Origin of the sequence: Acinetobacter sp. ANC 4654 (assembly GCF_002135425.1) — a bacterium.
Taxonomy (GTDB): Bacteria; Pseudomonadota; Gammaproteobacteria; order Pseudomonadales; family Moraxellaceae; genus Acinetobacter; species Acinetobacter kyonggiensis.
In genome coordinates this window covers 1-115,343 of the sequence record NZ_NEGL01000009.1, presented here as the reverse complement: position 1 = coordinate 115,343, position 115,343 = coordinate 1, and the positions used below count along the sequence as shown (strand labels likewise).

Annotated in this window: 117 protein-coding genes and 8 pseudogenes; 85 read left to right on the top strand and 40 right to left on the bottom strand. The window is 37.0% G+C overall.

What is annotated here, in order from left to right:
• Positions 1-147: 147 nt before the first annotated feature.
• Positions 148-930 (top strand): hypothetical protein, encoded by a 783-nt coding sequence (locus tag B9T24_RS14060; RefSeq protein ID WP_086166343.1) that lies wholly within the window; start codon positions 148-150, stop codon positions 928-930.
• 60 nt (positions 931-990) lie between these two features.
• Here the strand turns inward: B9T24_RS14060 and B9T24_RS14055 are convergent, their stop codons facing one another.
• Both B9T24_RS14055 and B9T24_RS14050 read right to left on the bottom strand, forming a co-directional pair.
• Positions 991-2,013: a hypothetical protein gene (locus B9T24_RS14055; RefSeq protein ID WP_086166342.1), complete on the bottom strand. Its 1,023-nt coding sequence runs from the start codon at positions 2,011-2,013 to the stop codon at positions 991-993.
• Between the two features lie 61 nt (positions 2,014-2,074).
• Positions 2,075-2,295, bottom strand: a pseudogene (locus B9T24_RS14050) (excalibur calcium-binding domain-containing protein).
• Positions 2,296-2,408: 113 nt separating this feature from the next.
• On the opposite strand from B9T24_RS14050, the gene B9T24_RS14045 reads away from it, so the two are divergent.
• The 4 genes and pseudogenes from B9T24_RS14045 (at position 2,409) to B9T24_RS14030 (ending at position 5,017) form a co-directional block, all read left to right on the top strand.
• The gene (locus B9T24_RS14045) at positions 2,409-3,770 is read left to right on the top strand and encodes a DUF4041 domain-containing protein (RefSeq protein ID WP_213032954.1); all 1,362 of its coding nucleotides are present in this window, start codon (positions 2,409-2,411) and stop codon (positions 3,768-3,770) included.
• 10 nt (positions 3,771-3,780) lie between these two features.
• Positions 3,781-3,955 (top strand): annotated as a pseudogene (locus B9T24_RS17210) (DUF4236 domain-containing protein); the annotation flags it as partial.
• A gap of 288 nt (positions 3,956-4,243) precedes the next feature.
• Positions 4,244-4,441, top strand: coding sequence for a hypothetical protein (locus B9T24_RS14035; RefSeq protein ID WP_228145728.1), 198 nt, complete (start codon positions 4,244-4,246; stop codon positions 4,439-4,441).
• Positions 4,442-4,453: 12 nt separating this feature from the next.
• Positions 4,454-5,017, top strand: coding sequence for a hypothetical protein (locus tag B9T24_RS14030; RefSeq protein WP_086166340.1), 564 nt, complete (start codon positions 4,454-4,456; stop codon positions 5,015-5,017).
• Between the two features lie 40 nt (positions 5,018-5,057).
• Here B9T24_RS14030 and B9T24_RS14025 read toward each other — a convergent pair whose 3' ends face one another.
• Both B9T24_RS14025 and B9T24_RS14020 read right to left on the bottom strand, forming a co-directional pair.
• On the bottom strand, positions 5,058-5,915 hold the full coding sequence (locus B9T24_RS14025; protein WP_086166339.1) for a hypothetical protein: 858 nt from the start codon (positions 5,913-5,915) through the stop codon (positions 5,058-5,060).
• Between the two features lie 69 nt (positions 5,916-5,984).
• Positions 5,985-6,242, bottom strand: coding sequence for an Arc family DNA-binding protein (locus B9T24_RS14020; protein ID WP_086166338.1), 258 nt, complete (start codon positions 6,240-6,242; stop codon positions 5,985-5,987).
• Positions 6,243-6,416: 174 nt separating this feature from the next.
• Between B9T24_RS14020 and B9T24_RS17205 the strand changes: the two genes are divergently transcribed.
• The gene (locus B9T24_RS17205) at positions 6,417-7,079 is read left to right on the top strand and encodes a Bro-N domain-containing protein (protein ID WP_086166337.1); all 663 of its coding nucleotides are present in this window, start codon (positions 6,417-6,419) and stop codon (positions 7,077-7,079) included.
• A 96-nt stretch (positions 7,080-7,175) separates the two neighbouring features.
• On the opposite strand, the gene B9T24_RS14010 is transcribed toward B9T24_RS17205, so the two are convergent.
• Both B9T24_RS14010 and B9T24_RS14005 read right to left on the bottom strand, forming a co-directional pair.
• Entirely contained in the window at positions 7,176-8,576 is a 1,401-nt protein-coding gene (locus B9T24_RS14010) for a DUF2971 domain-containing protein (RefSeq protein WP_086166336.1), read from the bottom strand.
• Between the two features lie 57 nt (positions 8,577-8,633).
• On the bottom strand, positions 8,634-9,110 hold the full coding sequence (locus B9T24_RS14005; protein ID WP_086166335.1) for an Arc family DNA-binding protein: 477 nt from the start codon (positions 9,108-9,110) through the stop codon (positions 8,634-8,636).
• A 115-nt stretch (positions 9,111-9,225) separates the two neighbouring features.
• On the opposite strand from B9T24_RS14005, the gene B9T24_RS16960 reads away from it, so the two are divergent.
• From B9T24_RS16960 to B9T24_RS13855, 31 genes are all read left to right on the top strand, one after another.
• The gene (locus tag B9T24_RS16960; RefSeq protein WP_171264916.1) at positions 9,226-9,381 is read left to right on the top strand and encodes a hypothetical protein; all 156 of its coding nucleotides are present in this window, start codon (positions 9,226-9,228) and stop codon (positions 9,379-9,381) included.
• A gap of 76 nt (positions 9,382-9,457) precedes the next feature.
• The gene (locus B9T24_RS14000) at positions 9,458-10,249 is read left to right on the top strand and encodes a Bro-N domain-containing protein (protein ID WP_086166334.1); all 792 of its coding nucleotides are present in this window, start codon (positions 9,458-9,460) and stop codon (positions 10,247-10,249) included.
• Positions 10,250-10,546: 297 nt separating this feature from the next.
• Complete coding sequence (locus tag B9T24_RS13990) at positions 10,547-11,443, top strand: bacteriophage abortive infection AbiH family protein (protein ID WP_086166332.1); 897 nt, start codon at positions 10,547-10,549, stop codon at positions 11,441-11,443.
• Between the two features lie 147 nt (positions 11,444-11,590).
• Positions 11,591-13,594 (top strand): Hint domain-containing homing endonuclease, encoded by a 2,004-nt coding sequence (locus B9T24_RS13985; RefSeq protein ID WP_086166331.1) that lies wholly within the window; start codon positions 11,591-11,593, stop codon positions 13,592-13,594.
• Between the two features lie 49 nt (positions 13,595-13,643).
• Positions 13,644-15,704 (top strand): phage tail protein, encoded by a 2,061-nt coding sequence (locus tag B9T24_RS13980; RefSeq protein WP_086166330.1) that lies wholly within the window; start codon positions 13,644-13,646, stop codon positions 15,702-15,704.
• A gap of 110 nt (positions 15,705-15,814) precedes the next feature.
• Positions 15,815-16,084 (top strand): hypothetical protein, encoded by a 270-nt coding sequence (locus tag B9T24_RS13975; RefSeq protein WP_086166329.1) that lies wholly within the window; start codon positions 15,815-15,817, stop codon positions 16,082-16,084.
• 12 nt (positions 16,085-16,096) lie between these two features.
• Positions 16,097-17,203, top strand: coding sequence for a hypothetical protein (locus B9T24_RS13970; RefSeq protein WP_086166328.1), 1,107 nt, complete (start codon positions 16,097-16,099; stop codon positions 17,201-17,203).
• Positions 17,203-17,760, top strand: coding sequence for a hypothetical protein (locus B9T24_RS13965; protein ID WP_086166327.1), 558 nt, complete (start codon positions 17,203-17,205; stop codon positions 17,758-17,760). Before B9T24_RS13970 ends, B9T24_RS13965 begins: the two co-directional genes overlap by 1 nt.
• A 21-nt stretch (positions 17,761-17,781) precedes the next feature.
• Positions 17,782-18,084, top strand: a complete 303-nt coding sequence (locus tag B9T24_RS17340; RefSeq protein ID WP_086166326.1) for a hypothetical protein — start codon at positions 17,782-17,784, stop codon at positions 18,082-18,084.
• Between the two features lie 144 nt (positions 18,085-18,228).
• Entirely contained in the window at positions 18,229-19,992 is a 1,764-nt protein-coding gene (locus B9T24_RS13955; protein WP_086166325.1) for a hypothetical protein, read from the top strand.
• A gap of 70 nt (positions 19,993-20,062) precedes the next feature.
• The gene (locus B9T24_RS13950) at positions 20,063-20,755 is read left to right on the top strand and encodes a hypothetical protein (protein WP_086166324.1); all 693 of its coding nucleotides are present in this window, start codon (positions 20,063-20,065) and stop codon (positions 20,753-20,755) included.
• Positions 20,748-21,893: a BspA family leucine-rich repeat surface protein gene (locus B9T24_RS13945; protein ID WP_086166323.1), complete on the top strand. Its 1,146-nt coding sequence runs from the start codon at positions 20,748-20,750 to the stop codon at positions 21,891-21,893. The genes B9T24_RS13950 and B9T24_RS13945 overlap by 8 nt, the downstream gene beginning before the upstream one ends.
• Before the next feature lie 135 nt (positions 21,894-22,028).
• Positions 22,029-23,330 carry a hypothetical protein gene (locus tag B9T24_RS13940; RefSeq protein WP_228145726.1) on the top strand — a complete coding sequence of 434 codons (1,302 nt, stop codon included), beginning with the start codon at positions 22,029-22,031 and terminating at the stop codon, positions 23,328-23,330.
• A gap of 20 nt (positions 23,331-23,350) precedes the next feature.
• Positions 23,351-24,127 carry a hypothetical protein gene (locus tag B9T24_RS13935; RefSeq protein ID WP_086166322.1) on the top strand — a complete coding sequence of 259 codons (777 nt, stop codon included), beginning with the start codon at positions 23,351-23,353 and terminating at the stop codon, positions 24,125-24,127.
• 113 nt (positions 24,128-24,240) lie between these two features.
• Positions 24,241-24,888, top strand: a complete 648-nt coding sequence (locus B9T24_RS13930; protein WP_074947238.1) for a hypothetical protein — start codon at positions 24,241-24,243, stop codon at positions 24,886-24,888.
• A 5-nt stretch (positions 24,889-24,893) separates the two neighbouring features.
• Positions 24,894-25,340: a hypothetical protein gene (locus B9T24_RS13925; protein ID WP_086166321.1), complete on the top strand. Its 447-nt coding sequence runs from the start codon at positions 24,894-24,896 to the stop codon at positions 25,338-25,340.
• Positions 25,340-26,236: a hypothetical protein gene (locus B9T24_RS13920; RefSeq protein WP_086166320.1), complete on the top strand. Its 897-nt coding sequence runs from the start codon at positions 25,340-25,342 to the stop codon at positions 26,234-26,236. The genes B9T24_RS13925 and B9T24_RS13920 overlap by 1 nt, the downstream gene beginning before the upstream one ends.
• Positions 26,233-27,051, top strand: a complete 819-nt coding sequence (locus B9T24_RS17195) for a hypothetical protein (RefSeq protein ID WP_228145725.1) — start codon at positions 26,233-26,235, stop codon at positions 27,049-27,051. The genes B9T24_RS13920 and B9T24_RS17195 overlap by 4 nt, the downstream gene beginning before the upstream one ends.
• Before the next feature lie 40 nt (positions 27,052-27,091).
• Entirely contained in the window at positions 27,092-27,682 is a 591-nt protein-coding gene (locus B9T24_RS13910; protein WP_228145724.1) for a hypothetical protein, read from the top strand.
• Positions 27,683-27,739: 57 nt separating this feature from the next.
• Positions 27,740-29,278, top strand: a complete 1,539-nt coding sequence (locus B9T24_RS13905) for a hypothetical protein (RefSeq protein WP_086166318.1) — start codon at positions 27,740-27,742, stop codon at positions 29,276-29,278.
• Between the two features lie 5 nt (positions 29,279-29,283).
• Positions 29,284-29,997, top strand: coding sequence for a hypothetical protein (locus B9T24_RS13900; protein ID WP_086166317.1), 714 nt, complete (start codon positions 29,284-29,286; stop codon positions 29,995-29,997).
• Positions 29,998-30,071: 74 nt separating this feature from the next.
• On the top strand, positions 30,072-31,730 hold the full coding sequence (locus B9T24_RS13895) for a hypothetical protein (protein ID WP_086166316.1): 1,659 nt from the start codon (positions 30,072-30,074) through the stop codon (positions 31,728-31,730).
• 12 nt (positions 31,731-31,742) lie between these two features.
• Complete coding sequence (locus B9T24_RS13890; protein ID WP_228145723.1) at positions 31,743-32,060, top strand: hypothetical protein; 318 nt, start codon at positions 31,743-31,745, stop codon at positions 32,058-32,060.
• Between the two features lie 58 nt (positions 32,061-32,118).
• Positions 32,119-34,662 (top strand): hypothetical protein, encoded by a 2,544-nt coding sequence (locus tag B9T24_RS13885; RefSeq protein WP_086166315.1) that lies wholly within the window; start codon positions 32,119-32,121, stop codon positions 34,660-34,662.
• Positions 34,663-34,736: 74 nt separating this feature from the next.
• Positions 34,737-35,564 carry a hypothetical protein gene (locus B9T24_RS13880; protein WP_086166314.1) on the top strand — a complete coding sequence of 276 codons (828 nt, stop codon included), beginning with the start codon at positions 34,737-34,739 and terminating at the stop codon, positions 35,562-35,564.
• Positions 35,565-35,569: 5 nt separating this feature from the next.
• The gene (locus tag B9T24_RS13875) at positions 35,570-36,271 is read left to right on the top strand and encodes a hypothetical protein (protein WP_086166408.1); all 702 of its coding nucleotides are present in this window, start codon (positions 35,570-35,572) and stop codon (positions 36,269-36,271) included.
• A gap of 31 nt (positions 36,272-36,302) precedes the next feature.
• Entirely contained in the window at positions 36,303-36,479 is a 177-nt protein-coding gene (locus tag B9T24_RS16955; protein ID WP_171264915.1) for a hypothetical protein, read from the top strand.
• Positions 36,480-37,136 (top strand): hypothetical protein, encoded by a 657-nt coding sequence (locus B9T24_RS17190; protein ID WP_228145722.1) that lies wholly within the window; start codon positions 36,480-36,482, stop codon positions 37,134-37,136.
• Between the two features lie 114 nt (positions 37,137-37,250).
• The gene (locus tag B9T24_RS13865; protein ID WP_086166313.1) at positions 37,251-37,631 is read left to right on the top strand and encodes a hypothetical protein; all 381 of its coding nucleotides are present in this window, start codon (positions 37,251-37,253) and stop codon (positions 37,629-37,631) included.
• Positions 37,631-38,176, top strand: a complete 546-nt coding sequence (locus B9T24_RS13860) for a glycoside hydrolase family 108 protein (protein ID WP_086166312.1) — start codon at positions 37,631-37,633, stop codon at positions 38,174-38,176. Before B9T24_RS13865 ends, B9T24_RS13860 begins: the two co-directional genes overlap by 1 nt.
• Positions 38,177-38,674: a hypothetical protein gene (locus B9T24_RS13855; RefSeq protein ID WP_228145721.1), complete on the top strand. Its 498-nt coding sequence runs from the start codon at positions 38,177-38,179 to the stop codon at positions 38,672-38,674.
• A 35-nt stretch (positions 38,675-38,709) separates the two neighbouring features.
• Here the strand turns inward: B9T24_RS13855 and B9T24_RS13850 are convergent, their stop codons facing one another.
• A complete protein-coding gene (locus B9T24_RS13850) occupies positions 38,710-38,967 on the bottom strand; it encodes a hypothetical protein (RefSeq protein ID WP_086166311.1) in 258 nt (85 codons plus the stop codon).
• A gap of 455 nt (positions 38,968-39,422) precedes the next feature.
• Here B9T24_RS13850 and B9T24_RS13845 point away from each other — a divergent pair, with 455 nt between their 5' ends.
• The gene (locus tag B9T24_RS13845; protein WP_086166310.1) at positions 39,423-40,841 is read left to right on the top strand and encodes a hypothetical protein; all 1,419 of its coding nucleotides are present in this window, start codon (positions 39,423-39,425) and stop codon (positions 40,839-40,841) included.
• A 957-nt stretch (positions 40,842-41,798) separates the two neighbouring features.
• On the opposite strand, the gene B9T24_RS13835 is transcribed toward B9T24_RS13845, so the two are convergent.
• A complete protein-coding gene (locus B9T24_RS13835) occupies positions 41,799-43,019 on the bottom strand; it encodes a tyrosine-type recombinase/integrase (RefSeq protein ID WP_074947077.1) in 1,221 nt (406 codons plus the stop codon).
• Positions 43,020-43,199: 180 nt separating this feature from the next.
• Between B9T24_RS13835 and B9T24_RS13830 the strand changes: the two are divergent.
• From B9T24_RS13830 to B9T24_RS13765, 14 genes and pseudogenes are all read left to right on the top strand, one after another.
• Positions 43,200-43,517: pseudogene (locus tag B9T24_RS13830) on the top strand (aminoacyl-tRNA deacylase); the annotation flags it as partial.
• Between the two features lie 345 nt (positions 43,518-43,862).
• Entirely contained in the window at positions 43,863-44,492 is a 630-nt protein-coding gene (locus B9T24_RS13825) for a 2'-5' RNA ligase family protein (protein ID WP_171264914.1), read from the top strand.
• The gene (cobU, locus tag B9T24_RS13820) at positions 44,489-45,007 is read left to right on the top strand and encodes a bifunctional adenosylcobinamide kinase/adenosylcobinamide-phosphate guanylyltransferase (protein ID WP_086166306.1); all 519 of its coding nucleotides are present in this window, start codon (positions 44,489-44,491) and stop codon (positions 45,005-45,007) included. The genes B9T24_RS13825 and cobU overlap by 4 nt, the downstream gene beginning before the upstream one ends.
• Entirely contained in the window at positions 45,007-46,059 is a 1,053-nt protein-coding gene (cobT, locus tag B9T24_RS13815; protein WP_086166305.1) for a nicotinate-nucleotide--dimethylbenzimidazole phosphoribosyltransferase, read from the top strand. The genes cobU and cobT overlap by 1 nt, the downstream gene beginning before the upstream one ends.
• Positions 46,060-46,088: 29 nt before the next feature.
• Positions 46,089-46,697 carry a histidine phosphatase family protein gene (locus B9T24_RS13810; RefSeq protein WP_086166304.1) on the top strand — a complete coding sequence of 203 codons (609 nt, stop codon included), beginning with the start codon at positions 46,089-46,091 and terminating at the stop codon, positions 46,695-46,697.
• 2 nt (positions 46,698-46,699) lie between these two features.
• The gene (locus tag B9T24_RS13805; RefSeq protein ID WP_086166303.1) at positions 46,700-47,440 is read left to right on the top strand and encodes an adenosylcobinamide-GDP ribazoletransferase; all 741 of its coding nucleotides are present in this window, start codon (positions 46,700-46,702) and stop codon (positions 47,438-47,440) included.
• 272 nt (positions 47,441-47,712) lie between these two features.
• Positions 47,713-48,090, top strand: a complete 378-nt coding sequence (locus B9T24_RS13800) for a hypothetical protein (RefSeq protein WP_143223755.1) — start codon at positions 47,713-47,715, stop codon at positions 48,088-48,090.
• 26 nt (positions 48,091-48,116) lie between these two features.
• Positions 48,117-48,593: a hypothetical protein gene (locus B9T24_RS13795; protein ID WP_086166301.1), complete on the top strand. Its 477-nt coding sequence runs from the start codon at positions 48,117-48,119 to the stop codon at positions 48,591-48,593.
• Positions 48,594-48,625: 32 nt separating this feature from the next.
• On the top strand, positions 48,626-49,120 hold the full coding sequence (locus B9T24_RS13790) for a hypothetical protein (protein ID WP_086166300.1): 495 nt from the start codon (positions 48,626-48,628) through the stop codon (positions 49,118-49,120).
• Positions 49,121-49,157: 37 nt separating this feature from the next.
• Positions 49,158-49,625, top strand: a complete 468-nt coding sequence (locus B9T24_RS13785; RefSeq protein ID WP_086166299.1) for a hypothetical protein — start codon at positions 49,158-49,160, stop codon at positions 49,623-49,625.
• Positions 49,626-49,651: 26 nt separating this feature from the next.
• Entirely contained in the window at positions 49,652-50,113 is a 462-nt protein-coding gene (locus B9T24_RS13780; protein ID WP_086166298.1) for a hypothetical protein, read from the top strand.
• Positions 50,114-50,214: 101 nt separating this feature from the next.
• Positions 50,215-50,946 (top strand): molecular chaperone, encoded by a 732-nt coding sequence (locus B9T24_RS13775; RefSeq protein WP_086166297.1) that lies wholly within the window; start codon positions 50,215-50,217, stop codon positions 50,944-50,946.
• Between the two features lie 5 nt (positions 50,947-50,951).
• Positions 50,952-53,291, top strand: coding sequence for a fimbria/pilus outer membrane usher protein (locus B9T24_RS13770; RefSeq protein ID WP_086166296.1), 2,340 nt, complete (start codon positions 50,952-50,954; stop codon positions 53,289-53,291).
• Between the two features lie 7 nt (positions 53,292-53,298).
• A complete protein-coding gene (locus B9T24_RS13765; RefSeq protein ID WP_086166295.1) occupies positions 53,299-53,742 on the top strand; it encodes a hypothetical protein in 444 nt (147 codons plus the stop codon).
• A gap of 52 nt (positions 53,743-53,794) precedes the next feature.
• Here the strand turns inward: B9T24_RS13765 and B9T24_RS13760 are convergent, their stop codons facing one another.
• Together B9T24_RS13760 and B9T24_RS13755 are read right to left on the bottom strand one after the other, a co-directional pair.
• Positions 53,795-54,487: an LrgB family protein gene (locus tag B9T24_RS13760; protein ID WP_086166294.1), complete on the bottom strand. Its 693-nt coding sequence runs from the start codon at positions 54,485-54,487 to the stop codon at positions 53,795-53,797.
• A 1-nt stretch (position 54,488) separates the two neighbouring features.
• A complete protein-coding gene (locus B9T24_RS13755; RefSeq protein WP_086166293.1) occupies positions 54,489-54,923 on the bottom strand; it encodes a CidA/LrgA family protein in 435 nt (144 codons plus the stop codon).
• A 96-nt stretch (positions 54,924-55,019) separates the two neighbouring features.
• Between B9T24_RS13755 and B9T24_RS13750 the strand changes: the two genes are divergently transcribed.
• Entirely contained in the window at positions 55,020-55,919 is a 900-nt protein-coding gene (locus B9T24_RS13750; RefSeq protein ID WP_086166406.1) for a LysR family transcriptional regulator, read from the top strand.
• A 106-nt stretch (positions 55,920-56,025) separates the two neighbouring features.
• Here B9T24_RS13750 and B9T24_RS13745 read toward each other — a convergent pair whose 3' ends face one another.
• From B9T24_RS13745 to tusD, 4 genes are read right to left on the bottom strand one after another with little or no spacing between them, the layout of a single operon-like run.
• Entirely contained in the window at positions 56,026-56,337 is a 312-nt protein-coding gene (locus B9T24_RS13745) for a TusE/DsrC/DsvC family sulfur relay protein (protein ID WP_086166292.1), read from the bottom strand.
• A gap of 13 nt (positions 56,338-56,350) precedes the next feature.
• Positions 56,351-56,635, bottom strand: coding sequence for a hypothetical protein (locus B9T24_RS13740; protein WP_086166291.1), 285 nt, complete (start codon positions 56,633-56,635; stop codon positions 56,351-56,353).
• A 15-nt stretch (positions 56,636-56,650) separates the two neighbouring features.
• Positions 56,651-57,001 carry a hypothetical protein gene (locus tag B9T24_RS13735; protein WP_086166290.1) on the bottom strand — a complete coding sequence of 117 codons (351 nt, stop codon included), beginning with the start codon at positions 56,999-57,001 and terminating at the stop codon, positions 56,651-56,653.
• A gap of 43 nt (positions 57,002-57,044) precedes the next feature.
• Positions 57,045-57,413: a sulfurtransferase complex subunit TusD gene (tusD, locus tag B9T24_RS13730; RefSeq protein WP_086166289.1), complete on the bottom strand. Its 369-nt coding sequence runs from the start codon at positions 57,411-57,413 to the stop codon at positions 57,045-57,047.
• A 282-nt stretch (positions 57,414-57,695) separates the two neighbouring features.
• Here tusD and B9T24_RS17185 point away from each other — a divergent pair.
• Positions 57,696-57,875 (top strand): annotated as a pseudogene (locus B9T24_RS17185) (site-specific integrase); the annotation flags it as partial.
• 253 nt (positions 57,876-58,128) lie between these two features.
• Here the strand turns inward: B9T24_RS17185 and B9T24_RS13720 are convergent.
• Positions 58,129-58,533: a helix-turn-helix domain-containing protein gene (locus B9T24_RS13720; RefSeq protein ID WP_086166288.1), complete on the bottom strand. Its 405-nt coding sequence runs from the start codon at positions 58,531-58,533 to the stop codon at positions 58,129-58,131.
• 81 nt (positions 58,534-58,614) lie between these two features.
• On the opposite strand from B9T24_RS13720, the gene B9T24_RS13715 reads away from it, so the two are divergent.
• The 5 genes from B9T24_RS13715 to B9T24_RS16950 all read left to right on the top strand — a co-directional run bounded on the left by B9T24_RS13715 (position 58,615) and on the right by B9T24_RS16950 (position 61,216).
• Positions 58,615-59,106, top strand: coding sequence for a DUF2938 domain-containing protein (locus tag B9T24_RS13715; RefSeq protein ID WP_086166287.1), 492 nt, complete (start codon positions 58,615-58,617; stop codon positions 59,104-59,106).
• 10 nt (positions 59,107-59,116) lie between these two features.
• Complete coding sequence (locus B9T24_RS13710) at positions 59,117-59,689, top strand: flavodoxin family protein (protein WP_086166286.1); 573 nt, start codon at positions 59,117-59,119, stop codon at positions 59,687-59,689.
• A 543-nt stretch (positions 59,690-60,232) separates the two neighbouring features.
• Positions 60,233-60,523 carry a type II toxin-antitoxin system HigB family toxin gene (locus B9T24_RS13700; RefSeq protein WP_086166284.1) on the top strand — a complete coding sequence of 97 codons (291 nt, stop codon included), beginning with the start codon at positions 60,233-60,235 and terminating at the stop codon, positions 60,521-60,523.
• A gap of 2 nt (positions 60,524-60,525) precedes the next feature.
• Positions 60,526-60,927 carry a helix-turn-helix domain-containing protein gene (locus B9T24_RS13695; protein WP_074947272.1) on the top strand — a complete coding sequence of 134 codons (402 nt, stop codon included), beginning with the start codon at positions 60,526-60,528 and terminating at the stop codon, positions 60,925-60,927.
• Positions 60,928-61,039: 112 nt separating this feature from the next.
• Positions 61,040-61,216 carry a hypothetical protein gene (locus B9T24_RS16950; RefSeq protein WP_171264912.1) on the top strand — a complete coding sequence of 59 codons (177 nt, stop codon included), beginning with the start codon at positions 61,040-61,042 and terminating at the stop codon, positions 61,214-61,216.
• Positions 61,217-61,305: 89 nt separating this feature from the next.
• Here B9T24_RS16950 and B9T24_RS13690 read toward each other — a convergent pair whose 3' ends face one another.
• Both B9T24_RS13690 and B9T24_RS13685 read right to left on the bottom strand, forming a co-directional pair.
• Positions 61,306-61,761, bottom strand: a complete 456-nt coding sequence (locus tag B9T24_RS13690) for a GNAT family N-acetyltransferase (protein WP_086166283.1) — start codon at positions 61,759-61,761, stop codon at positions 61,306-61,308.
• Between the two features lie 192 nt (positions 61,762-61,953).
• The gene (locus tag B9T24_RS13685) at positions 61,954-63,156 is read right to left on the bottom strand and encodes a benzoate/H(+) symporter BenE family transporter (RefSeq protein ID WP_086166282.1); all 1,203 of its coding nucleotides are present in this window, start codon (positions 63,154-63,156) and stop codon (positions 61,954-61,956) included.
• A 108-nt stretch (positions 63,157-63,264) separates the two neighbouring features.
• Here B9T24_RS13685 and B9T24_RS13680 point away from each other — a divergent pair, with 108 nt between their 5' ends.
• Both B9T24_RS13680 and B9T24_RS13675 read left to right on the top strand, forming a co-directional pair.
• Positions 63,265-64,746, top strand: coding sequence for a PLP-dependent aminotransferase family protein (locus tag B9T24_RS13680; protein ID WP_086166281.1), 1,482 nt, complete (start codon positions 63,265-63,267; stop codon positions 64,744-64,746).
• 45 nt (positions 64,747-64,791) lie between these two features.
• Positions 64,792-65,058: pseudogene (locus B9T24_RS13675) on the top strand (lysozyme); the annotation flags it as partial.
• A 234-nt stretch (positions 65,059-65,292) separates the two neighbouring features.
• Here B9T24_RS13675 and B9T24_RS13670 read toward each other — a convergent pair.
• The 3 genes from B9T24_RS13670 to B9T24_RS13660 form a co-directional block, all read right to left on the bottom strand.
• Complete coding sequence (locus B9T24_RS13670; protein ID WP_086166280.1) at positions 65,293-66,090, bottom strand: SDR family NAD(P)-dependent oxidoreductase; 798 nt, start codon at positions 66,088-66,090, stop codon at positions 65,293-65,295.
• A gap of 86 nt (positions 66,091-66,176) precedes the next feature.
• Positions 66,177-66,548: a MerR family transcriptional regulator gene (locus tag B9T24_RS13665; RefSeq protein WP_086166279.1), complete on the bottom strand. Its 372-nt coding sequence runs from the start codon at positions 66,546-66,548 to the stop codon at positions 66,177-66,179.
• 65 nt (positions 66,549-66,613) lie between these two features.
• Positions 66,614-67,027 (bottom strand): MerR family transcriptional regulator, encoded by a 414-nt coding sequence (locus tag B9T24_RS13660; protein WP_086166278.1) that lies wholly within the window; start codon positions 67,025-67,027, stop codon positions 66,614-66,616.
• A gap of 102 nt (positions 67,028-67,129) precedes the next feature.
• Between B9T24_RS13660 and B9T24_RS13655 the strand changes: the two genes are divergently transcribed.
• Entirely contained in the window at positions 67,130-68,209 is a 1,080-nt protein-coding gene (locus B9T24_RS13655; protein ID WP_086166277.1) for an SDR family oxidoreductase, read from the top strand.
• A gap of 252 nt (positions 68,210-68,461) precedes the next feature.
• Here the strand turns inward: B9T24_RS13655 and B9T24_RS13650 are convergent, their stop codons facing one another.
• Positions 68,462-68,821, bottom strand: coding sequence for a hypothetical protein (locus B9T24_RS13650; RefSeq protein ID WP_143223754.1), 360 nt, complete (start codon positions 68,819-68,821; stop codon positions 68,462-68,464).
• 499 nt (positions 68,822-69,320) lie between these two features.
• Positions 69,321-70,226 carry a lipocalin family protein gene (locus B9T24_RS13645; RefSeq protein WP_086166275.1) on the bottom strand — a complete coding sequence of 302 codons (906 nt, stop codon included), beginning with the start codon at positions 70,224-70,226 and terminating at the stop codon, positions 69,321-69,323.
• 604 nt (positions 70,227-70,830) lie between these two features.
• Here B9T24_RS13645 and B9T24_RS13640 point away from each other — a divergent pair.
• The 4 genes from B9T24_RS13640 to B9T24_RS13625 all read left to right on the top strand — a co-directional run bounded on the left by B9T24_RS13640 (position 70,831) and on the right by B9T24_RS13625 (position 74,845).
• Positions 70,831-71,838, top strand: coding sequence for an NAD-dependent epimerase/dehydratase family protein (locus tag B9T24_RS13640; protein ID WP_086166274.1), 1,008 nt, complete (start codon positions 70,831-70,833; stop codon positions 71,836-71,838).
• A 134-nt stretch (positions 71,839-71,972) separates the two neighbouring features.
• Entirely contained in the window at positions 71,973-73,367 is a 1,395-nt protein-coding gene (gene fumC / locus B9T24_RS13635; protein WP_086166273.1) for a class II fumarate hydratase, read from the top strand.
• 103 nt (positions 73,368-73,470) lie between these two features.
• Positions 73,471-73,962 (top strand): hypothetical protein, encoded by a 492-nt coding sequence (locus tag B9T24_RS13630; RefSeq protein WP_086166272.1) that lies wholly within the window; start codon positions 73,471-73,473, stop codon positions 73,960-73,962.
• Between the two features lie 280 nt (positions 73,963-74,242).
• Positions 74,243-74,845, top strand: a complete 603-nt coding sequence (locus B9T24_RS13625; protein WP_086166271.1) for a nitroreductase family protein — start codon at positions 74,243-74,245, stop codon at positions 74,843-74,845.
• A gap of 201 nt (positions 74,846-75,046) precedes the next feature.
• On the opposite strand, the gene B9T24_RS13620 is transcribed toward B9T24_RS13625, so the two are convergent.
• A complete protein-coding gene (locus B9T24_RS13620; protein ID WP_086166270.1) occupies positions 75,047-75,601 on the bottom strand; it encodes a thermonuclease family protein in 555 nt (184 codons plus the stop codon).
• A 269-nt stretch (positions 75,602-75,870) separates the two neighbouring features.
• Positions 75,871-76,788: a LysR family transcriptional regulator gene (locus B9T24_RS13615; RefSeq protein WP_086166269.1), complete on the bottom strand. Its 918-nt coding sequence runs from the start codon at positions 76,786-76,788 to the stop codon at positions 75,871-75,873.
• Between the two features lie 94 nt (positions 76,789-76,882).
• On the opposite strand from B9T24_RS13615, the gene B9T24_RS13610 reads away from it, so the two are divergent.
• The 6 genes from B9T24_RS13610 to B9T24_RS13585 all read left to right on the top strand — a co-directional run bounded on the left by B9T24_RS13610 (position 76,883) and on the right by B9T24_RS13585 (position 82,228).
• Positions 76,883-78,127 (top strand): acyl-CoA dehydrogenase family protein, encoded by a 1,245-nt coding sequence (locus B9T24_RS13610; protein ID WP_086166268.1) that lies wholly within the window; start codon positions 76,883-76,885, stop codon positions 78,125-78,127.
• Positions 78,128-78,255: 128 nt separating this feature from the next.
• Positions 78,256-79,377, top strand: coding sequence for a phosphotransferase family protein (locus tag B9T24_RS13605; protein ID WP_086166267.1), 1,122 nt, complete (start codon positions 78,256-78,258; stop codon positions 79,375-79,377).
• Positions 79,374-80,072, top strand: a complete 699-nt coding sequence (locus tag B9T24_RS13600; protein ID WP_086166266.1) for a histidine phosphatase family protein — start codon at positions 79,374-79,376, stop codon at positions 80,070-80,072. The genes B9T24_RS13605 and B9T24_RS13600 overlap by 4 nt, the downstream gene beginning before the upstream one ends.
• Before the next feature lie 27 nt (positions 80,073-80,099).
• On the top strand, positions 80,100-80,843 hold the full coding sequence (locus B9T24_RS13595; protein WP_086166265.1) for an SDR family oxidoreductase: 744 nt from the start codon (positions 80,100-80,102) through the stop codon (positions 80,841-80,843).
• Positions 80,844-80,893: 50 nt separating this feature from the next.
• Positions 80,894-81,604, top strand: coding sequence for an SGNH/GDSL hydrolase family protein (locus tag B9T24_RS13590; RefSeq protein WP_086166264.1), 711 nt, complete (start codon positions 80,894-80,896; stop codon positions 81,602-81,604).
• A 30-nt stretch (positions 81,605-81,634) separates the two neighbouring features.
• Positions 81,635-82,228: a uracil-DNA glycosylase family protein gene (locus tag B9T24_RS13585; RefSeq protein ID WP_086166263.1), complete on the top strand. Its 594-nt coding sequence runs from the start codon at positions 81,635-81,637 to the stop codon at positions 82,226-82,228.
• An 87-nt stretch (positions 82,229-82,315) separates the two neighbouring features.
• Here the strand turns inward: B9T24_RS13585 and B9T24_RS13580 are convergent, their stop codons facing one another.
• Positions 82,316-82,753 (bottom strand): hypothetical protein, encoded by a 438-nt coding sequence (locus tag B9T24_RS13580; protein WP_086166262.1) that lies wholly within the window; start codon positions 82,751-82,753, stop codon positions 82,316-82,318.
• 180 nt (positions 82,754-82,933) lie between these two features.
• On the opposite strand from B9T24_RS13580, the pseudogene B9T24_RS17175 reads away from it, so the two are divergent.
• Positions 82,934-83,059 (top strand): annotated as a pseudogene (locus B9T24_RS17175) (SAM-dependent methyltransferase); the annotation flags it as partial.
• Between the two features lie 7 nt (positions 83,060-83,066).
• Here B9T24_RS17175 and B9T24_RS13570 read toward each other — a convergent pair.
• Entirely contained in the window at positions 83,067-84,620 is a 1,554-nt protein-coding gene (locus tag B9T24_RS13570; RefSeq protein ID WP_086166261.1) for a phospholipase D family protein, read from the bottom strand.
• 121 nt (positions 84,621-84,741) lie between these two features.
• Between B9T24_RS13570 and B9T24_RS13565 the strand changes: the two genes are divergently transcribed.
• On the top strand, positions 84,742-85,857 hold the full coding sequence (locus B9T24_RS13565) for an S-(hydroxymethyl)glutathione dehydrogenase/class III alcohol dehydrogenase (protein ID WP_086166260.1): 1,116 nt from the start codon (positions 84,742-84,744) through the stop codon (positions 85,855-85,857).
• Between the two features lie 64 nt (positions 85,858-85,921).
• Here the strand turns inward: B9T24_RS13565 and B9T24_RS13560 are convergent, their stop codons facing one another.
• Positions 85,922-87,127 carry an aromatic amino acid transaminase gene (locus B9T24_RS13560; RefSeq protein ID WP_086166259.1) on the bottom strand — a complete coding sequence of 402 codons (1,206 nt, stop codon included), beginning with the start codon at positions 87,125-87,127 and terminating at the stop codon, positions 85,922-85,924.
• Positions 87,128-87,303: 176 nt separating this feature from the next.
• Entirely contained in the window at positions 87,304-88,884 is a 1,581-nt protein-coding gene (locus tag B9T24_RS13555) for an ATP-binding cassette domain-containing protein (RefSeq protein ID WP_086166258.1), read from the bottom strand.
• Between the two features lie 647 nt (positions 88,885-89,531).
• Here B9T24_RS13555 and B9T24_RS13550 point away from each other — a divergent pair.
• Together B9T24_RS13550 and B9T24_RS13545 are read left to right on the top strand one after the other, a co-directional pair.
• Complete coding sequence (locus B9T24_RS13550) at positions 89,532-90,593, top strand: 3-deoxy-7-phosphoheptulonate synthase (protein WP_086166257.1); 1,062 nt, start codon at positions 89,532-89,534, stop codon at positions 90,591-90,593.
• A gap of 292 nt (positions 90,594-90,885) precedes the next feature.
• Entirely contained in the window at positions 90,886-92,085 is a 1,200-nt protein-coding gene (locus tag B9T24_RS13545; protein ID WP_086166256.1) for a PilT/PilU family type 4a pilus ATPase, read from the top strand.
• A 162-nt stretch (positions 92,086-92,247) separates the two neighbouring features.
• Here B9T24_RS13545 and B9T24_RS13540 read toward each other — a convergent pair whose 3' ends face one another.
• The 6 genes from B9T24_RS13540 to B9T24_RS13510 form a co-directional block, all read right to left on the bottom strand.
• A complete protein-coding gene (locus B9T24_RS13540) occupies positions 92,248-93,426 on the bottom strand; it encodes an MFS transporter (RefSeq protein WP_086166255.1) in 1,179 nt (392 codons plus the stop codon).
• 301 nt (positions 93,427-93,727) lie between these two features.
• Positions 93,728-94,102 (bottom strand): glycine cleavage system protein GcvH, encoded by a 375-nt coding sequence (gene gcvH, locus B9T24_RS13535; protein ID WP_086166254.1) that lies wholly within the window; start codon positions 94,100-94,102, stop codon positions 93,728-93,730.
• Between the two features lie 71 nt (positions 94,103-94,173).
• Positions 94,174-95,202 (bottom strand): helix-turn-helix domain-containing protein, encoded by a 1,029-nt coding sequence (locus B9T24_RS13530; RefSeq protein ID WP_086166253.1) that lies wholly within the window; start codon positions 95,200-95,202, stop codon positions 94,174-94,176.
• A gap of 111 nt (positions 95,203-95,313) precedes the next feature.
• Positions 95,314-95,763, bottom strand: coding sequence for a MaoC family dehydratase (locus B9T24_RS13525; protein ID WP_086166252.1), 450 nt, complete (start codon positions 95,761-95,763; stop codon positions 95,314-95,316).
• Positions 95,763-97,616, bottom strand: a complete 1,854-nt coding sequence (locus tag B9T24_RS13520) for an ABC transporter ATP-binding protein (RefSeq protein WP_086166251.1) — start codon at positions 97,614-97,616, stop codon at positions 95,763-95,765. Before B9T24_RS13520 ends, B9T24_RS13525 begins: the two co-directional genes overlap by 1 nt.
• Before the next feature lie 796 nt (positions 97,617-98,412).
• Positions 98,413-99,348, bottom strand: coding sequence for a sensor domain-containing diguanylate cyclase (locus B9T24_RS13510; RefSeq protein WP_086166249.1), 936 nt, complete (start codon positions 99,346-99,348; stop codon positions 98,413-98,415).
• Between the two features lie 918 nt (positions 99,349-100,266).
• Here B9T24_RS13510 and B9T24_RS13505 point away from each other — a divergent pair.
• The gene (locus tag B9T24_RS13505) at positions 100,267-100,725 is read left to right on the top strand and encodes a DUF2147 domain-containing protein (RefSeq protein ID WP_086166248.1); all 459 of its coding nucleotides are present in this window, start codon (positions 100,267-100,269) and stop codon (positions 100,723-100,725) included.
• Between the two features lie 761 nt (positions 100,726-101,486).
• Entirely contained in the window at positions 101,487-101,645 is a 159-nt protein-coding gene (locus B9T24_RS16945) for a hypothetical protein (RefSeq protein WP_171264913.1), read from the top strand.
• Positions 101,646-101,910: 265 nt separating this feature from the next.
• Here B9T24_RS16945 and B9T24_RS13500 read toward each other — a convergent pair.
• A pseudogene (locus B9T24_RS13500) lies at positions 101,911-102,540 on the bottom strand (IS5 family transposase); the annotation flags it as partial.
• A gap of 263 nt (positions 102,541-102,803) precedes the next feature.
• Between B9T24_RS13500 and B9T24_RS13495 the strand changes: the two are divergent.
• Together B9T24_RS13495 and B9T24_RS17170 are read left to right on the top strand one after the other, a co-directional pair.
• Positions 102,804-103,004: a hypothetical protein gene (locus B9T24_RS13495; RefSeq protein WP_086166247.1), complete on the top strand. Its 201-nt coding sequence runs from the start codon at positions 102,804-102,806 to the stop codon at positions 103,002-103,004.
• Positions 103,005-103,717: 713 nt separating this feature from the next.
• Positions 103,718-103,903, top strand: a pseudogene (locus B9T24_RS17170) (transposase); the annotation flags it as partial.
• Between the two features lie 338 nt (positions 103,904-104,241).
• Here B9T24_RS17170 and B9T24_RS13480 read toward each other — a convergent pair.
• Positions 104,242-105,064, bottom strand: a protein-coding gene (locus tag B9T24_RS13480) for an IS5 family transposase (RefSeq protein ID WP_143223753.1) whose coding sequence is annotated in 2 segments (ribosomal slippage) — positions 104,242-104,682 and positions 104,684-105,064 — 822 coding nt in all. Because the reading frame shifts where the segments join, the coding sequence is not laid out codon by codon here.
• Between the two features lie 233 nt (positions 105,065-105,297).
• Between B9T24_RS13480 and B9T24_RS13475 the strand changes: the two genes are divergently transcribed.
• From B9T24_RS13475 to B9T24_RS13465, 3 genes are all read left to right on the top strand, one after another.
• Positions 105,298-105,534 (top strand): hypothetical protein, encoded by a 237-nt coding sequence (locus B9T24_RS13475; protein WP_086166246.1) that lies wholly within the window; start codon positions 105,298-105,300, stop codon positions 105,532-105,534.
• Between the two features lie 876 nt (positions 105,535-106,410).
• Entirely contained in the window at positions 106,411-106,848 is a 438-nt protein-coding gene (locus B9T24_RS13470; protein ID WP_086166245.1) for a BLUF domain-containing protein, read from the top strand.
• Between the two features lie 669 nt (positions 106,849-107,517).
• The gene (locus tag B9T24_RS13465) at positions 107,518-107,856 is read left to right on the top strand and encodes a hypothetical protein (protein ID WP_086166244.1); all 339 of its coding nucleotides are present in this window, start codon (positions 107,518-107,520) and stop codon (positions 107,854-107,856) included.
• A gap of 611 nt (positions 107,857-108,467) precedes the next feature.
• Here the strand turns inward: B9T24_RS13465 and B9T24_RS13460 are convergent.
• Positions 108,468-109,073: an alpha/beta fold hydrolase gene (locus tag B9T24_RS13460; RefSeq protein ID WP_086166243.1), complete on the bottom strand. Its 606-nt coding sequence runs from the start codon at positions 109,071-109,073 to the stop codon at positions 108,468-108,470.
• Positions 109,074-109,288: 215 nt separating this feature from the next.
• On the bottom strand, positions 109,289-109,630 hold the full coding sequence (locus B9T24_RS13455) for a winged helix-turn-helix transcriptional regulator (RefSeq protein ID WP_086166242.1): 342 nt from the start codon (positions 109,628-109,630) through the stop codon (positions 109,289-109,291).
• A gap of 142 nt (positions 109,631-109,772) precedes the next feature.
• On the opposite strand from B9T24_RS13455, the gene B9T24_RS13450 reads away from it, so the two are divergent.
• The gene (locus B9T24_RS13450; RefSeq protein ID WP_086166241.1) at positions 109,773-110,429 is read left to right on the top strand and encodes a DsbA family protein; all 657 of its coding nucleotides are present in this window, start codon (positions 109,773-109,775) and stop codon (positions 110,427-110,429) included.
• Between the two features lie 27 nt (positions 110,430-110,456).
• Complete coding sequence (locus B9T24_RS13445; protein ID WP_086166240.1) at positions 110,457-111,317, top strand: Vmh family MBL fold metallo-hydrolase; 861 nt, start codon at positions 110,457-110,459, stop codon at positions 111,315-111,317.
• Positions 111,318-111,753: 436 nt separating this feature from the next.
• Here B9T24_RS13445 and B9T24_RS13440 read toward each other — a convergent pair whose 3' ends face one another.
• The gene (locus tag B9T24_RS13440) at positions 111,754-113,373 is read right to left on the bottom strand and encodes an oleate hydratase (RefSeq protein WP_086166239.1); all 1,620 of its coding nucleotides are present in this window, start codon (positions 113,371-113,373) and stop codon (positions 111,754-111,756) included.
• Positions 113,374-114,041: 668 nt separating this feature from the next.
• Complete coding sequence (locus tag B9T24_RS13435) at positions 114,042-114,527, bottom strand: DUF2867 domain-containing protein (RefSeq protein WP_086166238.1); 486 nt, start codon at positions 114,525-114,527, stop codon at positions 114,042-114,044.
• Positions 114,528-115,343 lie beyond the last annotated feature (816 nt).

The following is a 115,343-nucleotide window of genomic DNA, read 5'->3' as shown; positions in this document are numbered from 1 at the left end:
ATGGGTTTATTGGTTTCTAATAATATTTTTAGCCTTATAATATAATTGATAAATTACAAAAAATTGTAATTGTGTAATGTGAAAATTAAATGATATATAAATGGTTATAAGTTCTAGTTTTTAAAGACATCTTTCTAGGTAACCTATATGCATACATCTAATAATTTTATACCTATTTTTGCTGCAATTTTAGCTTCGTCACTTACTTTAGTTGGGGTATATCTCACATTACGTTCTAACAATAGTATTCAAGTTAAGAGAATGATCTTTGAGGCAGAAGAGAAGAAAAGAGACAGAATTCATCAAATACAAAAGGATATTTATATGAATGCTATTACTGAGCTTTCTAATATTAATATCAGTATTGGTAGTTTTGTAAGCAAAAAACTAGATGCCAATGAAGTTGAATTAACTATGAAATCCTTTGCATCTACAATGGAGTCGCTACAGGTTATTTCGGACTTAGAGTTATCATCTTTAGCTAGGCAATTATCCCAAGCATATGCTCTTATATTTATTGATTTAATGCTTGAGTTGAAAAAGATAGTTGGATTAGATAGTGATATAGAAATTAATCAAGGGTTTATAACTGAAGAACAGCAGGAAGTGAAACTCTTGTTAAAAATTCTCCAAGAAAATTATTCAGAGAAAATAGCTAATATTTTAGAAAGATCTATTAATAAGCAAAATGAATTAATTTATAAAAATAGGGAGTTATATGATGATGCTTCTAATTTAAGAGAAATATTGGCAAAAAAAATAATGTCTATTATTAATGATCTTCAGCCAAAAATTAATAGATTAAAGGTTAAGTTAAGACAAGAAATATATGGTTCAGAAAATATAAATTTATATGAACAAGATTTAAGTGAAACTAGTAAAATGAATATAGATGAGGTTGTAGGTAAAATATCTAAGGTATTTCATTAACAGTATGATTTTTAAAAATAAAGTGCCTTGAGGCACTTTATTGTGCGAGATTTAAAACTATCACTTAAGATCGATACTCATATAATCAATATCAATTTTAAGGTTCTTCTGAATATAGTCTAAATAAGGCTTTTCATTTGCTTTTAAAGAGTATTGACCAACTACATAAAGTTTTAATTTTTTAGTAGTATCTAGTCGATGTGCATATTGAATAATTTGGCCTAATGCTTGACGTATACATGTAGCAGCATAGGCATCGGATTTAACCTCATAAAGGGTGATGGTATCATCATAAGTTAGCGTCAAATCTACATAATTTTTTTCACAAGCAACACAACTTTCTCCATATTTGGCTATGAGCTTATCACGCAATTTGTTCTGTATTTTATTGTGAGTTTGCTTAGCAATATAAGACGATGTTCCTGAACGTTCTTGGTCATTTGTACTTTTTTCCCCTTGGTCTTGTTGGGTCGTGCTTATACCTTTCGGTTTTTTCTTTTGCGGGCGAAACTTACTCCAAAGTTCAACCATAAATTCGTGAGTGTTCAACTCTAGCGGTTTATTGTCGATGAGTACTTTTTGAATTGCGGATACAGTAGTTTTACTATTCACAGGCAAGCCATAGTAGGTGGCAATTTCTTTTAAAACTTCTCGTTGGAAAATAGGAATGAGCCTTTCATTGGAATAGAGGTATGCAACTTTCCACTTAAAAATATCAGGAATAGGGATAGCATCAATTTTTGAAAAATTTCCAGTTAAAGAATAATTTATGATATTAATTAGATGTTTTTTGATCGCTAAGAACGCTAAATCGCTGTCCTTTCCATATTTTTTACTCCATGTGTAAAACTCATCATTTTCATAATGATCAAGTGGACTTGAATTTCCTCTTCTGTAGATTCCAAACATCCTTGACCCAAACTGGCCACTAATAGATCCTAATTCAATAGTTCTATTTTCTACCCATTGAGTAAATGTATTACGATCACCTGTTGAAACATATTGATCAAGTGACATTGCTTTTACTTTTTCTAAAGGCCATTGCTCAAGAAAATCATTTAAAATATTTTGATAGCTACTCATGGAGTTCTCATTAGTGATTAAGTTGGTTAATTTTTTAAAGTGATAATTAAAGTCTGTATGTTTATTTTTTCTTCTTCGGAAAATTCTTACCATTTCCACCCGGCAAGCAATCACATGCTTTACCATCGCCGTCGCGGTCTAAACTTTTCCAGCCTGTTTGTCCTGATTTTTTCCTTTGTTCATACCACTTCTGTGCCTGCTGCTGCGTAGCAAAATCAGCGCATTTTTTGCATAAACTTGGATGGAAGTGAACCCCAAAACTAAAATGAGTAGAAATTTCATGAATTATTTTAAAAGCAAAAAAGTTATGTAAATCTTATCAATAAATTTACCATGTGACAAAAAGTACACATTTTGTTAAATTAAGTAAAAATATAACATTCTAGGGGCATAAAGTGAACGGTATTACAATTTTTTTGCTTATATGTGTAGCACTTTTGGGGGGCGCTTTTTATTTTATATATGGAAAATTCAAAGCAAAAGATGCAGAAAATGTAGAAAATGAAAATAAATTAAGAAAGTATGAAGCTAAATATTCAAGAATTATTGATGTTGATAATGAAGTTGAACAATCTTTAAAACGCAAGAATCAACTGAATAATGATATTCAGGCATTGCAATTAGATTACCAAAAAAAATATGGTCTTTTTCAAATTTTAACCCGAAAGATTGCTGTATATGATGAAGATTTAGAGCTAGCTGAAACTGGTTTTTATAAGCCGCATTTTGATTTTGGAACGTCTGAGGAATATAAACAAAGAATTGCGCTGATCAGAGAAAAACAGAAATCGATGCTAAAAGCAAAAACTGCAGTCACATGTTCTACAGAGTGGACTGTGGGAGAAAGTAAAGCTGAAGGTAAAAAAATGGTCACACGTGCAATCAAGCTGACAACGCGAGCATTCAATAATGAATGTGAAGCAGCTATAGCAAATGTCCGTTGGAATAATATAGAAAAAATGCAGGAGCGTATTCGCAAAGCTACCGAAGATATAAATAAAATGAACGAGTCAAACCATGTCTATATTGATCGAAAATATGTAGATATGAAGATGCAGGAGTTATGGCTGGCTTATGAATATCAAGAAAAAGTAAAAGAAGAGAAAGAAGAGCAAGCTGAAATTCGCCGTCAAATGCGTGAAGAGACGAAGCTTGAACAGGAAATGGCAGCAGCCCAGAAGGAAGAGGAAAAATTCCAAAAATTATTATTGAAAGCGCAAGCTGAAGCAGCAAAAGCTGTCGGCGGTAACTTAGATAAATTGAATGCAGAAATTGCTGAGTTATCGACGAAGTTGGAAGAAGCTCATCAGAAAAATGAGCGCGCACTATCAATGGCACAGCAGACCAAAGCGGGACATGTTTATATTATTTCTAACATTGGTTCATTTGGTGAGGATATTTACAAGATTGGTATGACGCGCCGTTTGGAACCAATGGATCGTGTTCACGAATTAGGTGATGCTAGTGTACCGTTCTATTTTGATGTGCATGCAATGATTTATAGCGACAATGCTCCAGCTATGGAAAATGCGCTCCACAAGTCATTTGCTGAACGTCGTTTAAATTTGGTGAATTTAAGAAAAGAATTTTTCCATGTAACTTTAGATGAAATCCAAAGTGAAGTTCATAAAATTTCAAGCGATGCTGAATTTACTATTACAGCTGAAGCTGAACAATATAGACAAAGTCAAACAATTAGACATGAAAAAACTCAGGCAGAGAAAAAGCTTGAGGAAGAAATTCCAGCTTTAATATAGGGGGTTAATCATGGGTTTTAATTTTAGAAAAAGTCTAAAGATAGCACCGGGTGTACGCCTAAATATTACGAAAAAGGGTATTTCGAGTGTTTCACTAGGTGGTAAGGGCGCACGTGTAAATCTTGGCAAAAAGGGAACAAGAACAACTGTGGGAATGCTAGGTACTGGGCTTTCATATATCAGCTTTAGCCCTAAACAGGCAAAGAAGGAAGCTGCTAGAAGTGAGCCTGTAAGGTCAACCATGCAAATGAATATGTCTCAGGTACAGCAACAGGTGCCACCCTTACCATTTATGCCAAAGTTTGAGCGGAAGGTTTCGATTATTTTAGGCATTGGAATCTTTCTGATGCCGTATATTTTTGCATGGTTTACTTTACGTAAAGGCTATTCAAAGCCAGTAAGGTTTATTAGTTTTGGATGGCTTTTATTATTAGTATTTGTGAATATGCAAAAGTAATTAATTGGTGGTAATTATGTCTTACGTGTTAGCAACTACAGAAGATAAAGTTCGTTGGTATAAATACAAGTTTGATCAAAATCTCAAAGTAGGTGGTTTTGAGTTATTAGAAATTTTAGATTTGCGGCAAGTACCGTTACTTGGAGACAAGGAGACTGCGAAAGTTGCAGCAAAAGCACTTGGCTTGAAAACTTGGCGCTATGTGAAATTATAGGATTTTAAGAAGATGCAGAAAAATATTGGTTTTTTAATTAAAGAGAGTAAAAATTTAAATACAATTGAAGAGGCGATAAAAGAGCTTGAAGTTGCATCAGTTAGTTTTCATTCATTTTGGCAAGAAGAAAATTTAGATGATTGTTATAAACAAAGTAATATAGCATTTCAAAAAATAGATTTTATTGTTAATGAAGTAATGAGACGACGTGATGATTTAAAGCGTAGTCAAAGTTATGAAAACTCATCATTTAAAAAGTGTATACAAGAAAAATCAGGTTATATATTTTTAAATGCAAGCAGAGCCGAAATGGAAAAATTATCTTTAATTACAAAGGGAAATGCTGCGCTCCCAGCCCCAATCCGATCTATTGTAATAGATGAATTAGAATATGAAAAATTATTAAATAAAATAAAACATAGAAATGAAAATCAGGTAGATTTTAGGTTTGATGATCAAAATCATATTCTTGTTTTTGGCGTTGATGGTTATAAAAATCAGCCTCAATCTATAGTAGAAGTGAATATTACGAATTTTTGTAATTTATCTAGAAAAATAGCAAGTATTTCAGATTAAATCATTAGTGAAAGAGCACTATAAACGTGCTCTTTTATGTTCAATCTTCAGTTGTTGTTTCAAGGTAGCATAAATAACACTTTAATTTATCTTCGCCATCTTCATCTTTAATGTTTATCGCAGTCTTAATATTGAAGTTATCAAATTGGTACGAATATATTGAACATGCAGGACAATCGACTTTTATATCATCTCTATTAAGACCAATAAATGCTAAAAGTTCACTTTCACTTAAAAAGCATTGGAGTAATCTATAGATTTTCAATAACTTTAAATGTGCTTCATTTTCATCTTCAAGTTCAGGTATGAAACTTAAGGTATCATGATAATCATCTAAGGCACCGCTAAATTCTGAGAAAAACTTAAAAATAGGGCTACGTTTATCTTGTAAATTTTTATTCCAAATTTCTTCAATAAAAAAACTTACAACTTCAATCAACTCCTTTAGAACAGTACTGTCATCACCAGAACCATGTACAAAGAGATTTCTTGTTTTTCTTAATTTCTCAAAACCAATTTTTAATTTGTTGTTTTCAGTAGTTGAATAAATCACACTATATAGTTTGAGTAGATCCTCAAAACTATGCATATAAAAATCATTAAAATTCATTTTTTTCCACTGTAAATTGGATAACCTAGAAATTAATAGCAAAGGGGATTCTAATGATATTTTATATTTTAAATAATTCTCTATAGATGTAAAAATAAGTAATGAAATATTTCCAATTCTAATTTTATTTTCACTAGAAAACTCTTCTGAATCAAATCCATGCTCTTCATTGAAAAATATGAATGGGTCGAGTTCATTATTTAATGTTATTAAGATATTAAAAGATTCATAGAGAAATTCAGCGCTATTTGATAAGAAAGTTTCAGGGGGTGGTATATTTTCAATCATTGTATTCACACATTTAGATATATAAAAATTTATTAAATTAGCTTGGGTTTAAAATAAATAAAACTAAAGTTAGTTTTCTTCACTCTTTTTTAAAAGCTCTTCAATCACTTGAAAATATTTTTTGTTATTTTCAATGCTCTGTTTCAACAATTCCCTAAGATCATTTACTTCGTGTTCACTAGTCATAGGTTTTTCAAAACTTTGTTCCAGCCGAGCAACAATATCCGCATTCATAGAGCGATTCAGTTCTTTAGCAGACTCTGCAATTTTATCTTTTAGTTCTTGGGACATACGCATTTTGTATTCCACACCAAGATTTCTTCCCATATTGCAAACTCTGAAGTTGAATGATTTTTTAAATAATAATATCCCCAGCAGGGATTGACAAGAGGGTGTGATAAGAATAAATTTAAATACATCCCTAGCAGGGATGCAAAAACGCCCCGAATAATCTTGGCGGATCACGGGGCGAGTTACCAATTATTTTCGAGAACAATTGATATGAACAGTCTAACATTTAATGCAATGCAATTTCATCCAATACAAAGCAATGATCAGCAAATTTGGATTCCATCAACAGAACTATCACGTGCTTTAGGTTATTCACGAGCTGATGCCGTAACCAAAATTTATGATCGAAATAATGATGAATTTGCTCATGATATGACAAAAATTATAGATAATCCTCAGAACCCCAATTTGGTGTTACGGGTATTTTCTTTGCGCGGTTGCCATTTGATCGCAATCTTTGCCCGTACACCTGTAGCCAAAGAATTCCGAAAGTGGGTGCTCGACGTACTCGAAAAAGAAGTTCTGCAACAGCAAATCGACACACGAGTAAAAATCAATTCAGAACAACAAGCCGAAATCAAAGTAACTTTTGCTCTGATTGGGTACGTGATTTTTGCATTTATTGGTTTAACTCCTTTTTATAAGTTTTATAAATATGTTGATTTAGTAATTAGCTATTATGAGAAAGGAATGTTTTTAAGTATTTTCATAATTGTAGCTTTATATGTTATTTGTTTGGTTGCTGGATTTTTATGTCTGAAGTATGTTGAGAAATGTGCTGATTGTGGCATCTTTCTACATGACTTTTATAAAGTTGCTTTTAAGATGAAGGGCACTGAAGAAAAAAATGACAGTGAAGTAGCTCCGGCTTAGATTATTAGCTAAAAACGGTTTTCTTGAAAATTTTGTATGAAAAAAGAATTCAAGAAAACCTAAATTTCTAAGAAAATGTATTTAAGAATAGTTTTCTCATAACGTTATAATATCGTAGGTCTTAATTTTTTTATTGGTTGTACAGTAATAAGATTGTTTAACAGTAAAGTCATTTTTTCTACCATATTTTTTTTGTAATTTTTCAACAACCTCTATTATTTTAATTAAATTTTCTTTATCTGTGTTAATCCCTATAATTATTCCTTTGAGTTGATTGTAATCATATTGAAATTTACGATCTTCATCTTTTTCATAATACTTCCAAATATCACTTAGTATGATTCTGTATTCATTTTCATATTTCCAATGATCCGATTTTATTGATAAGTCATTTATTTGTGTGGAAGCATATTTACTTTGGAAATCATCGTTATAACAACTAGATAGAAATTTACTTTCTTGATCATTAAATTTAATCCATTGGTTTACTACTTCTATTCCCATCAGCATTCCAAAATTTTCAAAAGGGTTTATTTTTTTTCTTTCATTTTCATCATACTTAACTTCACTTAGTTCAAACTTTATAACTTCGTTCTTATTATTTTTTAAATTTAAGTAGTTGACATTATTTTCTTCTATCATTTCATATATGAAGCATATAGATTTGTGGTTGTCAGCATAATGTGACCATACAATAGGATTATCCATTTCTTTCATAAAACAAGTCACATACCAATTATCGAACATAGATTCATTTAATATTTCGAGGTATAATTTTATCGTCTTAAAATATACTTTTGTTCCTATTGATGATTCTTTTATTGAAAAATATCTTTCATCCTTTTTTAAGAAGTTAGGTTCGTTAGAGTTGATAATGTTTTTAATATCCAAGAGTGTTTTGTCATCAAAAATTCTTGAATTATTATCAAAAATAAAATTATGGAGGTTTAGAAGAATTACCCCTAGAATAATTTCAATTTTAAAATTTGGTATTTTATTTTCTTCCAAATAATTAATTAATGTGTTGAAATTTTTATTTTCAAGTAAAGGGTTAAATGCTTCATTAAATAAATCGATTTGCTTAATAAATTCTAGAGACTTAAAGACTTCTTCAGTAATATTATTTATTTCAGAAACTGAATATAACTTTCCTGTTTTTGTGCACCTAGGAATATTCCATTCTCTGAACTTCATTGTGTAATTATATTTGATTTTATTTATATCTAATGTGTCTATATCAATTTTTGTATCCAGTTCTGTAAGAATATCTGTATATAGGAACATAAAGTTTCGTATGAAATTAATCCATACAATTTTATCTCCCTTCCAAATAAGATTTCTATAACCTTCCATTGGATCATTGAGTTGTTGTACTGTTGGGAAAAAAATACATTGCTCTTCGAGCTCCCCTAATCTTTTAATCTTTTTTTCTGCGATATTATTATCATCGTATTGGTTAAATAAATTTTTTAAAGATCTAAAACGGTAAAACTCCATATGTACTATACCTATGTTATTTGAGAATTATTTGTTCTATAAACTAGCTTTGCATTATTATAAAAGTTTACTTTCATCACTTTTTTTTGATGTGCTGACATAATGATCTTCCACAACTAACCAACCTAAACCTTTCTTTCCATTTTCAACGATATTTAGATGATTATTGCCTTGAGCGACAATTACATCTTTAGTTAGAAATTGAAGTGCTTTCCAAATAGATGAACGGCTTAAAGTCTCAAGTGCCAACTCTATATCAACCTTCAGATCACTTAGCGATTGGGTGTAGTCCAGATCTAGCGTATTCAGTAACTTCCCATAAATTACTCGCTTTTTTCCATCACGTAATGGAATAATTTTTATATCAGCTTGTGAATTGCCTGCACTGACTGATGCTACAAAACTATCCTCTAGACGAGCAACCATTTCCGCACTTTGTGAGCGATTATTATTTTCAGCTGATTCTTCTATTTGCTTTTTTAATTCAGGTGGTACACGCAATCTAACTATGGTGTGATCAGTTTGATTACTCATTAAAACCTCAGTACCACAAAGTGTGGCAAATATTTTGTGTTAAGTATTTACATTACCACAAAGTGTGGCTATAGTTATTTAAATGCCACAAAGTGAGGCATTTATGAGGATTAATATGGAAGAAAAAATTGTGTACGTAAAGACCCGCTTACAAAGCGATTTGCATGAAAAGCTTAAAACTTACGGCAAAGAAGATAGACGCTCAATGAACTATCTTATTAATAAGGCTGTTGAGCAATTTTTGAAACAACAAGAGAACGCGAAAGCATGAAATTAACAGACAACAAAAAAGCCCAGACTTTGGACGGTGAGGGCTTTGATGTAGTCAAATCAGTGAGATATGAACTATGTATAGTTTAGCATTAAGTTTTAATGAAGTAAATTTTGAGCCAATTTGTCAAAATGGTAGTTTCTGGTTAAAAGCAAGTGAGTTAGCAGAAGCTTTGGGTTATGTGGATCAAAGTAGCGTGAATCGTATTTATGCGAGGAATGAGGATGAGTTTACTCAAGCAATGAGCTGTTCGGTCAAGTTGACCGAGAAGGGGCAATCACGTGAAATAAGAGTTTTTTCTTTGCGTGGTTGTCACCTAATCGCTATGTTTTCCCGCACACCAGTAGCCAAAGAATTTCGAAAATGGGTACTCGACGTACTCGAAAAAGAAGTTCTGCAACAGCAAATCGACACTAGAGTAAAAATTAATGCAGAACAACAAGCCGAAATCAAAGAAATCGTTGATCGCCGTTGTGAGGGCAGTGTAAAGAAACGCACCGAACTTTGGAGCAGACACAACCAACACTTTCGCATCCCACGTTATAGCGAACTATTGGCCATACATTTCCAAGATGCTGTAGATTACCTTGAAACCATCCAATTGAAGTCACAGCCTGAAAAACAAAAAATTACTATGAACGCTTATGAAGACAAAGATGTCCAGTACATCATGTGGTATGCACCAATGTTAGCTCGACTCATTTTTAATGACATTGTTCCTGCGCTTAGGGCTTTGGATTCTTGTAAAGTTGGTAGCTTGTTCTCCTATACACAAGAAATGATAGCGCATGTGAATACGCTCAATAGAAGAGCCAAAGAGCAAGGCGTGACAACTTTGGAACATGTTGAAAACAGATCGATTTATTAAGACAAAGAAACCATCGAAAGGTGGTTTTTATATAAGGCGCATTGCAGCACTACTCGCAATATGGGCAAGTCATAAAATTGCTACAGGATATGGAGTAATATCGAATCAGGTGCAGAAAGAGGATGATATAGATCGACCGATGTTGCCTTTTAGTATTTAATTCAAAACCGTCTGATATTTCAAAGAAAATCATAAGATACCGTGATCTTTAATTAGGTCATGGTATTTTGAATTTTGCATATAAAATGAAATAAAGTTATTGTTTTATATAAATTTCTAATATTTGAATAATTTATTATGACAACACTTTATATAATTGGAAATGGGTTCGATATTCATCATGGATTGAATTCCAGATACACTGATTTTTGTGAGTATACAAAAGTAAATAAACCAGATGTTTACAGAAATGTCTCAAATTATCTGAATATTAGTGAAAAATGGATCGATTTTGAGGAAGCTCTTGAATATCTAGATATAGATTCTATATTTGATGATGCAGCTAATTATTATGTTGGTTATGGAGCAGATGATTGGTCAGACGCAAATCATCACTCATACCAATGGTTTATGGATGAAACAGTTAAGAGTCTTTCTGAAGAGCTTTATGAATTTTTTATTTCATGGATCAATATCGTTGATGAGAATATTGATATTAAGAAGATTAGAAAACTAAAAATTAATAAAAACTCTGTGTTTCTTAGTTTTAATTACACACAAACTTTAGAAAAGGTATATAGCTTTAGTAATGTTAATCATATTCATGGAGTAGTAGGTGATTGTGAATTAGCACTAGGTCATGCTTGGTCAAATAAAAAACAAATCCATATTAATGATGAAGATGATATCCGCATAAATCAGGGTATTGATATACTAAATACTTATTTTGGTAGAACTTTCAAAAATTGTTCAAAAATTATTGATGAAAATAAAATGTTCTTTCAAGAATTAGCGGAAGTAAATAAGATAGTAATTTTAGGGCATTCATTAGGTTCTATTGATATCCCATATTTCAAAGAAATAAAGAAAAATATTATGGAAAATACTATTTGGTATTGTAGTTACTATGGTGAAGATGATCATGTTGCTAAGAAGCGTGCATTAATGGAGCTTGGAATTAAGAATCCTATCTTGGACAGTATGGAAAGTATAGCCATTAAAAGTATTACAGATAGTGAATTAACTAAAGTTTAAAGATAGTAGAAATATTGCTCTTATACCGCCTTAGGGCGGTTTCTTTGCTAATACTAGGCTACTAAATCATCCCGAATTGGAACAGCTTAAAATTACAACAAATTGAAAAACTTAAAATAAAAAATACAATCCCTCGTCCTTTTTATAATGGCTCTCCAACCTCTTAAAGAAATCCCTGAATGGTGGGAACTTTGCGTTCGATATCGCTATGACATTTATGCATTTGCAGTTGAAGCACTGGGTATTACACCAACATGGCAGCAGGAACTTTTATTCGAGTCAATTGCATTTGACGGGAGTCGTACATCTGTAGCTTCAGGACACGGCTGTTTTGGTAAAGGCACAAAGATCCGCTTACCGAATGGCAAGTGGAAGCGTGTTGAAAAAATAACAATTCATGACGCCGTATTAGGCAGTGACGGCATTACACCGCGAGAAGTGATCAGTACGGTTACTGGCTGGCAGGATTTATACCGTTTCGAATATGAAAATGGCAAAAGCCATGTTTACAACAAGTCTCATATCCTCTGTTTAATTGCGCTTGAAACAAAAAACGGCTGGAAAGCTGGCGATACTATGGAGGTCTTAGTTTCAAAATGGCTAGAATGGCCAGAAGAAACCAAGCGTCAATTCGCTGCCTATGAGCTGAAACATAAGAAATACAGTCCTATACGCATTGAACGCGCTGTATCACTGGGCGAAGGTGAGTATTTCGGCTTTGTTCTTGACGGTGACTCAACCTTCCTCACTGCCGATGGAATGGTTCACCACAACACAGGTAAAACCGCTTCAGCAGGCATTGTGGCGCTCTGGCACCTCCTGTTCTTTGATGAATCCATCACGATGTTTACTGCCCCGCAAATTGGGCAGTTGAAGAAACAGGTCTGGAAAGAAATCAGTATCAACCTTGGTCGGCTTAAGAGTGGCCCATTGGGATGGCTGGCGGATTATGTTGGCTATCAGTCTGAACTGGTCTATATCAAAGGATCGAAAGAAAAGTGGTATGTCTTTGCTAAGACTGCGCCAAAGCATCAGCCGACCAACCTTGCAGGGAACCATGCGGATAATTATCTGCTTTGGGGAGATGAAGCCAGCGGTATCCCTGATGAGGTTATGGATGTTGTTCTAGGTGCATTAACGCATGAAGATAACCGTGCTGTTTTAACTTCACAGCCAACACGTAATGCCGGCCTCTTTTATGAAACCCATCATACGCTGAGTCATCGATCTGATGGGGTATGGACAGCACTGACGTTTAATGGTGAAGAGTCGCCGTTGGTCAGTAAGCAATCTTTAGCGGAACAGCGCCAAAAGTATGGTAGCCGTGACGATCCTCAATATCAAATCCGTGTTTTAGGTCAATTTCCTGATCGTGCTGATGAGTTCCTGATCACCAAGCGCCAAGCAGAAAATATGTACTGCGGTGCTTCAATTTTTAAAGATCATTTGTTTGGTTATGTGATTACGGTCGATGTTGGTGGCGGTGTTGGTCGTGATGATTCTGTTATTGCTGTATCTAAAGTGTGGGGCGAAGCACAGTGGGGAGATCGAGCACGGCGTGTTGAAGTGGTTGATATCCCACTTTGCAAGAACAGAGATGATATTACAGAGCTGTTCGCTAAAATTCATGAATGCATTCTGAAGTATCCGAATGCCACACTGGTGGTTGATGATAACGGTGCGGGTAAAGGTCTAGGTCAGCTTTTAACGAAAAATGGTATTTGGTATATGCCAGTGCATTGGGGGGGGGCATGCTTCAGTAATAGCAACCGCAAAGAATATGTGAATAAACGTGCATTGGCTTATGTCGGCTTATATCGAGCTATTGATCAGGGCCGTTTCAAGATTAAAACGGTGAAGTTCAAGGTCAAGACTCAAGCTCAGATTATTAAAATCCCGTACACCTTTGACGAGCACAGCCGCTATAAGATTTTTAGCAAAGATGAAATGAAGCGTATGGGCATCAAATCACCGGACTTGGGTGATGTGTTCGCATTTTTATTCTTGGAAAATGTGTTCTATACCGAAGCCTATGAAAATGTTGTTATCGTAGATGAAAGCCCTGAGGCACAGGAACAGGCTGCAAAAAAATCACGTTTCAGTCAGTTAAAAGAGGCTGCCGAAAAAGAATTTGGAACAGATGGGAAATGAAGACCGTTGAAAAAACCAAAATAGTCATAGTGATTATCGTGGGTGAGTTATGGCAATTCAGTTTTATTTAACGAATGCAGGCAAGGCGGCAGTACTTCATGCAGAAAGTATGGGCCTAAGCATTGCACTGTCTCATATTGGTGTAGGTACAGCAAAATATAACCCTCAGAATGCATCATCCAATACGGCGCTAGTTGCTGAATTGGAGCAATATCCGCTCAATGGCGGCAGTGTTGAGCCTGTATCAAGAACGCTGCGCTTCATTTCAAACATTGAACCTACAGTGACAGCAGATTGCTTTGAAATTGGCCTATTTACGTCTGCAGGTATTTTATTTGCCCTTGCGTCTACCATGGGCAATACGCCGTTAATACGTTTGGTTGCTGATATTGTCTGCATTGCCACATTTGGTATGAAGGTTGAGGGCATCAATGTAGAGAATCTAGTGCTTCAGCTAGATCCGCATGCACCTGTCTCTGTGGCACTGATGAATCAGCATTTAGCACATTCCAATCCTCATCCGCAGTATCCGCTATCTACACAGCTGGCGAATGTCATTTGGCACGTCGGTTCATGGCATGGAACAGACAGCACGCAATATGATCCATCGATAGCATTGAGACCACTATTTGGCTATGACACCAGCTGGATGTTGTTACCGCATATTCCATATGGGGTAGAGGATGTTAATCAGCCAGTTGGAGCAATTACCGGTATTTCTACAGGTTCAGCAATAAAAGCATTCACGACACGTATTTGGAAACGCTTGCGTGACGGAACTTCAGCACCAGCTTACAGCTTAACTGCTGATAAAGCCGTGGTTGATGAGGGCGGCAAGATCACCTTCAAATTGGTTACATCAGGACTGGATGCAGGAACACCTGTAGATTGGACGATTACCGGTATTCAGGAAGATGATATTTCGCCAAGTGCTTTAAGCGGTCAATTTATTGTAGATGCCACTGGCAAAGCGTCTTATAGCGTAGATGTTGTGGAAGATAATAAAACAGAAGGCACCGAATTCCTGAAGTTTGCTTTAACGTACATTCCGAACAAACAAGTCAGTGTACTGATTGTTGATACCAGTAAGTACCCAGAAGGGGTAATTAGCTATTATGAAGGTGTTCATGAAATTGAGATCCTACCGAATCAAACCGTACAATTTCATTTGCATGGCGCGATGGGTGGCGGTGGTGGATCTATCTGGTCTGGCTCAAGCGCATCAGCAAATGGTATGGATGGCGCTGAAGTATCATGCACGATTGATACATCAATTTTAACTGCTGGTGGAGGTAAAGCGGGTACAGGCGGTGTATGGGGCAATGGATCCTCATATCATAATGGTCAGCCAGGTAAAGGTGGTTTACCCGCAGTCATTGATGCTAACAGTCTTTTTGAGAATATCGAAGAAACAGCCGGTATAGATGCAATCACTTATGATCGCTGGAGTACTCAGAAAGGTGCAAATGCGCTGCCGTCTATTTTAGGTCAAATGCCGGGGGGCGGTGACGGTGCAGCTGGTATTGGTGATGAACGCTGGTCATATGGTGGTGCAGCAGGTTCTGGCGCACGAGTACGAGCGATCTTTACTAACCTTAGCACTCAGCGTGTGACAGCAAAAATTGCCGTGGGCAAATTCGGTGAAGGTTGGAAAAGCTGGGGCAATGCAGGTACAGACGGCGGGATCGGATTTGCGATCGTAGAAACCTACAATGACAACATTGAAGAGCTTGCACCTCCAGTACCCGTACTTACCATGAAGAACATTGCACCGATTACTGATCCAGCACCAGAAGATAAGGTTACTGTGAGCGGCACCATCTTAACCAATGGCATTGCGATGCCTTATGAAGTTAAGGTGAAAGTCGGCAGTGCAGCAGAAATTAGTGCTGTAATTGGTACAGAACAGAACTCAGACAACAGTTACAACTGGTCAGCTGTCATTAGTGTTGGAGGTTTAACCCAAAATACGTTGGTAAAAGCACAAGGTAATGCAAAGCACTTAATCTATCCCGACTTAATCAGTGAATTCAGTAACGCCGTTCAGAAAACTCTAGCAGTGACGATTACGCCGGAACCCGAGCCAGAAAGTGGCACTGGAACTGAGTAATTTCAATTTAAGCCTCACAGTCATGTGGGGCTTTTTAGTTTGGAATCGTAAATCAGCTGAGTCGAGAACTCGCTTTAACATACATATTAAAGGCCTGATGTTTACTTAGCATGATTAACGAATACCGTAATGCCATCCGCGATCATATCAACCGCTTTATTGATCAGGGGAAACTGAATCAGCTGATTGTTTGGGACATTCAGTATGACGAAGCTAAAGACCCGACTTTATTGAGTTTGAGAATTTATGGCTCAAGACAATATACAGACGTTATTCAAGTTGCATGCGGCACCAGTGGTATATGGGAACAGTTTCCTGTGAATCGAATTGCAGTTCCGCTGATTGCTGATGTACTTCGATTTCGCCGTGAATATCTGTAAGGAAATATGATTATGGCTAATCCAACTCCTGATCAATTGCAGCAAGCGCATAAGCAAATGCAGGAAGCGCTGCGAAAAGGCGGGTTGCGCCGTGATCTGCAAGGCCATAGAAGCGCCGACAGCAAGCAGCGTGGGGAAGCTGATAAAGAATTTAATTATGATGAATTCGGCAGAAAAATTCCTAAGCCGACATTTTTGCGCCCTGAGAATATCGCAAAAGGTGAGAACTATGATGTAGAGCGGGTGCTCTATACCACGCTTGGCCAGCAGAAAGGTGAGCCACCTCGTAAGATCACCCGTGAGGATATTATGGCCTTTAAGGACAATATTGATCTTTTGCGGGAACAGTACTCTACGGGCATCACCATTCAAAATATTATCAATCTCAGCCATGCTGATGATATAGACCGTGCCAATAAGCAAATTCATCTTGTATCAGCGCTAAGCAGAAAAGATAGTCTTGTGCATCTAATAACGAATGCTGGACCAAACAGTAAGGTCACGTACCATAATGTTGAAATTGAGTTCAGCAGTTTTAGCGCCTTAATCTCAAGCACAGGCCAGAATGCGGTCAATCAAGTCAGGCGCTGGCTAGCGGGCGGGAAGATCAAATTTGAATGCGACTGTGAGCGGCATACGTATTGGCACCGCTATATGGCCACAATTGGCGGCTATGGCTTAGGCCGTAAAGAGAATGGCTATCCCAAACTCAGAAACCCGTTGCTATCAGGTGTTGCATGCAAGCATGTGCTTAGAGCTGTTTACTGGATTCAATCACCTTCAGGCGTCGAGTACCTAAAAAAAGAAGTCAAAAAAGACCGGACCAAGCAACTTAGTGTACGGAAGAAGCAAACTGACAAACAGATTTTGGCAGAACTGGATCAGCAAATAAGTGGTTTAAACAAGGAAACCAAAGGCAAAATTCAGCCAAATATTCAGAAGGCCGAAAAGGAAATGATCCGCCGTGCTGCAAAGGTGGCGAAGGAGTATTTTGCGACTCAAGGAAAACAGACAAAACAAGTTCAGGATGCACAGGATAGAACGAAATATACAGAATGGCGTAATAGTGGAATTGTGACAGATGAGGTTTATCAGGAACTCATGCGGAGATTTAAATAATGCTAAATAGAGCAGTCAACCGTGTGGCCAATGGTCGGCATATGGCCGCGCGTCGTATTGTAATGAATACAGTGTCCAGCATTCCAGCGCAGGTGTGGCGCAAGCGTGTTGTGTACAGTAATCCAGTGAATGCAGGCAAGCCAGCAGATCCGCTGTCATTTGAAGCCAATGCGTTGTCTATGCAGGATGAGCCGAACTATGAATATGATCCTATCGGGCATGCTTTTGTGCTGGCGGACAAATTTAACGGTGGTTATATCCATAAGAACAACTCAATGAATAACCCTTCAGATCTGGCAATACTGGCTCAGATCGAAGTCTATGATGCAGATCTACCAACCTTAGCAGAACAGCTTTTGCAGATTCCTGATACCCAATTAAATGAGGGGGATTTACTGGGCCTAATGATCTACGAAGGTTTTATTTTGTGGTTTGAAATTGTTGGAATTAGCGGCCAGACCCTGATGTCTGACTTTGGTAAGAAGTATGTATTGAACCGCCGTGATGAGATTGGACTTGATCCAGTGAAAAGTGAAGTTGAATCACGTACACAGTAATTTTTTAAGTGAGTAAAAGTCATGTCATTTTTAGTTTTCAATAAAAAAGATAAACAAGTCGGTGATATAGGAATGGTAGGGCAATGCACTTCAGCTATTTTTAATTACCAGGTAATAGGCGCTGGTGCTGTCGTTGAGTTTTCAGGCAGCAATAAACCTGATTGTGAAGTATTAATGGACCAACATTGGGAACCGATTGTCACGATTGAAGCGGGTACACCTGATTCAGAGCCATTTCGGCAGCATGCATGGGATAAGATCCGCTACAAGGTCACTGCGGGTAGTGGTGTTGAAATTTATGTATCTAGTGGTGTTAGCGGATAGTAATGTCTTCAGCTTTAAAACGAACCTGCTTAATAGCAGGTTTTTTTATTTGAAAAATGGTTTTGGAACTGCCCATTTTGGCATTTTTCCCTTCGTGCGAATCTATTTCTATCCAAGATTTTAGACCCATGACAGGTAAAAAATATGTCTCTATCTGATGTACTAAAGCAACAATTCCAAGCGCAGCAGCTTGCAACACAGCAATGTCAGAACTATTTCTATAAAGACGGTGAAGAAAAAGGCTTTGATAGCGCTGTGGGTATGCCGGAAACTCGTCCACAGGCGCTGAATGATTTGCTTGATATCATAGGCTTTGACAGCGCGGTTGATATCGATGGTGCAATTAAGCTAGGTATCAGTCAATATCAATATTGCCATGGCGGTGATTTGCCTCATCCTTCTGTAATCGCATCTGCCTTAAACAATGGTGTGGCCATTGCAAAGAAAGTACATGGCTACAGTGCTTCAATTTCTCAAGGTTACTCTGATTTAGAAAAAGGCTTTGATGACATCAGCAATACGCATCAGGAATCGGTGAGTATTGTCCCAGCGCTGTCAGTGACCACGATTGCAACAACCATTGCCTATGCATCGCCGATTGTGGCTTATATCCCGAACAGCAACGGTTCAAATGAAGTGCCGATCGTTGCAGCGCGTTTTGTGACTGATCGTGCATTTGGTGCGATGAATAAAAATGATTATCTGGATGGTGTTCAGGCTGCGAAACCTTATGCCGAAGGTCGTTTCCGCTTTGCGCTCAACAATAATGGTGCAGGTGCCATTTATACGGTGGTAGCCCATACGCATTATGCTGACTATGCTGCCAAAACACCAAATACCAATGCACCATTGCTGCCATTCATCAGCGGGAATATTTCTATCCGTATTGGTGGAAAAGAAGTGGCACACACCCGTAACCGCAGTAAATCCAAATTATCAGGTGTGATTTCTGCAATTGCTGAAAAATCAGCAAAAATTGCGGGTGAAGAATATACGGTGACTGGAAGCAGCATTAATCTGGATACCAGTAATATTTCAGTTACGTTGAATCAGGAATTGCCAGCAGGTGTGAAACTTGAAGTCTGCCTGATTGCTGATTTTGATGCCCGTGATACCTCCAATAAGTTCAAGATGGAACCTGTCGGCGTCAGTATGGAACCTGAGTACGAAACACTGGTCAGTGCGCCGATTATGACGCAAATCCGTGCATCTAAACTGTTAGTCAATCAGATTTCAAGTGAACTGAATGTGGGCTTTGTTGGGACTGCTTTAGGGTTGATGCAAGGTAAAATCTATCTTGAACAAACCATCCGCCTGTTGGGTGAAGGTAAAGACCGCGCCATCTATAATGTACGCGAGTTTACCTTTGATGCTTCTCGCGGTGTAACTGGAAATTTGGCCGCTGCTTACAACACTTCAGGCGATTTGTTTGGCGAATTCATGAAGTATCTTGAAGCAGCCAAGTTAGGCATTATTCAGGACTCTGGCGCTGCGACCGTTGGTTTTGATTTGTATGTCGGTGATACGGCTAAAATCTTCTTTGCTCAGCTTTCATCAGACAAAATGCCAGTTAAAACTGGTGCAACCGCAGGTCATGGGCAGATTGTGCGTATCGGCACACTAGCAGATGGCACTAATGTTTATCATGTCCCTAGCTCTGCGGGTGTATTAGCTGAAGCAGGTCAAGCCTTTGAAATGTTGGTGATTGGCCGTGGCAATGAGCCAGTGCGTAATCCATTTATTGGTTTCACTGAAATGCCATTGACTGTAAGTGAAGCGACTCCAGATCCGCGTGAACAGCTAATTGCATTAATTGGATCACAGGCAGCAGAGCTTAATCCGCTCGATCGTTATGCAGATCAGTTTGCATTGATCACCGCAGTCAACATGCCAAAACTTAAAAACTAAAATTCTGCAAATTAAGGCGCATGGAAAATGCGCCTTAATTCATTTCTAATTTGATAAAGGGTGACACACGATGACTCAAACAGATCAAAATACTCCTGCGACTGCTACAACCAGCAAACGCACAACAAAAGCAAAAACAACTACCGCTAAAGCTGCGGCAGATACTAAAGTACTTGCCCCAGTTGAAACGGAACAAACTCCATCACTTGATGCAGCAGTCAATCAAGAGAAGACCTCATCACAGGCTGAATTACAGGGAATACAGAGCGATACCGCAGGCCAGAACCTAGTAACAGATATTGAACCAGAACAAGCAACCGCCAAAGAAGTAGATGCTATTCAATCTGATTCTGAACCTGAAAATAGCAATCAGGAAAACCCAGTAAATGGGTCAGTTGAAACTGAGCAGGTGGCCTTTTGGGATCAATCAGTACCGTCTGCAGCTGTCGCCGTCCAACCTGATAAAAAAAATGATGGGGTACGGAACGGTGAAGCCAGTGGTGTAGAGCTGATTAATGCAGTACTTACTGAGGTTCAAAGCCCGTCACCTGTAAAGCAGAGTACAGCAGTAAAAAGTGGCTTATTCGTGGTTGTTAAAAATACAGGTGTACAAACCGTATTTGAACCGCTGTCCAAGACTTCAATCAAGTCTGGTGAAACGGTAGAAATCCGCTGTAGTAATGGCCAGTTTAAGCACGATGTCCTAAATAACCTGAAGCAGTTTATTGGCTTGGGTAAAAATTTGGAGATCCAAAATGCATAATTTTGATGGTACAAATCCGCTACTTGAAGCACTGGGGGATGAACCAGAAATTAAAGAAATCACTTTAACGAACTCATCGGCATTCATCATTGTTGAACCCTTAACCCAAGTGCGTTTGCAGCCTTTTGAAAAGACAGTAATTCAGGTGATAGGAAATGCTGCATATGAGCATATTATGGCTAATATTAATCAATTGAATGCATTGAAATCTGATGTGATTTTGATTGAAACTTCTGAACCTGAACCTGAACCTGAACCTGAACCTGAACCTGAACCATCAATATTCAAAACCAACGGGGTGGCTAATGATTCAGTTTACATCACTCATGATAGTGGCCCTGCAGTAACAATCGATTGGGGTGATGGAAGTGAGCCTACAGTAATCGAGCGTGTAAACAACTATAGACCATCAGCACAGCACAGATATCAGGACACTAATAAATACACGATCACCGCTACATCGGTGGGTGCATCAGTGTTTGCTGTACAAGGTGCTGTTGAAGAATTGGTGAGTTGGGGGAGCAACAACCCGTATTTCAATCAAAATGGTAATAGTGTACAAACGGGTTCACTAATTAAAGTGCCTGAATTACTACCCCCACATATAACTAAATTGAAATTCTCAGGTCAAAGCGCATTCAATCAAGATATATCGAGTTGGGATGTTAGTCACGTGACTGACGTTGCAGGGTGTTTTGAAATGTGTTTAGAGTTCAATCAGTCTTTAAACTCTTGGTTTATGCCTCTGGTAACTGATTTAAGTAATCTGTTCGCCAATGCTCGAAAATTCAATCAATCTATTGTTGATTGGGATATTTCTAATATTACGAATACATCAGGTATGTTTAGAAATGCTTGGGCATATAACAAACCAATTAATACTTGGAATATGTCAAATGTCGTAGATGCTACAAGTATGTTTAGTAATGCTAGTGCATTTAATCAACCTTTAAACAACTGGAATGTAGCGCGTATTGAGTATATGAGCATGATGTTCGCTAACGCATATATGTTTAATCAAGATCTGTCTGGATGGTGTGTGAGCTTACAAACACAGAAACCAGTCATGTTTGATAGTAACTCATTGTTGGTTTTAGAACATTTACCAGTGTGGGGAACTTGCCCAAGCCCGTCCTGATTAATCGTCGTTTGAACGATACAGCATCATGAAAAAGCCCTGCAATAGCAGGGTTTTTTTTATTGGAACTGATAAGAAGTCTATCTGGCCCGTCCTGCAAAAATAAACATAAGAATTTTGCCATAGGCAGCCACAATGATTTTAAGTTTAGATCAGCAAGGCATGTTGGCCGTTTCATCTTCACCAAATGAGGAAGATGCGGTTTTTGACCTTGAATTTGAAACACACAGTTATCTAGCGGATACACAGCTGGAAGCAGCATTTATCAGTAAAGTTGCCAATCCTCAACTGTTAGATATTGTCATGCGCCTGCGTATTGTTGACTCAGTGAATGGTGATGAGGTTCTGAAGATTCAGGGAACGCTAGATGAAGATCCAGACAACTTGGCTTCAATTGTTGCAGTCGCGGATGCCACGAATGCATTTGAAGTATTTGAATTAACTTTGCATGAACTTGCTGGTGATGTTTTAGATGCTATTAAGCTTTCACAAGCCTTTAATGCTTCTAATAGCTTAGGGCGAAGCAAAACGGTTATTGAATTGCCAGACGAACAGACACCGCCATTTGACGGCGATGAGGTTTACAGCATTCTAACCAATCTTGTTGATGTACCCGCCTATATTGCGCTACCGCAGACCAATGATCTACCGCTGTATGTTGCAGCGCTGCGTGCAGCGGAAAAGTTGAATATTCCGCTGGATGCCGAGATTGATCCAACCATTACGGCAGAGCAGGCAGCTGAGTTTGCTTTATCTATGGATGCGCAATCGTACCGTGTTCAGTTTATCTGGTCGCCGAATCTCTGCCGTTCCCGTGATGCAGTTTCTTTAAGCGGTCGTAAAATTTCAGCGCCGTACATCGGGCAATATATCGGTGACAAGCTTTTACGCAATGCACGTACTGATGCTAAAGGCTATGCACCGCTTCATGTTGGTGTGGCATGGAAAGATTTTCCATTCCGCAAGAAAGTTCTAAAAATACGTCCAGATGTTGTCCTTGATGAACCGACTTTAGAAATGCTGGCCAAAGCTAAAGTAAATGTCGTGCGTCCAATTAAGTTTAAGCAGGGTATTCGCTATGTGCTCAGTGATTTATTGACTCAGTATCAAAGCAAAAACAGCGCATTGCGTCTGGTGCCGGCTGCTGAAATTGCCATGCGCACCTCGAACGAAGTGGTTTCAATCCTGAAGGAACATATGCTGAAGCCGACTGATAACTATTTAAAGGATGCCAGTGACGACATTGATAAATATCTTTCTGGTGCTGTGACTGCAGGTTGGCTAAAGCCAGCGGAGGATTTGGGTGGAAAGCCTTATGCATTCCGTTTAACCCCGGATAAGGATTTTCCGTTTGAGCGTGTTCGCCTGTATTTGGCGCGACGTCCTGAAGGCGCAACCCGTGCTGCAATTTTTGATGAAGATGTTTTAGTTAAATAATTTTAAACAGGTGAACAATTATGTTTGGTTCAAAGAATCCATTAAATGCAAAATCTCAGACTCTGGTCCTACGCGATTTTGATTCAGCTGCTGTAGAAATTAAAACCTCTGTTACAGCATTAACCAGTTCTGTTCGTGAAGAACTGTCTTTTATTGAGCATGTCCGTGAACAGGCCCTGAATATTGTTGCGGATCTTGCCGATGCCGTAACAGATGGCAAGCTTGAAGAAGGTGAGTTGCCTTCAGATCGTCTAGACTTTCTGATTTTAGAAGCCACTGATGGCGCAGATGATGAAGAAAACACTTTAGAAAATGCTGTTTTAGAATCGATTGCCGATGCGTTGGCCACATTTGGCGTGGATGACTCAGTGATTGAGGAAATGATGGGTGACAATATTGACGCGGCTGATGCAGCAATTGAAGCAGCTGCCAGTACCGTGATTGCCAATATGCCAGATGAAGGCGATCCGCTCGATGACTTGGTACGTGAATTCATCTATGGTGAACCTGATGAACTGGAAAGCGGTTTTGATGCAGCGACAGGTAAAAAACTATCCCGTGGTAAAATGAGTACAAAATCCTTTAATGGCAAGAAGATCCGCTATAAAGCTGTTGCTGCGATTCGCAAAGGGGTGAAGACCATTGTCAATAAGCGTTTAGCTGGGCAAAAAGTGCGTTTATCAAGTGGTCAAAAGGCTGGCTTGAAAAAAGCGCGTCTGAAAGCGGTATCTGCAAATTCACTGCGCAAGCGCATGAAGTCTTTACAAAAAGGTAAGAAGATTGGGCTTTACAAGTAATCAGTCCACAATCTTAAAAAGGCCGCATTCGCGGTCTTTTTTTGGAACTCAACATATTTGCATATTGTTACCCGCTTCAAAATGACGGCATCACAGCATATTTGAGAATAATGATGCGTCAAGTTAATCCTGTTTTACTCAATCAATTAAGAGCTGATTACCTCGCAATTCAGCAGCTTGGATCACCTCTATTATCTTGCAAAGGTATGCTAGTACCTCGCGGCATGGAAGATTTCCGTTTTCTATTTAAGAGCTGTCCGCGTCCTATTGTCAGCAATGAAGATCCAGCTGAGGTTCAATATGCCGGCGGATTTACAGGTATTGCCGCTGGTGTACCGAAAACACACTACACAGGCAATCTACAAATGCTAGTAACTGAAGCTGGGCATGATCAGATATTTGCAGACTATATCGTTGCCAATGCTGGAATGATTGACTGTGATTATTACGATGGCCGTGTAGACAGCTACACTCGTGCATATTCATTGGAAAACTGTGCTATCCGCTTTGAAATGGCGGAATTTGATTCAGACAGTCGTTCTCAAGTCATGACGGTCTCTTGCCCGATTGATTTCAACTATTTTGGCAACTTTGCAGACATTGGAACGAACGGCACTGTTATGCCCGGGCATCTTCAGATTGCTGGAGTTGAGGGCCTTGTCAATCGTGTGCAGAAAGTTATCAATACCGCACAAGCCGCGACAAATATTGGCCGCAACATTGGCAGCGTAGCGCGTCAGATTGGCTCACTTTTCGGGTAAATGCTATGCAATTATTGCCGAATGACGGAACCGGTAATTTCAGAGCAGTGGCAGGCACAATTTCTGAGCTTGCTGCACTCTATTATCAGAAGTTAGTGCTGAAAGGCTATTCATTGCTGCAAGATGAAATTCAAGCCGCTTTTATTGAAGAAGTGAAGCGTTATGCAGGTTGGCAAAGTTTGACCTGCCAAAAGTCTTCAATTGTTCCGATCGCTGTGGATGAGCATTTAATCCTTGAAGCTTTTGAATGGGTCATCATTGAACCTTGTGTAAAAGCGAATTGTGACCTGATTCAAGCCTCACTGGTGGAAGCCTCACGTAGTATGGGGACTGAAGGATTCGGCATGTCAGTCAGCGAAGCCGAGCAGGCCTATGAAGCTGAGAAAGAGAAAATGCCGAAGAATGCTTTTGTTCAGCCCCCGTTCAGCTTTAAAACAGCTGGGGGTAATTAATGCAAATTGTCATTGCTGCATCCAATAAGTTAATTTCAGCTTCAGAATTAATGTTGGCCACACTTCGGACTGATCTTGTGCCAGTGCCGTTGAGTTTTGAATTTTCGGTGAAAGCGCACCGAGAGCTGGAGGAACAGCTAAAAGAAGGTGCTGAGATTCTTGTGGGGAATATCAGCCAGCCTTTTGTGATTGTTTTAGTACAGCCAGTCAAATCACAAACAGTGAAAGATGACCGCAGGATTGGTGCCATATCCTGTATTGCAGTTTTATCCGGCTGTCAGAAACTCATTATCAATACCGATAAAGCGGTGATACAGAATGAAACTTCTTTTAATTCTGCAATTCGTGCCTGCGGTGCCAAAAATATCCGTTTAGGTGTTGATCTGCCGTTGCCTGAGTTTATCTGCCTAAAGGGGCGTTTGCCGACTGCGCGTCTAGCACTGTATTTACAGCAAGAAGCGGCGGTTATCTCTTTTAAGGATAATAAGATCTGTGCAATGAAACTGGATGCACTGTTTAAACAGGATGCAGTTTTAAAGCTTGATCCCAGTGAAGTGCATTGGCTGAACAGTGAACAGAAAACCAAACATCAGAAATCATCTTATGTATCGGTTGAGCAGGATGGTTCAACGGTGATTGGCGATGACACCACAACAGTGGGGCAAGCTGTTGTTCAAAGGGCCGGTCTTGATGCCCGTCAGCTGAAAAATATGGAAAAAGTACTCATTCCACGCGGAACAATACAACGTCCGCTGAATATGGAACTCATGGCGGGTTCAGTTGTAGAAATTAGTCAAACTAAATATGTGATTTTGACTGCTGCCCATCATGTTGAAACAGGTGCGGTTGGAGGTAATGTCGGATCTACAACAAAACTATGGTTGGCAAATTTATGAATACGACAAAGATTTTAGGTGAAGCCGTTGGCATCCAACGACAAGACATTATTGACCGTACAGAAGAGCAAACTGCGGATGGTCTGACAGGTGCTGTAATCTTAGGCCGCTTCAAGCGCGGTCGGGTTGATGCGCCAATGTTTATTCATCAGGGTAATATCCGTGGTCAACTTGGATATGATCCCAAGAACCCGGACTACATTGCAATTCAAGATTGCTTAGATACAGGTGTACCCAGTGTGCAGGTATTACGGTTGAGTGGTGGAATTTCATGTACACCAAATAAACTGATTATTCCTGCAAGCACTTGGCAATGGAACGAAAGCAATGGCTTGAGCATGTTGTGTGAGTTGTGGATTGACGGTGTGTTAGATAGAGCAGGTCGTGTTCAATCATCACTAGGAAATTGCTCTAGCTACTTTAATTCAAGAGGGCAATTTACAGCAGATCAAATGTTACTTAATGCGCTATTTTTCTATTCAGGTATTGATTTATATCGTCAAAGCATGTTTGGTGTTGAAAATTTCGCAATGGGTGCAAGTGGAACAAGCAATATTTTGGGTGATGGTATTGAAATACAATCAGGGAATTATCTACCACTTTCTGATCGTAATTTTTATTTAGAAGGTTATCCGTCTAGCAATGCAGATGATAATAATGATCAAGATCGAACATGGGAAAAAACATCTATCGAATTACGCTTTAAAGTTGATAATGATCTGCCAGACGGATACAGCGATCTAGTTCAGCAGCTATGGGGTAACGAGCCACAGACGTTGTTTAGTTGTGCTAGATGTTACTGGACTGAAGGTTAATTAAATTGCAAAAAAAGCCCGAATTTTTCGGGCTTTTTTATTGGAACTTGAAATATTTTTTGTTAAGCCGACGGTGAAAATATCCCTAAAGAAATCACTTGGAAAAACACTGATGCTATTGGGATTCAAGCGGGCCAAGATTTTAAGCTATAACGCCAAAGGGCGGACGGCAAAAGTTTATATCCACGGAATGACGGATGGGGCAAGTGAAGGTTTGACAGCAACATTTGCGTATCCGGTCGGTGACAGTGACAAGGATACTGAGCGGGAAATTTTAGCTGGGGAAGATGTGTATGTTTTCTTTGAAAATGGCGAAGAGTCTCGCCCAGTGATTGCTTTCTTCAGCAGTCATGGAGAAAACGCAGTCATAGATACATGCCGTATACGTCAAGAAAATATTGAGTTGCTTGCCAGAAGTAAAGTGTATTTGGAAGCACCAGTGATTCACATCAAGGCTAAGCTAGTTTTAGAAGGTGATTTCGAACATGAAGGCAACCAGAAAACTACAGGTAAAATAACGGCAACAGAAGATGTTGTTGCAGCAGGTATTTCCGTTAAATCTCATCCTCATTCAGGTGTCCGTTCTGGTTCAGATGATAGTGGTCCTCCAAAACCTACTGGAACTCAGTAAGTAGCAAAAGTCAGCTATACCCGAAAATGATACTAATTTTAGAATCATGGCTTCGGTATGGCTGCTTCAGACGTTCTTTCGTTATTGCTGGGTCCTAGCGCTAATAGCATTCCTCAACAGCTCGCAAATGACAACCAAGAAACGATGGTGCAAATGTATGATTCATTTGCACCGTTTTCGCTTGGTACAAATTCAACTGTAGAAAACCGCAAACGAACCCGTAAAGAGATTTATACAAAATGGGAGCAGATGCTACGTTTTTCGCCAGTAGCGGAAGGTATCGGCATTCATGTCACATCGGCTTTAGGTGGGGATACCCATAACGGGCAACAAATTTTTATTACACCTGCAGAACGCCTGCGCGGAGAGAAAGGTGCATCTGCCAAACAGCAGCTGGATAAGCTACAAAAGCGCATCAAACCCATGGAAACCTTGATTAATAGATACATCACTAAGATTTGTTCTGATGGCATTACTTTCGGGGATGCATATGCGCGGATCTATGGCAAGAAAAGTAAAGGCGTTATAGATATGCTTTGTAATGAGTTTACTCATCCGCCATTACTGCAGTCATTTGAGCAAGGCAGTAAAACGGTGGCTTTCTTTGCCTTGAATCCAAAAAACTGGATGAAAACGATTACCAAGCTAAGTTCAACTCAAATGGTGCGGCTGAAGATGCCCCGCATTGTTAATGTGCCTCAATTTGATTTAGTGGAAACTGGGCTGATCGTGCAAATGCTAGAGGGAGATGAGCTCGACGATCTACCAATCTTACCTGCGATGGTTGGCGGTTCATTCTTATTTGCAATTGAGAAAGCCTATGACGATGTGATGCTGTCCTTAACAACAATGAATAGCCAGCAAGTCGCAGATGCAGTCAATCAGATGTTTTTATCATTAAATATGGCGGGTATGCCTGAGGCGCAGCGAGAAGCTTACAAGCGCGGGCTAGAAGGCATGCTACAAGATCATGAAAAGTTTGTAAAAAATGCCATGCAGGGTGGCGAAGGCATTTGGAATACCAAATATCACGTATTGCCGACATGGGATGAAAAACAAATCCTAAACCCCGTCGGTGACATTAAAGGTCAGCGAAATTCACCGATTAATATAGAAACCTTCATGATCAATGTACGCCTATTGATGGGTGGATTTGGTCTTGATCCATCTATGGTGGGCTGGGCAGATATGCTTTCAGGCGGTCTTGGCGATGGAGCTGCGACCTTGACCTATTCGAGCCAAGTCATGCGCCGTTCTATGTGGATCAGACAGTCAGCAACACAGTTCGTCAATGACATCATGCATTTGGATTGGGGCTATGCATATAACGAACAATTTGATCCGCTGGATTACCCTTGGCAAGTTGAGTTTTCAAGCAGCCAATCGGCGGCAGTAACGGAAGAAAACAGTAATAAACAGACACAGATGAATACTTCACTACTAAAAATTCAGGTGATTAATTCATTGAAAGAATCCAATCTGAGTGAAGAAACCATGCAGTATATTTTAGAAAAAGATGCTGGGTTCAATTATGACGATGCTAAGCGCGTTGCAGCTGATATAGCAGCTTCTAGGCAAAGCAATGGAAGTGAGTAATTTGTATGACCTTACATCTTAATATTTCAAAAAGTCGCAATGCTTATGGTATGTGGTCTGGGATGCCAATCGATGAAGCATTAATTTACTACAAAAAACTTTACGCATTAGGAACAATATCAACTATTCATTTTGGAGTTTGGTTAGAGCCATTTGATGAAAATGGAAAACTTGCGACAGAAACAATTGAATTGTTTGATACATATGATTTAACACATCAACTTGTTGGGGAATTTAACGCTTTTGAACAAGGAGAAAAGGGATTTTTGGCGAGTACATTTATAGATAAAATTCCTTTAATTGATACTTCAAAATTACCTTGGTTATGTCAAAGCATCGATTTATCAGTACTGGATGCCCAAACTGATAGCGCGAATGTCGGTAGTTTTCAGCTGAATTATCTGACGGGAAATAGTTCTGGTGAAATTTCGATTCCATTTATTGAGACTCGAAATGCAGCCATTTTAAATAGTGCTAGAGCCATCAAGGCCATTATGTTTCCAGATGGAGCAGAGGGGGGTACTCAGGCTCTACCGAAAGACTATTTAATGCGTATGACGATTTATATTTATGACAAGCATAGTTTTTCCACGCGGGTATTTGAAGTCCAGCATCTGGTCGCTTTACAGGCAGGCAGTATCCCGCTTGATGCGACTAATCGAGGTGGTGTTGGTATTGTGACGCTTAACTTTATAAAAATGTTTCCAATGCTGAAGTGATTGGAACAGTTTAAGTTGACTCAATTCATGCAGTGACAAAATTGCCTCAAGTATAAAAAGTTGAGGCATTTTTAATGCGTAATATTAGTATTTTCAAACAGCACTGGGCACCGCATCAATCCCGTACCGTTGCAGGCTTTGACTCAGTTGTAAACAGTGGAACGTGCTCCATCGGCATCATTCAAGGCAAATGTCGAATGCTGAATGCAATTGTGACTGAAACAGCCACAGAAGATGATCAATGGCGTATCGTGAATTTGAAGGGCTATAAAGATGATATTGTAGCGTTTGATTCTGTTGCTGTTTTGGGAGCCGTAGATTATGTGCAGGCTTCATCACTGGCAGTACTGCAGTTTGGCCGCATATTCGATTTCGATTCAGCTGTAGATAGTGTGATTGAAACCAATACACAGGGTTTAATGCGTTATTTAGCAGTACCGCATTACCATAAAAATAAAAACATCATTCCTGAGTGGAAGCTATCTCAGCTTCAGGATGTCATATGCGGAACAGTGCCCGGGTGGGATGGAATCAACCTCACTTCACATGAAGGTCAGACTTCACACTTAATGCTGGATCTGCAACGTCATGACGACCATGGCGGACTGCTTCAGGAGTTTGACGGGCTGGCATCTTTATTAGAATCAATTGGGGCTGTGTATGCGGACTTTGATTCAATTATTGTTGAATACCAGTATTTAGAAAAGCTGATAGGTATGCTGCATAAAGTTATGCAGAGCACTTCAAAAGGCGGTGTAAAAATTCTGAATGTTGAACAGAGTGAAAAGCCGTTTAAACATAAAAAAGTGTTGAATATTGCTGTTTCATATAGTTTTGAAGATGGTCAAAGCATCACGATTTTATTCCATCATCCAGACCGTGAAGCAAAAAAGATTGCGCCGCAGGACACGCTGATTTCATGGAAGATCCTCATGAATAGTCGTGATATTACAGGTGCTATTCAGCCGAATCAGGGCGAAGGCATTGCAATGCCGGTACTGGCTGGTCGTATTATGAAATTGGTCAATCAGAACAGCGCACGCTTTAAACGAACTCAGGCAAAAAAAGCTGAAAATGTACAAGCCTTAGCGGATGCAGAGCAGCGTTTACTTGATAAACAGGATACTAAAGCAGCGCTTGAAGCGGAAATTCAAGGGCTATTAAATCAACTTGATGAACATCAGACTCAGCAATTAGAGCAACAAAATGCAGAACAGGCTTCTCAGAATGAGAATGCTGCTAAAGAGCCAGAAGGCAAGCCACAGCCACTTCCTCCAAAAACATATCCGCCTATTGAAGATTTAGGCGAAGGCTATTATCAAGCCTTCAAGAATGATAAAAAAATTGATTCTTGGACTGCGCATGTAAATACCAGTGGTGAGTGGGAAGTCTCAGCCAATAATGCACAGTCTCGGGCATGGAATCGCGGATTTGGTGCACCACGTTTCTTTAATACGATTGAGGCGATGATTGCAAAATATCCTGCCTTTGCAGAGCTTCCTGAAATGTTGGATACATCGAATGCAGGTGAAGGTGGGACAGGAAATTCAGATGACGCTGATTATTTAAATAAAATCATTAAAGGCGAGGTGGATTTCACCAAAGCAAACGAAATTGAAACGCAGCTTGAAGAAATAGGAAACCGTCTGCCAGCTGATTTAAGTGATTTGTTTGAACAAGCAGTTTCGTCTTATTCAGTCTACCAAGTTGGTCAAGCATCCCAAATTCACTGATAGGAAAATATGATGATGAATGCAATGGAAAAACTAAAGCTGACTAAAGAGCTACGCCAGCTGGTAGATGTAATTCCAGATCAGAAAGGCATGGAAAAACTGAGCAGCGCTAAGCGCTTGCGGGAGCTAATTGAGCTTTTAGGTGGAAAGGTAGCTGAAGCTATAAACGAACTGTATCAGTCTATTATTGATGGCAAGGCAGAAGTATCTGTCGAGCTGTTGCAGAAAGTGCGGGCTGAAGCGGAAAAAAACCTGCAAGATCCATTACTGATCGATGCTGTAAATGTACTGATTGCTCAAGTGAACGAGATGGTTGGAACAGAGGAATAAGTAGCCATACCGCTTCTTTCAAAATAGCCCTTAACAGGGCTATTTTTTTGAGTGTGTGATGAGTGATTTTGCAAAAATTGACAGTATTCAGGATGAATCTGAAGTGTTAAAAACCATCGATGAGCTAATTTCTAAAATTGAGAATAATGAAATTGTTGAATGGGACAGTGAACAAGCTGAAAAGCAGTACCGTGAATATTTATCCAATCTCGATAAATACGATGGTAAATCGATTGCAGCATCAAAAGCTTATTTTAATGACTATCTGAATGGAAAATTGGTAAAAACAAAAATTGGACTGGTCCGTATTAATTCCAAATCAAGAGGCAAGGTTCATGACCGGATGCGAGATATTAAGTATCTCGCAATTCCATATATTCCTGAAGTATTGATGACTGGCGATGTGAGTGAGTTAGTACCATTAAATAAAGAGCGTACTGATAGCGTAGAAGGGTATTATAATTTTGAAAAGTCAAAGCAGCTGAATGATTACACGCTAAATATTACGTTGAAAGTGGCTTTAGATTCTGAAGGGCATTTATTATATTATTTAGGAGCATCAAAAGAAAAAAGCCAACTTACACCTATCTCACAGGTCGTTAACCCCATAGGCTTGGAAGCTGGCTTTGATTCTATTCAATCACGATATGAAGACGAAATCAATATTGATGTACAAGTTTTAGACAAAGATGGCAATGTCTTATCTCAAGCGGATGCCTTGAAAGCATTATTAAAAAACTACGGTATTAATAATATTGTAAAAGGCCGTACCAATAAGGTTAAAACAGCCAAAGGAACTCAGGTTTCAACCGTATTTGCATTACTCGAGTCTGATCAGGTTATTGCTTCGCACACAGCTACTGGTGCTGAAAATCCTAATTATCCTCAAGAGCTGCAGCCACGCGACCGCAGCCGTGAATCATCACAGGCATGGGTTCAAAAAACCTCAAATGGATTAGATCCTGAAAGTCTTGGTCGTTCTGGCCGTGCAGATACTGGTGCTCCAATTGTGGGGGATGATTTGGTAGTTGAATCCGGCAATGGACGCACCATGGCCATACAGCTGGCATATGAGCGTGGGCAAGCTGAAGAATATCGGCAATGGCTAATTGAAGAAGCTGAATATTTTGGATTTTCATCAGATCAGGTTGAGAATTTTACAGCACCTATTTTGGTACGTATCCGAACTTCAGAAGTGGATCGGGTTCAATTCACGGTAGAAGCCAATCAAGACGATAAACTCTCATTTAGTGCTACGGAGCGTGCTAAATCGGATGCCAAGCGTTTGGATGAGAATCTATTGGCTTTATTTACACCTGGTGATGATGGGGATTTACTGACTGCAGGCAATCAGAAGTTTATACAAGGCTTTTTGAAATCAATTGGTGATACAGAAGCAGCCCAATATATCACTACCGAAGGAAAGCCGACTCAGGCCCTTGTAACACGGATCAAAGCAGCTATTTTCAGCAAGGCCTATAACGATGACCGGTTGCTGGAAATGATGGCGGACCAAACAAAACCCGATTTACAGAATATGCTGAATGCCTTAGGTGCAGCAGCACCCAAGTTTATCGAAGCTCAAGCCGTTAGCCGTGGTGATATTCAGGATGTCTCCAGCTCAATTGTAGACGGTATAGAGCAGGCGCTAGATAAACGTGTTGCCAATGCCATTATCGATGCTGCAAATACGATTATAGCTGCAAAGAGAAATGACCAAGATATTGCAGAGTTTGTTCAGCAACAGGGTTTATTTGGCGACTTGGGTGAAGGTGTGCCCGAACTGGCTGTATTCCTATCCAAGAATAGCCGAAGCGCCAAGAAAATGGGCATGCTGTTTAAGGCAATGGCGGAATTTGCGGAAAAGCAGGCAATTGATCAGCTAAATATGTGGTTGTTTGGTGAACCTGAGCCAGTCAGTATTCAAGATGCAATCAACTATGCGGTATCAGTGATCAATGACAATTATGGCGATAATGCCATGATTAGTATGTTTGATTCAGCCAATGATTCATTTACGCTGATTGATAAACATGCCCATCAAGCTGCCACGTCACCCTATAACCGAACTTCACTGCCAGATCAGGATAGTTTGATTGCTGGTGATTACAGTAAAGGCGCCGTGAAGATTGGTGAACTGGATATCGCAATTGAGAACCCAGCAGACTCCATCCGTTCAGGTACTGATCCTAGCGGTAAAGAATGGCAAGTCAAAATGCAGCATCATTATGGCTACATTGAAAATACAATGGGTGCCGATGGAGATGAAGTTGATGTATTTGTTAAAAACCATTTAGATTCAGATCCAGAACATGCCTATATCATTCGTCAATTGAATTCAGATGGTAGTTTTGATGAACACAAAATCATTATTGGTGCTGGAACTGAGGATGAAGCGAAAGAGATCTATCATTCCAACTTTGAAGCAGGCTGGCAAGGTTTTGGGAGTATAGAGCGGATTGCCATAGCTGAACTGCCAGAGAAATTTCAACATACATGGTCTGAGTTTGATTCTATTGACAGTATTGTGACAAAAGACAATGTGCTGGATGTGATTGATCAATTGATTGATGTTGTCGATCATTGGCAAATGAGTTGGTAGCGTAATTGGAACTCATCTAAATTCTAAGGTCATATTTCATCAAAAATAGCTCTGTATATAACAGGGCTATTTTTATGGGTAATGATCTTGCAAAAGTGCCAGCCGCTAATGCTCCCGTAGCGGTTCAACCGGAACGGATGAATGCTGATCCTTTTTGGGGAACAGTTTCAAAGCATAAGTTTGCGGAATTTAATATCTGTACCGTTTCACGTGACGAGAATAATAATGAGGTCATCACTGTAGATTCAAGTCAACCTACGGTTCGTGCTTTTTTAGTTGATGGCGACAAGACCATGGAAAGCCAATGGCAGACGCCTTTTGAAAACAGTAATCCTGAGCTGAAAATGCCGATGCTGATGGCGGGTTTACAGACGGGTCAAACCGTTATTTCTATGGGAGCCGCAGCACCTGCAATTTTAGGCGACACGGCTTTAGCTGTTACCAAATCTGCCATGCAGCCAATCGCCGATTTTGTAAAGTCCGTACAGGGCCATACCAATCTGAATAAAGTGAATACAACTCAAGTTTTTCTTTCCACTGCTTCAGTCCGTCTTAACCTCAGTCTTTTTTTTATTGCTTTAAGAGATGCCAAAATTGAGGTTGAAGAAAAAATTATGCGGTTGGAATCATGGGCAGTGCCTGCCAAGCTTTCACAAGGCACCGTACTTACAGATGTAATTGAGCAGGGGGTTGCTGGCCTATTTTCAGGGATTATTCCGCCGTATATATCGCTGACGACACACGGTAAAACCTATTGGCCTTTTATTTTAGAAAGTGTCTCCGCGCCGATTGTTACGCCGATTGATGAACATGGAAACCGTTTAAACCTCGCCGTAAACCTGAGTCTGATGAGCCGTACCGCATGGGATGCTGAAGATGTCCGTAAACTTTATGGGAGTTAATGAAGATGCTTAGTTTTGATCCTGTGCCTATTGGCAATAACACGTATCAGCTACAGGAAATTGTATTCAATGATGCTTTGAAAGTAGCAGCCATTAATCAACGACTGAATGAGAAACGTATCAGTGCATTTTTATCACATGCACTGTGTAATAAAGAACAGCCGCTGAATATGACAGTTCAAGAGCGTTATTGCTTGATGCTGAAATATGTAGAAAATCAGTCAGCTACGCTTTTTTCCACTGATGCAGATTTCTCTAAATGCTATTTGCATTCTGAAGAAAATTGGCAGCCTGAGATTTCACATAACGGCATTACTGTCCGGCAATTGGTTGGCAGGGAAGCAGAGTACCTTGAAGAGCATTGCGCCAATGCCGCGGAATGGATTGCATGCATGCTGGCATTTCAAATCAGTTATGACGGGCATGAAAAGCTGTCGGAACTCCCAAACCGTAGTGCCAATGATAGTGAATTTATTAAACAATTTTCTGAGCGGTTGGAGTTTTTAAAGAAGCAGGCTCAGAGCGATTTTGACTTGATCTATCAAGATTTCATTACCCTCAATAACCAATTATTTACGATGATTCATTTAAATGTCAGTAATCAAGGTTTAGTCATTTCAAGAGGTGCAGATGACGCGCCGCTTCGATTTCGCCCCGCTGCCGCCTTTTTCGGAATCATCAAAGAATTGGACCAATCATTTACTTAGCACGGCTCAGGATCTGGCTCAGCATTGCAAGATGTCTTTATATGAAGCTCTAAATTTGCCTGTAAGTTTTGAGGCCTTTTTTTATTCATCTGATGCATGGGAAAAGAGAAAGTTAGAACTTGAAGCTGAAGCACAAAAGCATAATGCCCTGATCAAAATGGGGAATGAAATAATTAAAGTCATCAGTAACTCGGGAAGGAAAAAATAGATGAATACGACAAAGATTTTAGGTGAAGCAGTTGGTATCCAAAGACAAGACATTATTGACCGCACAGAAGAGCAAACTGCGGACGGTCTGACAGGTGCTGTAATTTTAGGCCGCTTCAAGCGTGGACGTTTTGATAAACCGATGGATATTTATCAGGGTAATATCCGTGGCCAACTTGGATATGATCCAAAGAACCCGGACTACATTGCTGTTCAAGATTGTTTGGATACAGGTGTGCCCAGTGTGCAGGTGTTGCGATTGAAAGATGGTGATGATGCTGCATGTGTAGGAGCAACCAAAAAAATCACATTAGGTACGATTTCAAGCGGCGGATATTACACTGTTAAAATCAATAATATTCGTCATGAAGGTGTTATCGGCTTTAGAGATGGACGAGATGATTTAAAATCTGTCTTTGCTCAGTATGGCATTGAAGTAAAACCACTTAATTCAGCTTTTCAAGAGATTATTTCTAATGGTGGAATCTATAATGAGGTTGAGTATGCATCATTCTTTCATCCCGCAAACAACCATGTCGATGTTAATATCATTACTGTTGATGCCAGTAAGATCGATGAATATATTGTTGATGATACATATGGTGAGAATGAAACAGTCCTTATTAATTCTATTGGTGTTACCTTTTGCCTGAATTAAAAAGTTTTATTTTAAAGTCCGCTTATCGCGGGCTTTTTTATTTGGAACAGGCTTTTTTTTACATTCATCTGTCGCGCCAAAATACCTATATAGAAAATCATAGGTAATTAAGCCATGCAGGAAAATACTATTCCTTGGATTATTAAAATAATTCCAGCCATTGTTGGGGCCATTCTTGCCCTTGTCTTAAGTGGGGATATTGATAAGAACGGAAAAATCCAAGTAACTGTCAGTGTTATTTGTAAATTTGCAGCCAGCGTTACGGTTAGTCTTTACGGTGGTTCAGCATTCATTGAGCATTTTGAAATGCTGAAGACTTCAACGATGTATCAGGGCTTCATCATGCTGATGTTCGCTGTGTTTGGCTTAATGGCGATCGGCATTCTTTATCAGTCAATTGCACTACTGAAAGGTAAACCACTCTCTGAAGTTATTACTGAGATTAAATCAGCTTTCATTTCGATTATTGGAAATGGCAAAGGAGGGCAGGATTAATGAATATTGAGCAATTTTTAATTGAATTAATTAATCGTGAAGGTGGTTACGTGAATAACCCAGCTGATCGAGGTGGTGCAACTAAATATGGTATTACCGAAACTGTTGCTCGTAATAATGGCTACAAAGGCAGTATGAAGGATTTACCCTTAGAAACAGCTAAGCTTATTTATAAAAAACAGTATTGGATTTCACCACGTTTTGATCAAGTAAATATCATCAATACAACGGTTGCTGAAGAATTATTGGATACTGGTGTGAACTGTGGTGTTGCATTTGCAAAACCATTATTACAACGATCATTAAACCTTTTAAATAATCAAGGTAAGGGGGGATGGCCTGATCTGGCGGTTGATGGCATTTATGGTCAAGCAACACTCAATGCTTTAAAAATTTATTTATCTAAACGTGGAAAAGAAGGTGAGCGCATATTACTGCGTACCTTAAATATTCTTCAAGGTGAGCGATACATTTCTATTTGTGAACGCAACCCAAGCCAAGAGCAATTTTTTTATGGATGGATTGCTAATCGGGTGGTGATTTAAATGATATTGGATGCCTTTTTAGCCAAATTTTATAAAGCAGTCATTGTGGTGCTACTGGTACTGCTTTTAATTTCCCTGGGCTTTGGTGGATGGGAGTCCTCTGCACTTGAACGCAGTGAAACACATCGAGAAGAGGACATTGCAAAAGCAGTTAAACCTTATGTAGATGCAATTGATCAGGCTCAAGAGGAAAAAGCTACCATCATGCAAACATGGTCAGCAAAAATAATAGAGGTCGAACAGAATGCGATTAAAAAAATACAAGATGCGAATGCTGCCGCTCGTAGTGCTGACTTGGCTGCTAGTGGGCTGTCAAAGCAACTCAGTGAAGCCAACAAACGTCTGTCCACAGCTCCCAAAGAAACCATCATTGAGTACACCATTACCAATTCAGAGTTACTCGAAGCATGCACAGCAGAATATCGAAGCATGGCAGAAAAAGCTGATGGACATTCATTGGACGCAATGAGGTTAAATGAAAGTTGGCCAATAGATTAAAGTAAGGCCCTCAGATTGAGGGCTTTTTTATTACATTATTTAGGTAGTTTATTGCGAGAAGCGTAGCAACCTACAAATTTAGATACAGTGTAATTATAGTATTCGTAACCGCCAGATTCACCGTTGGAGCTAACCAATGCTCGGCGCCAGTAGCACGTGACATTAAAACCGTTTGCAACCTCACTAATTTGCATCCAATTATTTGAATTATTAATATCAGCATTGGCTGTTGAAACAACTTGGAATGTTGAAAGTCCAAGTAATGCACTAATAATTAATTTTTTGATTTTCATATTATATACCCATTAAATTTATAGTTAGTTGATTGAAAAAACTCAATCAGTTGCAATAATATTTTATCGTAAGATAAAGTCAAGAATATGATTAATATAAATTAATTTATTGATTCTGGGTTCTCGGAATTTTTATTTTTGGTAAAGTAGTGCTCATATTCTCCGTGATACTGAGCTTCATATTTTACTTTCAGGCTGCACAGCGATTTAATTTTTATAGTTTTAAGGGATTGTTTTGACTAAATATCTCAGGTATGCCGACTAATAGTTTGAGCAAACAAACGACTGAGGGTATATACGATCAAAAAGACAGCAACCGAGTGCGTTAGTGTAATTAAACCTCATTTTTTTGCTTTAGTGACTAGACCGAACATGGGCTGCGACATAACATGCTCTTGTTGCAATGTTTGAACTAGTTAATTTGAAATAATCCCCCATCCCAAGCCGAGGTCTTTATGCCTGCAGTAGTGTTTAACCGTTCAGTAGAACACCTAATTTCAGAAGAAATTACCCCAGAAAAAATTGAAAGCTACTTCCAGTCTATTGAAGATCTATTTAATAGTGACTATTTGAACTCCCAAAGAAGTCCAGGCCCACTCCCTGTTCTCTGGAAAAGAACAGATGCACTTGCAACCAATGAGTTATTCGCACTTGGTAAAACCATTCATTCACTTAGCTCACAAAAGAAAGAAAGCATCAATGAGTGGTTAAGCTCCACGGCAAAAAAGGTAAAAAAACAAGCTAAATTCCACGGTAAATCTGAAGGATTTATTCGTGAGATTATTTATTGTGGTTCTTTGTTTAAGTCTATTGGAGAAATTATTCCTGCGCCGAAAGCTCAACAGGCATATGACGTAGAAATCAAAACCCCAAATTCTGACTTCATTGTTTCTATCAAGAAATTCGGTAAGTCAGACAGCCATAAATATTTTGATAATTACGCTCAAAAGTTGGCAGATGAGCTGCAAAAAAAAGCATCCGCACACAAAATGAATATCTCTATGGCTATCTTCCTGAATGGCTCATTTAATGAAGGTTTGTTTAAAGCGCTTTTAAAGGTGATTACTAACTCAAAACATCCTAACGACATTAAATACTATCGAAACGGCCAACTAATCATGACTTCAAAACCACTGGTTTACTCAGGTTTGAGTCCTAATAGCGGATGTTGGCAGCTTAATGTCTATAGCCCAGAAAACAAAAACGAACAAACCCGTTTTGTTAAGCATATCGTTAAGGAGATTTCAAATATTAAAAAGACTCTTGATGCATCCCCTACATCAAAAGATGCATTAAGAGCGTTATATGTGAATGTGCATGAAACTTGTGATATCGACTTTGTTGAAAAGCGGCTTCAAGAGCATTATGAGCAGCTTGATCCATTCAAAGACCTTGGTGTTGACTTTGTTATTTTGCAAAAATCAGCAGTCTGTCAGAATCAAACAAGTGTTGAATTGAAAGGATTAACAAAGGAAATTGTACACGATGTTCGAATGTTAAATATTCGAACACAGGCACTAGCTGATTCTGCGATCCCACGTTTTAAGAAGTATATTGAAAATGGAGCCAGTCAAACCCACTCCCCCCTTAGACTTGATGGATTGGTTGGTTCGGTTGGCATAATCCCTGCACCAGTTATTACAGATGGCTTTTGGAGTGAAGAGCTAAAAAACAAATATGACTTTCAAAAAGGCGTATATCGGTTTGAAATGACCGAACAAAGTGATGGCTCTTACTCAGGGTCTTTGCCGACTGTTGCTCCGAAGGGTATCGTTTGTGAAGTATTTGTTCCACGGGTGTATGCAGGAGATGATGGTCAAATCTTGATTAGCAGCAAGTGTATGTCTCCGCATGACAACTTACTGATTCTCTAACCCAGGTTCTTAGTAAAAAGCACTCTTTTTTAGGGTGCTTTTTTATGACTAACTCTTTATTTTTACTAATATTTATCACAGTGTTCTAGATTAGTATTGATAATTTATAATTATTTTAATGTACTAGCCGTTAAAGGGTGTGATTAAAACTAATTAAGCTCGAATCTTATCTAATAGCGGTATTATAACAACCTCATAGATTTTAGCACTTTGCTCAATACATCTGTTTTTATGATAGTTTTTAATGGATTCTAAGAAGAAGTTTGCACTTTGATTGGTTAAACCTTCCTTGATTACATTAAATAAATCATCATTAGTTTTTTCTATTTTTTTTATTTCTTTTCAAATAATTTTTGAAAACTCTTTGTTATTCGAGATTATTCCATAATTTTGGACCTCTATTTGAAGCGTTACAAACATTCCACCTAATTGAGCTTGCACACGAAAAATTGAAAGCATTATATTCTTATGATTAACAGGAAGTGTATCGTTAGGACTTCGATATTTAGCCATTATACTTTGGAAAATTTCAATATTTTCATGATTAGCCAAGGAAATAGCTCTGAACTCCTTGATTATGTTATTAATAAATTCCTTTTGTGACTGATGATTCTGTTCAAGTTTCCAGTCATTGAATAAATTTGCAGCAATATAGGCAGCCCCGAGAGTGGCAAATCCTCCAAAAAAAACCAATTGTAATTGTTAATGTTTCTTTTAATTGATCTTTAACATCAGTGCAGCCGTAAGTAATAAAAACAATTACAAATATAGTAATAGTAAGCGCAACAACAGTACCGAGAGTATTCCTTATTAATTCCTTGGTGTTCATTAATTTCTCACATTACTCAAAACCACAAAATTATTTTTCGATCCTAAAGCCCAACCCATCTCTTTCACAAAAGGCTTTCCATTTTTCACAGTCTGTTCAATACAAAAGTAGAGCCATGTTTTCATTTTTTATTCTTTCCAACTATCAATAATATCTGCCCATTGCTGCAACATATCCCTGCGTTGCTCCATATATTTTGCATGATTATAAGATGCCCTAGTCTTATTTTGATCTGCATGAGCCAACTGTTTTTCTATCCAATTTTCATCAAAATCTTTTTCGTTTAAAATTGTAGAAGCTGTGGCTCTAAAGTCATGAGCTGTAACAGTCTTAAGCCCCATTCTTTTAAGTGCAACATTTAGTGTTGATATACCCATACCATCACTCTTGAAATGATAGACTGCAGGGAATACATAATCTTTATTACCTGATTCACTGTGCTGGCTCTTTAAAATATTAAAAAGTTGAGTCGACATTGGCACAATGTGAATGCGATTCTTTTTGGTTGTTCTTTCCTGGTTATTTGTCTTTGAGGCTATAGGGAAATTTATAATCTTTAAATCGAAATCAACATATTCCCATTTCATGCGTCGTATCTCTATGGATCTGAGCATTGTGTATGCAAGTGTGAGTAAGGCATTTTTTACAGTATTTGAACCTTTATATGATTCAACGCCATTTCTAAATAAAATTTGCTCTTGCTTCGTTAGTGGTCTTGCATGCTCAATATCGGGTCTTGCAATAGAACCACGTACTGCATAAGTAGGATCATTCTCAGCACGAAGGGTAGCAATTGAATAGCGCATAATAGCACCTATAAATTTCTGATTATTCATTGCTGTTACTTCGCCAGTACCCCTAATACCTGTTTTCCTTACACGATTAATCGTAGCTTTAATAATTTGCAAAACATCAGCAGATGAAACATCCCTTACATTTTTATTACCGATTACTGGCCATATATCGATTTCCAGTGCTCGTATTACTTTTGTTCTATATCCTTCGGTTCTTTGAGCAAGCATTTCGCGTATATACTCTTCTGACACGGTTTTAAAAGTATTTGCATCAACCTCAAGAGTTTCTTTTTTAAGTCTTTGGCGCTCTTCAGATGGGTTGATTCCATTTATTAATAATTGTTTGGCTTCATCACGTGCTTTTCGAGCATCAGCCAAGCCCACAATAGGGTATTCCCCCAGACTCAACATGGATGCCTTACCATTGAAACGGTATCTATATCGCCATAACTTGGACCCGTTTGGTCGAATCTCTACACACAAGCCATTATGGTCAGCTACCCTATATGTCTTTTCTTGAGCTTTCAGGCTCTTAATTTTAGTATCTGTAATCATGTGTGAGTAACTCTAAATTTAAAGTGAGTATCAGGAGAGGTACTCACGATATTACTCACAATATCTAATTTTGCATAGATTGCTTTAAATTGCTTAGATTCGTTAAATGACTATTTAAAAAGAAAAATAAATAATTTCAATTTCTCTAGATTTGTTTAGGTTTTTATAGTAATTTTTTCAGATAGCAAGAATTACTATGTAGCGGTTTTACCTGTTGCACATCAGTTAAGTTTAAAGAAAATTGCTGCGGTAGTTGGCGTAAAAAAATTACAGATGGCCAACCCTAAGGATGCCGAGCGCTTAACAGGCTATTTGGTGGGCGGTATTAGTCCAGTAGGGCAGAAAAAGCGTTTAAAAACAGTTGTCGATGGTTCAGCAGAACGATTAAATAAAATTTACGTCAGTGGTGGAAAACGAGGTTTAGATATTGGGGTCAAACCGCAAGATTTAGTCCGCGTTCTAGGTGCGCAGTTTGCAGATATTTTAGATCAAGATTAGGGCGGGTTATAAAACGAGTCAAAAATATAGCTTTATATGTGTCATCAGGTTGCCATTTTATTCTAAATTTTGATAAAAATATAAACCATGAATTATGTGTAGTAGATGTTCACATGCCATGATTCACGGCATCCTTTAAATATTTTTGCAAAGGATAATCATCCGTTTTTAATGGCTAACTAACGACGAGAAAGTTGTTGATGCGTCAATATGTTATTGACATGCTTTAATACGATAAAAGATGAATATAATTCACTTTTTTCTGAATGTTACTAAATCAACAGATTAAGAAAGTCAGCATCATCCATGCTTTAATAACAAGGTTGAATTTAAAGTGATTTACGCGTGTTTTTAAAACCTTCTATGCCCGTTGTTCCTACACTTGCAGGGGATTATCCCGAATGGCATTGTGGTCGTGAGCATTTTTCATTGTGGTACATCGAAATTGAACATCCAGAATTATTAGATTATTTAAATCAATTACGTGCAGATTTTTCCAAATTTTTATATACACCGAATAACCGCCAATTTCACATTACTTTATTTGTCTGTGGTTTTATAACCGAACAAAACCCAGTTCTAGATGATGATTTTGGTATTGAAAAACTGCATCAGCACATTCAAGATTTAACTTATATTTTTCCCAAGAAAATTCAATTAAAAACAGGTCGTATCAATAGCTTTGAGAGTGCTTTATTTGTTGAAATTATTGATGAAAATAAGGTGCTTTTAAAACTTCGCAATATACTTGGACAAAGTTGTGAAGAAATAGCACCGCTCGACTACTGTCCACATCTAACTTTAGGTTTGTATCACCAAGATTTTAATAGTGATTTAGTTTTTAATCATATTAAAAGCATAGAACAAAAAAGCTTTGAATTTTCAGTGGATCAACTGACATTTGGTACATATCAGGCAAAAATATTACAAGGTCAGCTCTATCCGTTTCAGCAATTTAAATTGGAAAATGCATGATGCAACTTATTTTAGGTGGTGCACGCTCGGGCAAAAGTCTCCTTGCGGAACAAATAGCGAAAGATTCAAATCTCAACGTGACTTATATTGCAACGGCACAGGCATTCGATGGTGAAATGCAAGCGCGTATTGATCATCATCAAGCGCAACGTCCACAACATTGGACTGTGATTGAAGAGCCTTTATATCTAGCGGATTATTTAATCGAGCTGGATCAACCCAATCAAGTGATTCTTGTCGATTGCCTAACCTTGTGGATGAGCAATTTGTTGATGCATGAAAATGCAGAATTACAAATGCAGCAATGCCAAAAGCTGTTGGATATTTTACCGATCTTGCAAACAGAAGTTATTTTAGTCAGTAATGAAACCGGTTTAGGTGTCATCCCGATGGGTGAAATTAGCCGTAAATTTGTTGATGAATCTGGGCGTTTACACCAACAGTTGGGGAAAATTGCCGAAAAAGTTGTATTTTGTGTTGCGGGTTTTCCCATGATTTTAAAAGGAGAGAAATAATGAACTGGTGGTTGGATGCATGTAAAACGCCAAGTGCGGAAACAAAACAATTGGCAGAAGAACGTCAATTACAATTGACCAAACCAACAGGTTCATTATCTGAACTTGAAAATACCGCGGTACTATTGGCAAGTTTACAAGACAATCCACGTCCAAATGTAGATCGACCTTGGATCACCATTTTTGCGGGTGATCATGGTGTGATGGAAGAAAATATTTCTGCCTATCCACAAGCAGTCACCCGTCAAATGCTACAAAACTTCACCACGGGTGGTGCGTGTATTAGTGTGATTGCTAAAGAATATCAGGCAAAACTGCAAGTGATTGACTGTGGTTCCGTGGGTGATGCCTATGAATATGCAGGTGTAGAGCGCCATTGCATTGCTTCGGGCACAGCGAACTTTGCTAAACAGGTGGCGATGACTGAAGCGCAATGTATAGCAGCGATGGATCTGGGGCGTAAAAGTGTTGAAGACGCGGTTGCCTATGGTGCATCTATTTATGTCGCAGGGGAAATGGGCATTGGTAACACTTGCTCAGCTTCAGCAGTTGCATGTTTTTTATTGAATGAACCGGCAGAACAGTTAACGGGTGTGGGAACGGGTATTCGTGAAGAACAGCTTATTCATAAGAAAAATGTGATTAATCAGGCTTTGGCTTTGCATCAAAATTATGTCGCGCAAGATGCCTTTAAAGCACTTTGCGCAGTTGGTGGTTTGGAAATAGCAGCCATGACAGGTGCTTATATCCGCTGTGCCCAACTTGGACTCCCCATAGTGGTTGATGGTTTTATTACCACAGTTTCAGCCCTTGTAGCAGTCCGTTTAAATCCAGCAGTTCGTGAGTGGATGTTGTTTGGACACCAGTCAGCAGAATATGGTCATCGTCGATTATTAGAGGAACTTCAGGCAAATCCTTTGCTCAAACTGAACTTACGTTTGGGTGAAGGCAGTGGTGCAGGGGCTTCCTTAGGGCTGATTAAACTGGCATGTAGTCTTCATAATCATATGGCAACTTTTGCAGAAGCTGCGGTGATTGGTGAAAAAGTTTAATTCTAGAATGATTGCATAGGATATTGCAGATGTTAAAGATTGATCTATTGCGTCATGGTGAAACGACTTTAAGTCATACCTTACGGGGTTCTACAGATGATGATTTGACCGAACTGGGTTGGTCGCAGATGCAGCAAACCATAGATCAATCTTTGCAGGCTTTTAGTCAGCAACAGATGCAATGGGATGTAATTTTTAGTTCACCATTAAAACGCTGCCGCTTATTTGCCGAAACTGTCGCAGCACAACAGCACAAACCGATTTTTTATGATGCAGATTTACAAGAAATGCATTTTGGAGATTGGGAAGCGCTGCCGACAAAAGTCATTTATGAAAATGAACCTGAATTACTGGCAAATTTTTGGCAACAACCTACTTTATTTACGCCGCCCAATGCAGAAAATATGCAAAATTTTCATCAGCGAATCACTAAAAGCATGGTTAAGATGCAACAACAGATGTTGGCAAATGGTTGGCAACACGCTTTGGTGGTAACACATGGCGGAGTGATTAAGCTGCTTAAATGCATCGCTTTGAATCATAGATTGGATGATATTCTCAAAATGAGCGCAGAATTAGGGCAACTCAATTCCTTTGTCATTCAAGATGATGCTTCGGTACATCTGCTCAAGGAATAATCATGACACCATTTTTTATTGCTTTACAGTTTCTGACGACATTTCCGATTCAGCTCAAAGAAATGCCAAGCAAACAGCAAAATGGTCAATCTTTACTGTTTTATCCACTGATTGGTTTGATGATTGGCGCAATTTTATTTGCCATAGCCTCGTTATTACATGCACTACCCATTATTTTACTCAGCAGTTTAATTTTGGTTGTTTGGATTTGGCTCACAGGCGGCTTACATCTAGATGGACTGGCGGATACAGCAGATGCTTGGGTCGGTGGTTTTGGCGATAAAGAACGTACTTTAGCAATCATGAAAGACCCCAGTTGCGGGCCAATTGGGGTACTCAGTTTAATTATTTTATGTTTAATTAAATGGTCGGCGATTTATGTACTGATTGAGCAACGACATTATAGTGCCTTGATTCTTTTTCCAATATTAGGTCGTTTAGCACCGCTATTTTTATTTTTAACCACTAAATATGTACGTGAAAAAGGTTTAGGCTCTTCGATTGCAGAATTTATTCCTAAAACTGTGGCGGTAATAGTTTTTGCACTCTGTTTATTGGCTTCAGCCTATTTTTCTTTGGCTGGTATTTTTACGGCAATGGTCTTTATGATGACCTTGGTTTATTTACGTCGTAAATTTATGCAGCGGATTGGCGGTATTACTGGAGATACCGTAGGCGCAAGTATTGAAATTGGTGAAACTGCCAGTGTATTTGCCTATAGTATTTTAATTTTTTATGTCTAAGAACATATTTTTAATATTTTAAAACATCCTTTTTATTTAAGTGATTAAAAAGAAACTCAATAGAATTTTAAAATAAAAACATTATGAAAAATAATTTTTAAAATACCTAATTATAGGGATGTTCGAAAAGATACGTCTTGCTGTCTAATAAAAATACAATTTTGTAGTGAAAAAAGGCAGAAATGAGATTGATAAAATGTCTCTGGGTATTTTTTTTACTTATATTTTCAAAATGTATTTATGCCGCAAACCAGACTTCTTCAGTTGATGTGGTGACGACTATTCCTGTGAGTTGCCAATTTTCCAATATTAGTCCGCAAATTATTATTTCTGAAAATGGTGGGCTTTCTACAGGCAGTTTTACCTTGAATTGTAATAAAAATTTTGAACTGCAATTGAGTTCAAAGTCTTTAAAAGATGGTGATGTCTCAACCTCAGTTAAAACAGGCAATGGGGAAAAGTTAAATACCATCGTGATGGTGAATTTTATAGGCAACAGTTATGAATTGGATGAGGTTAAGCAGATTCGTGTACTAGACCCTTCGAGTTCTGAGTTAGGGGTAATCAGCATAAATTTAGCAAGTCCAGTTCATGCAACGACACCTGCTGGGGTTTATCAGGATGTATTGTATTTGGATGCAACCTTTTAATCACTCATTTAATGAGAGAGAAAATAATGAAAATATTTATTCAATCAGCTGCAATTTTAGCTGTGTTATTGGGGAGTGGCTTAAGTCAAGCCGCTACAACTACAGCCAGTATACCTATGGGCGTGGATGTTCCCAAAAGCTGTACATTTTCAAATGTAAGTGCAGGAATTATTGTTCCTGAAGATGGAAGTGAAGCAATTGGTGATTTTAAAATGTCATGTAATACCGGGTATTCCATAATTTTTAATACGGATTCAAGTATTGCCTCTGGACCGGGTAGTTATGTAAAAAATATTCAAGGTAATCGAATTCCTACAACAACATCGGTCACATTGTGGGGATTCACAAACGTGATTACACATAGCTGGACATATATAGATAGTGGTCCTAATTATATTGGACCGCAATCTGGCAACTTTAAGGTTAAATTAAATAATCCAACAACGGCAATAACTAAAGCAGGAGTTTATATCGATACTTTAAATATGAATGTGTCGTATTAAATTTAATAAAAAGAAGTAAAGAGAATAATGTTATGAAAATATTAATCAAAACTGCAATCGTTTCAGCAGTGTTATTCGGGAGTGGCTTTACTCAAGCAGCAACGACAACCGCTAGTATACCTATGGGGGTGGAAGTGCCTAGAAGTTGTACGCTTTCAAATGTAAGTTCCTCTATTGTAGTTCCTGAAGATGGTAGTGAAGCAACAGGTAGATTTACCATGAACTGTAATGTGGATGTTTATAATTTCTACATAACTACAGATTCCTTGGAAGCTGGAAACTTAAGTCTTCAAAGTACTAATGGCGTTAAATTGCCCCTGCAAATAAATCAAACTTATATGTTTAACTCCGTGGCTTATGGAAATATTTTATTGAGTGCATCGAATCGGCAGTGGTCTGCAAATGGAATTTTGCCAATAGGCGCTCCTATTGATGCAATCTTAAAATTTAAATTAATAAATTCAACCACCGTAACAACACCAGCTGGTGTTTATATCGACACATTCCGTGTCAATGTAAATTATTAAGATTTATTTAAACTTTAAATATTATTTGAGAAAAACCATGAAAACATTAACAAAAGTTGCTTTAGCGACAATTACAGCTTTATCGAGTGTTTTAGCTCAAGCAGCAACAACCTCAGCAAGTATTCCTGTCAGCCTGACTATTACACCCAAATGTAGTATTAGTGATGTAACAACGAATATTGTTATTCCAATGGATACAACAAATGGTACAGGGAATTTTAAAGTCACTTGTAATGCACCTTATAGCATTCATACCACAACAGCAAACAGCACAACAGCGACAACTTTTGTGAAGTCAACAACAAATGCAAATCATGTCCTTAATACAATGGTCACTGTTGATTTAAATGGGACATCTGTTCCTGTTAATGTCGGTACAGCGTTGTCTCAATCAGGTTTAACGGTAGATACCTATAATGTTAATGCTGCACTTGTAGCAACAGTGGTTGCTACTACACCAGCAGGTTTTTATAACGATACTTTAAATATTAGTGTTGATTACTAAGTTAAAGTTTCATGGGGCACAAAATCATGAAAAAAATATTCTTAGCAATCACAGTATTAATGATGGTATTTCCTGTATTTGCAGCAACAGTAAGCTCATCTATTCCCATGAGTGTAGAAATTGCAAAGCAATGTACTTTTTCTAACGTCACCTCTGAAATTATTCTTCAGGAAGACGGTTCAGATACGACAGCAGGTTATACAGTAACGTGTAATACACCCTATAGTATTTTTACAGATAATGCGAAATGGTATGGGGGCTGGTACTCATATATTTCAAATACTCAAAATGAGCAATTAAAAACAGGTGTAGGCACTCGTGCGGTTTACGATAATGCACAAGTAACCTTACATGCAGGCATACCGCTTGCTAGATCTGGTTATTCTATAGATGATTATGAAGTTAGCATTCATGTTTCTACGCCTATTACAGCAACGACTCGTGCTGGTGTATATACAGATACTTATTTAATTACAGTAGATTACTAAATACTCAACATTTAAAAGGCATAAAAGATAATTTATTTAACTTTTATGCTTCTTCAATTGTGACTTAAAAATAAAAGTTTAAAACTTGGGGTGAAATAAATATGCGAACTGTTAAAAATAAAAGCGGTCTGTTGTTTGCATTACTAATATTAATACAGCCAGTAGCTCATGCAGATTTAACAATATCGCCAGTTCAATTATATATTTCTGGTGAGCGTGAGCAACGTAGTACAACAGCAAATTTAAATACTAAAAATGAAAAAACGGATAGAGCCTATGAAATCAGTGTGTTTCATTGGTCGCAAGACGAACAAGGTAACGATGTACTCACGGCTGATAATGAGTTAGTTGTGAATCCCAAAGCACTCATTTTAAAACCAGATAGTAACAAGGTTATCCGTTTTGGTTTTAGACAGCCTATTGCTGCAATGAACTTAAAGCAAGAAGGCACTTGGCGGGTTAAATTTAGTGAAATACCATCACCTTTGCAAAAAACAGGGATGAGTATTGCCTTGAACTTTAGTATTCCTGTATTTGTTGGAAATGGCTTTAAATCTGATATGGCATTTTATTTAGCCAAAGATGCAGGAAATAAACCTGTGTTAATGGCAAAAAATAATGGTACTGCACACTTTCAAATGACTAAATTTAGCATTCAAGATGCCACAAACAAAACATTAAAAGATATTGATATCATGAAATATGTTTTGTCAGGTCGTCAAGTATCTATTCCATTGGATGGGTTTAATACATCGACTCTAAAAGGGCTTAAATTTGTTATGGTGTCCGACACTTCAAAAAAATCCGTAATTTATGATATTGCGGAGAAATAGTATATATGGGTAAACCAAAATATAGCGTTATATTACTGGCGCTCTTAGTTATAACTCACTCAGATTATGTTTTTGCGAATGATATATCTACACCTGTAGTCAATGAGCAAGCACAGCAAGATATGATCCTTGGATTGTGGATTAATGGTGTGGACCAACAGCAGGATGCTGTACTGATATTAGTGGAACAAAAAAAATATATAGAGTGTAGTGTTCTGCAAACAAATTTTATCGATATTGCTCAATTTCAGAAAATTACTCAAATAGGGGGGCAATATTGTTTAATTTCACAACCTGATATTATTTTAGAAGAAGACATTGACTCGCAATTGCTTAAAATAAATATTCCAACACGTTATATGCAAAGACAGTATATTCAAAATACTGAAATTCAAATGCCTGAATTACCCGGATTGGGTGGTTTTTTAAATTATGATGTATTTTACCAAAATGGCGATTATTCTCAACAAGCCAATGCAGTTGTAGACTTAGGTTTATTTTGGAAAAATATATTTTTTAGCAATAGCTATATTGTTCGTAAAAATTTTCAAAACAATGACAATGATTTTAAAAATAATACACGTTTAAATACATCACTTACTTTTGAGTTTCCAAAAAAATTAACCACTTTACAATTTGGAGATAATGTCAGTACCAATACAGGATTGTCTCAATCTTATTATTTTGGTGGTTTTCGTTGGGGAACAAATTTTACTTCACGGCCAGATTTTGTGTATTGGAATACACCCTCATTTAAAGGGAGTGCTCTCGTTCCATCGACGATTGATTTAATTATTAATGGCAATAAAGCCTATAATTCAAAAATAAACCCGGGTGAATTTAATATTGATAGCAATATTAACTTTAGAGGTTTAGGCAGTGCCGAAATGGTGGTGCAGGACATTATGGGGAATCAGACTGTACAAAACATACCGATCTTTGTCAGTGAGCGGTTATTAAAAAAAGGGTTAAATGATTACAGTATTTCCAGTGGAAAGTTACGCTATAACTATAGTGAACAAAGTGATGATTATCGTGATGGGTTTGGCAGTGCTTATTTTAGACGTGGGATTACAGATAAAACAACATTAGGTGCGGTGGTTGATTATAGTCGACATTTAAAAAGTACAGGTCTGTTGTGGAGTCAATACCTATATCAAATGGGTTTACTGGAACTTAATTCTGCATACAGTGATTCGAATCAAGGAGATGGTTATACCCTAAGTACGGAATTCAAAAGAGACAAAGAAAAATACAGTTTGGGACTAAAGACACAATACTATAGTTCTAATTTTCGTATGCTGGGTATGGAGGAATCAAAAGACTCTTTTTTACCAGAACGCGAAAATTTGATTTACTTATCAAAGTCGGGAATTCCAATTTTAGGTAGTCTTTCATTGACCTATGTCGAGCAAAATTATCGAAAAATAACAGACCGTGATGATCAGCGTATTTTCGCAATTCGCTCTAGCCGTACTTTATTTAATAATCTAAACATGAATTTAGGCTTCTCATATGATGCAGAAAATAGTGATGGTCATCGTTTGGATTTATCATTAAGTTATCGTTTTGACGATAAACATTCTGCTTATTTTAACCAATCGGATTCGGATTCAAGCAATATTACCTTTGTAAAAAATACCTCCAATGCTGTAGGTGTTGATTATGCAATTGGCGCTGGGCGAGCAAATGAACAAAATACGGGGAATGTGGCGACCCGTGTTAAAACTCAAGCAGGCGATTTAGATTTACAGTATTTACAAACAGGAAGTAACAACAGTTATAGCGCAACTTTCCATGGCGCATTGACATGGTTGGGTCAAAGTGTCGATTTAACCAAGTCGGTAAGCAATGGTTTCTCTTTGGTTCAAGTGAGCAATAGTCCAAATGTTGATGTTTATCGCAATGACTTATTCATTGGAAAAACCAACAAATATGGAGAAATATTTGTTCATGATTTAATTGCGTATACCAATCAGCATCTTTCTTTTGATGAAAACCAACTACAAATTGAAGATAAGGTGATGACCTCTCGAAAAACCATTATGCCATTCAATAAACGTGGTTATATTGTTAATTTCCCTGTGGTTCGTACACGTGAAGTGAGCTTTAATTTGGTTGATTCCGCTGGTCAGATTTTACCACAAGGCAGTCAGATTATAGTGGATGGTAATCAGGCAGATATTTATCCAATTGGCAGTGATAACTTAGTGACCATTTATGGTTTAACTGAGGGGCAACATAAGTTAAATGTACACGTTTCTTTAAGTGAAATGTGTACGGTCGATTTTAGCTTGGATCCTAATCAGACCAGTAATGTCCCATTACAGTTAGTATGCAAATAAGGGAAGTATGAAAACGATGATTTTAAAAACTTTGGCGAGTAGTCTTTTCTATTTTGCATGTTCACATGCATTTTCGGCATGTAGTATTTCCGATACTGGTGCAGGTACGATTCGTTTACAGCCCAGTACAGGTGCAACGTCGACCATTCAAATTTCAGTCAAATGTGATACTGATTTTCAAATTGTATTTGAAAGTACGAATTTGATTGATAGCAGTGGTCAAAGTCTTCTGAAAAATATTCAAGCTTTTGGCTATACCAAACTTAAAAATACAATTTCAGTCCAACTGGCTTTGTCTGGGGCTGCTGGAAGTGAATGGCGAATGCTTAAAACACAGAACAAAGATATCAATAATCATTATATTATTACGGCACAACTGGGCAATGTAAATCTAGCTCAACTGGCAGCGGGTGAGTATCGTGATAGAATTTCAATCACGATGGATTATTGAAATTAGACTGTGTAGAAAATGATTGAAAGCATGATAAATAGCATGCTTGTTTTTAGAGGGTGCTCATAACAAAATGAATAATACTCGGTCCAAACAAAACCATAAAAATACCCGCAAGTACCATGGTTAAACAAGCGACTACACCTTCTTCACGATGGCGCATAAAGGCTTTACTGGTTCCAAAACCGTGTGCAGAATTGCCCAATGAAGCCCCTTGGGCAAATCGTGAATTAAGCTTTAAGCCAAGTAAAATCAGATCACCCATAGCAACACCAACGATGCCAGTAATCATGGTGAATAAAATCACCAGTTCAACCGATCCACCGATATTTGAAGTCAGTTCCATGGCAAAAGGTGTGGAAATAGAACGTGCCATTAAACTGTAGGATGTTTCTGGGTTAAAACGAAATAACTTTGCCAAATAAAATGAACTCACTACAGCAGCAAACATTCCAATGATAATCCCCAAACTGATTGCAAGAGCATGCTCTTTAATCACTTGACGATATTCATAAATAGGAATAGCAAAGGCAATGGTTGCAGGGCCGAGCATCCATATGATCCATTGGCTTTCAATCATATACGTATCGTAGGAAACATGAAAAACCAGCATAAACATAATGATAATAAAGGGTACAAAAATTCCAGGTGCTAAAAGCATATAAGGGTATTTTTTATGGAGTTTTTTAACCAGTACATAGCAAATGAATGTGCCAATAAAGCATAGCATTGCAATTAAATTCATCTTATTTTTCCTGCTTTATTGGTGGGTTAGAATGTAGTTTCTGTTTTAATAAAGCTTCTAATTTGAAACCGAAATACACGCTATATGCTGTTGCAACCATTACGCAGATTGTGCCTATAGATACAGCCAGAACCAGTTGCCAACCTTGAGTTAAAAAAAGATCTTTATATTTAATAATGCCGACCACGCATGGAATAAATAAGAGAACCAATTCGCCAAGAATAAAATCTGATCCTGTTTTAATCCATTGCAACTTAAATATGCCACTTAACAACGCCAATAAAACCAGTAAAAGACCAATTACACCGGCAGAGATGGGTAAATTAAATTGCTGCTGAATTATGGCGGCAATCCACCAAATCACGATAAGTAAACTCAGTTGTAGCACCACTTGAACGAGACGGTGCAACTTGGGAGGAAGTACTGAAGTAGACATATTAAGTTGATCTAAAAGCTTGGGATTATTTTAGGTTTGACCAGATCACTATATTATGAATAATAAAAAAAAGATTATGCCTAAATGGAATGTTTTGTGGATATTAAAAGTCTGACGATGTTTGTAAAAATTGTGCAGCTACAAAGTTTCACACGGACAGCAGAGGAGATGTGTGTTACTCAACCGACCATCAGTAAAGCCATTCATCATTTAGAACAAGAAATGGGCGTGCCGCTATTTCATAAAGGCGAGGCGGGTCGAAAAAGAGATGTGGCCTTGACTTATATAGGCGAGAAAATTTATCAACATGCTTTGGTTATACTTGAAGAACAACAACGCATATTTGAAACCGTGGCTCAAGTTCGTCATCTTAAACAAGGAAAGTTAATACTTGGATTGCCTCCCTTAGGTTCGGTGTTATTGAGTACCTTAATTGCTAGATTTCATAAGCAATATCCCAATATAGAGCTGAGTTTTTTAGAAGTGGGCGCAACGGGTATTGAAGATGCAATTTTGGCAAAAACCATTGATGTCGGTATATTACTCGGTCATTTAAAGCCAATATTAAGCGGTATTCCTATTATGGATTCACCCTTATGTTTACTCTCACGTAAAGAAAGCCAATGGAAAAACCGAAAAAGTGTTTCTTTAATTGAATTAAAAGAAGAATCCTTTTTACTGTATGCAGATACCTTTAGCTTAAATCATCTGATTATACATGCAGCAAATCATGCTGGTTTTGAACCAAAGGTGGTGTGTAAAAGCAGTCAATGGGACTTTATCGCAAAAATGGTTGAATCTGATGTTGGAATAGCATTATTACCGAAAATTTATTGTGAACAGTTGGACGCAGAAAAATACAATATTAGTGTGTTGGAAAACCCCAATTTAAATTGGACGCTGAGCATGGCTTGGAATACCACAGTTGCAATGAGTCCTGCGACACGAGCATGGTTAAAAATTATTGAGGAAAATCAGGATAAAATTCACTTTTAATCATGCTTTATAAAATAAATGAAGTGTGCTGAGGTGTTGAATTTTAAGGGCTTTATTGGTCATTGTTGCACACTATTTACCATAGCCCCAAAATCTAAAATAAAATTTATAAACAATTAGGGGGTTTCGGAATACCTGCCAAACGGCTTAAATGACGCGCCACCAAGCCAGTATTAAATTGGTCTTGCAACACAGCATTATTAATATCCGCACTTACCGTTTTCATAAGAAATTTAATCAGTGGTCGAGTCGCAGGTGAATGACCAAACTGGGCGTAAAATTGGCGTATTGCATGTAAGATTTCAAAATGCCATGCGGTTAGTTTTAAATTCAGGCTACTTGCTAATTCTTGCGCAACCGTTTCATTCCAAATCGTATAATCGACTAAGTGACCATCTTGATCGAGTTCTAAATTCATTATTAATCTCAAATTAGTTCAAACGAATACAGCGGGTATGATTTAAGCAAATATCGGCAAATTCAGCATAAGAAATAATTTGCATATTCTTTACGTCTTTACCCGCTAAAATTTCTGCATCGGTATCGAGTACATAAATACAATTCAATTGTTGCAAAAAAGGTTGCTCAAGCTGTAAAACAGATTCGCCCATTAAAATCACGCTATCTTCAGGGCTATAGACCTGTTCTAATTTTTCCACTACAGCGGGAGTCGTTGAAAAATTACTTTGCAGTAAATATAAGCTTTTATTCGACATGATTATTTTACTCTTCTACCAATACAGTACAAAATCAAAACTTTGAATGAACTCGCTATTAAGCTCAATAAACTCAATATCCTGTTGCGCTTGAGTTACAAAGTAAGCATCTTTATGGTGATTTTCGACCAAAATAGGGGTGAGGTCATAAAACTCAAAACTATCGACCATATTCGATGCTATTTTAAATGCATGTTTCATTTGCTCAAATTGTAATTCTGAATTTAATAAACTCAAAGCCCCATCTTGGAGTAAGACTTTGACTTCACAGCCAAAAGTCGCCAGAACCATGGTTGCCGATAGACTTTCATGCACGTGTAAGTTAAGAAGATTGGCTTGAGTTAGAATAACGAGTACAGATTTCACACAATTAACCTTTTAAAAGCAACAAATTCACAAAAATAACATCTTAGAATTGAATAAGACGTTGTGTTGACTGTACTGCATCGGCAAGTTCGCCCAACCCAACCAATTCAAAACCATGAGCAAGGTTGTGTTGGCTAATCTGATGTCGTTTTGCATTTTCTTGATCGGTAATACCGCGAGCCAATGCAGCACTGACACAAACGGGTAAGCGAATGGCTAACCTTTGCCATTCTAGCGTCAAATTACGTTGGTCATCAGGAACCCACTGTAAAGTATTCGCTACGGAAACGCCGTCTTGATAGAAAAAAACGCGAAATGCTTGCTTTTTAGTGTATAAGGCTTGTGCTAAGCCAAGCGCATGCCAAGCATAGATCGAGGTTGGTGCGGAGGTAATTAGTAATAAGGTACTCATCGAAATTCACTTTAGGAATGCCCAATCCAATGTTGATGCATCCAAACTTCATAAGAAAAAGGTAGTATACAATGATTTTAGGTGGTATCTAAATAATTTGGAACCAAATATTAAAATTATTAGAAAAATAATTATTTAAAAACAATATCTTATTAATTATCTGAAATTTAAAAAGTATCAACACCTTTCTTTTATATGCATGAAATCCCCCGCATTTCCTTTCATTTTCTTACTTTATCGATAGGATGAAAGGCAATCTGCACCAGATCTGCACCAACAAAAATGAAACTTCCAAAACCAATACAACGTGGGTCAAGTTGGCGTATCACTGTTACTTTTGAAAATAAGCGATACTCAGCAACTAGAGACACTGCTAAAGAATGCGAGCACTGGGCATCCATTAAGCTGCTAGAACTTAAAACAGGTAAAGCTGATCTTGAGCAAGGGATAAAGCCAGCCTACACGAACAACCTCTTTGGGGATATCATTTACACAGCCTAAGATTAATATACATGTAGAGCCAGCCAAAGAATACCTAACCTCTCCAAGCCCTCAGTAAGTCATTGTTGTAAATCAAAATAGTGGTAATATTAACCAAAATGTGAGCGATAAATTACTGGCTCATGCAATAACAGGCGGTTTAGGAGTGGGGGATACGTGGAATGGGTAATTGTGGGAGGATGAAGACTTTTAAGTTTTAGTCCATGAAATATCACTAAAGTTTAGTCGGCTGATATTCGCCCGCAATCGCGGCTTTTAAAAAGTTTTGAAAGGTTGGACACAGCATATGATTTTCAGCTGGGCAAATTGCGGCGTGTCTGAGTCCTTCGCTAATGAAGTGTAACCGTCGTGCCATCTGCTCGAGTTGCTCTGCTTTATCATTCAGCATTTTTCGATCTAGCTCAGGTTGACCATCTTGCCCAAACATAGTGGCAATCTCATTCAAAGAAAATCCTGCTGCTTGCGCCAATGCAATCAATGCCAATTGATCCAGTACCTGTTTTGCATATTGACGACGTAAACCCTGTCGGCCAATAGATTTGATCAGCCCTTTTTCTTCATAAAATCGTAAGGTCGATGTCGCAACCTTTGCTTTTTTTGCAACTTCACCAATATCCATAAATACCTCTTGACTTCAAGTTGACTTGAACTTGCACAATCAATCTATCAGGTTTTGTTTGGAAAAGATTAAGGTGATGAAATGAATATTTTTAAATTACTACTTTACATTTTGAGTCTAGGGATCGGTGCAACACTAATCATGGATATTTGGTTATTCATATTAAAAAGACTGAATATTCCAACCTTAAATTTTGCATTACTTGGTCGGTGGGTAGGATGGATTTTCCACGGCAAAATCATGCACGAGTCAATTGCACGAAGTCCTGAGATTCAGCATGAATATGTATTGGGCTGGATTGCTCATTACAGTGTGGGAATCCTATTCGCATTTAGTTTCATCTTCATCATAGGGGATACTTGGTTGCTGCAACCACAATTTTATTCAGCCTTATTATTTGGGGTCATTACCGTGCTAATCCCTTTCTTCATCATGCAACCTGCTATGGGTTCAGGCTTTGCAGCATCTAAAACACCACAACCACGGATCAATCGTATCAAAAGCTTGATTAATCACAGTATCTTCGGGTGTGGTTTATTCCTCACCGCTGAATTATTGAATCTTTTTAACTGAGGACTAAACCATGAAATCAATTGCCATTATCTATCATAGCCGTCAAGGACATACCCAATTTATTGCTCAACAAATTCAAATTGGAGCAGCAAAAATTGAGAATATGGATATTGATTTATTCAACGTAGAACAACTGATGTCTTCACCTGAATTACTGATCCAATATGATGGTTTAATTTGGGGAACACCCACTTACCTCGGTGGTGTCTCTGGAACCTTAAAACAATTCATGGATGCTACCGGTCCATTATGGAAAAAACAGAGCTTTAAAGGGAAATTAGCAGCTGGATTTACCGTCTCATCACTCCCCGCTGGTGATAAGCAATCAACACTTATTTCACTTTTCACCTTTTGTATGCAACACGGGATGATATGGGTGGGCAATCCTATTCTACCTGAGCAACATCAAGGGGTTTCCTATACGCAAGCAGCTAATCGACTGGGTTCTTGGTCTGGATTAATGGCACAAGCTGAACATGCGAGTGCGGCAGATGCTTTTGATTTAGGTGATATTAAAACAGCGCAGTTATTTGGGAAAAATTTTGCATCGAGCTTAAATGCATATCAAGGTGTGGTTACGTGAACCGTACTGTCTCCAGTAAAGCGTGTCGCTGGCTGGCATCTATCTGGTTTAATCAAAAGTCGGAAGTACAGTGAGCCTTAAAAAAGACTTATGTCTGCGCAAAAAGAGACAAGGGGGAAAGCCTAACATCATTGTTAGGTTTTTTATTGCCTATTTAATTTCAAAATGGTGCTTTTTAGTCACCATTTTAATTTCAATGCCACGATAGTATCTAATTATTGGGTCTTTTACGTCTTTAGTGACATGCTCATGAAACTTTGCATCTTTCATTAGCTTTGAATAGGTCATATATCCAATAATAAGTTGGTTCGGACCCTTTCTAGTTTTCTTGAATTCTTCAATATGTTTATTAATTTCTTTAACACTAACATTCATTTTAAATTACTACCGATAAACATTGTTTTTTCTATATAACAGAAAAATATGACAATTTAAAAATTTAATTCTGAATTTTGTCATAAAAATGATTAAGAAGTAGTAAGGTTATTGCAAAATGCGATAATTTCTTATATTCTGAATTTATAGCAAAATGCGATAAAGGTGATGCACGTTATTACTCATGCCAGAATTACTGAAGCAAGTCAGAAATGGCCGCATACCCAAAGTGCATTAGATGGCTGGTATCGAATTATAAAAGCAAATGATCCTAAAGACTTTGCTGCAATGAAATCACTTTTTCCTGCTGTAGACAAAGTAGGGAAGTTCCATGTATTCGATATTGGCGGAAATAAAATTAGGCTGATAGCTGTGGTTATGTATAAAGCCAAGAAGGTTTATATTCGGCATATACTGACCCATAAAGAATATGACAATGAAAATTGGAAGGAGGGTTAAATATGAATGCAATGATTAAACAGGCAGTAGACCATTGGCGTTATGTTTCACCATTGCTAACCAAGCCTGAAACAAAAGAAGATTTTGATGCACTGGTTGAGGCATTAGATGAATTGCTTGATATTGTTGGAGATGATGAGACTCATCCTTTAATGGGGCTTGTACATCAGCTTGGGAACTCAGTATCAGAATATGAAGACGAGCATTTACCAATGCCTCAAGGTGATGGGCGTACTGCATTAGAATTTTTAATGGAACAGCATAATTTAAGCCAATCAGATCTACCCGAAGTCGCAACCCAATCCGTTATTTCTGAGATTTTGAGTGGCAAGCGTCAATTGAATATTCGCCATATTAAAGCTTTGTCTACAAGGTTTAATGTTTCTGCAGATACATTTTTTTAAGAAAAACTGCCCTGCAATTTAGTTAGTGATTGGTCACTCCCCAATGGGGAATGGACAATATTGGAACTGTCTTTAAGAGTATCAATAATATTCAGTCAAAAAAGCCCTATCGTTGAATAGGGCTTTTTTATGGGCAATCTCAATCTTACGGCGTTTGGTGCCTGCCAATGTCGTGGTCAAGGTTCATGCAAAGGCTTTAGATGTTGAGTTTGGGAATAGCCCAATAGGTGCAGCGGTATATGGTAAGGTTTATCAGGTAATTGACTTCAGTGATTTGGAACAGCCTTAAAGCAGCAATCATTTAATCACTGAAATTTATATTATTAAAATAGCTTTAAAAAAAGAGTCCACGATATTTATTGATGGACTCTTTTTTCCTTATTGTAAAGACATACGATATTCAATTATTCCAGGTTTTTCAGCAATCCAGTCATATAGTTTTTGGGCGGTATGATTGATTTCCTGCGTATGCCAATATAAACGCTCACACTGTTGAGTAATTGCTTGTTTTTGTACATATTCAATCAAGTGTTTACCAATATGTTGCCCACGAGTTGCGGGTGACACATATAAATCTTCCAGATAACAATAATTCTGTGTTGCCCAAGTTGAACGGTGAATTACATAATGTACAAAACCTAAAACTTTTTCCCCTTGTTTGGCAACCGCACAATAAATTGGTTCGGCTTCATCAAAAAAGCGTTGCCATGTAGTTAGAGTCACAGCACTGGATAAATTGACATTATAAAATTCTTGATAGGCAAGCCAATAAGGTAGCCACTGTTGATAATCCTGTTGTTGAACAGGAATTATCTGAAGGTCTTGATTTTGCATGATGACACATCCATTTAACTGTTTGAAAATATAGAAGCGTCAAGCATAATTTTTGTATGGTACTTTAATAAGATACAGTTTTAATATTTTGTACAGTACCAGTTTCAATAGTGAATTTTTAACCCGTATATATAAACAGCATACTGCGAACAATATGCTTTGGATTGGTGATCACTTAAATTACCTATAAAATTATGAGGAAGAAATTTTTTTAAATTGTTTATTAAGCACAAAATAAGCCATTAAGCCTAACACCAAGCCCCAAAATGCTCCACCAATCCCAAAAAGCGTAATATTGGCAGCAGTGGCAAGAAAGGTAATTAAAGCTGCTTCACGGCTATCACTGTCACTCATGGCATTCGCAAGACTTCCTGCAATCGTACCTAATAAGGCAAGTCCTGCTAATGTACTAATAAATGTAGCTGGAAATGCTGCAAATACCGCTGCCAGTGTCACTCCAAAAATTCCCACCAAAATATAAAACACACCCGCTGCAATTCCAGCCACCCAGCGTTTTGATGGGTCTTCATGTGACTCTTTACCTGTACAAATTGCGGCTGTAATCGCCGCAAGATTGAATGCATGTGAACCAAAAGGTGCCATCAAGAAGGAACCTAAACCTGTCACAGCGAGAATCGGTTTCGCATTGGTTTTAAAACCATCATTTTTTAATATCAATAAACCAGGCATATATTGCCCAGTTAAGGTAATTAAAAATAAAGGCAAGGCAACACTTAGCGCAGAATTGATCGAAAAAGTGGGAGCAGTAAAAATAGGCGATGCCAACTTTAGCTCAAATCCCGCAAAATCAATTCTTGATTGAAACAGCAGAAAAATAAAACCAAATAGCAAAACACTTACAATGGCATATCTTGCAGAAAAACGCTTAGTGATGAGATAAATTAAAAATAATGAAATTGCCAGAAATGGGTCAATAGTCATATTGGTAAAGGCAGCAATGCCAAATTGTAATAGAATCCCTGCCAATAAACCCGATGCAATCCCAATCGGAATTAGGCGAATCAGTTTTTCGAAATAGCCTGTAATTCCGAGAATGACAAATGCTAAGGCAGAAAGTAAATATGCTCCAATCGCTTCAGCGTATGGCACGGTGACAAGTGCGGTAATTAGGAAGGCAGCAGCAGGAGTAGACCATGCGGTAATAATCGGTTCTCGTGTATACCAGCTTAATAATATTCCTGTGATACCAACACCGATAGAAATAGACCAGACCCATGAGGCGGTAAGTTCGGGACTAAGACCAGCCATCTGTGCAGCTTGGAAGATTAAAATAAATGTCCCACCATAATTGACAATCACCGAGATTAAGCCTGCCATGATTGGAGGCAGTAAATCATGAGATAGACGCTGAAAAGATGAGTGCCGAACAGACATAAATTTATCCCCTAAAATATTTCAACAATGAAAGGGGTAGAGTGTATTTTTAATGATGGTATGGTCGTAAGATACACTTTTGATATTTTTTAAAGTACCAGTTTGACTATGAAAACAGCTTCTTCCGCTTATTTCCCGCATTTAATTTTGCCTAAAGGACAGCAGATTAAGGATGGTTTGTATTGTACTTTACGTGATGCGATTTTAGTGGGGCATTTGTCTGCTGGTACAAAACTGCCTTCAAGCCGTGCTTTAGCAGAAATGATGTCGATTTCCCGTAATTCGGTATTAGCAGCGTTGGAACGTCTGCTTGATGAGGGTTATTTAGTCACCAAACCCAGTTCAGGCACTTATGTAGCGGATATTATTCCTGACCAACTGATTCAAATTCAAAAAGATATACCACCCGCTGTACATCAATCCACGCAAACGCTTAATATTAATCCACATATTGCCAGTTTATTACCGCATTGGCACAAGCAGACGTTATTTAGCCAAGAAAAGAAAATATTTCATGTGGGGGTGGGCTGTGTAGATTTATTTCCGCATCAACTTTGGGGGAAATTATTAGGGCGAGCTTGGCGACAATCCTATTATCAATTAGGACAATTCCACGATCCACGAGGGTATTTGCCTTTGCGTCAGGCAATTTGCCAATATGTTCAATCTACCAGAGGGTTAAGGTGTACTGAAGAGCAAATTTTAATTGTCAATGGTACACAACAGGCGATTCATTTGGCGGCGTATGCGCTGTTACAGCCACAGGACCAAGTGTGTTTAGATGAACCTGGTTATGATGCTGCTTTAAACATATTTCGTAGTTTTGGGGCGACCGTACAGCCGATTGAAAGTGATAATGAAGGTATGAAAATCCCTGACATTATTCAGCATCATGCAGCAAGTAAGCTGATTTATACTGCACCTTCGCATCAATTTCCGCTTGGTGGAACACTAAGCCTTGCTCGGCGTTTGGCTTTACTGGACTGGGCCACGCAACAGCAAAAGTGGATTTTTGAAGATGACTATAATAGTGAGTTTCGTTATGGAACACACCCAATTCAAGCGCTACAAGGCTTAGACCAACAGCAGCGAGTGATATATTCAGGGACATTTTCCAAAATGATGTTTCCTGAATTCAGACTCGGGTTCATGGTCGTTCCTGAAGCCTTAATTGATGCTTTTAGTGTGGCAAAATATTATACCGATACGCGTAGTTCCTATCTTGAGCAAGTCGCACTGGCAACATTTATACAGGATGGACATTATGCTCGGCATGTACGTAAAGTTCGTAAAACTTGTTATGAACGTCAACAGGCATTAATTTTGGCAATTCAACACTATCTTTTCGATGTATTAACCGTAGAACCTACTGATTCGGGTATTCATTTGGTATGTTGGCTTAAAGAAAATTGGACAGAGAAAGATTTTATTACTGAATGCACAAAAGTAGGTCTGACGGTGCAACCTTTATCAAGATATTGTCAGACCTCATGTCAAAAAGCAGCCGTGCTTATAGGTTACGCGGCACATACAGTTAATGAAATTCAGGAATATATTGAAAGGTTGGCAAAATCTATTAAAAGAGTTTAATTTTTATGATAGGTATTTTTGTTCAAACCTCTCTTTCAAAATTTATTGGCTCATGACAGCGCTTGGATTGACGCCTACCTAGACCAATCGATTAAAGTGAAAGTCTCACAAAACCAATTTGATGCATTGGCTTCTTTTGTATACAACATTGGTGAAATAGCATTTGTTAAAAGTACAATGTTGACTTTGATCAATCAAAATAATTTAGCTGGTACATCAAATCAGTTTGACTGATGGGTATTTGACAATGGTAATCGGATACAAGGCTTGGTGAATCGTCGTGTAAAAGAGAAAGTGTTATATCTATCTTGATTAAATTAATCATACTGTGCAACTTGCTTTGCAGGTTGCACACTGTATAGCTTTTCTTTTGTTTATCGAACAATCATGTGCTGTTGCTTTTTAAATAGCAACAGCAAATGATGATTCATTTTGCGACCTATCTATCTGAATAGTAATACATTTGTGATGAAGCACTTCAAATCATCTGGAATAGAATTCAATACAATATCTTCTTAAGTGAATTAAGGCTGCATAATAGAAAAACTATTTAACGACTCTTTTTCTGAACATATTTTCTACTATTTTTAGCATTATAAACCTAGGAATAATACGAACGAACTGAGCTGTAAAATAGTTTCTTTTTCCTGGAATACAATATAGCTGATTACGGTCTAAAGCCCTTATTGCAGCATCAACAACTGTTTCTACTGATGAAACTGGCATACCATCTGTATCAGCATTTGCAACTTGAGCAAAATTTGTTGCAGTATTGCCAGGACATAATGCCAAAAACTTTACTCCTGAATTAAGATTTTCTCCTGCAATTGCTTCTGTAAAATTAAGCACAAAAGTTTTAGATGCTCCATATATAGCAATATAGGGAAGAGGTTGAAATGCGGCTATTGATGCAACATTAATGATCAATCCTTGTTTTTTTTCAAGCATAGCTGGCAAAAGTAAATAGGTTAATGTGACTAAGCTATTGATATTTAATGCCAGCATTTGATGATAACTACTTAAAGGTTCATCTAAAAATTTTGCCCATTTCCCAAAACCAGCATTATTAATCAAAATATCAATTATTATATGATTTTCTTTTAAATATTCTGTTAATTTATAAACAGCATTAGTCTTAGTTAAATCTAAAATAATTACATAAATATTAATTCCGTAAGCAGTTTTTAACTCTTGTGCCAAATCTTGCAGTTTCATTTCAGAGCGCGCAGTAATAACCAAATCAATTCCATTTGCTGCAAGAGTTCTAGCAAATCCCATTCCTATCCCAGATGATGCCCCTGTAACTAAAGCCGTTTTACCCTTAAATGATGTCAATATATTCATATTTTGCCGTCTCTGTTTGTTCTGGCAAGTAATATAAACCTTTACCCTAAGGTGAGAGTCAAGAGTATTTTTAAAATAATCTCCTGTTATCCATGAATTTTTTCAACATCATACATTTCTGTAAGCTCTTGCTCTAAGTAAAGTAAATCTTTTTCTATTTTTTCTAACTCAGCCTTTTTCTGCAAAATTTGCAGATGTTTATCTTTAAGAAGCTGTTGAGCTATTTCTAGCGGAAACCGCTTTTCTTGTGCTTTAACTTCTGCCAGTGCAGCAATTTCAGAAAGACTAAAACCTACGGTCTGCGCCCGCTTAATCATTTTAATTAACTGAATATCTAATTGTTTATAAAAACGGTATTTACCTTTACGCTCTGGTGCTGGGATTAAACCTAAGTTCTCATAATGTCGAATCGCTTTTTGTGTTACACCTGTTACCAGAGCTAATTTTCCGATATACATCTGTCTATCTCTTCTTCAATTTGTAGGTGATAAATATCATTAGGTTATTCCTTCTTTCAAGCGTCTCAACTGCTTTTAATTTTTCTTAATACTGTGTTCCCAATGGATATTTTCACTACATCACAGTCTTTTCTTAACGGGCAAGGCTCACCCTTTATCAGATTTCCAAGCATCGCCTGCATCTGTTGTAATTGCTCGATTTTTTCCTGAATTGCACCTAGCTTATCCTGCAAAATTTCCTGAAACTGTTCTGCTGGAATCTCACTTTCATTCACTAAATCGATGATTTGCCTGATCTCGGCAAGAGTAAACCCCAGATTCTTGGCAATCTGTATTAGTTGTAACTGTTGCAGGATTTGTTCAGGATAATCCCTATAGCCATTATTGCGAACTAATGGCTGAATCAACTTCATTTTTTCATAAAAGCGGATTGTATCTCGGCTCATATTTATTTGTTGTGATAGTTTGCCAATCAGCATGTATAAAGTCCCTTTGCATTAATAATTTTTCAAAACTACTTGACCATAGAGTGTACTCCATACTTTAGCTTAAGCATGAACAATTCAATAGAGTACATATTCATGCAAATTTCAAATCAGACAGCTCTTGTGGTGGGAGCAACAGGATTTATTGGTAAATTTCTAATCGCGCGCCTGCTTAGCAACAATGCTCAGGTATTTGCCCTATGCCGTAATGTCGATCAGCAAGCCCCACAGCTTCGGCATTGGCTGACACATCAAGGCATTACTCATCAACAGTTAAATTTTATTCAGGGTGATGTTACTCTGCCAAACTTAGGGCTATCCAAGCAGGACTGGCAGCAACTTAAAGCAGTCAATTATCTTTACAATACCAGTGCCTTGTTTGCATGGAATTTAACAATGCAGCAGGCTAAGGCTGTTAATGTCAATGGACTTGAGCTGTTATTAGAGAGTGTTAGTAAGCATTGCCAGTTAGAACGAGCAGTACACCTATCAGGCTATATGTTGACCCTGAATGAACATTTGCGGGCGGCAGGCATCTATCGTGATCGTATAGAGCAGACCGATTGGTCACGGGTTTATGCCAGATTGGGAGCATATGAAGCATCTAAAATTCAAGGACATTTCACTTGGATTAAACACGCTATTCAATATAATATCCCATGGACAGTTATCCATCCTGCCACTGTCATTGGCGATGAAACGACTGGGGAAATTCCGTCTTATCAACCGATTGCACACCTTATCCAACAATTAAAACAAGGAAAAATGACAGCTATTCCTGGAACGTCACAGCACTACTTGCCATTGGTGTCCGTAACGATGTTGGTTGATGCTATAATTCATGCTGCCCAAGATCCAACCACGCTTCAGCAGGAAATTCTAGTAGCTAATCCTGAGCAAGTTTCCTTTCAGGAATTGGTTCAGCTTATTGCACAACAGTTACATCTGAAGCCACCACGTCACTTTATTTCGCTAAAGTTACTTAAGCAGGTTTTAAAATGGAGATGGTTGGCACAAAAACTAGATATGTCTGCTGAAATGCTAAATTTCATTAGAACAGAACCGCTCGATTTGGAGCGATTTATCACATTGAATCAACAATGGAACATCCCAAATACCGATATTCAAAGTAAAGTAAAAAAGACAGTGGTATGGGTTAGTCGATTAAAATCTTAAACAGATTTTTATACTTGCATAGACAGGTATAACCTTTAAAATTTTTTAAATTAATATAAAATCTCTTATACGAAATTCTAGTGTTAGAACCCAATAAAAATGTCCGCTTTTAGAATACTCAGCTAGAGATTTTTTTAGCGGGCTGTTTGATATGTTGGTATCTATGTCGGATAAAGAACTTAAACGATGAATAGCAACAGTGGGAGAATGCGGCAGGATAAATGTAATTGACTTGCTAGTTAGAGGGAAGCATCATCCCTTATGAGTTATTGACATAGATTGCAGAAGCTCATTTTGAGGAAGCCCATAAAAAGCATTCTTTTCATCCTTTAAATCAACGAACCATTTCCCTCCTAAAGTCTTTCTAAAAACCTCACCAATATACCTTGCCGCACCGTCTACAAGTTTAGATTCCGACATCGATAACATTACATCAGTATCGGAGTACTTACTAAGTCGCCATTCTTCCAACACTTGCAAGGAATTTGGTGAATAATTCATACATTGTCTTATATTGTCAGGTAGAGCCTTAAGAAAATTATCCAAGGCTTCATCCATATTCATGAGCCAAAACTCAAATAGATCTTCATTTTCAATTGCTTGTAGATTCAATTTTTTCTCCAACTTATATGGAATACCAGCATCCTTTTTTTTGGGGGCTGAATACTTATACTCCTGTAGCATAATTAAAATTAACGTAATATACCTTATGCGAAATTCTATTAATTTGTCTTTTTAAAATCAGTATATTGAAAGTTGGCATCCTGAATCACAGAGCGGAAACTTTGTGATTTTTCACGTTCCACGCTCACTATTTAAGCAATGTTTCACGATTTTGGTTAGTTTTTCTTAAATTTCACTACCCAGTTTTTTCTCAATATAGCACTTAACAATTGCTATATCGGTGGTTTGCCCAACTTCTTTTTACTTGCAAGCGAAGTAACATAGTCAGAACTACTAGAAAATTGCACAGCAGAATATATTTGGATGGCAGAACGAGCTGATGCAGAGCGAGTTGATAAAGAAAAATTAGATGAAGCATGGCCAACACATTAAATTCAAACTTCTATAATTAATTTGTGGTAGCTTGAATATCATTCTATATAAACAATTATTTTGTTACTTTTTCAAATTTTAATATGAAGTATTTGCCATATGTATTTTCGTTTGTTGTGGTCTTTATCTTTAGTATTGATTTGTTTAACTGCAATATTTCATATTGATGATCAAAATCAGGAAAATACTTGGTAAGTATATTATCAGTTATTTTCCACTTCCCATTTTCTTCACCATTATTACAGTCCCCAACATTAAATTTTGTACGTTTATTTGTCTCGAAAATGTCATAACAAGCATCTTCTTCATCATAAATTTCAATTTCTTTTCCATTGAGTAAACTAGAAGACTGAGAGAATCTCCATTTACCAACAATAAGCTTTTCGTAGTTTTCTGCATTATTAGTTGATTGTGGGGCATTTTTGCCTTGATTTGCATTATTGACTGTATTTGCCACATTTTGATTATTTGGCACATCAATAAATTTCCATTCTGGGAAATGCCATTCAGGTTTAGATAATGGTTGTCCCTTAAGAATTTTTATAGTGGCAGGAAGGTCTACAAACTCATCCGTTGCATCTAAAAAGTAAGTATGAATTGCACCAAATCCTGTATTAGGTGTAGCAGTACCATAACTACGATGAGGCATGAATAATCCAGAAAAATAGTTATTTACTTCTGAATTTAATTGTCCTGCTTTGGTGCAAAAATCACCTTTAAAAGCTAAGCGGGGAACAAGCCAACCAGAGTCATCTAATATTATTGCTTTATTATTCGTATTTTGTACTTTTGCAACAACATGGTATTCATCAAACAAAACATTCGGGCAATCACTATCTGTTGTTGCTATTTTCTCATACTGATAACTAAGCGAAACCCCCTTTTCATTGTAAAGAGTTACTGATTCAGCGAAACAATATCCACTGTTAAATAGGAATGCAATAGTCATAAAATTTTTCATGCAAATTATCCTTTTGTTGATTTAATTCTTTTTCTTTTTAGATTTTTACCAAGTCCTTGGATCAATCTATATTGAAGTAATAATTAAGTTAGCATAATTCATAAATGGAGTCGATTTTTACAAAAAAATTGATTAATACTTATAAATACAAATGCTTATCATTATTAAAAGGTTTTTTTAATGAAAAGAATAGTCACTCTGAGTGAGGACTTCAATTTAATCACCAACGGTCCCTAAAGCTGGAATCATTCTAGGTCCTGCTAGTCGCGCTTTTGTTATTTTTGATTGTGTGTTCAATATAAAAATAGAGCCATGTTTTCATTTTTTTTTGTTCCTTCTACTCATCTACTATGTAAGCCTAATTTTGCGCATGATAATTGATGTTATTTTTGTCGTAAACAAAATACAGTTAATAACCATAACTGCAACACATACAATGCTCTAAACCATGTAACATTGCGCTATAATGCTCTTGCAGATTAGTCGACTCAAGAGAAATTTTGAGTCGGTTTTTGCTTTTTATATTTGTGGATAAGTTAATAGCAACACCAAAACTACACCAATAAATCGCAAGATGCTGATTATTATAAGGAGTATCTATACAATGATTTTAGTCACTGGTGGTTTAGGCTTTATAGGTTCACATATTGCTTTAAGCTTAATGGCGCATGGGCAAGAAGTCATTATTGTGGATAATTTATCCAATGCAAATTTACAAACATTAGAACGACTTGAATATATTTCAGGCAGATATGTGCCATTTGTCAAAATTGATATTAGAAATACACCTGCTTTAAATAAAGTTTTTGAACAATATTCTATAGAAGCGGTCATTCATGCTGCTGGTTTTAAATCGATAGAAGAATCTGCGCTTAAGCCACTTGAATACTATAACGATAATGTCAGTTGTATTATGAGTTTACTGCGTGCTATGCAGCGTACAGGCATTCGAACACTGATCCATTTATCCAGTTTGGCGGTCTATGGACAGTCAAGTTTAACACTGTCAGAAGATACACCTTTTAAATATGCTTATCCCAATCCGTATATCAAGTCACAACAAATGATTGAAGAAATTATACGAGATACAGCGCTGACGGACAATGAATGGAAAATTGCCATTTTAAGACTAAGTAATATTGCGGGTGCATTTGAACATGCTGTATTAGGTGAATTTGTTGCGCCATTGCCTAAAAATATTATTCCTTTGGCATTACAGGTTGCAGCTGGGCAACGCGAATATATTGAACTGCGTCAGCAAGCTCAAACAAGCGATCATACGGTTGAACGTGGTTTCTTACATGTATTAGACAGTTGTGATGCCATTATTGCAGCTTTAGAGTGGTTAAGAGGTCAACAATATGTATGCGAAGCCTTTAATATCTCAGGGCAAAGTATTTCGATTGCTGCTTTGCTAAAGGAAGTTTCTAAAGTCACTCAAGCTGAAATCAAAACCATCGAGGCGCAATTTTATCCCGTTGCTGAACTGGATCAGATTGCTGCAACCTCAGAAAAAGCGCATCAAATTTTAAAATGGCAGCCTAAACGCGACATTGGCAAAATCATAGAAGATGCTTGGCGATTTTATCAACAAACCTTAATAGGACGTTAGAACGATTAGAATGTTAGAAACAGCATGTAAGTAATAATCATTTACATTTATAATTTGTTTGCTTAAAATATTTGAATGTGTCAAAACATAATGAAAGAGCAAAGTTATAAAATTACAGGGAAATGAGGTTAATCATGCAAACACGTATTGAACATGACACGATGGGCGAGGTTGAAGTTCCGAGTGAGGCAATGTGGGGCGCGCAAACACAGCGTAGTTTGCAAAACTTTAAAATTGGGCAAGAGCGCTTACCACGAGCGATGATTCGGGCGATGGGCTTGGTCAAAAAAGCGGCGGCTATGACCAATGCCGAGTTAGATCAAATCCCTCATGAGTTGTTACATTATATTGTGGATGCGGCAGAAGAAGTGATCTCTGGTCATTGGGACGCACAATTTCCATTGGTGGTATGGCAAACGGGTTCTGGTACGCAAAGTAATATGAACTGTAATGAAGTCATTGCCAACATTGCCAATCAAAAACTGGGCAATCCTTTGGGTTCGCAAAAACCAGTACATCCCAATGACCATGTGAACCGTGCGCAATCAACCAATGACTCATTTCCAACCGCCATTCATGTGGCAGCCAGTTTACAAATCAATGAATTGCTAATTCCAGCAGTGACACGTTTACGCGATACTTTGGCGGCTAAATCGCAAGAATTTTCCGATATTGTTAAAATAGGTCGTACTCATTTACAAGATGCAACGCCATTAACACTGGGTCAGGAATTTAGTGGCTATGTTTCTCAGCTTGATCATGGTTTAAAGCGTTTAGATTATGCCTTATTGGGTTTATATGAATTACCTTTGGGCGGTACGGCAGTTGGAACTGGATTAAATGCACATCCTGATTATGCGGTAAAAGCAGCAGCACAGTTGGCAACATTAACAGGATTAGCTTTTGTGACTGCACCAAATAAATTTGAAGCTTTAGCAGGGCGTGATGCCGCAGTTTTTGCTTCAGGTGCTTTAAAAACCTTAGCTGCTAGTTTAAATAAAATTGCCAATGATATTCGTTGGTTAGCCAGTGGTCCACGTTGTGGTTTTGGTGAGATTCGTATTCCTGAAAATGAACCGGGTTCAAGCATTATGCCGGGTAAAGTGAATCCAACTCAAAGTGAAGCCATGACTATGGTGGTTGCCCAAGTGCTGGGCAATGATACGACCATTAATGTCGCTGGGGCTTCTGGTAACTTCGAGCTAAATGTCTTTATGCCCGTCATTGCATTTAACTTATTACAATCTATTCAATTATTGGGCGATGCGTGTAATAGTTTCAATGATCACTGTGCTGAGGGGATTGAACCCAACCGTGAAAAAATTGATTATTTCCTACATAATTCCCTCATGCTGGTCACGGCTTTAAACCCTGTTATTGGTTATGAAAATGCCGCGAAAGTAGCAAAAACAGCCTATAAAGAAGGCAAGACCTTGAAACAAGTGGCTGTTGAATTGAACTTAGTGACCGCAGAACAGTTTGATGCCGTGGTGATTCCTGAAAATATGGTTTCACCTAACAGCAAATAATCATTTGATGGCTTGAAGTTTTATCAATTGATCATCAATGGTTTTTATCTCATACATAAGTGCGTACAATATACGTTGAAATTAAAACTGCTGATGATTGATTATGCTTGATGTTTATTTAACGGATGTTCAGAAAAAGGTGCAACTTAAGGATTATCCGGGTGAGCATCCAGTTAAATTTATTTTGAATTTTAAAAAGATTTTTCCGAGTATTATGGAACTTCTTCTTCCTGTTCTTCCAGATGATGAAAATTTGGATGAAATGACTTGGGAATCAACCACAGAAGATTTTGAGTTGTTCAAATTATTATTAACTGGTTGGGGTGTAATTGAATTACGTTTAAATGCTATTTCTCAATTTAAAAATAAGAATTATGCCGATCAATTGGTTAAAACTGCGCAACAAAAGCGTAAGGCATTTGCTAAAACCAATAAAAAATTGAAAACAGTCGAATTGGATTATTTATTTATGCACGAAATTCATGCATTGATTGATGCCGAGTTGGTTGAAATTGGTGAAAAATTCTATTTACCGACTTTACGTGATCTTTGGAAGAATAAAATATCGCAAAGCATTTTGAATGCGAAATTTTAAAATTCAATAAAGTGTTATAAAAATCCTCCAAAAACGGAGGATTTTTTAATATTATTTTGCGGCTAATCAAGATATTAGAATTAAATTAAATATTTTATATAAAAAATAAAAGATTTAATTATCAATAAAATGTACTAGATATTGGAATTATTATTGCATATGGTATGACCACAACACCTTTGCATGTGTACTGTTATGAAAGTTGATATTTCACATTTTCTTAATAGTGTTTGCAGGTTGTTTAAAATCTTCCCGAGGAAATATCACAGGATTTCATTAAATGTCGAATCAATTTTTAGATTTAATTAATAAACGCCGTACAATTTATGCAGTGGGTAAAAATGTAGAGCAAAGCCCAGAACATTTAACTGATTTGATTCAACATGCCATTAAGCAAAGTCCATCATCGTTTAACTCACAATCATCACGTGCCGTCATTTTATTTAATGCTGAGCATGAAAAATTTTGGGGCTTTGTGAAAGAAAAATTGAAATCTTATGCAAAAGATGCCGAAGCTGCGGCAAAAACCGATGCCAAAATGGATAGCTTTGCAGCAGGTGTGGGTACGGTTTTATTTTTTGAAGATCTAGATGTGATTCAAGGCTTGCAAGAGCAGTTTCCATCTTATGCAGATAATTTTCCAGTGTGGGCAGAACATTCAACGGCAATTGCACAATTTGCCACTTGGACTGCATTACATACGGACGGTTTAGGTGCTTCACTTCAGCATTACAACCCAATTGTCGATGAACAAGTACATGCAGAATGGGATATTCCTGCAAACTGGAAACTTCGTGCCCAATTAGTTTTTGGTTCTGTTGAAGGTGAAGCTAAAGACAAAGCTTATATAGATGATACTGTGCGTTTTAAAGTTTTTAAATAAATTGAGTCTTTAGCGCTAAAATAAGGGTTAAGCTATTTTAATCAAATGCCTGATGTCTTTCATTGGGCGTTTGATATTTTAAGGCGAGCTACAGCGTTCATTAATTGTAAATTTCTATTTATGTAGATGAGGGCGTTACACCAAATCATTCATAATGAATTGGCGTATCAGACCTGTTTAAACCTTGATTATTGATAAAGTCTATTTGCTTTGTTTACGATAGACACTTGGACGTATAGGACGGCTACTTTTCCATAAGCCTTTTTTCTGTTTTTTGGCTTTGTCTTGCAGTGATATCATATAGTGCAAGTGTTTTTTATCTTTGATGTATTCTTCATATACCCAAGCCGCACCACGTTTGACCATTTCTTCATTCATACTTTTACGATAGCGGTAAATGACTCCCACGCAGCGACCATAACGGTCAATATCGGTAATTTTTACCCGTACCCATTTTTTGTGCACCATGCTTTTAATTAGGCGTGCTGACTCTTTGCCATAAGCCTGACTTGATTCAGGTGCATCGACATAGGCAAAACGTAATTTGGTTTCTGAACGTCGGAAGTTTAAGCGGTGGCAGGTGAGCGTATCACCATCACTAATGGCGGTGACGCGGCAATAATAGCTTTTTCCCTTTTTAAAAGGCTTAAAAAAAACACTTAAAAATGTATAAATTTTACGGAAAATAAATAAAAAAATTAGACAACAGATGAAGCCTAAAACCATAAGCCAAACAGGGGAGAGATTTGCCAACATAAAAGAAAACTTTGTTGAAATTAGTTTGAAAAATTCAGTCTAAATTCAGCAATAAAAAGAGAGAAATGAAGTATTAGTTTAATTGAAATCGTAAAAAATAAAAGCCGAATAAATAGACAAATGATGCTGCAAGTATTGTTAATTCAACATTTCGACTATTTAAACAACAAGTTCAATGTGAAATAAAGCTCAAGGATAAATAAACAAAAGGAAGGAAAAATAGTCATTTAAAATAACCGAAGCAAATTGAGCAATTACACATAAATAGCCTAAGCAAAAATTTTTAAAATTTCATTCCTTAAAAATTGGTGCCTTGCATTTTCCTGCACATCTTTATGCCAATACATTCCAATATTAATATTCGGCAGTTCTACAGGCACCTCAAAAATATTTAAACATTCTGCCATGTGTAAATGAGCAAGCATATTTTTAGGAATGGTTAAAATAACAGCGGCTTGTTGCGCTAAAATTTGTAAAGCTGTTGAATAATGTTGACAGCGTAAAAAAATCTGACGAGAGAATTGTTTACGATTAAAATAAATATCCTCAACGAGTACACCTGTACGTCGCGAAGAAACACCAATATGTGGTAAAGCAAAATAAATTTCAGCAGTCATACTTTGCTGCTGAGTACAGATGACAAATTGGTCTTGTACCAATGTTTTAAATTGAATTTTATCAGTGAAATTTTGTTCTAAATCAATTACAAAATCGATTTGTTGTGTGGCCAAATCAGTTACTACATTTTTACGGTCTAATTTAATACTGGAAAATTGCACCTCTAAATTGAGTTGATGAAAATGCTCAACCAGTTTCGGTAAAATAATCGGTTCAATTTCATCATGAATGGCAATTTTGAGTGTTTGTACCATGGTTGGATCAAAACTTTGCTTTTCTAAAGAAATGCTTTGAATAGCAAACAAGGCATTTTTAATTATAGGATAAATCCGTTCAGCAAATGGTGTCGGTAACATTTGACTGCCAGCACGGACAAATAAATCATCCTGTAAATGTTGTCGTAGTCGTTGCAAGGCATGGCTGGCTGCGGACTGACTAATACAGAGTAACTGTGCAGATTTAGAAATGCTGTTTTGTTCAAAAATAGCAATAAATAATGGATATAAATTGATGTCAATTTTATGAAAGACGGCCATGTCTAAAACGTTTTTATGATGAATATTATTCATAGTATGGTATGGAATTAAATCATTTTGTTCATAATAGTTTTCAAGTTATGTTGTTGTAAAGCGAAGTTAGCATAATGTTTTAAGGGATCATGAGATGTTTGAACTGTCAGCACGTGCGCAAGATTATATTGAACGGACGAAAGCCTTTATAAAAAATGAAATTGAACCGATTGAAACCGATTTTTGGAATGAAGTTCATGATTTAAATCAAGGTGGTGATTGGACTAAATGGCAATGGCCTACACAAATAGAAGTCCTAAAAGACCAAGCCAAAGCAGCGGGGCTTTGGAATATGTTTTTGCCCGATACTGAATTAGGTCAGGGCTTATCTGTTCAAGAATATGCGCATATTGCTGAACTTACAGGACGCAGTTTAATTGCACCTACCGTGTTTAATTGTAATGCACCTGACAGTGGCAATATGGAAGTATTGTGGCGTTACGGTAGTGAAGCACAAAAACAACGATGGTTAATGCCACTATTAGATGGAAAAATTCGTTCCGTATTTTGTATGACTGAACCTGCTGTAGCTTCTAGTGATGCGACCAATATGCAAGCTACAGCAGTTGTGGTTGGTGATGAAATTGTTTTAAATGGCCGTAAATGGTGGTCGTCAGGTTTAGGTGATCCAAACGCAAAAATCATTATTTTTATGGCACATACACCAGACGAAACCAAAGATCGTCATCATCAGCATTCTATGGTTTTAGTTCCTATTGAAACGGCAGGCGTTAAAATTGAACGTATGTTGCCTGTATTTGGTGATTATGATGCACCACATGGTCACGGTGAAGTCAGTTTCGATAATGTTCGTGTCCCTGTAACCAATTTTATTGGTGGTGCAGGTCAAGGATTTGAAATTGCTCAAGGACGTTTAGGGCCTGGACGTATTCACCATTGTATGCGTTGTATTGGTGCAGCGGAAAAATCGTTAGAGTTGATGATTGACCGTGGTATGAGCCGCACTGCTTTTGGTCAAGAAATTCTTAAACTGGGCGGTAATTTAGAGCGTGTTGCAGAAGCACGTGTTGCGATTGATCAAGCACGACTTTTAACTTTGTATGCCGCTTATAAAATGGATACTTTAGGCAATATGGCTGCTTTAACTGAAATTTCTGCCATTAAAGTGGTTGCACCTAGTGTACTGGAAAAAGTGGTCGATATGGCCATTCAAATTCATGGCGGTGCTGGGGTTTCACGCGATACACCTTTAACAGGTTTCTTTGCTCAAGCACGTAGCCTACGTTTAGCCGATGGTCCAGATGAAGTGCATAAAGGCATGATTGCTAAACTTGAATTGGCAAAACGTGGTTACGGCTCACGTCGTAAGTCAGATTAAAAAATATAAATGATGCTGAATGAGACCTCTTACAATTTTGCTTAAATTTTTCTGTTTATGCAGGAAAATTAAAAAGGTATAAATAAAGTAAGACGTCTTTTTAAAATTGAAGATTTAGGGAAATAAGAATGTCAGTGATTGATGTTGGTGGAAATGTCCGTGAAGGCGAAGAACTTGATATCGTCGCGGTAGAAAATTGGCTCAAAACACAAGGTGTTGATCTACAAGGTCAAGTTGAAGTCACTCAATATTCAGGAGGTGCTTCCAATTGGACCTATCGTTTAAAATATGACAACACTGATTTAATTCTACGTCGCCCCCCAAAAGGCACTAAAGCTAAATCTGCCCATGATATGGCACGTGAATATCATGTACAAAAAAATCTGGCACCTTTTTATTCAGCACTACCTGAAATGGTTGCACTGTGTCAGGACGAGTCTGTACTTGGCTGCGACTTCTATGTGATGAAACGCATCAAAGGCATTATTCCGCGTGCTAAATTACCCCCTGAATTGCAATTTGATGAAGCTGATGTACATCAACTTTGTATTAATGTGCTTGATAAACTGATTGAATTACACCAAGTACCTTATCAAGGAACTGAACTTGAACAATTAGGCAAAGGCGACGGTTATTGTCGTCGTCAGGTTGAAGGATGGGATGCTCGTTATGCAAAAGCCCATACCATCAATGTGCCTTCATTTAAGTTCGTACGGAAATGGCTACATGACAATATCCCCGCAGATTCTAAAACCTGCATTATTCATAATGATTGGCGTTTTGATAATGTGATTTTAGATCCAAAGAATCCAACGGAAGTGATTGGTGTTTTGGATTGGGAAATGGCGACTTTGGGTGATCCCTTGATGGATTTAGGTTCTGCTTTGGCCTATTGGGTAGAAGAAACAGACCATCACATTTTTAAGTCTACACGTCGTCAACCCACAAATTTAAAAGGTATGTTTACCCGTAAAGAAGTGGTTGAATATTATTTAGATAAAACAGGTTTACACACTGATAATTGGACTTTTTACGAAGTGTTCGGCATTTTCCGTTTAGCGGTCATTGCACAGCAAATTTACTATCGTTACTATCATAAGCAAACCAACAATCCTGCATTTAAAGACTTTTGGATTGTGATTCATGCCTTACATATTCGTGCCTTAAAACTTATTGGCAAACAAAAATTCGAAGCTAATGAAATTGCACAAAAATATATATCCAAACTACAGGAAATTTTAGCAAAATGACCACAATTTATCTGATTCGTCACGGGCAAGCTTCTTTTGGTGCAGAAAGTTATGACAAACTTTCTCCAAATGGTGAATTACAGGCAAAATTATTAGGTCAGTATTTTAATAAGATTCTAAAAGAAGAACCCTATGTCGTGGCAGGTTCGATGCAGCGACATCAACAAACGGCACATCTAGCTTTGGCTGAATGTTTTCCAGAAGCCAATATCATGACTGACCATGCTTGGAATGAGTTTAATCATCAACAAGTTTTTGCCCAGTATGAACCGCGTTTTAATGAACCACATTTGTTAAAGCAAGATGTGGAAAATGAAACCAATCCACGTGCTTATTTAGCTAAAATTTTTGAAGGTGCGATTGAACGCTGGACGGGGGGTGACTATCACCATGAATATGATGAGTCTTGGCCCGATTTTAAAAATCGTGTGGAAACAGCACTACAAAATTTAAGTGATGAACTCGCAAAAACCAAACCCCGTTATGCAGTCGTGTTTACATCAGGTGGTGTGATTTCAGTGGCGGCAGGTAAATTACTTGAGTTAAGTGCAAATCGTACTTTTGCATTAAATTGGGCAATTACCAATGCCAGTATGACCACATTGCGTTTAGTTGGAAACGAACCTCAACTTTTGAGTTTAAACGAGCATCACTTTATAAAAGCTGAAGATTCTCAACTACTCACATGGATTTGATTGTAGAAAAATAGGAAAAAATACATCATGGCAAAAACGATTTTAATTACTGGTGCAAGTTCTGGTATCGGTGCAGGTATGGCACGCGAATTTGCACAAAAAGGTTATAACCTTGCAATTTGTGCACGCCGTTTAGAGCGCCTTGAAACATTAAAGCAAGAACTTGAAAGTAAATACGGCATTAAAGTCATCGCAAAAACCTTAGATGTAACCCATTACGATCAAGTTTTTGAGGTATTTAAAGCATTTAAAGCAGAATTTGGCACGATTGACCGAATTATTGTCAATGCGGGTGTGGGTGACGGTCGCCGTATTGGTAAAGGTAACTTTGCCATTAATAAAGCCACTGTTGAAACCAATTTTATTTCTGCACTTGCGCAATGTGAAGCTGCGGTTGAAATTTTTCGTGCACAAAATTCAGGTCATCTGGTGATGATTTCATCGATGAGCGCAATGCGCGGCATGCCAAAACATCTAACCGCTTATGGTGCAAGTAAAGCAGCAGTGGCACATTTAGCCGAAGGCATTCGTGCGGAATTAATTGATACCCCCATTAAAGTTACGACAATTTTCCCAGGTTATATTCGAACTGAACTTAATGAAGGCGCGAAAAAATTACCTTTTGAAGTGGACGAAAAAACGGGGTCACATTTACTTGCCAAAGCCATTGAGAAAGAACCTGTTAAAGCGTATGTTCCACAATGGCCGTGGTTACCACTTGGTTTGGCAATGAAAATATTGCCATTAAAGTTGGTGAATAAATTGGGTTGATCTAAAAAGGCTCATATCGAGCCTTTGTTATTTTCAAATGAATCTTAAATATGTTTTTAAAAATCTCGACTATTGTGTTAATTCCAGCACTGCTGATACAAGGCTATGCAGTCAAAAAAAATACACTACGTTTGCCTGAACCCGATGGAAATCGTCAAGGGAAGATAGGCAAAGGAAATCCACTGTCAATTTTGATTTTAGGCGATTCAGCTGCCGCAGGTGTAGGCGTGCAAATACAGGAAGATGCTTTACTGGGTTCTGTATTGAAGCAGTTAAAAGGTCAGTATGAAGTTCGTTATATCTTAGAGGCGACAACAGGATATACCAGCAGACAAATCATAGAAGCTGCTCAAAATATGCCTCATCAGCATTTTGATGTTGTTATTACCTCTGTCGGGGTAAATGATATTATCAAACTCACTCAGCCGAAAAACTGGATTAAAAAACAACAGCAGCTTTACAGCGAAATTAATCAAAAATTTACTCCACATATCATTATTGCATCGGGTGTTCCACCCATGAATTTATTTCCAGCCTTGCCTAATCCTTTGGCATGGTTATTTGGTCAATATGCCAAAGGAATGAATCAAGCACTTGGACAATTTGTGCAAAAACAACAGAATATGCAGTGGATTGAATACGATCTGGTGCGTTTTAGAACATTAAATTTGGAAATGGCAGCAGATGGTTTTCATCCTAGCAAGGAAATATATGCACTTTGGGCTGAGCAAGTAGCAGAAAAAATTCGCAAAATGTTTTAAATTAATCAGAATCCTTTGAAATAGCTTGTTATGTCGACTGAATTAGAAATTGAAACTCATCCACTTCAGCCATTTTTACCAATCAATGCGAAATTGTTAATGTTGGGCAGTTTTCCACCGCCTAGAACACGTTGGAAAATGGATTTTTATTATCCCAATTATCAAAATGATATGTGGAAGATTTTTGGTTTAGTATTTTTTAAAAATAAAGAACACTTTCTTGATCTAGCAAATAAAAAATTTAAAGAACAACGTATTCGTGATTTTCTAACGGAAAAGGGCATTGCTATTTTTGATACGGCTTATCAGGTTATTCGTTTAAAAGGCAATGCATCTGATAAATTTCTACAAATAGCGAAGCCGACTGATTTAGCACAACTTTTACAAGATATACCTCAGTGCCACAATGTGATGACGACTGGAGATAAGGCCACAGATACTTTAATGCTTTCTATGCCAGAAGGGACTGAAAAACCTCAAATTGGACAGTCTTCAAAAACATATTTCGCTGAACGTGATCTTACTTTATACCGTATGCCTTCATCTTCACGTGCTTATCCTTTGCCAGTTGAAAAGAAAGCTGAAGCCTATGCTCAATTATTTTATGAAATAGGCTTACTTTAAGAAAGTTTTGGTGTTTTTAATCTATACGATTAAATCCTATAGGTTAATCAAAAAGTAAAGAAAATCGATAAACTGCTAGTTGAAGGCTTAATTGTCATACTCGACATAATCCCACAGATTTAAACGTGCTTTAATTTCTGTACGGATCTTTGGCAACATCGGGAGGAGTGTGCCATCTAGCCACAAACTTAAAGCTTGTGCAGAAATTTTATTCTGTTCTACATCAATGATTTGTGCACCTTTGACCAAGAGTAGCGTTTCTTCATTGGTTTCAGTTTCAATACCTTTAAATAAAACCTGAAGTTCAAATCCTGTATCTAAAATAAGCCACTCAAGTTCAATTTGAATATTTTCATTCGACTTTAAAACGACTTGACCTTCTAAAAGATCACTTTCAGATAAACAGTTATGTTCTACTCGAACTTTAGACAAAAACCATTCTTGGCGACCTAAATCATCGAGGGTTTTATAAGGCAATAAAATATCATTTAAATTAAATTGACGGCTTAAATCAAAAAATTGCATGGGAGAGAGTCACGATCAGGAGAAAAAGAGTTAAATACTCGAAAAGTGAAATGTTAAAGCAAAGGGGCTGATGAGTAAAATCTTTGCATAGATTGATTGAATTTATGTATAAATATGAATCAAAATCTTATAAGTTCTAAAAAAAACAATGTTAATAAAAGAAGTTGCTAGCCCAAAAGTGCCATGACCAATAATGAACTTTATATGTCAAAACAAGAGCATTTAGTCAGTTTTCAGCAGTCTGGGTTTACACAAATTGAAATTTCACTCGAAATAAAAGGTTTATGTGTATTTGAATGTCATTAACTTGTCATTACATCATCCATTCAATGGGCAAGTAGGATACCGCTTGCATTGCAAAGCGTTGGAATTTCGTTGTTTCGGGGTCATGTTTATATTCTACAATTGAGCCATCTTTATGCTGATCAAGCCAAATGATTTCGCCTTGTTTATTTAATTTTAATTCGTAGGAAATTTGCGGTAAATATTGATCGAGTGATCTGGAAATATACTTTTGCAGAACATCAGATTCAACCACAAGTCCGACTTCGCTGTTTAAATTGGCTGAACGAGGATCGAAATTAAATGAACCAATAAAAACCATGCCATCTATATCAAAAAATTTAGCATGTAAGCTAGAGGTATTTTTACCTTTGGCAGGAATGACATTCCCTGTGACCACTTCATACCAAGTCCGTTTATTACGTTCAATATAGGGCTTAAATTCATACAGTTTAATACCGTTTTGTAGTAAATCATGACGATATTTTTGATAAAAGGCATGCACCACTGCAACATCATTGGCAAGAAATGAGTTGGTTAAAATTCTAATCCGCACATCATTTTTGCTTAAATTAACTAAATCGTCTGTCCCTTTACGTGTAGGTACAAAATAGGCTGAAACTAATTCAAGATGCTGCTTCGGCTCTCCCATAATATTGAGCATTTGACGATAAATAAGCTGATCATTGGTTGCTGCACCACGAATTTTATCCGGTGAGTCTGCGATAAAATGAGCTTTTGCCCAATTAATAGGACGATCTTTTAAGTGTTTATTGATTTGTTTTTCGGCTAATTCAATGCGTTTTTTTAACTGATCTTTTTGTAAAGCAGTAAGTTCATAATACTGACGCAATTTAGCAAGCTGTTCTTGATTGCCATCGCCCAAAAGCTGTGGCACTGCATAGCTTAAGTTGTCATTCCAAAACGCATGGAAAACTTCATTGGCATGCTGAACAGCATTGCCATAGAACAAAATATCCATATCGGTAAATTGAAAATTGTCACTGGCATCAAAATATTCACGGCTAATATTTCGACCACCAGTAACCGCAATTGCGCCATCGGCAATAATAAGTTTATTGTGCATACGATGGTTAATATGCTTGAAACGAAATGCGTAATCAATGACGCGTAATTTTCTGAATTTATAAGGGTTAAATAATTTAATTTCAAAATTGGGATGTGCTGCAAGTTGTTTTAAGGTGGCATCAAGTTTGGTTCCATTCTGATCATCAATGAGTAATCGAACCTTGACCCCACGATCTGCTGCTTTTAAAAGTTCAGCCAGCATGAGATGCCCAATCGAATCATCTTCCCAAATGTAATACTGTAAATCGATATTATATTTTGCTTTATTAATTAGATGCAGTCTTGAGGCAATGCTGATAAAAGCATCATCCAAAGCCAAATAAGCCGTTAAGCCTTGCGATATTTGCATGTCGACATTTGAACCGTTTAACCAGTGTTCCGCATGAATCTGAATAGGCGGTTGTTTATTTGATTGATTCATAGGCAAACTACACCCCGTCAACGTAATGAGTGCTAAAGAAAACATGACAGCATGAATGAATGGTTTAATTAGCATAATTATTATGGCGTCATTAAGTTATAAGTACATATTATCATCATGTTAAAGGTTGAATCTGATAATAAAAAGCGGTTACTGTAGCTCATCTGTTAAAGAACTAAATAAAGGTAGCTCTCTTATGAAATCACGTGCAGCAGTCGCATTCGGTCCCGGTGAACCGCTTCAAATTGTCGAGCTGGATGTTGCTCCACCAAAAGCGGGTGAAGTTTTGGTTAAAATTACCCATACAGGTGTGTGCCATACCGATGCGTTTACTTTGTCGGGTGATGATCCTGAAGGTGTATTTCCAGCGGTACTGGGTCATGAAGGTGCCGGTATTGTGATTGAAGTGGGTGAAGGTGTGACCAGTGTCAAACCGGGTGATCATGTCATTCCACTTTATACGGCTGAATGTGGCGAGTGTTTATTCTGTAAATCTGGAAAAACCAATCTTTGTGTGGCTGTTCGTGCGACTCAAGGTAAAGGTGTGATGCCTGATGGTACGACACGTTTTTCTTATAATGGTCAGCCTATTTATCATTACATGGGTTGTTCAACCTTTAGTGAATATACCGTAGTTGCTGAAGTATCTTTGGCGAAGATTCATCCTGATGCAAATCCTGAACATGTATGTTTATTGGGTTGTGGCGTAACCACAGGCATTGGTGCTGTGCATAACACGGCCAAAGTACAAGAAGGTGATTCAGTCGCAGTCTTCGGTTTAGGCGGCATTGGTCTTGCTGTGGTGCAAGGCGCGCGTCAAGCCAAAGCAGGCCGTATTATTGTAATTGACATGAACCCAGAAAAATTCAAACTGGCTGAAGAGTTTGGTGCGACTGACTTCTTAAATCCAAAAGATTACGACAAGCCGATTCAACAAGTGATTGTAGAAATGACAGACTGGGGCGTAGACCATTCATTTGAATGTATTGGTAATGTCAATGTTATGCGTTCAGCACTTGAATGTGCGCACCGTGGTTGGGGACAATCGGTGATTATTGGTGTGGCAGGTTCGGGTCAGGAAATTTCGACTCGCCCATTCCAATTGGTCACTGGTCGTACTTGGAAAGGCACGGCATTCGGTGGTGTGAAAGGTCGCTCTCAACTTCCAGGTATGGTTGAAGATGCAATGAAAGGTGATATTCAGCTTGAACCTTTTGTCACGCATACCATGGGGCTAGATCAAATTAATGAAGCTTTTGATTTGATGCATGAAGGTAAATCTATTCGTTCAGTGGTGCATTTTCAAGATTGATTTGTACTAAGAATAAAAAACGGGCAGATTGAATGAACTGCCCGTTTTTTATAGCAGCATTATTTTAAACAGTTGCTTTAATGACTTCTGCAATAGATTCAGCTACATAATCAATATTATTTAAGTTTAAACCCGCCGCACACATACGACCGCTACGCACTAAATAGATGGCGTATTTGTCTTTTAAAATATCGACTTGTTCCGCAGTTAAACCTGTATAGCTAAACATGCCTTGTTGTTTAATCAAATAACTAAAGTCATGTTCAGGCAACGCTTGGCTTAATTTTTCATTTAAAATATGACGCATTTTAATGATACGTTCACGCATTTCTTTTAGCTCAGCTTCCCACTGTGCAGTGAGATCCGCATCATTAAGCACGTTATCGACCAATAATGCACCCGTAGTTGCTGGGCTTGAATAGATACGACGTACAGTAGCTTTAAGCTGCCCTAATACTTTTTGTGCCGTGGCTTGATCATCACAGACAAATGTTAAGCCACCAACACGCTCACCATAAAGCGAGAAAATTTTAGAGAATGAATTACTGACAATAAAACTCATGCCTGATTGATCTAAAGCGCGAATCGCATACGCATCTTCTTCTAAACCTTGACCAAAACCTTGATAGGCAATATCTAAAAAGGGAATCAGATCTTGTTTTTTTAATACTTCAATCACTTGATCCCATTCCGCAGGTGTTAAATCCGCACCTGTTGGGTTGTGACAACAAGGGTGTAATAACACAATGCTTTTAGCAGGAAGTTTGCTTAACTTTTCCAGCATTTCAGCAACATTTACACCGTTGGTTGCAGCATCAAAGTAAGGGTAGAAGTGCGAGTGAATCCCTGCGCCATTAAAGATCGCAATATGGTTTTCCCAAGTCGGTTGGCTGACCCAAACGTCAGATTCAGGGAAATATTTTTTTAAGAAATCTGCACCCACTTTAAGCGCGCCAGAGCCACCCAAAGTTTGAATGGTCACCGCACGACCCTCTAGGCGAGCTTGGCTATGTTCGCCTAAAACAAGCGCTTGAGTTGCTGCATTATAAGATTTCAAACCATCCATCGGTAAATAGAGTTTGACCTTATTATTGCTTGGTTCAATGTTTTTATATGCGGCTTTAATGGCATTTAACTGCGGAACAATGTTATCTTCATTGTAATAAAGCCCAATACTTAAATTAACTTTTTGTGTCCGTTCATCTTTACCAAACTCTTCCATCAAAGAAAGAATCGGATCACCTGCATAAGTATCAACATGTTGAAACATGAATACATCCTTCATTATATGTAGTAAACAAATTAAGCTTTTGCTATCGACGGTATTTTATCTTTTAATGCCAATGGATTGTCTGTTATTTTTCTTTTCAAAGAAATAAACCGTCCAATCATAATGTAATGCCTGAAAGTTATTCTAAGATCAATGAGTGAGAATATGCTTTAGCCTTATTTATATAGTTGAAATGAATCTGAAATTCGACATTTTTCTATAAAACTTGGATCATGAGAGACCAAGATTACAGCGCCTTTATATTCAGAAATGGCGTGAGCGAGTACATCTCTGGATTCAATGTCTAAATGATTTTCTGGTTCATCCAGTAACAATAAATCAATTTTTTGTGCAGATTGACTGATAGCGAGCAAAGCGACTTTTAATTGCTCACCACCACTTAAACAAGTCAGAGGAATCTGAGATTTTTCACCTCGAATCCGAAGTTGGCCAAGTAAATTCCGCCATTCAACTTCATTTATTGATGGATTGGCGTGTTTAAGATTATCCACAGCATTTAGCTCAAAATTGAGGAAACTAAAGTTTTGATCTAAATAAAAACTGTTGCCAAAGAATATGATTTCGGCAGTGTGAGTACAAGCCTGATAAGCCAGCATTTTAAGCAAGGTAGATTTACCAATACCATTTTCACCTTGTAGAAGCAGTTTCTGTCCTGCATTTAAAGCGAAATTGATTTTTTGTTTTGTGCCAAAAGCTAAAATTAGCCGATTTATTCTTAAAATTTCACCGCTTTTAATACTGTTATTAAAAAAGTGAAATTGTTGTGCTTTGACTGTTTCAAGCTGAACTTTTTTATCCTTTAATGTTTTAGTTGCTTCGTTTAATTGACGAGATTGTTGCTGCTGCAAGGATGATAAACTTTGCCCCGCTTGTTCTTTTTTAAAGTCCAACAAAATTTTGGCCTGAGAATTGGTATCGCGTAATTTATTGCCTGCACGTTGTCTTTTTTGTGTTTTCATTAAATTTTGCTGCTGCTGATTTTTTAGCTGCTTTAACTCTCTTTTCTCTTGTTGAACAGAGTGTTCCAGCGCTTGAGTTTGTAACTGAGAGTGCTCAAAATGGTGAGTATAGTTGCCGTTAGAGTGTGACAAGCCATGTTCATTTAAAACATATATATGCTGCATTTCATCCAATAAACGGCGGTCATGACTAATAATTAAAGCACCTGATGAATACTGATTAAGACATGAGATCAACCACGATCTTGATTCAGAATCCAAATGATTGCTTGGTTCATCTAACAGCAAATAATGATCTTTTAATAAAAATAAACGGCAGAGTGCTAATTTAGTTTTTTGTCCTTCACTTAATAGCATCACTGGGAAATCTAAATCTGTAGGTAAGTTTGCTTGTTGTAATTGCATTAGCCACAATTGCGGTAAATGCCAAAAATTTTCTGCGCGCTCATAGTCATCAAACGTAGCTGTTCCTTGCTCAATACGTTTAAAGGTTTGATGGTATTGTTCCACATCTAAAGCTTCAGCAATTGTTTGTACATCAAGCCGATGTAATTGCTTTAAATACGCATGTGGCATTTGCCAAAAAATTTGTCCTGCAAAAGGAAGGTGGTCGGGTTGTTGATGCAGTATTTGCATCATGACAGACTTGCCCTGACCATTTCGACCTATGAGCGCAGAGTTTTGTTGCGAAAAAAGTGAAAAATCAAGATCATGAAAAAGTGTTTTCGTAGGGAACTCTACACCAAGTTGAGATATTACACATGCCTGTTGGGTCATAAGAACCTCATATAACAGGATGGGCAAAATAAAAAATTAATTCTAAAAATACACGCAGAAGTAATTAGCCTATTTTGCACATCAAAAAAATACAGAAAAATTTGATGGAAAAAAGGACTTACTTCATTGGCGTGTTGCTCGGTATAAAGGTATAAAAATGAGGATTACATGTATTTTAATAGTTTTTATAAATAGGTCAAGTTTTATGCTAATAGCCGTTTTTTAAACAATATATAAGTAAAGATTAACTGATTTATGTATTTTTATTTTGTATAAAACTATTGTCAAATGTATAAATACAGCGTATTTTTATCTCAAGACACATACTTTTTTGAAGAAATAAAGATGTTAAAGCAACCAGCAATCTCAAACGCGACTTATTATTTTTGGCAATTTAGATAATTGCCTGAATGCGTTCGGGCAAAAAATGGTTGCCCACCAAGTTAATACCTGATCGGCAACCCTGATCAGGTTTTTTTATGCTTTATTTTTTTATACTTTTTGGAGTTACCTCATGAAAACATTAACTTATTCATATTTTAGCAACTTTTATTGGTTTTACTTTAATCAAATGATGACGCAATCCATTAGACCCATAACGCTCAAATAAAAGATTGGACTGAGAAAACAGTCCCTAGGAAAGTTTCATGAATGCTTTAAATACTGCTTTACAACAGACTCAAACGACTACAAAAGAAACCATCTTAAGCTTGCCTCATCAATTGAAGGCACAATTGCCTTTGTCTACAAAATTGGCGCAACAAATTGCCGATCAGCGTCAGACAATTCAAAATATTTTAGAAGGCAAAGATCATCGTTTGATGATTGTGACAGGTCCATGTTCAATTCATGACCCCATTTCTGCACTTGAATATGCTCGAAAATTACAACAATTACAAAGCCAAGTCTCAGATCAAATTTTCCTCGTTATGCGTGCATATATTGAAAAACCACGTACCACGATTGGTTGGAAAGGTTTTCTATATGACCCAAATTTAGATAATTCATCGAATATGCAATTGGGCTTAGAAAAATCACGTGAGTTATATTTACAAATTATCGACATGGGCTTGCCGATTGCAGCTGAAATTTTAAGCCCTATGGCAACGGCTTATTTCGATGACTTACTGGCTTGGGGTGCAATTGGTGCACGTACCAGTGAATCACAAATTCATCGTGAAATTTCAAGCCACATGCCGTACAGCATTGGTTTTAAAAATGGCACGGATGGCTCAATTCAAATTGCACTTGATGCGATTCAATCTGCATCTCACTCACACCAGTTCATGGGCATGAGCCAGTCTGGTTTACCTTGTATTTTGGAATCACAAGGCAATAGAGCAGCACACTTGATTTTACGTGGTGCAAATTCAGGTCCTAATTATCAATTGGCTGAAATTGAAAAAATTAAAGAAAAAAACAAAGCTGAATTACCCGCTTTAGTGATTGATTGTAGTCACGGTAACAGTCATAAAAACCCATTAGTACAAGCTGAAGTATTACGTACCATTGTGGCTGAACGTGTACACACCAATGTGCGTGGTGTGATGTTAGAAAGTTATTTGGTTGATGGTCAGCAAAAAATTTCATGTGATATGACTTATGGGCAATCTGTAACAGATGGTTGTTTAGGTTGGGATAAAACACATCAAATTTTATTGGACGTTGCAGATTCATTACGTATTTCTCAATTGAAACGTAGTGCTTAATACGACTAAAAACATGGTTATGTTGCAATGAAGCTCTTTTAAAAGGGCTTCATTCTTTTAAATCTGTCCATTTATGTTAGATGTTTAAATTTAGATCACGACTTTGTTGATGCTATATACAATTTTTCAAAATTCTTTTAACCAATTAAAATTAACAAATTTGAGTCATCGCGCTTCTTTATGCACAATATTAAAAATTGATACTAAGTAATAACTAATTGTTTAATAAATACATAACTAACGATATGCAATTGTTATTTAGTACTTTAAATAATGTTTAATGGGGAAAAATATGTACAGTGCCGAATTATTGGAAGAAGCGCGTAAAATAATATTTCATATGCTGACCAAAGTTGTGGAATATGGCGGGTCTGACTTATTTATTTCAGCAGATTTCCCACCGAGTATTAAGCATCAAGGATTGATGAAACCGATTGGGCAACAGGCTTTAACTGCCGATAAAACTAAATTATTTGCTTATAGCTTAATGAATGAGACTCAACGACAGGAATTTGAAAAAGAACTTGAGTGTAATTTTGCCATTAGTGTTCCGAATGTTTCACGTTTTCGTATTAATGTGTTCCAACAACAATTACAAGTGGGTATGGTCATTCGTACCATTACCGCAGAAATTCCAAATTTTGCCCAGTTAAAATTACCAGAATCACTCAAAGATGTGATGATGGCAAAAAGGGGCTTGGTGCTTGTCGTAGGTGCAACAGGTTCGGGTAAATCCACATCTTTAGCAGCCATGATTGATCATCGTAATGAAAATTCAGCAGGGCATATTATTACGGTTGAAGATCCCGTTGAATATGTGCATAAACATAAGAAGTCGATGATTACCCACCGCGAAGTGGGAGTCGATAGTCATTCATGGCACAATGCTTTGAAAAATACTTTACGCCAAGCACCTGATGTAATTTTGATTGGCGAAATCCGTGATACTGAAACCATGGAACACGCCATTGCCTTTGCTGAAACAGGGCATTTATGTTTAGGCACTTTGCATGCCAATAATGCCAATCAAGCACTAGATCGAATTATTAACTTTTTCCCTGAAGAACGAAAAAATCAATTGTTGATGGATTTATCTTCAAATATGAAAGCGATTATTTCTCAGCGTTTAGTCCGTACTCAAGATGGTCGTGGACGTCGTGCAGCTATTGAAATTTTGCTCAATACACCATTGATTGGCGATAACATTCTTAAAGGTCAGCTTCATGAACTCAAAGAAATCATGAAAAAGTCACGTGAACTGGGTATGCAAACCTTCGATCAGGCTTTATTTGATCTTTATAATGAGGGTTCAATCAGTTATGAAGAAGCCTTGCGTAATGCTGACTCTATGAATGAATTACGTTTACAGATTAAATTAAAAAGTACCCGACAGGATCAAGCCGCTGCAACTCCAGCTTCATCATTTAGCATGAAACAAGAAGGTGATATTGATGAAAGTGATGCAAAACAAGAGTCTGTGACTTCCAGTTAAAAAATCAATTTTTTAGTGTGTTGATTTATTGAATGGGCATGATTCAAATCTTGGATCATGCCCAGTTTATTTAGATTTCGAGATGAAGCAATTTACGACACCAAAAATGTTCAATTGTTTGCAATAATTCGACTTCATCTGCACGATCATGGCTTTACATGATTAAAATGCTTTCGGTTGATCTACATATAATTTATAAAATACTAAGCTTAATGCGGTAATAAATGCACAAAGTAAATAGGCAAAGCTATAGCTGTGCTGAGCAATGACAAGACCCAATAAAATTGATCCAATTGCAATGCCTAAGTCATAACAGGTAAAAAAAGTAGATGTTGCATGCCCAATTCGATCTTTCGCTGAACGCTGAATAGAAATGGTTTGTAAACAAGGTTGAGCTGAACCAAAACCTATTCCGACAAATATCGCAGCAATCATCAAACCAGCGACTGAAGTGATTTGACTTAAAATGATTAGCCCAATTGAGAACAAGGCAATAGCAGGATAAACCACATAATTTGCACCTTTTTGATCATAAATTTTTCCCGTAATGGGTCGTAAACTCATCATTGAAATTGCAAAGACCACAAAAAATAAACTGGCGTAGGGCAGTAAATTTTTTGATTCCGCAAATGTTGAAATAAACGACATAATACTGGCATAAGAAAAGGAGATGATCATTGCCATAATTGAAACAGGGAGTGCTTTTTTTTCAACAAAATCTTGTAGTGTTAAACGGTGCTTTACTTGAGTGATTGCCGATTTAGTTTCTACTGGAATTGGAATCATGAAGCAAAAAATGAAACCGAGGCAAATAATTGCAGCAAGAATTCCTGCAACTGTGGTGTATGCAAAGGGTTGAATCAAAGTCAGACCGAGTAATGGCCCAAGGACAATCCCTAAATTAATCGACATGACAAAATATCCCATGCCTTCACCTTTACGTTTTGCAGGAATAAAGTCATGAGCAATCGGGACGGCCACAGTGGTTAAAATACTAAACCAAATTCCATGCAAGAATCGAATGACCAAGAGAATGGTCAGATTATCTGCGAATAAATAGGCAAAAGAGAATAGACAAAATAAGGCTTCGGAAATGTAGAGTGTTTTTTTACGTCCAAATTTCTCAATGATTAATCCACTAAACGGACGAACTGCAATGGATGATGCCATGAATAAGGTCATGGCTAGCCCCGCTTGTGCTAACGTGCCATGTAATTCATTTAAAATATAAATCGGCAAGATAGTCGTTTGTGCAAAATAAAACACAAACAAAAAAAGGTTATTGGCTAGACATAGAATAAATGATTTATTCCACAGTTGTTCGGCATTCTCTGAAGACATAATTTACCTAGATAATCATAAGTGATATACGGCTGATGAGGCTTATCAAACAATTATTTTTAAGCTAGGAAGATCATTGTTGTTATGATTAGAGATAAGTCAAATCGATGTTAGACGCTATAAATCTTAAATTGTTTTTGTTGAAAAGTATATCTTTTAAAGAATTATGAATTGAAATGTAGAAAAATTAATAATTATTTTTGGAAAAAAATCACATTATGATTTTTTATAATGATTTTTATGTTTCTGCATAAATAAAAAATCAGCCATAAAGGCTGATTTTTGATGCTGAAGACTTAGGTTATAAGCCTGCTTCATATTCACTGCTTGAGAGTAATTTTTCTATATCTGCTATGTTGTTTGGCTTAATTTTATAAATCCAGCCCTTACCATATGGATCATCATTGACAAAGTCTGGATCATCTTCAAGGCTTGAATTCACTTCAACCACTTCACCTGAAATCGGTGCATGAATATCAGACGCTGTTTTCACCGATTCGACCACACCTGTTTGCTGACCTGCGGTAATTTGCTGACCGAGTTCAGGTGCTTCTACATACACTAAATCGCCTAATGCATCCTGTGCATGGTCAGAAATACCTGTAATGACCAGATCACCTTCAATTTTGACCCATTCGTGAGTACTTGCATACTTCAATTCTGAAGGATGATTCATTGATGACTCCTTTAAAATATTCAAATCATTTTTTCCATGTTTTATACATGTTTTTTGATCAAAACGAAAGTTTATAAATAAGGATCTTTACGCCAATTGCTTGGGCTACGACCACTCCAACGCTTAAATGCCCGACTAAAATTGGCAACATCACTGTAGCCAAGTTCATCTGCAATGAGTTCCAAGGTGTAATCTGTTCGTGACAGGAGCGATGTAGCATGACGATAGCGGACTTCATCGACTAAGGTTGAAAAAGAAGTTCCTTCGGCAGCCAACTGACGTTTTAAAGTCCGATCAGACATATGTAAACGGTCTGCGACATTTTCAATACTTAAATAATGTTGTTCTGAATTGGTCAAAATGTCGCGTACTCGCATGGCTAGGCGTCGGCGTTCACCTAATGCAGACAATTCAGCTTCACATTGATTAATCGCAATTTGACTGGCAATTGGGTCGGCATTCACCATTTTAAAACTGAGGTATTTTTTATCAAAACTTGACAATAAATGTGGCTGTTCAAAACGGAAGTTATGTGATGGAAACTTAGTGATATAGCGTTCAAAACCAGAGGGTTGAGCAAAATCAAAATCTATATCACCCGATAAATCATCACAACTTGTTAAAGCTTTTGCCATAGTAATGATGCCAAAAGTCAGAGCAATGGTAATTTCTGTCCGTAAAGGCTCAATATCAAAATCACATTGTAATTGCAGCGTTGCTTTCTCGCCGAAGGTGGAAAAATAAAGCTGTAGAAAAGGCATTCGAAGTTGAATAAAGCGATTGGCTAACACCAAAGCATCCGTAATATCATGTGCAGTCATAATGGCATAGCCAATAAAACCATGAATCGAGATTCGCATTTGCGTACCTAAATGAAAACCTAGAGTCGGTTCTCCTGTTAAGCGTAATGCATGTTTCACCAACTCATTTGCAACCGATGTCGGAATGCGAAAATTTGGATCTGCCAATAGCTCACTGGTTAAATGAAAGGGTGTAAACAATGCTTCGGCATTGTAGCCCCAACGAGACACGACATCTAAGAGGAGCAGACCGTAAACACCGGGGATTCCTTGATCTTGTTTTGGAGAAATCGTTTTCATGCGCTATCCATTGCACTTTCGTTGTTTTTCTATTTGTTGATTTTCATATTGGCATGAAAAAAAACAGTATTCTATTAAAATTGTTCGACAATTATTTTTAAAGTCTTCAAATTAAGCCGCTTTAAATTCTTTTTTAAAGACCACAATTTTTGTCGTAGAAATTAATAAAACATCATTATTTTGATTTAATGTTTGTGTTACATAGGTCACGATAGCGCGATCAGTTTTGGTTTTTGATGGCGTAATCGCAACAATTTCAACTTCAACATGAATTTTATCGTTAGGACGAGTTGGTCTTGGCCAGCGAATACTGGATTCTGAACCAATCAGTCCATAAGCAACAGGAAAACATTCTGTCCATAAGCGCATTGTTACCGCAGAAGTGTGCCATCCACTTGCGGCAATACCTTGAAAAATAGGATGTACTTTGGCTTGATCTTCATCAGTGTGAAAAACTTGTGGATCATAAGCATGGGCAAATTGTTTAATTTCTTCTAATGTCATTTCATATTCACGACTAATGAAACAATCACCCAGTTTTATATCTTCTAAATACAACATTAATCCAATTCCTTTTTCTTCAAAGCTTGTTGCTCGATTAAAAAACTGCCTGTTTGTCTTTGCCATAAATGGGCATAAATTCCACCTAGCGCGACCAGTTCATCATGCGTACCTTGTTCCGCAATATGTCCTTGATCTAATACAATCAAGCGGTCCATTTGTGCAATGGTTGAAAGTCGATGCGCAATTGCGATGACTGTTTTCCCTTTCATTAATTCATCCAAACTGGATTGAATTGCAGCTTCAACTTCAGAGTCTAAAGCACTGGTGGCTTCATCTAAAATTAAAATAGGTGCATCTTTTAAAAATACGCGTGCGATTGCAATGCGTTGACGTTGCCCACCAGAGAGTTTTACACCGCGTTCACCAACATAGGCTTCATAACCCGATTTACCCCGTAAATCGGTGAGTTGAGGAATAAAATCTTCTGCTTTGGCTTTGCGAACAGCTTCAAACATTTGTTCATCTGTTGCATCGGGACGACCATATTTAATATTTTCAGCCACGGTACGGTGTAATAAAGAGGTGTCTTGGGTCACCAAGGCAATACTTTTACGCAAACTATCTTGGGTTACATCTTGAATGTTTTGACCATCAATCGAAATACGACCTTGGTTAATCTCATAAAAATGCAATAACAATTGAATTAAAGTTGATTTTCCTGCTCCAGAACGACCAACGATACCAATTTTTTCACCCGGTTTGATGGTTAAATTTAAATGATCAATCACATTTTTATTGTTATAAGCAAAGCTGACATCTTCAAATTTGATTTCACCTTGTGGCACTTGTAATGGGGCAGCATCTTTTTTGTCTTGGATGTTAATAGGACGACCCAGTGTTTTCATGCCATCTTGAATGGTTCCGACATTTTCAAAGAGTGCGGATGTTTGCCACATCATAAATTCTGCAATGCTATTAAGTTTTAAAATCATGGCTGTTGTTGCCGCAATAATCCCCAATTCCGCTTGCCCATTGATCCAAAGCCAAATGGCTGTGCCTAAAACACCAACATATAAAACTACACTTAATAAGTTGATGCTGATTTCATACTGCACCCCTAAACGCATTTGTTGATAAACCGTGGTCATAAACCCTTGCATAGATTCTTTGGCATATTGGCTTTCATGACCCGCATGGGCAAATAATTTAACGGTTTGAATGTTTGTGTAAGCATCGGTTACGCGCCCCGTCATGACTGCACGAGCATCGGCTTGTTTATTGGAAATTCGGCTTAAACGAGGAATGAAAAAACAAGCAGCTGCAATAAACAGCACCAACCAAAGCATTAGAGGCAAAATCAACATTGGGGAAATTGCGCCCAATACAAAGCTAATGGTCACAAAATAGATCACGACATAAGCCAGCATGTCACCTAAAATCACCCAAAATTCACGTACTGCGAGCGAAGTTTGCATAACTTTGGCAGATAGGCGACCAGCAAAATCATTATGGAAAAAATCCAAACTTTGTTGTAGTAATAAATTATGAAAGCGCCAGCGCAGGCGCATTGGAAAGGTGCTGTAAAGAATTTGATGTTTAATAATTGATTGAAAACTTGCAAAGAAAATATTGGCAAAAAGAATACAGGTCAAAAGGGTCAAATTTTGTGTATGTTCAGCTAAGAAAGTTTCAGGTTGACTTTTGCTTAACCAGTTGACTAAATCGCCAATTTTTGCATAAAGTACTGCTTCAAAGCTCGCAGCTCCAGCAGTACATAATACCAGCAACAATAAATAGGGGCGAACACCTGTTGCAGCTTGCCAAACAAAAGGGAAGAAACGGGTTGGAAGGGGTTCGGTTAAACCTTTAGATGGATAAGGATCGACGAGTTTTTCAAACCACTTCAACATAAGTTACACCTTTAAATCTTAATAATATTAAATTTCAGTAATTTACAATTTTCATATTAAAAACAATAATTTGATTCATAGCTTACTACACGTTTGAACCTGTGTGAACACCGATTTTGCTGCGCGAACGTATTTATATTTGCCCCCTAATTTGCCCCATAATGGAAAAATTACGAAAGGGGCAAATTTATGGGTTCAATTTTCACTAGAACACTGTCAGACGGGACTTTGCGATACAGAGCTGTGATTCGTATTCAACGCAAAGACTATCCAGCGTTTAGAGAAAGTAAAACATTCACTACAAAGCGCATTGCAGAAAAGTGGGTCAAAAAACGTGAAGTCTAAATTGAGAACAACCCAGAAATTTTGAACGGTAATCAACATGAGAAAAGCATCATGCTTTCTGATGCAATAGACTTATACCTGAATGAAACGGAAGGGGTCTATAGTAAAACAAAAGTAAATGCCTTAAAGCTGATCAAGAAATTTCCAGTCGCTAAAAAGTCTATCATGAAATTAAGTAGTATGGATTTGTCCAACCATGTTGCATTAAGGAAAACGTACTGTCCGAAAGTGCGGGTTAGTCTAGTAGTACAAAGTATTATCTTTATGAATTGCTGCAAAGAAGTGTATTGAATCATGCTTCTGTGATGTGGAAAATGCCAATAGATGTTAAACAAATTTGACCGTACAACAGTACAGCTTTGTTATCAAAGTAAGCCGATGATTCAAACGATGGAAGCATCCGCTTAAACAGGATTTAGGTTACTTAAAAAATTTAATCTTTTCAAAAACTTTAAGACTTAATCTTTTTCTTATGCGCGTACATTTGCTCATCTGCTTCTTGCAGTGTTTTTAATAATCCATTAAGAGGGTTGCGCATAGCAAGACCAATAGCAGCACTAATATTAGCTTCTGCAAAAACTTGAAGCACTCTGTTTACTAAGTTTTCTGCATTTACTTGATTATTTTCAATACTGAGAATCGCAAATTCATCTCCACCCAAACGAGCCACAATATCATTACTGCGTACACAACCTTTTAAAGCCGTTGCTGCCTTTTGAATGAGTTCATCACCCGCAGTATGTCCCAAACTATCGTTTATAGTTTTCAAATTATTAAGATCAATCATTAAAATTGCAGTAGGATGTCCATAACGTTTACAACGTTCTTCCTCTAAACTAATTAAGTTATCCCATGCCCTACGGTTGAATAATCCAGTCAATGAATCACTTAGAGCTTCTTCTTTAAAGCGTTCACGTTGGCGTATTTGTTCAACTTCTCGTAATTCTCCTTGTAAAATATAACTTAGCATTTGACCTAATAGATCAATTAGTCCGGCTTCTTTTATTATTGCCTCTGATTGAGGTTTGGGATCAATCGCGCAGAGCGTACCAAAAAGAGAACCATCTTCTTTTGTGAGCGGTTGGCCAATATATGCCTTGATCTCTACCTGCTTACCTATGGGTGCATTAACGTAAAGTGGAATATCCTCTGATCGGGGAGCAATTCGGGGTGCTTTGCCTTGTACCATCTGAGAACAGAAAGAGTCAGCCCAACGAAATACTTGACCGGGTTGAACGTTATATCCATTATCTTCACTTTGAAGCACAATCCAATCATCACCCTCAGTACGAGTAATCATCCATAAATTAAAACCAAATTTTTGATATAAAAATTTTAAAACAGCCTGACCAGCTTCTTCGAAGTTTTTAAATTCAGCACTATTCATCTAATTATCCTGCCATTAATAGTAAAAATTAATATCAAAAAAATGATTTAGTATTTTCCTAGCAATACTTTTCATGTTTTAAACAAAAAAATTGAATCCAGATTTATTTTATCAAATATTATTAAAGAAAATAGTGCAAGTAAAATAGATAAGATTCTAAAAATAATAGCTTAATATTGAATTTTAGCAAATTCATATACTTTGACTGATTCAGATAGCGTTACTTCCTCTAATTGCTTTTAGCAGTTTGTGATAAGAAGTGCAAGAAGTAGAGTCGACAGTATTTTACTCTCATCATTTTGATTTTATTGAATTGAGAATTATAAAGAAAAATTGATAAAAGAAAATCCACATCAAAGTAGATTTGAAAATTCCATTTTTAAAATCAGCGCTTTTTATTGTACATAGTAATAAGAATAATAATGACAATAGCGATGATTAGTGAGATGAAGGCTGTTTCCATTTTCATATATTCACCACGTTCTTGTGCTGTGTATAAATTTTATCAGGTTTGAAACGGATAGTGGAAGATATTAAAAAATCACCAAATTGGGCTTTGTGGGATTTAATACTATCTATCGTATTAAAGGGAGGTGTTGTTATAGGGTATTTATATAGTATTAATGTTAATAAGATATTGATATTAAATAAAATAAATTAAAAAATTGTTATTGCAGACTAGATTTTATTTTGTCTTAGCCTGATCGTAATTAAACAGTATGATAATCAAAAGAAATCCTAATTTTGACTAAAAAGTAATATTCTGATTTGAATTTTTGTTTAATCTCTTAATTTAGTTATCAACTATATATTTAATTTTAATGAAATTATTGTCTTTGTAAAAAAAATAATTGTTATAATCGCGCACACTTTGCGCACAACTGTGCTTCTTTTTCCACTGAATTGTAATATCTTTTTATGAACCTTAAATTTATTGGTGCTGTTGCACTACTCCTTGGACTCATTAATCCATTATCTGCTATGCCTTTTGATCCATTAATTGGTACATGGAAGGTTATAGATGACTATACTGGTTATTATATCTCAGATATCGTGATCCGTAAGAATTCAAAAACACAGCAATATAGTGCTGTCATTACTAAAAACTATCCTTTACCAGGTACACCAATGACTGACGTGTGTACCAAATGTCAGGGTGCACTGAAGAATCAGCCGATTTTTGGAATGGAGGCGCTAAAAGGGCTTGTTGCAGATGCCAGTAATCAGCAATTCAGCAAAGGAGTGTGGGTCAACCCACAGGATGGGCGAGTATATAATATTGATGCCCGGCTAAATGCTTCAGGAGATCAAATAAAAGTCCAAGGTAAAGCTAAAAATAGCAATACTGTTAGCAATATGATTTGGAAGAAACTCTGATATTACTTTCATTAATCAATGGTTTAAAAATAAAAGTCATCTAAATAGAAAAACCACCTAATTTCATCATTGGGTGGTTTTATTTTTCATGAGGCATAAGTGAGTTTATATTTCTCTTTATAATAATCTAAAGCAATATTTAGATATAGTTCAAGTTAGTACAGTATTAATTAAGAAAACTAATTTATATAATACAATAACTTGTGTTTATTATTTTACATCATTCAGGGTTAAGTGGTTTTAAATATTTACTGCTAGATTCAATAATTAATTTTTTGAAAGTCGAGACTTTATCACTGTCACAAGCAATAATCATTAAATCTCCAGTTTTTCCAAAGCCTTTGATGATTCAGCCTTTAGAGTAGTTAAAACTGTAGTCAACTAATCTCTATTGGCTCAATACTCTAATAATAAATTACAACCAGTTATGATTGAATTGATCTAGACAATTAAAAAGGGTTGAGATGATCTTTTCGAACATGATAAGAATGGTGTGCAGGAGAAGATCTTAATTGACCCTAAAAAATCAAAGAAGAAATGATCTGAGTAAACAACCTTGCTAAAAGATGAAAATAGCAAGATAGACAATTAGGCTTTTTAGATGATACTGGATTAGGTTGATTTATGGTGTGCAAGAGCATCCTTTGTTTTTCGGTACATAGATTTACATCTCATACAAAAAATAATCTAAGTTGAGGTGTAAAGCTATAAGAATGGGTGGTAGTGTTTATATTCCTATGTTTTTTGTTTTGAGGTGAGTAATGAAACTGTTAGCTCTAATTGGTGCAGGTGTGGCAGCGGGATATTGCTATAAGAAGATGAAGAATAGGAAGCAAAATCCAAAAAATGCTCAGCTTGATGAAAGCACTAAAAATTCTCAGTTAGATGAAAATGTTAAGGTTGAGAACATTACTGTGTAATTTCTTTAAAGTAACCTCACTAATAAGTGTGATTTTAATTAGCGATTCTCAGATTTATATAGTAACAAAAGCTCTGTCAGTAGATCGTAATGCCAGTCAGTTAAGAAATTGACTGGTTTTTTATTTTAAATTCATGATTTTATTCGATACGCGGAAACGTCATCCGCAACTTGAGCCATAAATAAAGCACGGCTTTATTTTGCAGCGCAAGGCAAGACTACTTTGAAAAGTACAGTTTCTGCGATTTATTAGGGTCTATTGACATTTCATATAAGTGCCTGATTTTATATAAATACCAATCCATATGATCATTGCTTGTTTTTGTATTGGATTTCTTTGGAATATTGGCTTTTGTTTTAGTGACTTTAATTTGATTCCTTAATGGTTCTGAGTCATAACCTTTATCAGCACACAGTATTTCCGTCTGCTCTAAATCTAATAATGTCACGAGATCAGGTGCAATTTTAACATCATGTGTTGTCCCATCGCTTATAATAAACGCTATTGGATGACCATTTGAATCAACAGCTAAATGAATTTTAGAGCTATTCCCACCAATGCTACGAGCAATATCTTGATCTTTAATTCCAGTCGAATGTTGATGTGCTCTGACGTGTGTAGCATCAATAAAGACCCATTATAAGTCAGCATTCATTGATAGTAATTTAAATATATTTAATAACTTAGAGTGTTTAGACCATCGATTAAACTTCTTAAAGATAGAATTTGAGTTACCAAAATATTCAGGTAAATCTCGGCAAGGACAACCTGTACGAATTCGATAAAGGATTGCTTCAATAAATAAACGTAAGTTTGGTTTGAGATAAATATTAAAATCACGGAAAATAGGCGTTAACTTAGACCAGTGTTGATCAGTCAGCATTGTATGGGGCATAGCGAGCAGTAAATTTGGTTTGGCGATTGAATTTTACTGCCTCTCTATTTTTTTGAACAGCAAATGTCAACAGACCCTAATAAAGTAGGTCGTTCTTTATAGGATTAACAAACTAAATGATGCTGTGATTTTTAATGAGGTCATGGCTTTATATTTCTAAACCATATACCAATTAAGAATAGCAACGAAAGTTGAGTAATTGATCAGGTTTTTTTGATCTTTATGGTAAATTAATTGCACAATTAAAAATTAGGATGATCGTTGTGAAAGAAGTATTAGAAGAATATCGTATTGAAAGAGCTAAGCTGGAAGATGAAATTCAAGAGTTTCTTACTCAAAAAATTGCTGATTTTAAAGAAAAAACTGGCGCTGAAGTTATTCATTTGGATGTAAACATTGAATTACTCGATGATCACGATGCAAATGCTTTTATTGAAAGTGTATTTATTGGTACTGATTTATAGTAGATATCTTTCATAAATCAAAAAACGAGCATCTTTTTGGCGATTATATGCACCCTTAATTTTGCAGAATTCATGCATAATCTACGTATGAAATATATCGATTCAAAAAAGCTTTCTGACACACAGTTTAAACGATACACAGGCTTTCTTTCTCAACTTTTTATTTAATGGTTGAGCAACTAAAAAAGCATGTGCCTGCTAAAGGTAGACCCTCTAAATTAGGATTGGAAGATCAAATACTTCTGTGTCTAAGCTATTGGCGTGAATACTGAACTTTATTTCATGTTGCCACAAGCTATGGTGTTTCAGAACCGACTGCCTCTAGAGTTGTCCGAAATGTAGAGGACTGCTTGATTCAGTCTAATCTTTTTAATTTACCGAAGAATTTACCTCAAGGTGAAGGCTTTGATTGGAATGTTGTCATTGTGGATGCAACAGAAATACCTGTACAGCGTTCCAAAAAAAACAGAAGCACAGCTATAGTGGTAAGAAAAAAGTCATACATTCAAAGTACAAGCGATTATTCATGCTAAAACACGAGCAATTCTCAGTATATGTATGTGTAAAGGAGCAGTGCATGACTTTGAACTATTCAAAAGAAATCTACACTTAATTCCTAAAGATGCCTTTGTCTTGGCAGATAAAGGTGACCAAGGAATCTATGATATTTACGCAAACAGTTTAATTCCGCTTGAGGCAAAAAAGGCTGTAAATTAGATCCAATTTTGAAAAAATATAATCGTGAAATCAATAAAAGAAGAATAGGCGTAGAACATGTATTTGGTGTACTCAAGACCTTTAAAATACTTGCAGAACGATACCGAAATAGAGGAAAAAGGCTTGGTTTAAGATTTAATTTGATCGCTGGAATTTACAACATGGAACTGTCTAAAAAATGATTTATGAAAGAACTCTAGTTGATAAATAAATAATAAAAGCTCACAAAAATGTGGGCTTTTTAAATAGCTTTCATATTATTGAAATAATTTAACGCTATATTTAGTGAAAATAAATAATTTAAAAATTCTAAAATTACAGCGTAGATTAAACCTATTTATCTTGGGAGAGGTAAGTAGGTTTTTTATTTTGATAAAAGAAAGTATTGAACATATGCATAGGGGATTTGGCAGATCAATCTTTTAATTTCAAGAAAGAATGCTTTAAAGCGAAGGGGGTTGAAGACGTAAAGCTTCAGAATATTGCAAACAGATATGCATTAGATCTCTTGCGAAAGTCATTATTGAAAATTTATCCAGTTTACCAGTGCAGCGATTAAGTTAATGCGTAAACCGAATCTTTTCCGTCTATTTCGATAGCGTTCACTTAATATTCTAAATGTTTTCAATTGACTATTGATGTGTTCGATCACAACTCGTATTTTTCCAATCATTTTATTGTACTTTTTCTCAACAGTAAATAAAGGTAAATTCTTTTTTTTCTTTATTGGCATCAATAATTTAAAGCCATCTTGCTCTAATCCATAGTAACCTAAATCGGTCATAACATATTCACAATGTTTGAATTTCTTAACCGTTTTTCTTGCCAATTTAGTGTCATGCTGACTGCCATTCGATATATCTAGCCCTATGATTTGTTTGCTCTTCGGATGATAGATCACTTGTACTTTTAGCGTATGTTTCTTCTTTTTACCACTGCAGAACTTACTCTGATTTTTTTTTCGGGCGTTCTATTGAACATTCTGTGGCATCAATAATGACCCAGTTAAAGTGTTCGTCTGCTGTGGTAATGCTTCGTTTTGGCAGAGTAAAACGTCTTGATTTCATTAATGCATCTTCAACTTTTTTAATGGTTCGATTCACATTGCTTTCAGCCATATGGTAATTTGCCGCCAATTCCAGTTGAGTACTGTAGTTCCGTAAGTAATTGAGAGTTAATAACAACTGATCCTCTAAATCTAAAGTATGAGGACGACCTGATTTCTTTTTGAGTGATTCTGCTGTTTCTAAAACCTCTACCATTTCAGTAAAAACTTGCCGAGGTACGCCAACCAAGCGTTTGAATTCAGAATCTGAAAAACGGTTTAATTTCTGATATCTCATGAAACTTAGATTGAGGTGGTTTTTACTTTCGCAAGAGGTCTATTATTGATGATAACTTATACTATTTCTGGCTATCGAGTGATTTGAAGCTGTGGGAAGCGACTAATCAGATTGAATTAACTTTAAGAAAGATGAATAATTAAATTTTAAAATTAATCATTAGATATTTTTTGACACTATATATTCATAAAACTAAAGTATAATATTTTTTTAAAATTTTGAGCTTAATCTAAATGCCGAATATTAATATAAAGAAACTAGATAAACTTGTTGGTGATATAGTTTTAAAAAATAAAACGCCTGAAAAAATATTAATTGGCTATAAAGCTTATGGAGAGCTAATGAACGATCGAAATTTTTTTGAAGAAGTAGCTGGCTCAGCTATGGAGCCGAGTAAGAGAAAATATAAGAAGATTAAAATTAAAGTTACTCAAGATGATTATCAGCTTGAAGTGAAGTGTTCAAATTGATATAGCTGTATAATAACGTAAGCTCGCTCATTGATCGGGGTTCATCTTATATGTTTTGAACTAATGGTAAAGTAATATTTTGCCAATGATTTAAAATCAAGTAGATATATAATAATTTATAGAATCTATCGCTATATTTTTTGTTTTTAGTTTCTACCTCCTATCAAGGAGGTATTTTTTTTCTTGAAATTTAGGAAAAACAAATGCTCCAATTCCTCCGTAAATTATTCTGTATTCATGCGTATGAATTCGACTTCGATGATAGTGGATACACCCATGAATGCCGCAAATGCGGTAAAGAGGATTAAGTAGTTCTCGAAATTGCCGAATGTTCTACGGCATAGAAAACCCCGTCATTGGTTTGATGGGGTTTTCTTTTCTATTTTTTCTATCAAGTTTGAGGAAAGTTTCTAGTAAGTTGACTGCTTCTATATTTTATGATGATATTTAATTAAATCAATGTCTTGGTATTTTAGTTTTAACTTTATTCTTGGTTGATATAAGCACGATTTGCATAGAGCTTAGCTTTTACCCCGTGTTGCAATAGCTGATATATATTTATGCCGTTGATATACTAATTTTTACATACGGGTAATGCTGAATTTTAATTTGATCGTTGAATCTACGACAACAACAAAGAGATAAAATGGTTGGTTAATTGAAGAAATAAAGCAAAAACATTGTTCTTAAAATGAATGGCTTTATTTTAATGTTTGTATCTTATATAGGATACATAGCATATTCATTGGTAATCAGTATAAGATTTAAAACATTAATTTAAATTTTTATGTGTTATTTTTATTATAATGTTGTTCTTTATACTAAATAAAGTTGATAGTATATTTATATTTCAAGAGAATTAGAAGGTCTTTAATAATGATAGGATGTATTAGGCTTGTATATGTCAGTAAATTTTATCGTAATGATGATGCCTTTAAATTGGATTTAATGAATATTTTAACTACTTCAATTAACTACAATACTCAAGAAAATATAACTGGAGTCCTTTGTTATGGTAATGGGTGTTTTATCCAATGTTTGGAAGGAAAAAAATCAACTGTAAATGATTTGTATTTTAATAAAATTTTAAAAGATAATCGTCATACTTCTTGTCAGTTAATTTATTTTGAGGAATCTAAAGTCCGATTATTTGACCAATGGGCTATGAAATTTGCTCCTCTTAATGTTCATTTAAGAAATTTCTTTTTAGAAAATCATGGTAGCGAGTTCAATCCATTTCTCCTAAATACATTAACAATTGGACCATTTTTAAAAATTTTATCAAAACAAAATGAATGGGAATATTATATTTAAATCAATAAAAAATGATCATATTTAAAAATTATTTTAATTTAACTAAGAAGAGAAAAAAGACAAAATAAAAATTAATCAAGTTTGTGATGCTGATTTGTTATGAATACTAGATATTAACTCCTTAACTTTGAACTCTTTCAGAACTTATTTTTCATTCAATCCTAGGTTATAAATTTTAGCAACCAGATTAAATCTTAAATAGATCCTTTTTATAATCGGAAAGATCATTTTTGTAGCTTTTTGGATTGTTTTTTAGGATCAGTTTACTGCTGTGGGCTGTTTGGTTCATTTTGACGTTTAGGTTGTTGCTGATTAGATTCTTGATTTGGTTGACTCTGTTGCTGATTAGCTATTTTAATTTCCATCCTCTAGTATTTGAAATGCGTTGTTTTGTTAGCAACTTTATCAAACTGCTCTCTAAATATGCTTATCCAGCACCCTCTCTGTGTCAATCGGCTATCAAGCTCAGCTTTTGGGTTAAACAAATTACATACCATAAAATGCTTAAAATGTGATCAAATTGACAAACAAGGCTGAACTTAGAATAGTTATGCTCCATTTTGTTTTTCGAAGAAATGAGCCATATGTCTGTAGTTAATTTAGAATCTTTTTAGGTTAGTACAGAAATCTATCCTATCAGCGGCTTGTATCTGAAAAGGAGGTGTTTTCATGAAATTCGTGTTAAGCATTCTTTGCGGCTTCTTTTTTTTCGGTGGATTGCTTATTTCAAGTAATGTATCAGCGGAAAAGAAAGAAACAGTTCCTTGGGGTTGCGATGCTTATAGCTCATCTATGTGCTATTTCAGTATTCATTATAGCTCTGGAGGAAATAGAAACTTCACAATGCATGGCGGTGAAAGGGACAAAGTTTCGGGTGTTGTACCCGTTAAAGATCAATACTGTTTATGTGTAGGTACACCAACACCTAGTGATCTAAACCAGTGTAATAATGGATATCAAGGAAAATTCTGTAAGAGAGGTACAGTAAACCGTAGTTACAACAATTAATGAGCTTCCACCTCATGGTGGCTGTCATTGGTGTAGTCCTAGAGATTTTTAATCGAGATTCAGATAAATAATTTCCCAGTGAGCGTTTTATCGGCATGCTCATCTACAAATCATACTTATATGCTTTGTAATGAAAGGTCATGTTGTGTCAGCAATACTTTGGAAACTGTTGGTTAAGCTTCCACGAGTATTCTAAAATAGATAGAAACCCGCTATATAACATAATGGACGTTATATGAAATAGCCCTCAATTTTGAGGGCTATTTTAGGCGAAAATCAACTGTGATTTAATCCTTCGACATTCAATTCTTGTCCATCTACTTTTTTGCCATACCTCGATATTTGGTCGTGCAGATGTTTGAGTCAGTTACCATTGATACATGTGCTTAATCAGCAGTCTAAGGTCATGTTTTGTCAAAATTTAATACATAATTATTTTTCGTGGAATGAGTTATTGATGATAAATAATTGATAAAATTTCAATTCAATCTTAAATGTATGTAAATAAAAATGTATAAAACTGAAGAAATAATTTGCATAGCGAGGGAATATTCACACAAAAGCGACTACAGTGTATTGTTTGCCATAACAGCTGTGGATTTTAGGGGGAATTAACAAAGAGTTTCTAAAAACTGATTGATATACAGGCTAACTTCTTCAGCATACTTTTCTGCTAAGTCATGTTTTCCACCCTCAATAATATGCAATTTAGAATTTCCTAATTTATAGTTTAGATATTTCCCTACAGTAATAGGGCTTATAGAATCATCATCTCCCCATATCAATAAAACAGGAACATCAATTGTTTCAAGATAATCTTCATAATCAACATTCGTTGTCATGAACCAGTTGGGATATCGTGGATATTGCTCTTGGTATTCAGTACGCCAATCTTGAACATTAAAATGAGTCAAATCAATTCCACCTGAAGTTGCGATTAAAACCAGACCTTTAATCAGATTAGGATTCGTGAGGGTCTTATTAACTGCAAAAATCCCTCCCATTGATTGAGCAATCAGAATGGATTTGGATTGAATTTTGCTCGTGACATAGTCTTGTAAGTCACTAAAATTATTTATATTTTGATCATTTTCAGAGGTTCCAAAACCAGGATAACCAATAATCTCTTTTTCATAATGTATGGGCAAAAAATCAATTAAAGGATTCCAAAAATCTATATTTCCAGAAGCCCCAGGTAAAAATACTATTTTATCCATTTTTTCATATACTTAAATCTTTAAATTATTTAAAGCCTATCTCTTATAATTTAATTCGTCTAGATGTTATTAACCAAGGCCTTTGGTTTGTGGTGAGTTTGTAAAAGGGATATTGAATGTGCGCCTAAACTATGTAATCTAGGTGTCTTTCAGAGCGTTGTGACTGATTCTAAATACGAATTCTGATTATGGTTGGAGGTTGATGACTTACCCACTTAATTTGTATTTTTTTCAATCCAATCAACTAAGTCATAAATTTTTTCAGCAACTTCAACGCCTTTTTTTGCAGATAATGAATATTCTACATGTGGAGGAATAACGGCATATTCCTTACGAACGATAAAACCATCATTTTCTAAATCACGTAAAGTTTGAGTCAACATTTTTTCACTAATACCATCAATTTTTCGTCTTAATTCGCTAAATCGATGTGTCCCTTTTCTTAGACTAAACATAACGAGTACCCCCCAACGATTGGTTAAATGCATTAGCGTAACTCTAGAGGGGCAATTTTTTGATAGAACATTTGCGACCAAGCAAGATTCATTAGTCTTCATATATTTTCCGCCATAAAAGAGCACTTACTTTTTCGTAAGTACTTACAAAAAGTAACTGTCTTATTTACTATAACAAATATCGCCTGAAATGTACGGTTCTTCGCACATTTCAAATCATATCTTTATTGATGAGAGTACGTTTATGGCTTCTCCAATTTTACATTGGATTATCGATCCTATCTGTGGCTGGAGCTATGGTGCATTACCTTTAATGAATGCAGTCGAAGAAAAATTTCCAAATTTACAGAGTCTACATTTGGGTGGGCTTTATAGTGAAAATCACCAACCGCAAATGACAGCAGCAATGCGTGCACAAATCATTCATTATGATGAGCAGATACATCAGCTCACAGGTGTAAATTTTGGAGATGATTATAAAAATGGTTTGCTTGCAGATACAACATTGATCATGAACTCTATCCCTGCAACTCATGCTTTACTGAGTATTTATCAGGGTTTAGGGCATAGCTCAATGTTGTCGCTCTTAAATTTAATACAACAGGGCTACTATCAGAATGGCCTAAATGTCACACAATACAGTGTGCTTGCTCAACTTATTTTGCAGTTAGGTATTCATGATGATCAATGGTCAAAATATTTAGAGGCAGTAGATCAGAAGTTTATGCATCAAAGTATTCATCAGACACGTCAATTGTTATCACGTGTGCGTGGACAAGGTTTTCCAACATTGGTGTATGAAAACCAATCTGGTGAAATGAAGAAGATACACATAGATAGATTTTACAATAAACCGCAGGATTTCATTCAGTTTATAGATCAGCAGCTTCTTAACGCGTAATTGAATTTTTAATGTGAGGTAACAAATATGAAATTATTTTTAAATTCCCTTCTTGTAAGTTCAATGGCACTGAGTGCTTCAGCTTTTGCAACGGAGTTAAGCTATAAAGTTTATAACCCTCAAGCACAAGGCATTTTCCCTGTTACATCGACTCTAATTTCGGGTGAAAAAGAAGCTGCGCTTGTTGATGCACAATTTAGTGTCAATGATGCAAAGAACTTAGTAAAACTCATTCAGGACAGTGGTAAAAACCTTAAATACATTGTGATTACAGCAGGTGATCCAGATTATTATTTCGGTTTAGAACCACTTGTACAAGCATTCCCAAATGCAAAAGTGATTGCAACACCTGAAGTAGTCAAACATATTGAAGCAACTAAAGATGGCAAGTTTGCCTATTGGGGACCCATTTTGAAAAATGGTGCTCCGTCTCAAGTGATTGTTCCTAGTGCAATTGAGGATCAAACGATTGAGCTAGAAGGTGAAAAAATTGAGATTAAAGCATCAGGTAAATATGCTTCTTATCTTTGGGTTCCAAGCAGCCGTACAATTCTGGGCGGTGTTGGTTTGTCTTCAGGTATTCATTTGTGGACAGCAGATGCACAAACGAAAGAAGCACGTGCTGAATGGCGTAAAACGGTGAAACAAATGAATCGATTACACCCAAATGCTGTCATTCCTGGACATTACATGGGTGAAATTCCTTCTGGAACAAAAGCCATCGACTTTACCTATCAGTATCTTGTGGATGTCGATAAGGTTTTGAAAAATAATAAAAATTCAGCATCAGTCATTGCGGCCTTAAAAGAGAAGTACCCTAACTTGGCAGAAGAAAGTTCTTTGGAATTAAGCTCTAAAGTACTGACTGGTGAAATGCAGTGGAAATAATTTAAGCGCAATTCATGTTCTTAAAATTATCTTTTCTAGAATCATTGGCAACTTTTAAGCTTTTATTTGCATACAACTTAATCTATACAATGGATTAAGTTGTATGCGTTAATTTATTTATTTCTCTATAAATTAAATCCAAAATTTAAATTAAGAGGATTTGTCCTGATTATTTGCGTTATTCATACCAAGCCTGCACTTATTTTTGTAAGTTAAAGTCAGCATATTTTTTGGCTAGGATCATTATTGAGGTTGTGACAACTGGCGAAGATCTAAGTAAATAAAATTTAAGTATATTATTTTTTAAATAGGGCAATCTACTTCTATTAATTTGGTGAAATAAGTATATTTTTTAATGTGTTGAGATAAAAATAGGCTAAGTTAAAAAATAAGAGCACGTTTGTGTGCTCTTATTTTATACAAGGTCAATTCATGCTTAATGGAAAACTGTTTCCAGTGCTTTTAAACCTACTTTCGGATCGAGCAGACCATTATAGATCTCTGGAATTTCACGCTCTACACCAAAGAATTCATAAATAGCAATCATAGCGCCACGTACAGAATATTCCACAGTGAAGACCACATCATCTTCAATTTCAACAAACTGACCTAAAAAGGCAAAGTTTTGCGAACCATGAGGAATCACCAAAGGACGATCACCCGGTTTGCGGCACGCGAACAGAGCGGATGCATATGGCATCATCGCTGTTGTCACATCGGTTGTTTGCAACACATGCTCTAAAATGTCATCAAAGCCCAACTGTTTGATAAGTTCGGTTAAAATTTCTTTACCAGTGGCTTCGCTCATCGGTTTTTTGATGTAATCGCCGATATGGTCAATTTGGAAGCCGTAGCCCCATAGGGTATATATGCCTTCAGGCAAATCGGCAAAATGTGGCTGCGCTGGAACTACAATGGATAAATGCCAGCCTGATTCAAACCAAGTCATTAATGCGCCAGTGCCTGGTTCATTGCCAGTGTAATCAATGATGCGTTTTAATAACACATCATCTTTCATGGTTAGGGTGAATGACTCCCACTTATGTTCATCGACATTGCCATAAAAAGTCATTGGACGGCCAAAGTCAGGTGCTTTCTTAGCCAAGGTATTCCAAAGTGTCCAACCATGATCCAAACGGTCTCGGATTAAAGCGGGTACATCATCATTGCCGCCATAACGAGAGTCGGCAGTAATTGAGCCTAAAGTGAAAATGGCTAAGTCGTGCGCTTTCAGCTCGATTTGCTCTGTACCTTCAGGTAATTTCACGTATAGACGCGTAGCACGACGCTCTTGGGTTTCTTCATCGGTAATGAAGTCTGCATCGGTCACATAATTGCCAAAGCGTACATCTACGCCTTGCGCCATCAGCCAGCGCTGTAGCGGCAGAATCATGGAATCGTATTGATTGTACTTGGTGCGTTTGACACCTGCGAGCGTATGAATACGTGGTAGTTCCTGAATAAAACGCAAAAAGTAGCGGCGCAGTTCAGCTGCACTATGCCACTTTTGAAAAGCGAATGTTGTGCGCCACATGCGCCAAAAATTGGTTGCAAAAAAAGCGTCATCAAAAAACTCATCAATGCGGCGGCTACCGATTTTTTCTTCTCTCGATGCCAATAAGCGCAACATTTGCGCACGGTGCAATGTATTTAGTCCGAGTTTTTCTGCATTTGCAATTACATGCTGTGCATCAATTAAACGCGCTTGTGCATGGGTTTTCACTTGTTCGTTAAATTCACGACATTCTTCACGTACAGAAATTTCAGGATTTTCTAAAGAGGGAATACTGGAAAATAAGTCCCATAGACATAAATAGGTCTCATCGGTCAGCATACGTCCACCACGTGTTACCCATGCTTGCGCTGCATGCGGAGTAGGGCCACCATCCATTGAACCGCCCGATATATCCAGCTCTTCTAAAATATGAATATTTTTTGCAGGCACTTTAGCATCGCGAATTGCAAAAGCCGCTGCTGCCATGCCAGCAATACCGCCACCGATAATCCAAAGATGTGAGTGTTGCGCATCTAAAAGATTGCGTTTCTTATTTTGCATTGTTAACCCCTCATTGATTTAAAAATTATGTGTTAAATGGTTTAAAACCATAAAATTAGTATGTCTTTTTATATATGAAAAATGTATGAAAGTTAAAGCAATTTTATACAGTTTTTTGTAATCAATAACTTAAGTTTTATGGTTTTTTTGGATTTTTGATGAACATTATTGGATTTTAATATATTCTTAAATTATTGAATTAGAAAAACTTACTGAGTTTTTACTCTATTTTTTTTGGAAGCCCATCCAAGCGTTTTAATAATACACAACTGTATTTTTATTTATAAGAAAAATCTATGGGTGATGATGAGGTGGCTGTTTAAAAAAGAATAGATAACTTACATAACCTGAATCGTGTTCATCGAAATTTGGTATCAATGCTCGCATTTCAATAATTCCAAAGTTTTCTTCTTGTCATTATTCAGTTTGCCCAAAGAGCATATAATCTGATGACGAGTAAGTCTCGGACTCTCTTAGATTACTTCGCAGGTATTTATGCAATTTTGTCTGTTTATTAGCTCTGCCATAAAAATAAGCCAACGATTCAAATGAGCGAAGCATTGACTTAAGCTGGATTCAGGTTATGTATTTGATATGAAATGCAGCCTTTAAATTGGACTGGTATGTCCAACTTTTGGGGCAAATTAAGCAAGGGCTTTGCTCGTAAGTTATGCTAATTTTTTAAGCATATTTCTTATAATCCGCCCATGTGCAATTGAGACTGGAAGCATATAAATTTTTCCAAAAAAATTGTACGTTACGACACTTGTTGTAATCTTAATTTCATTCTTGTACTCAGTACATGCATTAATTTGCATAGCAACTAACACACTCAAATGCTTATCCGTTGACTGGAGAAACAATTCATTATCTGTAATTTTAACTACATCAAAGAAATCTAATTTATCATTTAATTTTGTTGGATGAATTGTTGACGAGCCAAATCCTTTAATTGGCTTTACACCTCCTAATCTATAACTTAAGAAATCTCTAATCTTAAAAGTAGTATTGAGCCAAGCAGATGATTTATGCGTCATCATGCTATAGGCTTGAATTGCGTTAATATTCTTGTTAATAATTTGCGTATCCTCATGAAGGAAATTCAACTCTTTAACAGGTGCAACTAATCTAGATTTACTGTTTTCTATATTCAATTGAAATACTCTTAGAAATTTATTTTTTAGTTAATTTGTTGATTTATTTTTAATATTTATAAGTACATATTGTCAATTTTTATTTTTTATTCTTCAATATATGCAAGCTGATATTTGTGCGTAATACCAAATTGATTGTGGAGCTCGGCTTTATTTTAAATAATACTAAGCTGGTAAATATCCAATGAAAAGTATTGTTTGCAACTGAGATTTTGGCTCAATTGTTGATTGATTATGAAAAGCATGCTTAGTCATAGATTACTGTGCGTCCTTAGATTAGGCTGCACAGCACATCCGATCAGTACGAAGGTAATGTTGGGAGACGTGTGAAAGTCCACTAAGTTGACCTAACATTAGTCGGTTTTGGAATGAGTAAAATTATGATTACTAAATTAATAAATAAGCATGAAATGATTCAAAGTTCTTCTTTGGGTTGAATGGCGAAGATCATTATAAATAGAAGATTTTTTGTCGATAATTGATATATAAAAAAACATGTATTTAAAATAAACCATTTTATATACAGGTATTTATAATTATTATTTAGTTGCCGTTAAAAAATATAAAGTGATGAATGTGGCATTGTTTTTAATAGACGTTGCACAAAAAGAATATCGAAGGATGGTAAAAATAGCAGATGGTCACACAATTAAGGCAGCACACCCTACATCCTTACATACGATTAATACAGATGTAGGGTATTAACATGGCTAACTCACATTAGGCTTATGATTCTAGAAAATTCATATTCGTGTAAAAAAATCTTTTATAAATAACTTTAATTGTGACGCATAATTAAAATAACAAATAAAGCGT

What these genes read in the sequence shown, in the direction of transcription:
- B9T24_RS14060 (WP_086166343.1), top strand. Translation starts at nt 148, where the DNA reads ATGCATACATCTAATAATTTTATACCTATTTTTGCTGCAATTTTAGCT.
- B9T24_RS14055 (WP_086166342.1), bottom strand. Translation starts at nt 2,013, where the DNA reads ATGAGTAGCTATCAAAATATTTTAAATGATTTTCTTGAGCAATGGCCT.
- B9T24_RS14035 (WP_228145728.1), top strand. Translation starts at nt 4,244, where the DNA reads ATGTCTTACGTGTTAGCAACTACAGAAGATAAAGTTCGTTGGTATAAA.
- B9T24_RS14030 (WP_086166340.1), top strand. Translation starts at nt 4,454, where the DNA reads ATGCAGAAAAATATTGGTTTTTTAATTAAAGAGAGTAAAAATTTAAAT.
- B9T24_RS14025 (WP_086166339.1), bottom strand. Translation starts at nt 5,915, where the DNA reads ATGATTGAAAATATACCACCCCCTGAAACTTTCTTATCAAATAGCGCT.
- B9T24_RS14020 (WP_086166338.1), bottom strand. Translation starts at nt 6,242, where the DNA reads ATGGGAAGAAATCTTGGTGTGGAATACAAAATGCGTATGTCCCAAGAA.
- B9T24_RS17205 (WP_086166337.1), top strand. Translation starts at nt 6,417, where the DNA reads ATGAACAGTCTAACATTTAATGCAATGCAATTTCATCCAATACAAAGC.
- B9T24_RS14010 (WP_086166336.1), bottom strand. Translation starts at nt 8,576, where the DNA reads ATGGAGTTTTACCGTTTTAGATCTTTAAAAAATTTATTTAACCAATAC.
- B9T24_RS14005 (WP_086166335.1), bottom strand. Translation starts at nt 9,110, where the DNA reads ATGAGTAATCAAACTGATCACACCATAGTTAGATTGCGTGTACCACCT.
- B9T24_RS16960 (WP_171264916.1), top strand. Translation starts at nt 9,226, where the DNA reads ATGGAAGAAAAAATTGTGTACGTAAAGACCCGCTTACAAAGCGATTTG.
- B9T24_RS14000 (WP_086166334.1), top strand. Translation starts at nt 9,458, where the DNA reads ATGTATAGTTTAGCATTAAGTTTTAATGAAGTAAATTTTGAGCCAATT.
- B9T24_RS13990 (WP_086166332.1), top strand. Translation starts at nt 10,547, where the DNA reads ATGACAACACTTTATATAATTGGAAATGGGTTCGATATTCATCATGGA.
- B9T24_RS13985 (WP_086166331.1), top strand. Translation starts at nt 11,591, where the DNA reads ATGGCTCTCCAACCTCTTAAAGAAATCCCTGAATGGTGGGAACTTTGC.
- B9T24_RS13980 (WP_086166330.1), top strand. Translation starts at nt 13,644, where the DNA reads ATGGCAATTCAGTTTTATTTAACGAATGCAGGCAAGGCGGCAGTACTT.
- B9T24_RS13975 (WP_086166329.1), top strand. Translation starts at nt 15,815, where the DNA reads ATGATTAACGAATACCGTAATGCCATCCGCGATCATATCAACCGCTTT.
- B9T24_RS13970 (WP_086166328.1), top strand. Translation starts at nt 16,097, where the DNA reads ATGGCTAATCCAACTCCTGATCAATTGCAGCAAGCGCATAAGCAAATG.
- B9T24_RS13965 (WP_086166327.1), top strand. Translation starts at nt 17,203, where the DNA reads ATGCTAAATAGAGCAGTCAACCGTGTGGCCAATGGTCGGCATATGGCC.
- B9T24_RS17340 (WP_086166326.1), top strand. Translation starts at nt 17,782, where the DNA reads ATGTCATTTTTAGTTTTCAATAAAAAAGATAAACAAGTCGGTGATATA.
- B9T24_RS13955 (WP_086166325.1), top strand. Translation starts at nt 18,229, where the DNA reads ATGTCTCTATCTGATGTACTAAAGCAACAATTCCAAGCGCAGCAGCTT.
- B9T24_RS13950 (WP_086166324.1), top strand. Translation starts at nt 20,063, where the DNA reads ATGACTCAAACAGATCAAAATACTCCTGCGACTGCTACAACCAGCAAA.
- B9T24_RS13945 (WP_086166323.1), top strand. Translation starts at nt 20,748, where the DNA reads ATGCATAATTTTGATGGTACAAATCCGCTACTTGAAGCACTGGGGGAT.
- B9T24_RS13940 (WP_228145726.1), top strand. Translation starts at nt 22,029, where the DNA reads ATGATTTTAAGTTTAGATCAGCAAGGCATGTTGGCCGTTTCATCTTCA.
- B9T24_RS13935 (WP_086166322.1), top strand. Translation starts at nt 23,351, where the DNA reads ATGTTTGGTTCAAAGAATCCATTAAATGCAAAATCTCAGACTCTGGTC.
- B9T24_RS13930 (WP_074947238.1), top strand. Translation starts at nt 24,241, where the DNA reads ATGCGTCAAGTTAATCCTGTTTTACTCAATCAATTAAGAGCTGATTAC.
- B9T24_RS13925 (WP_086166321.1), top strand. Translation starts at nt 24,894, where the DNA reads ATGCAATTATTGCCGAATGACGGAACCGGTAATTTCAGAGCAGTGGCA.
- B9T24_RS13920 (WP_086166320.1), top strand. Translation starts at nt 25,340, where the DNA reads ATGCAAATTGTCATTGCTGCATCCAATAAGTTAATTTCAGCTTCAGAA.
- B9T24_RS17195 (WP_228145725.1), top strand. Translation starts at nt 26,233, where the DNA reads ATGAATACGACAAAGATTTTAGGTGAAGCCGTTGGCATCCAACGACAA.
- B9T24_RS13905 (WP_086166318.1), top strand. Translation starts at nt 27,740, where the DNA reads ATGGCTGCTTCAGACGTTCTTTCGTTATTGCTGGGTCCTAGCGCTAAT.
- B9T24_RS13900 (WP_086166317.1), top strand. Translation starts at nt 29,284, where the DNA reads ATGACCTTACATCTTAATATTTCAAAAAGTCGCAATGCTTATGGTATG.
- B9T24_RS13895 (WP_086166316.1), top strand. Translation starts at nt 30,072, where the DNA reads ATGCGTAATATTAGTATTTTCAAACAGCACTGGGCACCGCATCAATCC.
- B9T24_RS13890 (WP_228145723.1), top strand. Translation starts at nt 31,743, where the DNA reads ATGATGAATGCAATGGAAAAACTAAAGCTGACTAAAGAGCTACGCCAG.
- B9T24_RS13885 (WP_086166315.1), top strand. Translation starts at nt 32,119, where the DNA reads ATGAGTGATTTTGCAAAAATTGACAGTATTCAGGATGAATCTGAAGTG.
- B9T24_RS13880 (WP_086166314.1), top strand. Translation starts at nt 34,737, where the DNA reads ATGGGTAATGATCTTGCAAAAGTGCCAGCCGCTAATGCTCCCGTAGCG.
- B9T24_RS13875 (WP_086166408.1), top strand. Translation starts at nt 35,570, where the DNA reads ATGCTTAGTTTTGATCCTGTGCCTATTGGCAATAACACGTATCAGCTA.
- B9T24_RS16955 (WP_171264915.1), top strand. Translation starts at nt 36,303, where the DNA reads ATGTCTTTATATGAAGCTCTAAATTTGCCTGTAAGTTTTGAGGCCTTT.
- B9T24_RS17190 (WP_228145722.1), top strand. Translation starts at nt 36,480, where the DNA reads ATGAATACGACAAAGATTTTAGGTGAAGCAGTTGGTATCCAAAGACAA.
- B9T24_RS13865 (WP_086166313.1), top strand. Translation starts at nt 37,251, where the DNA reads ATGCAGGAAAATACTATTCCTTGGATTATTAAAATAATTCCAGCCATT.
- B9T24_RS13860 (WP_086166312.1), top strand. Translation starts at nt 37,631, where the DNA reads ATGAATATTGAGCAATTTTTAATTGAATTAATTAATCGTGAAGGTGGT.
- B9T24_RS13855 (WP_228145721.1), top strand. Translation starts at nt 38,177, where the DNA reads ATGATATTGGATGCCTTTTTAGCCAAATTTTATAAAGCAGTCATTGTG.
- B9T24_RS13850 (WP_086166311.1), bottom strand. Translation starts at nt 38,967, where the DNA reads ATGAAAATCAAAAAATTAATTATTAGTGCATTACTTGGACTTTCAACA.
- B9T24_RS13845 (WP_086166310.1), top strand. Translation starts at nt 39,423, where the DNA reads ATGCCTGCAGTAGTGTTTAACCGTTCAGTAGAACACCTAATTTCAGAA.
- B9T24_RS13835 (WP_074947077.1), bottom strand. Translation starts at nt 43,019, where the DNA reads ATGATTACAGATACTAAAATTAAGAGCCTGAAAGCTCAAGAAAAGACA.
- cobU (WP_086166306.1), top strand. Translation starts at nt 44,489, where the DNA reads ATGATGCAACTTATTTTAGGTGGTGCACGCTCGGGCAAAAGTCTCCTT.
- cobT (WP_086166305.1), top strand. Translation starts at nt 45,007, where the DNA reads ATGAACTGGTGGTTGGATGCATGTAAAACGCCAAGTGCGGAAACAAAA.
- B9T24_RS13810 (WP_086166304.1), top strand. Translation starts at nt 46,089, where the DNA reads ATGTTAAAGATTGATCTATTGCGTCATGGTGAAACGACTTTAAGTCAT.
- B9T24_RS13805 (WP_086166303.1), top strand. Translation starts at nt 46,700, where the DNA reads ATGACACCATTTTTTATTGCTTTACAGTTTCTGACGACATTTCCGATT.
- B9T24_RS13795 (WP_086166301.1), top strand. Translation starts at nt 48,117, where the DNA reads ATGAAAATATTTATTCAATCAGCTGCAATTTTAGCTGTGTTATTGGGG.
- B9T24_RS13790 (WP_086166300.1), top strand. Translation starts at nt 48,626, where the DNA reads ATGAAAATATTAATCAAAACTGCAATCGTTTCAGCAGTGTTATTCGGG.
- B9T24_RS13785 (WP_086166299.1), top strand. Translation starts at nt 49,158, where the DNA reads ATGAAAACATTAACAAAAGTTGCTTTAGCGACAATTACAGCTTTATCG.
- B9T24_RS13780 (WP_086166298.1), top strand. Translation starts at nt 49,652, where the DNA reads ATGAAAAAAATATTCTTAGCAATCACAGTATTAATGATGGTATTTCCT.
- B9T24_RS13775 (WP_086166297.1), top strand. Translation starts at nt 50,215, where the DNA reads ATGCGAACTGTTAAAAATAAAAGCGGTCTGTTGTTTGCATTACTAATA.
- B9T24_RS13770 (WP_086166296.1), top strand. Translation starts at nt 50,952, where the DNA reads ATGGGTAAACCAAAATATAGCGTTATATTACTGGCGCTCTTAGTTATA.
- B9T24_RS13765 (WP_086166295.1), top strand. Translation starts at nt 53,299, where the DNA reads ATGAAAACGATGATTTTAAAAACTTTGGCGAGTAGTCTTTTCTATTTT.
- B9T24_RS13760 (WP_086166294.1), bottom strand. Translation starts at nt 54,487, where the DNA reads ATGAATTTAATTGCAATGCTATGCTTTATTGGCACATTCATTTGCTAT.
- B9T24_RS13755 (WP_086166293.1), bottom strand. Translation starts at nt 54,923, where the DNA reads ATGTCTACTTCAGTACTTCCTCCCAAGTTGCACCGTCTCGTTCAAGTG.
- B9T24_RS13745 (WP_086166292.1), bottom strand. Translation starts at nt 56,337, where the DNA reads ATGAATTTAGAACTCGATCAAGATGGTCACTTAGTCGATTATACGATT.
- B9T24_RS13740 (WP_086166291.1), bottom strand. Translation starts at nt 56,635, where the DNA reads ATGTCGAATAAAAGCTTATATTTACTGCAAAGTAATTTTTCAACGACT.
- tusD (WP_086166289.1), bottom strand. Translation starts at nt 57,413, where the DNA reads ATGAGTACCTTATTACTAATTACCTCCGCACCAACCTCGATCTATGCT.
- B9T24_RS13720 (WP_086166288.1), bottom strand. Translation starts at nt 58,533, where the DNA reads ATGGATATTGGTGAAGTTGCAAAAAAAGCAAAGGTTGCGACATCGACC.
- B9T24_RS13715 (WP_086166287.1), top strand. Translation starts at nt 58,615, where the DNA reads ATGAATATTTTTAAATTACTACTTTACATTTTGAGTCTAGGGATCGGT.
- B9T24_RS13710 (WP_086166286.1), top strand. Translation starts at nt 59,117, where the DNA reads ATGAAATCAATTGCCATTATCTATCATAGCCGTCAAGGACATACCCAA.
- B9T24_RS13700 (WP_086166284.1), top strand. Translation starts at nt 60,233, where the DNA reads ATGCACGTTATTACTCATGCCAGAATTACTGAAGCAAGTCAGAAATGG.
- B9T24_RS13695 (WP_074947272.1), top strand. Translation starts at nt 60,526, where the DNA reads ATGAATGCAATGATTAAACAGGCAGTAGACCATTGGCGTTATGTTTCA.
- B9T24_RS13690 (WP_086166283.1), bottom strand. Translation starts at nt 61,761, where the DNA reads ATGCAAAATCAAGACCTTCAGATAATTCCTGTTCAACAACAGGATTAT.
- B9T24_RS13685 (WP_086166282.1), bottom strand. Translation starts at nt 63,156, where the DNA reads ATGTCTGTTCGGCACTCATCTTTTCAGCGTCTATCTCATGATTTACTG.
- B9T24_RS13680 (WP_086166281.1), top strand. Translation starts at nt 63,265, where the DNA reads ATGAAAACAGCTTCTTCCGCTTATTTCCCGCATTTAATTTTGCCTAAA.
- B9T24_RS13670 (WP_086166280.1), bottom strand. Translation starts at nt 66,090, where the DNA reads ATGAATATATTGACATCATTTAAGGGTAAAACGGCTTTAGTTACAGGG.
- B9T24_RS13665 (WP_086166279.1), bottom strand. Translation starts at nt 66,548, where the DNA reads ATGTATATCGGAAAATTAGCTCTGGTAACAGGTGTAACACAAAAAGCG.
- B9T24_RS13660 (WP_086166278.1), bottom strand. Translation starts at nt 67,027, where the DNA reads ATGCTGATTGGCAAACTATCACAACAAATAAATATGAGCCGAGATACA.
- B9T24_RS13655 (WP_086166277.1), top strand. Translation starts at nt 67,130, where the DNA reads ATGCAAATTTCAAATCAGACAGCTCTTGTGGTGGGAGCAACAGGATTT.
- B9T24_RS13645 (WP_086166275.1), bottom strand. Translation starts at nt 70,226, where the DNA reads ATGAAAAATTTTATGACTATTGCATTCCTATTTAACAGTGGATATTGT.
- B9T24_RS13640 (WP_086166274.1), top strand. Translation starts at nt 70,831, where the DNA reads ATGATTTTAGTCACTGGTGGTTTAGGCTTTATAGGTTCACATATTGCT.
- fumC (WP_086166273.1), top strand. Translation starts at nt 71,973, where the DNA reads ATGCAAACACGTATTGAACATGACACGATGGGCGAGGTTGAAGTTCCG.
- B9T24_RS13630 (WP_086166272.1), top strand. Translation starts at nt 73,471, where the DNA reads ATGCTTGATGTTTATTTAACGGATGTTCAGAAAAAGGTGCAACTTAAG.
- B9T24_RS13625 (WP_086166271.1), top strand. Translation starts at nt 74,243, where the DNA reads ATGTCGAATCAATTTTTAGATTTAATTAATAAACGCCGTACAATTTAT.
- B9T24_RS13620 (WP_086166270.1), bottom strand. Translation starts at nt 75,601, where the DNA reads ATGTTGGCAAATCTCTCCCCTGTTTGGCTTATGGTTTTAGGCTTCATC.
- B9T24_RS13615 (WP_086166269.1), bottom strand. Translation starts at nt 76,788, where the DNA reads ATGAATAATATTCATCATAAAAACGTTTTAGACATGGCCGTCTTTCAT.
- B9T24_RS13610 (WP_086166268.1), top strand. Translation starts at nt 76,883, where the DNA reads ATGTTTGAACTGTCAGCACGTGCGCAAGATTATATTGAACGGACGAAA.
- B9T24_RS13605 (WP_086166267.1), top strand. Translation starts at nt 78,256, where the DNA reads ATGTCAGTGATTGATGTTGGTGGAAATGTCCGTGAAGGCGAAGAACTT.
- B9T24_RS13600 (WP_086166266.1), top strand. Translation starts at nt 79,374, where the DNA reads ATGACCACAATTTATCTGATTCGTCACGGGCAAGCTTCTTTTGGTGCA.
- B9T24_RS13595 (WP_086166265.1), top strand. Translation starts at nt 80,100, where the DNA reads ATGGCAAAAACGATTTTAATTACTGGTGCAAGTTCTGGTATCGGTGCA.
- B9T24_RS13590 (WP_086166264.1), top strand. Translation starts at nt 80,894, where the DNA reads ATGTTTTTAAAAATCTCGACTATTGTGTTAATTCCAGCACTGCTGATA.
- B9T24_RS13585 (WP_086166263.1), top strand. Translation starts at nt 81,635, where the DNA reads ATGTCGACTGAATTAGAAATTGAAACTCATCCACTTCAGCCATTTTTA.
- B9T24_RS13580 (WP_086166262.1), bottom strand. Translation starts at nt 82,753, where the DNA reads ATGCAATTTTTTGATTTAAGCCGTCAATTTAATTTAAATGATATTTTA.
- B9T24_RS13570 (WP_086166261.1), bottom strand. Translation starts at nt 84,620, where the DNA reads ATGCTAATTAAACCATTCATTCATGCTGTCATGTTTTCTTTAGCACTC.
- B9T24_RS13565 (WP_086166260.1), top strand. Translation starts at nt 84,742, where the DNA reads ATGAAATCACGTGCAGCAGTCGCATTCGGTCCCGGTGAACCGCTTCAA.
- B9T24_RS13560 (WP_086166259.1), bottom strand. Translation starts at nt 87,127, where the DNA reads ATGTTTCAACATGTTGATACTTATGCAGGTGATCCGATTCTTTCTTTG.
- B9T24_RS13555 (WP_086166258.1), bottom strand. Translation starts at nt 88,884, where the DNA reads ATGACCCAACAGGCATGTGTAATATCTCAACTTGGTGTAGAGTTCCCT.
- B9T24_RS13550 (WP_086166257.1), top strand. Translation starts at nt 89,532, where the DNA reads ATGAATGCTTTAAATACTGCTTTACAACAGACTCAAACGACTACAAAA.
- B9T24_RS13545 (WP_086166256.1), top strand. Translation starts at nt 90,886, where the DNA reads ATGTACAGTGCCGAATTATTGGAAGAAGCGCGTAAAATAATATTTCAT.
- B9T24_RS13540 (WP_086166255.1), bottom strand. Translation starts at nt 93,426, where the DNA reads ATGTCTTCAGAGAATGCCGAACAACTGTGGAATAAATCATTTATTCTA.
- gcvH (WP_086166254.1), bottom strand. Translation starts at nt 94,102, where the DNA reads ATGAATCATCCTTCAGAATTGAAGTATGCAAGTACTCACGAATGGGTC.
- B9T24_RS13530 (WP_086166253.1), bottom strand. Translation starts at nt 95,202, where the DNA reads ATGAAAACGATTTCTCCAAAACAAGATCAAGGAATCCCCGGTGTTTAC.
- B9T24_RS13525 (WP_086166252.1), bottom strand. Translation starts at nt 95,763, where the DNA reads ATGTTGTATTTAGAAGATATAAAACTGGGTGATTGTTTCATTAGTCGT.
- B9T24_RS13520 (WP_086166251.1), bottom strand. Translation starts at nt 97,616, where the DNA reads ATGTTGAAGTGGTTTGAAAAACTCGTCGATCCTTATCCATCTAAAGGT.
- B9T24_RS13510 (WP_086166249.1), bottom strand. Translation starts at nt 99,348, where the DNA reads ATGAATAGTGCTGAATTTAAAAACTTCGAAGAAGCTGGTCAGGCTGTT.
- B9T24_RS13505 (WP_086166248.1), top strand. Translation starts at nt 100,267, where the DNA reads ATGAACCTTAAATTTATTGGTGCTGTTGCACTACTCCTTGGACTCATT.
- B9T24_RS16945 (WP_171264913.1), top strand. Translation starts at nt 101,487, where the DNA reads ATGAAACTGTTAGCTCTAATTGGTGCAGGTGTGGCAGCGGGATATTGC.
- B9T24_RS13475 (WP_086166246.1), top strand. Translation starts at nt 105,298, where the DNA reads ATGCCGAATATTAATATAAAGAAACTAGATAAACTTGTTGGTGATATA.
- B9T24_RS13470 (WP_086166245.1), top strand. Translation starts at nt 106,411, where the DNA reads ATGATAGGATGTATTAGGCTTGTATATGTCAGTAAATTTTATCGTAAT.
- B9T24_RS13465 (WP_086166244.1), top strand. Translation starts at nt 107,518, where the DNA reads ATGAAATTCGTGTTAAGCATTCTTTGCGGCTTCTTTTTTTTCGGTGGA.
- B9T24_RS13460 (WP_086166243.1), bottom strand. Translation starts at nt 109,073, where the DNA reads ATGGATAAAATAGTATTTTTACCTGGGGCTTCTGGAAATATAGATTTT.
- B9T24_RS13455 (WP_086166242.1), bottom strand. Translation starts at nt 109,630, where the DNA reads ATGAAGACTAATGAATCTTGCTTGGTCGCAAATGTTCTATCAAAAAAT.
- B9T24_RS13450 (WP_086166241.1), top strand. Translation starts at nt 109,773, where the DNA reads ATGGCTTCTCCAATTTTACATTGGATTATCGATCCTATCTGTGGCTGG.
- B9T24_RS13445 (WP_086166240.1), top strand. Translation starts at nt 110,457, where the DNA reads ATGAAATTATTTTTAAATTCCCTTCTTGTAAGTTCAATGGCACTGAGT.
- B9T24_RS13440 (WP_086166239.1), bottom strand. Translation starts at nt 113,373, where the DNA reads ATGCAAAATAAGAAACGCAATCTTTTAGATGCGCAACACTCACATCTT.